Source organism: Rhizobium laguerreae, from assembly GCF_002008165.1.
Lineage (GTDB): Bacteria > Pseudomonadota > Alphaproteobacteria > Rhizobiales > Rhizobiaceae > Rhizobium > Rhizobium laguerreae.
In genome coordinates this window covers 113,615-226,411 of the sequence record NZ_MRDM01000032.1, presented here as the reverse complement: position 1 = coordinate 226,411, position 112,797 = coordinate 113,615, and the positions used below count along the sequence as shown (strand labels likewise).

General features: G+C 60.8%; 110 protein-coding genes, 1 tRNA gene and 2 pseudogenes (2 of these 113 only partly in view). 72 read left to right on the top strand and 41 right to left on the bottom strand.

Translation table 11 applies throughout. The features are described 5' to 3' along the window. Positions 1 to 57 carry the start of a glycerophosphodiester phosphodiesterase gene (locus BS630_RS34930; RefSeq protein ID WP_077981116.1) on the bottom strand. The gene continues 663 nt to the left of window position 1, outside the view, so the window shows 57 of its 720 coding nt (coding positions 1-57); its start codon is at positions 55 to 57; its stop codon lies beyond the left edge, outside the window. Then, positions 54 to 524 carry a RidA family protein gene (locus BS630_RS34925; protein ID WP_077981115.1) on the bottom strand — a complete coding sequence of 157 codons (471 nt, stop codon included), beginning with the start codon at positions 522 to 524 and terminating at the stop codon, positions 54 to 56. The genes BS630_RS34930 and BS630_RS34925 overlap by 4 nt, the downstream gene beginning before the upstream one ends. 136 nt (positions 525 to 660) lie before the next feature. Between BS630_RS34925 and BS630_RS34920 the strand changes: the two genes are divergently transcribed. The 18 genes from BS630_RS34920 (at position 661) to lpxB (ending at position 19,490) form a co-directional block, all read left to right on the top strand. Next, entirely contained in the window at positions 661 to 1,497 is an 837-nt protein-coding gene (locus tag BS630_RS34920; RefSeq protein ID WP_065279804.1) for a cell envelope integrity EipB family protein, read from the top strand. 190 nt (positions 1,498 to 1,687) lie between these two features. Next, entirely contained in the window at positions 1,688 to 2,764 is a 1,077-nt protein-coding gene (locus BS630_RS34915; RefSeq protein ID WP_077981114.1) for a toxic anion resistance protein, read from the top strand. A 14-nt stretch (positions 2,765 to 2,778) separates the two neighbouring features. Then, positions 2,779 to 4,341 (top strand): substrate-binding domain-containing protein, encoded by a 1,563-nt coding sequence (locus tag BS630_RS34910; protein WP_077981277.1) that lies wholly within the window; start codon positions 2,779 to 2,781, stop codon positions 4,339 to 4,341. Between the two features lie 7 nt (positions 4,342 to 4,348). Next, the gene (locus BS630_RS34905) at positions 4,349 to 4,966 is read left to right on the top strand and encodes a 5-bromo-4-chloroindolyl phosphate hydrolysis family protein (protein ID WP_077981113.1); all 618 of its coding nucleotides are present in this window, start codon (positions 4,349 to 4,351) and stop codon (positions 4,964 to 4,966) included. Then, a complete protein-coding gene (locus BS630_RS34900; RefSeq protein WP_017960277.1) occupies positions 4,966 to 6,072 on the top strand; it encodes a type 2 periplasmic-binding domain-containing protein in 1,107 nt (368 codons plus the stop codon). Before BS630_RS34905 ends, BS630_RS34900 begins: the two co-directional genes overlap by 1 nt. A 181-nt stretch (positions 6,073 to 6,253) precedes the next feature. Beyond that, complete coding sequence (rpsB, locus tag BS630_RS34895) at positions 6,254 to 7,021, top strand: 30S ribosomal protein S2 (RefSeq protein ID WP_003539287.1); 768 nt, start codon at positions 6,254 to 6,256, stop codon at positions 7,019 to 7,021. 241 nt (positions 7,022 to 7,262) lie between these two features. Beyond that, positions 7,263 to 8,189, top strand: coding sequence for a translation elongation factor Ts (gene tsf / locus BS630_RS34890; protein ID WP_017960278.1), 927 nt, complete (start codon positions 7,263 to 7,265; stop codon positions 8,187 to 8,189). Between the two features lie 96 nt (positions 8,190 to 8,285). Next, positions 8,286 to 9,008 (top strand): UMP kinase, encoded by a 723-nt coding sequence (gene pyrH, locus BS630_RS34885; protein ID WP_003539289.1) that lies wholly within the window; start codon positions 8,286 to 8,288, stop codon positions 9,006 to 9,008. A 166-nt stretch (positions 9,009 to 9,174) separates the two neighbouring features. Continuing rightward, positions 9,175 to 9,735: a ribosome recycling factor gene (gene frr, locus BS630_RS34880; RefSeq protein WP_077981112.1), complete on the top strand. Its 561-nt coding sequence runs from the start codon at positions 9,175 to 9,177 to the stop codon at positions 9,733 to 9,735. 37 nt (positions 9,736 to 9,772) lie between these two features. Continuing rightward, entirely contained in the window at positions 9,773 to 10,516 is a 744-nt protein-coding gene (locus tag BS630_RS34875; protein ID WP_017960280.1) for an isoprenyl transferase, read from the top strand. Next, on the top strand, positions 10,516 to 11,346 hold the full coding sequence (locus BS630_RS34870; RefSeq protein WP_077981111.1) for a phosphatidate cytidylyltransferase: 831 nt from the start codon (positions 10,516 to 10,518) through the stop codon (positions 11,344 to 11,346). Before BS630_RS34875 ends, BS630_RS34870 begins: the two co-directional genes overlap by 1 nt. Before the next feature lie 28 nt (positions 11,347 to 11,374). Continuing rightward, positions 11,375 to 12,508, top strand: a complete 1,134-nt coding sequence (gene rseP, locus BS630_RS34865; protein WP_077981110.1) for an RIP metalloprotease RseP — start codon at positions 11,375 to 11,377, stop codon at positions 12,506 to 12,508. Between the two features lie 198 nt (positions 12,509 to 12,706). After that, the gene (gene bamA / locus BS630_RS34860; protein WP_077981109.1) at positions 12,707 to 15,040 is read left to right on the top strand and encodes an outer membrane protein assembly factor BamA; all 2,334 of its coding nucleotides are present in this window, start codon (positions 12,707 to 12,709) and stop codon (positions 15,038 to 15,040) included. Between the two features lie 50 nt (positions 15,041 to 15,090). Continuing rightward, a complete protein-coding gene (lpxD, locus tag BS630_RS34855) occupies positions 15,091 to 16,155 on the top strand; it encodes a UDP-3-O-(3-hydroxymyristoyl)glucosamine N-acyltransferase (protein WP_017960283.1) in 1,065 nt (354 codons plus the stop codon). Further along, complete coding sequence (fabZ, locus tag BS630_RS34850) at positions 16,148 to 16,615, top strand: 3-hydroxyacyl-ACP dehydratase FabZ (RefSeq protein ID WP_003539296.1); 468 nt, start codon at positions 16,148 to 16,150, stop codon at positions 16,613 to 16,615. The genes lpxD and fabZ overlap by 8 nt, the downstream gene beginning before the upstream one ends. Continuing rightward, a complete protein-coding gene (gene lpxA, locus BS630_RS34845) occupies positions 16,612 to 17,430 on the top strand; it encodes an acyl-ACP--UDP-N-acetylglucosamine O-acyltransferase (RefSeq protein ID WP_077981108.1) in 819 nt (272 codons plus the stop codon). Before fabZ ends, lpxA begins: the two co-directional genes overlap by 4 nt. Positions 17,431 to 17,433: 3 nt before the next feature. Next, on the top strand, positions 17,434 to 18,315 hold the full coding sequence (locus tag BS630_RS34840; RefSeq protein WP_077981107.1) for an LpxI family protein: 882 nt from the start codon (positions 17,434 to 17,436) through the stop codon (positions 18,313 to 18,315). Continuing rightward, a complete protein-coding gene (lpxB, locus tag BS630_RS34835) occupies positions 18,312 to 19,490 on the top strand; it encodes a lipid-A-disaccharide synthase (protein WP_077981106.1) in 1,179 nt (392 codons plus the stop codon). Before BS630_RS34840 ends, lpxB begins: the two co-directional genes overlap by 4 nt. 31 nt (positions 19,491 to 19,521) lie before the next feature. Here the strand turns inward: lpxB and gltA are convergent, their stop codons facing one another. Next, positions 19,522 to 20,811 carry a citrate synthase gene (gene gltA, locus BS630_RS34830; protein WP_017964153.1) on the bottom strand — a complete coding sequence of 430 codons (1,290 nt, stop codon included), beginning with the start codon at positions 20,809 to 20,811 and terminating at the stop codon, positions 19,522 to 19,524. Positions 20,812 to 21,101: 290 nt separating this feature from the next. On the opposite strand from gltA, the gene BS630_RS34825 reads away from it, so the two are divergent. After that, positions 21,102 to 23,534: a ComEC/Rec2 family competence protein gene (locus BS630_RS34825; protein WP_077981105.1), complete on the top strand. Its 2,433-nt coding sequence runs from the start codon at positions 21,102 to 21,104 to the stop codon at positions 23,532 to 23,534. Here the strand turns inward: BS630_RS34825 and lexA are convergent. Beyond that, the gene (gene lexA, locus BS630_RS34820; protein ID WP_003539306.1) at positions 23,515 to 24,234 is read right to left on the bottom strand and encodes a transcriptional repressor LexA; all 720 of its coding nucleotides are present in this window, start codon (positions 24,232 to 24,234) and stop codon (positions 23,515 to 23,517) included. The genes BS630_RS34825 and lexA overlap by 20 nt on opposite strands. Positions 24,235 to 24,432: 198 nt before the next feature. Here lexA and BS630_RS34815 point away from each other — a divergent pair, with 198 nt between their 5' ends. The 16 genes from BS630_RS34815 to BS630_RS34740 all read left to right on the top strand — a co-directional run bounded on the left by BS630_RS34815 (position 24,433) and on the right by BS630_RS34740 (position 38,235). Next, positions 24,433 to 25,329 (top strand): VOC family protein, encoded by an 897-nt coding sequence (locus BS630_RS34815; RefSeq protein WP_077981104.1) that lies wholly within the window; start codon positions 24,433 to 24,435, stop codon positions 25,327 to 25,329. After that, positions 25,326 to 26,171 (top strand): 3-deoxy-8-phosphooctulonate synthase, encoded by an 846-nt coding sequence (gene kdsA, locus BS630_RS34810; protein WP_077981103.1) that lies wholly within the window; start codon positions 25,326 to 25,328, stop codon positions 26,169 to 26,171. The genes BS630_RS34815 and kdsA overlap by 4 nt, the downstream gene beginning before the upstream one ends. 140 nt (positions 26,172 to 26,311) lie before the next feature. Next, complete coding sequence (gene eno, locus BS630_RS34805) at positions 26,312 to 27,586, top strand: phosphopyruvate hydratase (protein WP_077981102.1); 1,275 nt, start codon at positions 26,312 to 26,314, stop codon at positions 27,584 to 27,586. 137 nt (positions 27,587 to 27,723) lie between these two features. After that, positions 27,724 to 28,044, top strand: a complete 321-nt coding sequence (locus tag BS630_RS34800) for an FtsB family cell division protein (RefSeq protein WP_017960293.1) — start codon at positions 27,724 to 27,726, stop codon at positions 28,042 to 28,044. 145 nt (positions 28,045 to 28,189) lie between these two features. Continuing rightward, positions 28,190 to 29,236 carry a pyruvate dehydrogenase (acetyl-transferring) E1 component subunit alpha gene (gene pdhA, locus BS630_RS34795; protein WP_077981101.1) on the top strand — a complete coding sequence of 349 codons (1,047 nt, stop codon included), beginning with the start codon at positions 28,190 to 28,192 and terminating at the stop codon, positions 29,234 to 29,236. Positions 29,237 to 29,251: 15 nt separating this feature from the next. Then, positions 29,252 to 30,643 carry a pyruvate dehydrogenase complex E1 component subunit beta gene (locus tag BS630_RS34790; protein WP_077981100.1) on the top strand — a complete coding sequence of 464 codons (1,392 nt, stop codon included), beginning with the start codon at positions 29,252 to 29,254 and terminating at the stop codon, positions 30,641 to 30,643. A gap of 15 nt (positions 30,644 to 30,658) precedes the next feature. After that, positions 30,659 to 32,026, top strand: a complete 1,368-nt coding sequence (locus tag BS630_RS34785) for a pyruvate dehydrogenase complex dihydrolipoamide acetyltransferase (RefSeq protein ID WP_077981099.1) — start codon at positions 30,659 to 30,661, stop codon at positions 32,024 to 32,026. Positions 32,027 to 32,044: 18 nt separating this feature from the next. After that, positions 32,045 to 32,686, top strand: a complete 642-nt coding sequence (locus BS630_RS34780) for an SGNH/GDSL hydrolase family protein (RefSeq protein WP_077981098.1) — start codon at positions 32,045 to 32,047, stop codon at positions 32,684 to 32,686. Between the two features lie 2 nt (positions 32,687 to 32,688). Continuing rightward, entirely contained in the window at positions 32,689 to 33,294 is a 606-nt protein-coding gene (locus tag BS630_RS34775; protein ID WP_077981097.1) for a GNAT family N-acetyltransferase, read from the top strand. Then, positions 33,287 to 34,735, top strand: coding sequence for a dihydrolipoyl dehydrogenase (lpdA, locus tag BS630_RS34770; RefSeq protein WP_077981096.1), 1,449 nt, complete (start codon positions 33,287 to 33,289; stop codon positions 34,733 to 34,735). Before BS630_RS34775 ends, lpdA begins: the two co-directional genes overlap by 8 nt. Before the next feature lie 75 nt (positions 34,736 to 34,810). Continuing rightward, positions 34,811 to 35,065 (top strand): GlsB/YeaQ/YmgE family stress response membrane protein, encoded by a 255-nt coding sequence (locus BS630_RS34765; protein ID WP_017960300.1) that lies wholly within the window; start codon positions 34,811 to 34,813, stop codon positions 35,063 to 35,065. Positions 35,066 to 35,102: 37 nt separating this feature from the next. Continuing rightward, positions 35,103 to 35,351 (top strand): GlsB/YeaQ/YmgE family stress response membrane protein, encoded by a 249-nt coding sequence (locus tag BS630_RS34760; RefSeq protein ID WP_003539331.1) that lies wholly within the window; start codon positions 35,103 to 35,105, stop codon positions 35,349 to 35,351. A 47-nt stretch (positions 35,352 to 35,398) separates the two neighbouring features. Continuing rightward, positions 35,399 to 36,370, top strand: a complete 972-nt coding sequence (lipA, locus tag BS630_RS34755; RefSeq protein ID WP_012757334.1) for a lipoyl synthase — start codon at positions 35,399 to 35,401, stop codon at positions 36,368 to 36,370. Between the two features lie 228 nt (positions 36,371 to 36,598). Further along, complete coding sequence (locus BS630_RS34750) at positions 36,599 to 37,132, top strand: P-loop NTPase family protein (protein WP_077981095.1); 534 nt, start codon at positions 36,599 to 36,601, stop codon at positions 37,130 to 37,132. Between the two features lie 41 nt (positions 37,133 to 37,173). Continuing rightward, entirely contained in the window at positions 37,174 to 37,770 is a 597-nt protein-coding gene (locus tag BS630_RS34745; protein ID WP_077981094.1) for a P-loop NTPase family protein, read from the top strand. A 9-nt stretch (positions 37,771 to 37,779) separates the two neighbouring features. Then, positions 37,780 to 38,235, top strand: a complete 456-nt coding sequence (locus BS630_RS34740; protein ID WP_077981093.1) for a type II toxin-antitoxin system RatA family toxin — start codon at positions 37,780 to 37,782, stop codon at positions 38,233 to 38,235. An 11-nt stretch (positions 38,236 to 38,246) separates the two neighbouring features. Here the strand turns inward: BS630_RS34740 and BS630_RS34735 are convergent, their stop codons facing one another. Then, entirely contained in the window at positions 38,247 to 38,750 is a 504-nt protein-coding gene (locus BS630_RS34735) for a CinA family protein (protein ID WP_183594523.1), read from the bottom strand. Beyond that, on the bottom strand, positions 38,747 to 39,964 hold the full coding sequence (locus tag BS630_RS34730; RefSeq protein WP_077981091.1) for a bifunctional 2-C-methyl-D-erythritol 4-phosphate cytidylyltransferase/2-C-methyl-D-erythritol 2,4-cyclodiphosphate synthase: 1,218 nt from the start codon (positions 39,962 to 39,964) through the stop codon (positions 38,747 to 38,749). Before BS630_RS34730 ends, BS630_RS34735 begins: the two co-directional genes overlap by 4 nt. A gap of 145 nt (positions 39,965 to 40,109) precedes the next feature. Between BS630_RS34730 and dusB the strand changes: the two genes are divergently transcribed. The 9 genes from dusB to hflX all read left to right on the top strand — a co-directional run bounded on the left by dusB (position 40,110) and on the right by hflX (position 51,861). Further along, positions 40,110 to 41,126 carry a tRNA dihydrouridine synthase DusB gene (gene dusB, locus BS630_RS34725; protein ID WP_183594521.1) on the top strand — a complete coding sequence of 339 codons (1,017 nt, stop codon included), beginning with the start codon at positions 40,110 to 40,112 and terminating at the stop codon, positions 41,124 to 41,126. Beyond that, the gene (locus tag BS630_RS34720; RefSeq protein WP_077981089.1) at positions 41,123 to 42,277 is read left to right on the top strand and encodes a two-component system sensor histidine kinase NtrB; all 1,155 of its coding nucleotides are present in this window, start codon (positions 41,123 to 41,125) and stop codon (positions 42,275 to 42,277) included. The genes dusB and BS630_RS34720 overlap by 4 nt, the downstream gene beginning before the upstream one ends. Further along, complete coding sequence (ntrC, locus tag BS630_RS34715; protein ID WP_077981088.1) at positions 42,274 to 43,725, top strand: nitrogen regulation protein NR(I); 1,452 nt, start codon at positions 42,274 to 42,276, stop codon at positions 43,723 to 43,725. The genes BS630_RS34720 and ntrC overlap by 4 nt, the downstream gene beginning before the upstream one ends. 604 nt (positions 43,726 to 44,329) lie before the next feature. Further along, a complete protein-coding gene (locus BS630_RS34705; RefSeq protein ID WP_077981086.1) occupies positions 44,330 to 45,319 on the top strand; it encodes a potassium channel beta subunit family protein in 990 nt (329 codons plus the stop codon). A gap of 231 nt (positions 45,320 to 45,550) precedes the next feature. After that, positions 45,551 to 47,821, top strand: a complete 2,271-nt coding sequence (locus tag BS630_RS34700) for a sensor histidine kinase NtrY-like (RefSeq protein ID WP_017960313.1) — start codon at positions 45,551 to 45,553, stop codon at positions 47,819 to 47,821. Continuing rightward, on the top strand, positions 47,811 to 49,175 hold the full coding sequence (gene ntrX / locus BS630_RS34695; protein ID WP_011651865.1) for a nitrogen assimilation response regulator NtrX: 1,365 nt from the start codon (positions 47,811 to 47,813) through the stop codon (positions 49,173 to 49,175). The genes BS630_RS34700 and ntrX overlap by 11 nt, the downstream gene beginning before the upstream one ends. A 64-nt stretch (positions 49,176 to 49,239) precedes the next feature. Then, positions 49,240 to 50,103 carry a D-amino-acid transaminase gene (locus BS630_RS34690; RefSeq protein WP_077981085.1) on the top strand — a complete coding sequence of 288 codons (864 nt, stop codon included), beginning with the start codon at positions 49,240 to 49,242 and terminating at the stop codon, positions 50,101 to 50,103. A gap of 112 nt (positions 50,104 to 50,215) precedes the next feature. Next, positions 50,216 to 50,458, top strand: coding sequence for an RNA chaperone Hfq (gene hfq, locus BS630_RS34685; RefSeq protein ID WP_003539403.1), 243 nt, complete (start codon positions 50,216 to 50,218; stop codon positions 50,456 to 50,458). A 77-nt stretch (positions 50,459 to 50,535) separates the two neighbouring features. Continuing rightward, positions 50,536 to 51,861 (top strand): GTPase HflX, encoded by a 1,326-nt coding sequence (gene hflX / locus BS630_RS34680; protein WP_077981084.1) that lies wholly within the window; start codon positions 50,536 to 50,538, stop codon positions 51,859 to 51,861. 47 nt (positions 51,862 to 51,908) lie between these two features. Here hflX and mazG read toward each other — a convergent pair whose 3' ends face one another. Together mazG and BS630_RS34670 are read right to left on the bottom strand one after the other, a co-directional pair. After that, positions 51,909 to 52,754, bottom strand: coding sequence for a nucleoside triphosphate pyrophosphohydrolase (gene mazG, locus BS630_RS34675; protein WP_077981083.1), 846 nt, complete (start codon positions 52,752 to 52,754; stop codon positions 51,909 to 51,911). A 50-nt stretch (positions 52,755 to 52,804) separates the two neighbouring features. Continuing rightward, a complete protein-coding gene (locus BS630_RS34670; protein ID WP_077981082.1) occupies positions 52,805 to 53,392 on the bottom strand; it encodes a deaminase in 588 nt (195 codons plus the stop codon). 268 nt (positions 53,393 to 53,660) lie between these two features. Between BS630_RS34670 and cysG the strand changes: the two genes are divergently transcribed. From cysG to BS630_RS34645, 5 genes are read left to right on the top strand one after another with little or no spacing between them, the layout of a single operon-like run. After that, complete coding sequence (gene cysG, locus BS630_RS34665) at positions 53,661 to 55,097, top strand: siroheme synthase CysG (RefSeq protein ID WP_077981276.1); 1,437 nt, start codon at positions 53,661 to 53,663, stop codon at positions 55,095 to 55,097. Between the two features lie 2 nt (positions 55,098 to 55,099). Continuing rightward, positions 55,100 to 55,414, top strand: coding sequence for a DUF2849 domain-containing protein (locus BS630_RS34660; RefSeq protein WP_011651871.1), 315 nt, complete (start codon positions 55,100 to 55,102; stop codon positions 55,412 to 55,414). Positions 55,415 to 55,422: 8 nt separating this feature from the next. Further along, positions 55,423 to 57,093: a nitrite/sulfite reductase gene (locus tag BS630_RS34655; protein ID WP_077981081.1), complete on the top strand. Its 1,671-nt coding sequence runs from the start codon at positions 55,423 to 55,425 to the stop codon at positions 57,091 to 57,093. 10 nt (positions 57,094 to 57,103) lie between these two features. After that, complete coding sequence (locus BS630_RS34650; protein WP_077981080.1) at positions 57,104 to 57,616, top strand: DUF934 domain-containing protein; 513 nt, start codon at positions 57,104 to 57,106, stop codon at positions 57,614 to 57,616. Between the two features lie 37 nt (positions 57,617 to 57,653). Then, positions 57,654 to 58,865, top strand: a complete 1,212-nt coding sequence (locus BS630_RS34645; protein WP_077981275.1) for a UbiH/UbiF family hydroxylase — start codon at positions 57,654 to 57,656, stop codon at positions 58,863 to 58,865. Here BS630_RS34645 and BS630_RS34640 read toward each other — a convergent pair. The 10 genes from BS630_RS34640 to BS630_RS34590 form a co-directional block, all read right to left on the bottom strand. Further along, positions 58,833 to 59,795 carry an AEC family transporter gene (locus BS630_RS34640; RefSeq protein WP_077981079.1) on the bottom strand — a complete coding sequence of 321 codons (963 nt, stop codon included), beginning with the start codon at positions 59,793 to 59,795 and terminating at the stop codon, positions 58,833 to 58,835. The genes BS630_RS34645 and BS630_RS34640 overlap by 33 nt on opposite strands. A 225-nt stretch (positions 59,796 to 60,020) precedes the next feature. Further along, the gene (locus tag BS630_RS34635; RefSeq protein WP_077981078.1) at positions 60,021 to 60,956 is read right to left on the bottom strand and encodes an MBL fold metallo-hydrolase; all 936 of its coding nucleotides are present in this window, start codon (positions 60,954 to 60,956) and stop codon (positions 60,021 to 60,023) included. 209 nt (positions 60,957 to 61,165) lie between these two features. Then, the gene (locus BS630_RS34630) at positions 61,166 to 61,654 is read right to left on the bottom strand and encodes a cupin (protein WP_077981077.1); all 489 of its coding nucleotides are present in this window, start codon (positions 61,652 to 61,654) and stop codon (positions 61,166 to 61,168) included. 297 nt (positions 61,655 to 61,951) lie between these two features. Continuing rightward, positions 61,952 to 62,743 (bottom strand): SDR family NAD(P)-dependent oxidoreductase, encoded by a 792-nt coding sequence (locus BS630_RS34625; RefSeq protein ID WP_077981076.1) that lies wholly within the window; start codon positions 62,741 to 62,743, stop codon positions 61,952 to 61,954. Positions 62,744 to 62,988: 245 nt separating this feature from the next. After that, positions 62,989 to 64,518 carry an aldehyde dehydrogenase (NADP(+)) gene (locus tag BS630_RS34620; RefSeq protein WP_077981075.1) on the bottom strand — a complete coding sequence of 510 codons (1,530 nt, stop codon included), beginning with the start codon at positions 64,516 to 64,518 and terminating at the stop codon, positions 62,989 to 62,991. Between the two features lie 698 nt (positions 64,519 to 65,216). After that, the gene (locus BS630_RS34615; RefSeq protein ID WP_077981074.1) at positions 65,217 to 66,254 is read right to left on the bottom strand and encodes an LLM class flavin-dependent oxidoreductase; all 1,038 of its coding nucleotides are present in this window, start codon (positions 66,252 to 66,254) and stop codon (positions 65,217 to 65,219) included. Between the two features lie 255 nt (positions 66,255 to 66,509). Beyond that, positions 66,510 to 67,547 (bottom strand): alpha/beta fold hydrolase, encoded by a 1,038-nt coding sequence (locus BS630_RS34610; protein WP_077981073.1) that lies wholly within the window; start codon positions 67,545 to 67,547, stop codon positions 66,510 to 66,512. A gap of 484 nt (positions 67,548 to 68,031) precedes the next feature. Next, positions 68,032 to 68,826 carry an ion channel gene (locus tag BS630_RS34600; RefSeq protein ID WP_077981072.1) on the bottom strand — a complete coding sequence of 265 codons (795 nt, stop codon included), beginning with the start codon at positions 68,824 to 68,826 and terminating at the stop codon, positions 68,032 to 68,034. Between the two features lie 239 nt (positions 68,827 to 69,065). Next, positions 69,066 to 69,836 carry an SDR family NAD(P)-dependent oxidoreductase gene (locus tag BS630_RS34595; RefSeq protein WP_077981274.1) on the bottom strand — a complete coding sequence of 257 codons (771 nt, stop codon included), beginning with the start codon at positions 69,834 to 69,836 and terminating at the stop codon, positions 69,066 to 69,068. Positions 69,837 to 70,075: 239 nt separating this feature from the next. After that, entirely contained in the window at positions 70,076 to 70,825 is a 750-nt protein-coding gene (locus tag BS630_RS34590) for a cytochrome c biogenesis CcdA family protein (RefSeq protein WP_077981071.1), read from the bottom strand. Positions 70,826 to 71,054: 229 nt separating this feature from the next. On the opposite strand from BS630_RS34590, the gene BS630_RS34585 reads away from it, so the two are divergent. Next, a tRNA-Lys gene (locus BS630_RS34585) sits at positions 71,055 to 71,130 on the top strand. A gap of 663 nt (positions 71,131 to 71,793) precedes the next feature. On the opposite strand, the gene BS630_RS34580 is transcribed toward BS630_RS34585, so the two are convergent. From BS630_RS34580 to BS630_RS38485, 4 genes and pseudogenes are all read right to left on the bottom strand, one after another. After that, positions 71,794 to 72,012, bottom strand: a complete 219-nt coding sequence (locus BS630_RS34580; RefSeq protein WP_020049822.1) for a hypothetical protein — start codon at positions 72,010 to 72,012, stop codon at positions 71,794 to 71,796. A 24-nt stretch (positions 72,013 to 72,036) separates the two neighbouring features. Further along, positions 72,037 to 73,965, bottom strand: coding sequence for a hypothetical protein (locus tag BS630_RS34575; protein ID WP_077981070.1), 1,929 nt, complete (start codon positions 73,963 to 73,965; stop codon positions 72,037 to 72,039). A gap of 420 nt (positions 73,966 to 74,385) precedes the next feature. Continuing rightward, positions 74,386 to 74,586, bottom strand: a complete 201-nt coding sequence (locus BS630_RS34565; protein WP_020049824.1) for a hypothetical protein — start codon at positions 74,584 to 74,586, stop codon at positions 74,386 to 74,388. A 124-nt stretch (positions 74,587 to 74,710) separates the two neighbouring features. Continuing rightward, positions 74,711 to 74,904 (bottom strand): annotated as a pseudogene (locus tag BS630_RS38485) (hypothetical protein). 304 nt (positions 74,905 to 75,208) lie between these two features. Here BS630_RS38485 and BS630_RS34555 point away from each other — a divergent pair. Next, positions 75,209 to 75,382 carry a hypothetical protein gene (locus tag BS630_RS34555; protein ID WP_231283788.1) on the top strand — a complete coding sequence of 58 codons (174 nt, stop codon included), beginning with the start codon at positions 75,209 to 75,211 and terminating at the stop codon, positions 75,380 to 75,382. Between the two features lie 170 nt (positions 75,383 to 75,552). Further along, positions 75,553 to 75,756 (top strand): CsbD family protein, encoded by a 204-nt coding sequence (locus BS630_RS34550; RefSeq protein WP_077981068.1) that lies wholly within the window; start codon positions 75,553 to 75,555, stop codon positions 75,754 to 75,756. Positions 75,757 to 75,827: 71 nt separating this feature from the next. Here the strand turns inward: BS630_RS34550 and BS630_RS34545 are convergent, their stop codons facing one another. Further along, a complete protein-coding gene (locus BS630_RS34545; RefSeq protein ID WP_077981067.1) occupies positions 75,828 to 76,055 on the bottom strand; it encodes a hypothetical protein in 228 nt (75 codons plus the stop codon). A gap of 146 nt (positions 76,056 to 76,201) precedes the next feature. Here BS630_RS34545 and BS630_RS37595 point away from each other — a divergent pair, with 146 nt between their 5' ends. Together BS630_RS37595 and BS630_RS34540 are read left to right on the top strand one after the other, a co-directional pair. Further along, complete coding sequence (locus tag BS630_RS37595; RefSeq protein WP_165503769.1) at positions 76,202 to 76,372, top strand: hypothetical protein; 171 nt, start codon at positions 76,202 to 76,204, stop codon at positions 76,370 to 76,372. A 322-nt stretch (positions 76,373 to 76,694) separates the two neighbouring features. Further along, the gene (locus BS630_RS34540) at positions 76,695 to 78,188 is read left to right on the top strand and encodes an FAD-dependent monooxygenase (protein WP_077981066.1); all 1,494 of its coding nucleotides are present in this window, start codon (positions 76,695 to 76,697) and stop codon (positions 78,186 to 78,188) included. A gap of 68 nt (positions 78,189 to 78,256) precedes the next feature. Here BS630_RS34540 and BS630_RS34535 read toward each other — a convergent pair whose 3' ends face one another. The 6 genes from BS630_RS34535 to BS630_RS34510 form a co-directional block, all read right to left on the bottom strand. Then, positions 78,257 to 78,994 (bottom strand): hypothetical protein, encoded by a 738-nt coding sequence (locus BS630_RS34535; RefSeq protein ID WP_077981273.1) that lies wholly within the window; start codon positions 78,992 to 78,994, stop codon positions 78,257 to 78,259. Positions 78,995 to 79,107: 113 nt separating this feature from the next. After that, positions 79,108 to 80,154, bottom strand: coding sequence for a c-type cytochrome (locus BS630_RS34530; protein ID WP_077981065.1), 1,047 nt, complete (start codon positions 80,152 to 80,154; stop codon positions 79,108 to 79,110). Further along, positions 80,145 to 80,777 carry a cytochrome c oxidase assembly protein gene (locus BS630_RS34525; RefSeq protein WP_077981064.1) on the bottom strand — a complete coding sequence of 211 codons (633 nt, stop codon included), beginning with the start codon at positions 80,775 to 80,777 and terminating at the stop codon, positions 80,145 to 80,147. The genes BS630_RS34530 and BS630_RS34525 overlap by 10 nt, the downstream gene beginning before the upstream one ends. Beyond that, positions 80,774 to 81,154: a hypothetical protein gene (locus tag BS630_RS34520; protein WP_025394464.1), complete on the bottom strand. Its 381-nt coding sequence runs from the start codon at positions 81,152 to 81,154 to the stop codon at positions 80,774 to 80,776. Before BS630_RS34520 ends, BS630_RS34525 begins: the two co-directional genes overlap by 4 nt. Positions 81,155 to 81,158: 4 nt before the next feature. Beyond that, positions 81,159 to 83,675, bottom strand: a complete 2,517-nt coding sequence (ctaD, locus tag BS630_RS34515) for a cytochrome c oxidase subunit I (RefSeq protein WP_077981063.1) — start codon at positions 83,673 to 83,675, stop codon at positions 81,159 to 81,161. Next, positions 83,672 to 84,541, bottom strand: a complete 870-nt coding sequence (locus BS630_RS34510; RefSeq protein WP_280952183.1) for a cytochrome c oxidase subunit II — start codon at positions 84,539 to 84,541, stop codon at positions 83,672 to 83,674. The genes ctaD and BS630_RS34510 overlap by 4 nt, the downstream gene beginning before the upstream one ends. 1,031 nt (positions 84,542 to 85,572) lie before the next feature. Here BS630_RS34510 and BS630_RS34500 point away from each other — a divergent pair. Both BS630_RS34500 and BS630_RS38795 read left to right on the top strand, forming a co-directional pair. Next, positions 85,573 to 85,863 (top strand): DUF982 domain-containing protein, encoded by a 291-nt coding sequence (locus BS630_RS34500; protein WP_077981061.1) that lies wholly within the window; start codon positions 85,573 to 85,575, stop codon positions 85,861 to 85,863. 733 nt (positions 85,864 to 86,596) lie between these two features. Continuing rightward, a pseudogene (locus BS630_RS38795) lies at positions 86,597 to 86,860 on the top strand (transposase); the annotation flags it as partial. Here the strand turns inward: BS630_RS38795 and BS630_RS34485 are convergent. Then, entirely contained in the window at positions 86,857 to 87,684 is an 828-nt protein-coding gene (locus BS630_RS34485) for a nickel-binding protein (RefSeq protein WP_077981060.1), read from the bottom strand. The pseudogene BS630_RS38795 and the gene BS630_RS34485 sit on opposite strands and share 4 nt — an antisense overlap. Before the next feature lie 436 nt (positions 87,685 to 88,120). On the opposite strand from BS630_RS34485, the gene BS630_RS34480 reads away from it, so the two are divergent. The 3 genes from BS630_RS34480 to BS630_RS34475 all read left to right on the top strand — a co-directional run bounded on the left by BS630_RS34480 (position 88,121) and on the right by BS630_RS34475 (position 88,922). Next, positions 88,121 to 88,378 (top strand): DUF982 domain-containing protein, encoded by a 258-nt coding sequence (locus BS630_RS34480; RefSeq protein ID WP_003539480.1) that lies wholly within the window; start codon positions 88,121 to 88,123, stop codon positions 88,376 to 88,378. Between the two features lie 107 nt (positions 88,379 to 88,485). Beyond that, complete coding sequence (locus BS630_RS36935) at positions 88,486 to 88,656, top strand: hypothetical protein (RefSeq protein WP_162039352.1); 171 nt, start codon at positions 88,486 to 88,488, stop codon at positions 88,654 to 88,656. Further along, positions 88,656 to 88,922 (top strand): hypothetical protein, encoded by a 267-nt coding sequence (locus BS630_RS34475; protein ID WP_077981059.1) that lies wholly within the window; start codon positions 88,656 to 88,658, stop codon positions 88,920 to 88,922. The genes BS630_RS36935 and BS630_RS34475 overlap by 1 nt, the downstream gene beginning before the upstream one ends. Positions 88,923 to 89,082: 160 nt before the next feature. Here BS630_RS34475 and BS630_RS34470 read toward each other — a convergent pair whose 3' ends face one another. The 4 genes from BS630_RS34470 to BS630_RS34455 all read right to left on the bottom strand — a co-directional run bounded on the left by BS630_RS34470 (position 89,083) and on the right by BS630_RS34455 (position 92,019). Then, complete coding sequence (locus tag BS630_RS34470) at positions 89,083 to 89,631, bottom strand: nuclear transport factor 2 family protein (RefSeq protein ID WP_077981058.1); 549 nt, start codon at positions 89,629 to 89,631, stop codon at positions 89,083 to 89,085. Between the two features lie 80 nt (positions 89,632 to 89,711). Then, complete coding sequence (locus tag BS630_RS34465; RefSeq protein WP_027665909.1) at positions 89,712 to 90,515, bottom strand: SDR family oxidoreductase; 804 nt, start codon at positions 90,513 to 90,515, stop codon at positions 89,712 to 89,714. Positions 90,516 to 90,566: 51 nt separating this feature from the next. After that, positions 90,567 to 90,965: a GlcG/HbpS family heme-binding protein gene (locus tag BS630_RS34460; protein WP_077981057.1), complete on the bottom strand. Its 399-nt coding sequence runs from the start codon at positions 90,963 to 90,965 to the stop codon at positions 90,567 to 90,569. Positions 90,966 to 91,131: 166 nt separating this feature from the next. Then, positions 91,132 to 92,019 carry a helix-turn-helix transcriptional regulator gene (locus BS630_RS34455; RefSeq protein WP_077981056.1) on the bottom strand — a complete coding sequence of 296 codons (888 nt, stop codon included), beginning with the start codon at positions 92,017 to 92,019 and terminating at the stop codon, positions 91,132 to 91,134. Positions 92,020 to 92,428: 409 nt separating this feature from the next. Between BS630_RS34455 and BS630_RS34445 the strand changes: the two genes are divergently transcribed. Then, positions 92,429 to 92,905 carry a DUF2938 domain-containing protein gene (locus tag BS630_RS34445; RefSeq protein ID WP_077981054.1) on the top strand — a complete coding sequence of 159 codons (477 nt, stop codon included), beginning with the start codon at positions 92,429 to 92,431 and terminating at the stop codon, positions 92,903 to 92,905. Between the two features lie 217 nt (positions 92,906 to 93,122). Here BS630_RS34445 and BS630_RS34440 read toward each other — a convergent pair whose 3' ends face one another. From BS630_RS34440 to BS630_RS34430, 3 genes are read right to left on the bottom strand one after another with little or no spacing between them, the layout of a single operon-like run. After that, complete coding sequence (locus tag BS630_RS34440) at positions 93,123 to 93,764, bottom strand: ThuA domain-containing protein (protein WP_003539493.1); 642 nt, start codon at positions 93,762 to 93,764, stop codon at positions 93,123 to 93,125. Between the two features lie 18 nt (positions 93,765 to 93,782). Continuing rightward, positions 93,783 to 94,883, bottom strand: a complete 1,101-nt coding sequence (locus BS630_RS34435; RefSeq protein WP_077981271.1) for a Gfo/Idh/MocA family protein — start codon at positions 94,881 to 94,883, stop codon at positions 93,783 to 93,785. 45 nt (positions 94,884 to 94,928) lie between these two features. Next, entirely contained in the window at positions 94,929 to 96,128 is a 1,200-nt protein-coding gene (locus BS630_RS34430) for an ROK family transcriptional regulator (protein ID WP_077981053.1), read from the bottom strand. Positions 96,129 to 96,331: 203 nt separating this feature from the next. Between BS630_RS34430 and BS630_RS34425 the strand changes: the two genes are divergently transcribed. The 6 genes from BS630_RS34425 (at position 96,332) to BS630_RS34400 (ending at position 102,672) form a co-directional block, all read left to right on the top strand. Continuing rightward, the gene (locus BS630_RS34425; protein ID WP_077981052.1) at positions 96,332 to 97,636 is read left to right on the top strand and encodes an ABC transporter substrate-binding protein; all 1,305 of its coding nucleotides are present in this window, start codon (positions 96,332 to 96,334) and stop codon (positions 97,634 to 97,636) included. A gap of 78 nt (positions 97,637 to 97,714) precedes the next feature. After that, positions 97,715 to 98,653, top strand: coding sequence for a carbohydrate ABC transporter permease (locus tag BS630_RS34420; protein ID WP_003559249.1), 939 nt, complete (start codon positions 97,715 to 97,717; stop codon positions 98,651 to 98,653). Next, positions 98,646 to 99,494, top strand: coding sequence for a carbohydrate ABC transporter permease (locus BS630_RS34415; RefSeq protein WP_077981051.1), 849 nt, complete (start codon positions 98,646 to 98,648; stop codon positions 99,492 to 99,494). Before BS630_RS34420 ends, BS630_RS34415 begins: the two co-directional genes overlap by 8 nt. A gap of 22 nt (positions 99,495 to 99,516) precedes the next feature. Continuing rightward, the gene (locus tag BS630_RS34410) at positions 99,517 to 100,590 is read left to right on the top strand and encodes an ABC transporter ATP-binding protein (protein WP_077981050.1); all 1,074 of its coding nucleotides are present in this window, start codon (positions 99,517 to 99,519) and stop codon (positions 100,588 to 100,590) included. 341 nt (positions 100,591 to 100,931) lie between these two features. Continuing rightward, positions 100,932 to 101,876 carry a phosphotransferase family protein gene (locus BS630_RS34405; protein WP_077981049.1) on the top strand — a complete coding sequence of 315 codons (945 nt, stop codon included), beginning with the start codon at positions 100,932 to 100,934 and terminating at the stop codon, positions 101,874 to 101,876. A gap of 295 nt (positions 101,877 to 102,171) precedes the next feature. Further along, the gene (locus BS630_RS34400; protein ID WP_077981048.1) at positions 102,172 to 102,672 is read left to right on the top strand and encodes a GFA family protein; all 501 of its coding nucleotides are present in this window, start codon (positions 102,172 to 102,174) and stop codon (positions 102,670 to 102,672) included. Between the two features lie 171 nt (positions 102,673 to 102,843). Here BS630_RS34400 and BS630_RS34395 read toward each other — a convergent pair whose 3' ends face one another. Then, positions 102,844 to 103,614: an alpha/beta fold hydrolase gene (locus BS630_RS34395; RefSeq protein ID WP_077981047.1), complete on the bottom strand. Its 771-nt coding sequence runs from the start codon at positions 103,612 to 103,614 to the stop codon at positions 102,844 to 102,846. A 166-nt stretch (positions 103,615 to 103,780) separates the two neighbouring features. Here BS630_RS34395 and BS630_RS34390 point away from each other — a divergent pair, with 166 nt between their 5' ends. Next, complete coding sequence (locus BS630_RS34390) at positions 103,781 to 104,779, top strand: AraC family transcriptional regulator (RefSeq protein ID WP_245310618.1); 999 nt, start codon at positions 103,781 to 103,783, stop codon at positions 104,777 to 104,779. 155 nt (positions 104,780 to 104,934) lie between these two features. Here the strand turns inward: BS630_RS34390 and kdgD are convergent, their stop codons facing one another. The 3 genes from kdgD to BS630_RS34375 all read right to left on the bottom strand — a co-directional run bounded on the left by kdgD (position 104,935) and on the right by BS630_RS34375 (position 107,644). Then, entirely contained in the window at positions 104,935 to 105,861 is a 927-nt protein-coding gene (kdgD, locus tag BS630_RS34385; protein WP_077981045.1) for a 5-dehydro-4-deoxyglucarate dehydratase, read from the bottom strand. A 32-nt stretch (positions 105,862 to 105,893) separates the two neighbouring features. Continuing rightward, a complete protein-coding gene (locus tag BS630_RS34380; protein ID WP_025394483.1) occupies positions 105,894 to 106,868 on the bottom strand; it encodes a mannonate dehydratase in 975 nt (324 codons plus the stop codon). A 65-nt stretch (positions 106,869 to 106,933) separates the two neighbouring features. Continuing rightward, positions 106,934 to 107,644, bottom strand: a complete 711-nt coding sequence (locus BS630_RS34375; protein WP_025394484.1) for a FadR/GntR family transcriptional regulator — start codon at positions 107,642 to 107,644, stop codon at positions 106,934 to 106,936. Between the two features lie 135 nt (positions 107,645 to 107,779). Here BS630_RS34375 and BS630_RS34370 point away from each other — a divergent pair, with 135 nt between their 5' ends. The 5 genes in view from BS630_RS34370 to BS630_RS34350 are tightly spaced (at most 19 nt apart) and all read left to right on the top strand, a layout consistent with a single transcriptional unit that may run on beyond the window. Continuing rightward, on the top strand, positions 107,780 to 109,375 hold the full coding sequence (locus BS630_RS34370) for an ABC transporter substrate-binding protein (protein WP_025394485.1): 1,596 nt from the start codon (positions 107,780 to 107,782) through the stop codon (positions 109,373 to 109,375). Positions 109,376 to 109,394: 19 nt separating this feature from the next. Then, positions 109,395 to 110,423, top strand: coding sequence for an ABC transporter permease (locus tag BS630_RS34365; protein ID WP_077981044.1), 1,029 nt, complete (start codon positions 109,395 to 109,397; stop codon positions 110,421 to 110,423). Then, positions 110,420 to 111,322 (top strand): ABC transporter permease, encoded by a 903-nt coding sequence (locus BS630_RS34360; protein ID WP_025394487.1) that lies wholly within the window; start codon positions 110,420 to 110,422, stop codon positions 111,320 to 111,322. Before BS630_RS34365 ends, BS630_RS34360 begins: the two co-directional genes overlap by 4 nt. After that, the gene (locus BS630_RS34355; RefSeq protein WP_077981043.1) at positions 111,309 to 112,154 is read left to right on the top strand and encodes an ABC transporter ATP-binding protein; all 846 of its coding nucleotides are present in this window, start codon (positions 111,309 to 111,311) and stop codon (positions 112,152 to 112,154) included. The genes BS630_RS34360 and BS630_RS34355 overlap by 14 nt, the downstream gene beginning before the upstream one ends. Then, positions 112,151 to 112,797 carry the 5' portion of an ABC transporter ATP-binding protein gene (locus BS630_RS34350; protein ID WP_077981042.1) on the top strand. The gene runs 97 nt beyond the window's last position, so only the first 647 of its 744 coding nucleotides appear in the window; its start codon is at positions 112,151 to 112,153; its stop codon lies beyond the right edge, outside the window. Before BS630_RS34355 ends, BS630_RS34350 begins: the two co-directional genes overlap by 4 nt.

The window sequence follows — 112,797 nt, the reverse complement described above, 5'->3', positions numbered from 1 at the left end:
GTCGTGATAGCCGCGGTGGGCGACCGGCAGTTCCCTGATCCAGGCAACATTGGTCATTTTGCGATTTCCATGATAGCGTCTATCTCGACGGCGGCATTCAGCGGCAGGGCCGCCATGCCGACGGCGGCACGCGCATGTTTGCCGGCTTCGCCAAGCACGCCGGCAATCAGGTTCGAAGCGCCGTTGATGACGAGATGCTGCTCGACGAAGTCGGGCGCCGAGGCGACGAAGCCGTTCAGCTTGATGACGCGCCGGATACGGCCGAGATCGCCGCCAAGTGCGGCCTTCGCCTGGGCAAGGATGTTGATGGCGCAGAGTTCGGCGCCGCGCTGCCCCCTTGCAACGTCGACGGTCTTGCCGAGATGGCCCGAGACAGTGACCTTGCCGCCTTCGAGCGGCAGCTGGCCGGAGATGTAGAGAAGATTGCCGCTGATCACATAGGGAACGTAATTTGCAGCAGGTGCTGCGGCCTCGGGAAGGGTTATCCCCATCTCAATCAGGCGAGCCGCAATTTCATCGGGCATTTTCGTCTCCGCTTTTGTTGTCAATTCTTCAAAAATTATGCATCAAGACTAGATTCTTCAATATGACAGTTTCGAGCCTCGATTTGGCCGAAAGCGTTCTTATAACATGGCGACCGAGTCCAACAGGAGTTAATGAATGTTCCGATCGAGTCTTGTCGCTCTGCTTCTCGCCAGCGTTTCCGCCAATGCATGGGCGGCTGCGCCTGCGGTTAGCGCTGCGATCGCGACCGGCCTCGTCGCACATCGCGCGGTCTACGATCTGGAATTGAAGGATGCCTCGGACCGCTCCGGCATCGCCGCCATGTACGGTCGCATGGTCTATGAGTTCGACGGCAGCTATTGCCAGGGCTTTACCACCAATTTCCGCTTCGTGACGCAGATCGACACCGGCGACAGCGTGCGTGTCAGCGATCAGCAGACAAAGACCTTCGAGAACCTGAAGGACGGCAAGTTCACTTTCGACACCAAATCCTTCACCGACGAGCAGCTCGATAAAGAGGTCAACGGTGCGGCGCAGGACCAGCCTGATGGTGTCAAGGTCGATCTCAAGCAGCCGGCGAGCCGCGAGCTGCAGCTTTTAGAAAGCCGTTTTCCCACGGAACATATGCTCGATGTGATCCAGCACGCCAAGGACGGCAAGCGCTTCTTCGAGGCGCGCGTCTTCGACGGTTCGGACGACGGCGACAAGTCGCTGGCGACGACCACGATCGTCGGCAAGCAGGAGACGCCGATCGCCGAGGAAGCCGATGCCGGCAATGCCGGCGCCTTCTCCAAGACGGCCTTCTGGCCGGTGACGATCGCCTATTTCAACGAAAGTGCGAAATCGGATGCGTTGCCGGTCTACCGCATGTCCTTCAAGCTCTATGAGAACGGCATTACCCGCGATCTGACGATGGATTACGGTGATTTCGTCCTGACCGGCAAGCTCGCCAAGCTGGAGCTGCTCGACCGCAAGGCCGAGGTTTGCAAGTAGGCGACGAGATCTCGCCTGTCATAAAACTGTATCATAAAATTCACTATGGTTCGGCGATCAGCGATGACTGAGTCGCCGTCTGTCGTCCTGCTTTTCGGGTCGGTGCGATCCTGGCGGCCAAGCCATTGCGATGACGTCTATCTGCTAGACTGCGTAGCCATTACGCATCGCAAGCTTGAAAGCCCGAACCATGGCCGACACCGATCTCGCGACTGTTCAGAATGCCGCCCTGTCGGTTGTCGTCGCCGATCCGGCGGAAATTGCCCGCATTTCCGATAGCATCAACATCACCGACCGTGCCGGCATCTCGGTCTATGGCGACCGCGCCCAGCAGGCGGTCAGCGATTATGCCGACAAGATCCTGCGCGAAGTCCGCAACAAGGACCTCGGCGATGTCGGCCGCCTGCTGACCGACATCATCCTCAAATCGAAAAGCCTCGATCCGGCATCGTTGAAGGATAAGGGTTTCCTCAGCCGCATGTTTCTCTCGGCCAAGGCCCGGCTCGAACGCTTCAAGGCGGAGTTCGAAGACGTGGCCGGCCAGATCGACCGGATCGGCCTGGAACTCGACCGTCATAAGGACACGCTGAGGCGCGACATTGCGCTGCTCGACGACCTGCATGAGGAAACCAGGCAATCGATCATGCGGCTCGAGGCCTATGTTCAGGCCGGCAAGACTTTCGCCGAGCGTTTCCGCAGCGTCGATCTGCCGAGGCTGAAGGCGCAAGCCGAGGCGGCGGCGACCGGCCCCGGCGGCGGCATGCTGGAAGCACAGACCTATCAGGACAGCCTGCAGGCGCTCGACCGGCTGGAAAAGCGGGTCTTCTACCTGCAGCAGGCCCGTCAGCTCGGCATCCAGCAATTGCCGCAGATCCGCATCGTTCAGGCGGGCGATGAGACGCTGATCGAGAATCTGCAGGCGACTTCGACGCTGACGGTGCCGGCCTGGAAGCAGAAGATGGTGATCCTGCTCGGCTTGACGCGGCAGAAATCGGCGCTCGACCTGCAGAAGGCGGTGACCGACGCCACCAACGATATGATCCGCCAGGCATCCAAGATGATGAAAGACCAGGCGATCGCAATCGAGCAGCAGTCGCAGCGCGGCATCGTCGATATCGACACGCTCGCCAAGGCGAACAGGGATCTGATCGATACGATATCAGGCGTGCTGCAGGTTCAGGAGGAGGGACGCCGCAAGCGGGCGCTCGCCGAACAGCAGATGGAGCAGATGACGATCGAACTCAAGAAGGCGATGACCCAAGCGTGATCGGCAAGATGACGATGCGAGCACTGCTTTCAGGCCTGGCACTTCTTGCCGCTCTGCCCCTTGCCGGCTGCAATCCCCTGGGGCCGGATTTCTCGATCGTATCGGGATCGGAGAACACCGTTCTGCAGCCGATCGTCGAAGAATTCTGCAAGCAGAAGAACGCCACCTGCACCTTCAAATATGAAGGCACGCTCGATATCGGTCTGGCGCTGCAGAGTGACCAGGGCGTCGCGCAGGATGCGGTCTGGCCGGCCTCCAGCGCCTGGGTCGACATGTTCGACACCAAGCGCCGCGTCAAGAGCCTGACCTCAATCGCCCAGACGCCGGTGGTCTTGGGCGTGCGCAGGTCGAAGGCCGAGCAGCTCGGCTGGATCGGCAAGGACGTCTTCATGAAGGACATTCTCGCTGCGGTCGAGAGCGGGTCGCTGAAGTTCCTGATGACCTCGGCGACGCAATCCAATTCGGGCGCCAGCGCCTATCTTGCCATGCTGTCGAGCGCGCTCGGCAACAAGCCGGTGATCGAGCCCGGCGATCTCGACGACAAACACGTCCAGGAGAGCGTCCGGTCGCTGCTGTCAGGTGTCGTGCGCTCTTCCGGCTCTTCCGGCTGGCTTGCCGATCTCTATGTCGAATCCGCCGGCAAGGGCACGATCTATGATGCGATGTGGAATTACGAGGCGGTGCTGAAGGAAACCAACGACAAGCTCGCCGCCCTGTCGCAGGAACCGCTTTACGCGATCTATCCGGCCGATGGTGTGGCCATGGCGGATTCGCCTATCGGTTTCGTCGATCATGGCCGCGGGCCGGAAGTCCAGACCTTCTTCAACGATCTGCTCGCCTATCTGAGCTCGGCCCCCGTGCAGCAGCGCATCGCCGATACCGGCCGGCGCATTCCCTTGACCGGCGTTGCCGCAAAGCCGGAGCCAAGCTGGAATTTCGATCCCGCCCGGCTGGTGACGGCAATCCGCATGCCGGAGGCGGGCGTCATCCGCCAGGCGCTCAACCTTTATCAGGCCGCGCTGCGCAAACCGTCCCTGACCGCGCTCTGCCTCGATTTTTCCGGTTCGATGCAGGGTGACGGCGAGGATCAGCTGCAGAAGGCGATGCGTTTCCTGTTGACGCCCGACGAGGCGAGCAAGGTGCTGGTGCAATGGTCGCCCGCCGATCAGATCATCGTCATTCCCTTCGACGGCAGCGTGCGCAACACTTTCATGGCGAGTGGAAATCCGCTGGAGCAGGAGGGGCTGCTGAACGAGATTTCCCGGCAGAAGGCCAATGGCGGCACGAACATGTATGCCTGCGCCGCACGGGCTCTGCAGCAGATTGCCCGAACCGACGGGCTCTCGACTTATCTGCCTGCCATCGTCATCATGACCGACGGCAAGTCCGATGATCAAAGCCAGCCCTTCACCAGAGAATGGAAGGCGATGGAGCCGCATGTGCCGATCTTCGGCATCACATTCGGCGATGCCGACAAGACCCAGCTCGACAGTCTCGCCAAGCTGACCTCGGCGCGCGTATTCGATGGCGGTTCGGATCTCGCCACCGCCTTCCGCACCGCGCGAGGCTACAATTAGGACAGTCATGCGCAACTGGCTCGGCAATGACGGCAACTGGATCGTGGCGGGACTGGCTGCGGCAATCACCGTGCCGCTCTTGAGCTTTGCAGCCGGCATGCCCTTCTGGATCGCCGCCATCATCGCCCTTCTGGTCTTTGCCGGCCTCGTCATTCTGCTCGCGCCGCGCCGGCTGTTCGAAGGCCTCGATATCAAGAGCATCGGCAGCGGGCGCGTCGCCTTTGCCCGCGACCTGCTAGAGGCCGCCGTTCCCTTTGCACAGAGGCTGGAGACTGCCGCCGACACGATAAGCGATCGTCAGATGGCAGCCGCAGTCCGGCATCTCGCCGAAATTGCCGCCGATGTCTTTCGCAAGGTCGAGGCCAAGCCCGAGAGCGCCAATGCGGTACGGCGGTTCCTCTCCTATTATCTGCCGCGTGCCGCCGAGGTGGCGGAAGGTTTTGCCGTGATCGAGGCCAAGCGCGTTCCAGACTCCAAGCAGCTGGAAGAGGTGCGCGGCGTGCTGGTCAAGCTCGAAGAGGCCTTCGTCCATTATGCCGACAGCCTGGTCGATGAGGAACTCGGCACGCTCGACACCGATCTGCGCCTCATCCAGGCATCGCTTAAAGAGGATATCGGACGCTGATGGCCCTTTCTCGTCGCGCCTTTGGAGTGGGACTGCTCGGAGCCGGCGTCGTCGGCACCGGCGGTTATTTCGCCGTCCGTGATCGGCCGGAATTGCAGGGCCTGCTCGGCAGCCGCACGACGCTGTTCGGCTTCGTCGGCGGCGAGAAGGAAGCCTTCCTGGCCGATCCCGACGTCATCAAGGCGCTCGGCGGATACGGATTGACGGTGGGCAGCCGTGTCGCCGGCTCCGTCGAGATGGTCCGCGAACAGGCGCTGCTGTCGCAGCATCCGCAATTCCTCTGGCCGTCCTCCTCGATCATGGTCGATATCGCCAGGCAGAACGGCATTTCCATCCGCAACGACCGCGTCGTGCTGAACACGCCGATCGTCGTCTATTCCTGGCAGCCCGTCGTCGATGGACTGATGAAAGCGGGATTGGTGACGGTGACGAACGAAGGCCATCATCAGCTCGACCTCAAGGCTTTGCTGGATGCGATCCTTGCCGGGTCCGACTGGTCGAAGCTCGGCGTCAATTCGCTCTACGGCCGTGCCCGCATCGTCTCGACCGATCCCAACCGCTCCAATTCCGGCTTCATGTTCGCAGGCCTGGTGCTCAGCCTTTTCAGCGGCAATGTCGCGACTTCAGGCGATCTCGCCACCTTCGGCGGCAAGGTGCAGGCGATCTTCCGCAACATGGGCTTCAAGTCGCCGTCGTCAGGCAAACTTTTCGACCAGTATCTCGCAGGCGGCCTCGGCGGCGAGCCGATGATCGTCGGTTATGAGAACCAGTTGGTCGAATGGATCCTCGCCGATCCCGCACGCTGGGACCGCATCAAGGCGAGTGCCGGCGCAAAGCCGGTGGTGCTCTATCCGCGCCCGACCGTCTATTCGGCGCATCCGCTGATCGTCGTCGACGAGAACGCCAACCGGCTGATCGAAGCGCTGGTGAGCCCGAAGCTCCAGGAACTCGCCTGGACGAGACACGGCTTCCGCGGTCCGCTGGGGACCGCCACCGGCAACGCCGACAGTGCGATCGGCACCCTGCTGCCGGCCGAGGTCGATGCCATCCTGCCGATGCCGGATGCAGGCGTTATGCTGTCGCTGCTGCCGACACTGGCAAGCTGAGCCGCCAGGTTTTTTCGGCATAAGCCTTGCTTTTGCGCCAAATCGAATGTATGGGCACCGGCATTCCACACGTAAGGCATGGGATCGTCCGGGAGAAATCCGGGCTGTTCCGCCCGGTGGCATCCTCGAAGAGGGTGCTGTTCGCCTTGCGGAGGTTCAACCGGAAAAGGAGTAACAAGGCATGGCATTGCCTGATTTTTCTATGCGCCAGCTTCTTGAGGCAGGCGTCCACTTCGGCCACCAGACTCATCGCTGGAACCCGAAGATGAAGCCGTATATCTTCGGCGATCGCAACAACATTCACATCATCGATCTGGCCCAGACCGTTCCGATGCTGTCGCGCGCCCTCCAGGTCGTCAGCGACACCGTTGCCCGCGGCGGCCGCGTTCTCTTCGTCGGCACCAAGCGCCAGGCGTCCGAGATCATTGCCGACAGCGCCAAGCGCTCGGCCCAGTACTACGTCAACTCGCGCTGGCTCGGCGGCATGATGACGAACTGGAAGACGATCTCCAACTCGATCCAGCGTCTGCGCAAGCTCGACGAGATCCTGAACGGCGAAGCCCAGGGCTTCACCAAGAAGGAACGCCTGAACCTCGAGCGTGAACGTGAAAAGCTGGACAAGGCTCTTGGCGGTATCCGTGATATGGGCGGCACGCCCGACCTGATGTTTATCATCGACACCAACAAGGAAAAGATCGCGATCGACGAAGCCAAGCGCCTCGGCATCCCGGTTGTCGCCATCATCGACTCGAACTGCGATCCGGACCTGATCGACTATCCGATCCCGGGTAACGACGACGCATCGCGCGCGATCGCTCTTTACTGCGAGCTGATCTCCCGCGCCGCCATCGACGGCATCGCACGCCAGCAGGGCTCTTCCGGCCGCGATCTCGGCGCATCCTCCGAAGTTCCGGTCGAGCCGGCTCTCGAGGAAGCAGCCGAAGGCTGATGAAAGCGGGCGGATCGAAAAGGTCCGCCAATGCTTGCAGAGACTGGGAAAGGCCGCTCGCGACTCATCGAAGTTCGGCGGCCTTGCCTGTTTCAAGGGGAGGGCGTCAGGCTCTCCGCCCGATAAATTTCGTTATGGCGCGTCTTCATCACGCTGTCATACATACAGGTACATTTCGTGCCTCAATCCGGTGCCGAGCCGCGCTTTACGGCCCACCGTATGAACCGACAAGAGGAAGCTAATGAGCGAGATTACGGCTGCAATGGTGAAGGAACTGCGCGAAAAGACCGGCGCAGGCATGATGGACTGCAAGAAGGCTCTTGCTGAAACCGGTGGCGACATGGAAGCGGCGATCGACTGGTTGCGTGCCAAGGGCATCGCCAAGGCCGACAAGAAGTCCGGCCGCACTGCTGCCGAAGGCCTCATCGGCGTTTCGAGCCAGGGCACCAAGGCCGTCGTCGTCGAAGTCAATTCCGAAACCGACTTCGTTGCCCGTAACGATGCCTTCCAGGAACTCGTTCGCGGCATCGCCAAGGTCGCCGTATCCACCGACGGCACTGTCGATGCCGTTGCCGCTGCGATCTACCCGGCATCCGGCAAGTCCGTGTCCGACACGATCAAGGATGCGATCGCAACGATCGGCGAGAACATGAACCTGCGCCGTTCGGTTGCTCTCTCGGTCGAGGACGGCGTCGTCGCCACCTATATCCACAATGCTGTTTCCGACGGCCTCGGCAAGCTCGGCGTTCTCGTTGCGCTGAAGTCTACCGGCGACAAGGAAGCCCTGAACGCCATCGGCCGTCAGGTTGCCATGCACATCGCTGCCACTGCGCCGCTGGCGATCCGCCCGGAAGAAGTCGATGCCGCCGTCGCCGAGCGCGAGCGCAACGTCTTCATCGAGCAGTCGCGCGCTTCCGGCAAGCCGGACAATATCATCGAGAAGATGGTCGACGGCCGTATGCGCAAGTTCTTCGAGGAAGTCGCTCTTCTCTCGCAGGCTTTCGTCATCAATCCGGATCTGACCGTTGCAGCCGCCATCAAGGAAGCTGAAAAGGCCGTCGGCGCGCCGATCGAGGTTGCCGGCATGGCCCGTCTGCTGCTCGGCGAAGGCGTCGAGAAGGAAGAATCCGACTTCGCGGCCGAAGTCGCTGCTGCCGTCAAGGGTTGATCTTCCAGCCATAATTGGGAAAACACGAAGGGCATCGCGTGACAACGCGGTGCCCTTCGTGTATCGGGCATTCACGGCAATTTACGAGGAGCCAAGATGTCTTTAGAGCCTGTCTATAAACGTGTTCTACTCAAGGCTTCCGGCGAAGCGCTCATGGGTGGCCAGGGTTTCGGGATCGATGTGACGGTGGCGGACCGCATTGCATCCGACATCGCCGAGGCACGGCATATGGGCGTGGAAGTCGGCGTCGTCGTCGGTGGCGGCAATATCTTCCGCGGTGTCGCGGTAGCGTCCAAGGGCGGCGACCGGGTGACTGGCGACCATATGGGCATGCTCGGCACGATAATCAATGCGCTGGCGCTGGCAACCTCGCTGCGCAAGCTGAACATCGATACGGTGGTGCTTTCGGCCATCTCCATGCCCGAGATCTGCGAGAGCTTTTCGCAGCGCGCAACCCTTTATCATCTGTCGATGGGACGCGTGGTGATCTTTGCCGGCGGCACCGGCAACCCCTTTTTCACCACCGATTCCGCCGCAGCACTTCGTGCGGCCGAAATGGGTGCGGAAGCGATCTTCAAGGGCACCCAGGTGGACGGCATCTATACCGCCGACCCGAAGAAATATCCCGATGCGACCCGCCTCGACCGGCTGACGCACCAGGAAGTGCTGGACAGGGGGCTTGCGGTGATGGACGTTGCCGCCGTAGCGCTCGCCAGGGAGAATTCCATTCCGATCATCGTCTTCTCGATCCACGAGAAGGGTGGTTTTGCTGAAATCTTGACGGGCGGTGGTCTCAAGACCATCGTCTCCGACAACTGATATAAGCTGCGCCGCGGTTTCGGCGCAGCCCTCGCTAGAACATGATGATTTTAGGCCCGGTGGGGCCTAAAATCTGAATCATGTTCGACATTAAATAGTTAGAGCATGATGTCGCCCGAAAACCGCTGACACTTTTCGGCATCATGCTCTAGACGGGAGCATCCATATGAGTGAAGGTATCGACATCAAGGAACTGAAGCGCCGCATGGACGGCGCGATTTCCGCATTCAAGAGCGACATCGCATCGCTGCGCACCGGCCGTGCTTCGGCCAACATCCTCGACCCGGTGACGATCGAGGCCTATGGTTCGCGCATGCCGCTGAACCAGGTCGCCAACATCACCGTGCCCGAGCCGCGCATGCTGTCGGTTTCCGTCTGGGACAAGTCGATGGTCAGCGCCGTCGAGCGTGGCATTCGCGAATCCAATCTCGGCCTCAACCCGATCGTCGATGGCCAGAACCTGCGCATTCCGCTGCCGGAGCTGAACGAGGAGCGCCGCAAGTCGCTCGTCAAGGTGGCGCACGACTATGCCGAAAAGAGCAAGGTGGCGATTCGCCATGTCCGCCGCGACGGCATGGACGGCCTCAAGAAAGCCGAAAAGGATGGGGTAATCGGCCAGGACGAGAGCCGGGCGCAGTCGGAACGTGTCCAGAAGATGACGGACGAGACGATTTCCGAAGTCGACCGCTTGCTTGGCGAGAAGGAAAAGGAAATCATGCAGGTCTAGAGGATCTGTGCCTTTGCCTGGAAAGACCGGACGGGAAATGTCGGAATCTGTATTTGTGACTGTGCCAGAGCATGTTGCCATCATCATGGACGGCAATGGCCGTTGGGCCAAGCAGCGCGGCCTGCCGCGCACGATGGGCCATCGCAAGGGCGTCGAGGCGGTGCGCGAGACAGTCCGCGCCGCCGGTGCGGCCGGCATAAAATATCTGACCCTCTTTGCCTTCTCCTCGGAGAACTGGCGCCGGCCCGAAGCCGAGGTTTCCGATCTGCTCGGTCTGCTCAAGGCGTTCATCCGGCGCGACCTCGCCGAGCTCCATCGCCAGAACGTGCGGATCAAGGTGATCGGCGACCGCCACAGCCTGCGCAGTGACATTCTGGGCCTTTTGCTGGAGGCGGAGGAGACGACCAAGGACAACACGTCACTGACGCTCGTCATCGCCTTCAACTATGGTTCGCGCGACGAGATCGCCCGCGCCGTCGTCAGTCTCGCCCGCGACGTCGAGGCCGGCCGGCTGAGAGCGCAGGATATTACACCGGCGCTGATCAACGCCCGTCTTGACACGGCCGGCATTCCCGATCCGGATCTCATTATCCGCACCAGCGGCGAAGAGCGGCTTTCCAACTTCCTTCTCTGGCAGGCCGCCTATTCGGAATTTATCTTCCTTCCGGAATATTGGCCGGATTTCAGCTCCGAGATCTTCCGCTCGGCGCTCGAGACATTCGCCTCTCGTGACCGGCGCTTCGGCGGCCTGTCGTCGCAGGCGGCCGCGGTCGGCACCTGATGCAGCAGGAACTGAAGCTCCGCATCGTTTCAGGACTGATTCTTGCGGCCATCGTTCTTGCCGCTACCTGGTATGGCGCCCTTGCCTTTCGTGTGCTGGCAGTCGTGATCGGCCTGCTGATCTACTATGAATGGTCGAAAATGACCGGCATCGCGCGCGATTGGGTCGCCAATGCCGTCGGCTGGATCGGCGAGGCGGCGATTGCCTTCCTTGTGCTTGTCGGCAATTTCGAATTCGCCGTCGGTATGCTGGCCGGCGTCACCGCCGTCGGCATCGCCCTGATCATCCTGCAGGGCACGAGCCGCTGGTTGCCAGTGGGCCTGTTTTATGCCGGCGCCACCGGCCTGGCGCTTGCCGCGATCAGAAGCGATGACCGGCCTGGCCTTTACGCCATGCTCTTCGTCTTTGCCGTCGTCTGGGCAACGGATATCCTTGCCTATTTCGTCGGCAGGGCGCTTGGCGGGCCTAAGCTTGCCCCTTCGATCTCGCCCGGAAAGACCTGGTCGGGTGCAATCGGTGGCGCTATTTCGGCGGTCGTAGCCGGCGTCCTTCTCATCCATTTTCTGCTTCCGGGCGCTGAAATCGTCGCCGCCGGCGTGGCGTTCGTTCTCTCGGTTTGCAGCCAGGTGGGCGATCTTTTCGAATCGTTCATCAAGCGAAAATTCGGCGTCAAGGATTCGAGCCGTCTCATTCCGGGCCATGGCGGCGTCATGGACCGTGTCGACGGACTGATTTTCGCCTGTTTTTCGGCGTTCTTGCTTGCTGGGGTTTTTTCCCTGATAAAGGGGGCCGGAATGACGTCGCTTGGCGCGGCATTGTTCGGGCTCTGACAACACGGCAGTCTGACGGAAAGGACTCATGGAAACGATGAGCGGCATATACGCATTTCTGATGGGGAACATCGTTACCTTCATCCTCGTGCTGTCACTGCTCGTCTTCGTGCATGAGATGGGCCATTACCTCGTCGGACGCTGGAGCGGCATTCGCATCCTGGCCTTTTCCGTCGGTTTCGGCCCGGAGATCTTCGGCTTCACCGACCGCCACGGAACGCGCTGGAAGATCTCGGTGATCCCGCTTGGCGGCTACGTCCGGTTCTTCGGCGACGAAGATGCCTCGAGCAAGCCCGACACCGACAAGATCGCCGCCATGTCCGAGGAGGACAGAGCGCGCTCCTTTGCCGGCGCGAAGCTGTGGAAACGTGCTGCAACAGTCGCGGCTGGCCCGATCGCCAATTTTCTGCTGGCAATCGCCATCTTCACCATTCTTTTCTCGGTCTATGGCCGCACGATCGCCGATCCTGTCGTTGCCGAGGTCAAGCCCGACGGCGCAGCCGCTGCCGCCGGCATCCTTCCAGGCGATCTGCTGGTCGCCATCGACGGCGGCAAGGTCGAGACCTTCGACGATGTGCGCCGCTATGTTGGCATCCGCCCGAGCCAGAAGATCATCGTGACGATCGAGCGCGCCGGCCAGAAACTCGATGTGCCGATGGTGCCGCAGCGCGTAGACCAGACCGACCAGTTCGGCAACAAGGTCGAGCTCGGCCAGATCGGCATCGTCACCAGCCGGGAGGCCGGGAACTTCCGCCTGAAGACCTATACGCCGCTGCAGTCGCTGCGCGAGGCTGTGATCGAGACCCGCGACATTGTCACCGGCACCTTCAAATATATCGGTAACATCTTCAGCGGAACGATGCGCGCCGATCAATTGGGCGGGCCGATCCGCGTGGCGCAAGCTTCGGGCCAGATGGCGTCGCTTGGAATAGGCGCAGTGTTGCAGTTGGCGGCGGTGCTTTCTGTTTCGATAGGATTGCTTAACCTGATGCCGGTTCCGGTACTTGATGGCGGCCACCTGATGTTCTATGCGGTGGAAGCGGTGAGGGGGAAACCGCTCGGCTCTTCGGCCCAGGAAATTGCATTTCGCATCGGCCTGGCGATGATACTGACATTGATGGTTTTCACGACCTGGAACGACATTGGCTCGTTGAGAGGGTAAACGAGCAAGGCGAGGCTAATTACTATTTATTTACGATGTTTCAAGGCTGTAGTGGCGAATGGGTCACGCTTGTAAATGAAGTAAACAGAAATTAACGACCTGCCTTGCTTGTATGTCAAAAGCGGGTAAAACGACACACGTGACCGGAATCGGGTTTTCCTGGGGCCGGGGACGAGGGAAACAAAGGTAATAGGTGAAATGAAGGCTGGTTCAAAGTTTTTGAACGCAGTATCGGCGGTTGCGCTGTCTGCTGGTGTTGTTGCTTCGGGCGCAGGTGCTGTGACGTTCGTTTCCGCTACGGCCGCTGAGGCCGCGGTCATCCAGCGCATCGATGTGCGCGGCGCAAGCCGTGTCGGCGCGGAAGCCGTCCGGTCGAACCTCACCATCGCTCCTGGAAAGAGTTTTTCGAACAGCGATATCGATGCCTCCGTCAAGCAGCTCTATGGGACGGGTTATTTCTCCGACGTCAAGATCTCGGTCTCCGGCAGCACGCTGGTCGTCAATGTTCAGGAAGCCCAACTGGTCAATCAGGTCGTCTTCAACGGCAACCGCAAGATCAAGGACGACAAGCTCGCGACGATCGTCCAGACCCACGCTGCCGGCCCCTACAGCGACACCCAGATCCAGGCCGACATCCAGTCGATCAAGGAAGCTTATGCTGCCACCGGGCGCAGCGAGGTCGAAGTCACGACGCAGGTGGTGCCGCTCGGCGAAGGCCGCGTCAACCTTGCCTTCGTCATCAACGAGGGTGACCGCACCAAGATCGATTCGATCAATTTTGTCGGCAACAATGCCTACAGCGCCGGCCGCCTGGCTGCCGTGATCGCCACCAAGCGTTCGAACTTTCTTTCGTTCCTGACCCGCAAGGACGTCTACAACGAAGACAAGCTCCACGCCGACGAAGAAGCGCTGCGTCAGTTCTATTACAATCGCGGCTACGCCGACATGCGCATCGTCTCTTCCGATGCCACCTTCGACGACGCGACCAACAAATACACGCTCACATTCAACATCGAGGAAGGCCAGCGCTACGACTTCGGACCGGTGACCGTCCAGTCGACCGTCGAAGGCGTCGGCTCAGAGCAGCTGCAGCCGCTGGTGCGCACCCGCGAAGGTCAGGTCTACAACGCCAAGGAAGTCCAGAAGTCGATCGAGGCGATCTCCGATCAGGTGGCATCAGCCGGTTATCCCTTTGCGCGCGTCACGCCGCGCGGTAATCGCGACCTCAACAACAACACGATCGGTGTCGAGTATCTGGTCGACCAGGGCGAGCGCGCCTATGTCGAGCGCATCGAGATCCGCGGCAACAGCCGCACGCGCGACTACGTCATTCGCCGCGAATTCGACATGAGCGAAGGCGATGCCTTCAATCAGCAGATGATCACCAAGGCCAAGCGTCGCCTCGAAGCGCTCGGTTACTTCTCTTCCGTGAATATCTCCACCCAGCCGGGCAGTTCGCCGGACCGCGTGGTGGTGGTCGTCGACGTGCAGGATCAGTCGACCGGTTCGTTCGGTGTCGGCGCGGGTTATGCCGCCGGCGGCGACGGCCTGCTGCTCGAAGCATCGATCGAGGAAAAGAACTTCCTCGGTCGTGGCCAGTACATCCGCATCTCGGCCGGTGGCGGCCAGGAAGGCTCGCGCGCCTACGGTGTCAGCTTCACCGAACCCTATTTCCTCGGCTACCGTCTGGCGGCAGGCTTCGACGTCAACCGCAGCGAAACGTCGAGCAACGACGACTACGACTACGAGGAAACCAGCGTCGTCCTGCGTGTGACTGCGCCGATCACCGAAGATCTGGCGACGACCTTCCGTTATAACTACAAGCAGATGAAGTATGACGGCGATACCTCTGATCTTTCGGCGACTTACGCCAATCTGGTCGACGAGAGCCCGTGGACACGCTCTTCCGTCTCGCAGACGCTGACCTACAACACGCTTGACGACACGGTCCTGCCGCGTGAAGGCATCTATGCGACGGCGACGCACGAACTTGCCGGCCTCGGCGGCGACTCGCAGTTCTACAAGATCTACGGCAAGGCCCGTTATTACCACCTGCTCGCTGACGATGCCGATATCATCGGCTCGCTTTCCGCTTCGGCTGGTTATGTCGTTCCTTTGGGCGACCATCTGAACGTCTTCGACCAGTTCACGCTGACCAACGGTGATATTCGCGGCTTCGAGAACAAGGGTATCGGCCCGCGCATCCGCGGGGATCACGATGACCCGCTCGGTGGCACGACCTATTTCACGGCGTCTGCAGAAGCGACCTTCCCGATGCCGGGCTTCCCGCGTGACTTCAACCTGCGCGGCGCAGTCTTTGCCGATGCCGGTACGCTGTTCGGCAATGACGTCGAGCTTCTTGGGTCAGACCAGGCCGACGGTACCAGCGCTTCGCTGCGCGCCTCCGTCGGTGTCGGCCTCGTCTGGCAGTCTCCCTTCGGTGCATTGCGTCTGGATTACGCAATCCCGGTCCTCAAGGAAGACTTCGACAAGACGCAGAACTTCAAGTTTGGCATCAACAACCAATTCTGATATCGGCAGTCCGGAACTGTAAGACTCAATTCCGTTCTGGAGCATTGCCGATGGAGCAAAACGTTTTTTTTCTGCCCCATGAAGGCCTGAAGCTCGCTGAGCTGGCAGAGTTTCTTGGGGCGGAACTTGCCAATTCCGACTATGCCGATGTTATCGTCAGGTCCGTTGCTCCCATCAGCCGGGCCCGGGCAGGCGATGTCTGTTATATCCTGTCGCGCCGCAGCCGCGATGAACTGGCGACATGCGAAGCCTCGGCGGTGATCTGCGACAAGGCGCTCGCCGATCTCGTACCCCCCCATATCCCGGTCATCCTGTCATCCAATCCGCATGCGGCTTTCGCGATGGCGGGCGGCCTGTTTTATCCCGCGGCATTGCGCCCGGTCGTCTTTTCCGGTGAAAGCGAGATCGCGCCAAGTGCGGTGATCGATCCGAGCGCCAAGCTTGAAAAGGGCGTGATCGTCGAGCCGCTGGCCGTAATCGGGGCGCATGCCGAGATCGGCGAAGGGACGCGCATCGGCGCCCACAGCATCATCGGTCCGAATGTCAAGATTGGCCGGGATTGTTCGATTGCGGCCGGCGCCAGCATTCTCTGCGCGCTGCTCGGCAATGGCGTCATCATCCACAACGGCGCGCGCATCGGCCAGGATGGTTTCGGTTATGCGCCGGGCCCGCGCGGCATGATCAAGATCGTCCAGATCGGCCGAGTGATCATCCAGGATAATGTGGAGATCGGCGCCAACACCTCGATCGACCGTGGCACCATGGACGATACGGTCATTGGCGAAGGCACCAAGATCGACAACCAGGTACAGATCGGCCACAACGTTCAGATCGGCCGCCATTGCGCCATCGTTGCGCAGGTCGGCATCGCCGGCAGCGCGAAGATCGGCAATGGCGTTCAGATCGGCGGCCAGGTCGGTATCAAGGGGCATGTGACGATCGGCGACGGCGTGCAGATCGCCGCCCAAAGCGGTATCATGACCGATCTTGCCGCTGGCGGACAATATGGTGGTACACCTGGGCGTCCGCTGAATGACTATCTGAGAGATGTCGCGCAACAGATGTCAAAGACGAAGCTGCGCGGGAAGAAACCTGGAGGCGAGCAAAATGACTGAGGAAGCCACGACAACGCTTTCTTCGGCTGACATCATCGAGATCATGAAACTGCTGCCGCATCGCTACCCGTTTCTGATGGTTGACAAGATCATCGAGATCGATGGCGACAACACGGCGATCGGCATCAAGAACGTCACGGTGAATGAACCGCATTTCACCGGTCATTTTCCGGAATCTCCGATTATGCCCGGGGTTCTCTTGATCGAGGGCATGGCTCAGACCGCAGGTGCGATCTGTGCCAAGAAGGATGGCCAGCCCGGCAACCTCGTCTATTTCATGACCATCGAGAATGCGCGCTTCCGCAAGCCCGTCGTCCCCGGCGATCGTGTTGAATTCCATGTCAGGAAGCACAAGCAGCGCGGCAATATCTGGAAATTTCATTGTGACGCCAAGGTTGACGGCGCGCTCGTCGCCGAAGCCGATATCGGCGCGATGATCGTTCGTAAGGATCAGGCATGAGCACTATCGCCGAAAGCGCCCGCATTCATCCGATGGCTGTCGTCGAGGACGGCGCTTGCATCGGTGAGGGCGTCAAGATCGGTCCCTTCTGCCATGTCGGGCCGCACGTCGTCCTGCATGCGAATGTCGAGCTTTTGTCGCATGTGGTCGTCACCGGCCGCACCGTGATCGGCAAGGGCACGCGCATCTTCCCGATGGCGGTCGTCGGCGGCGATCCGCAGAGCGTGCATCACGGCGGCGAGGAGACGACGCTGACGGTCGGCGCCAACTGCACGATCCGCGAGGGCGTGACGATGAATACCGGCACGGCCGATTTCGGCGGTCAGACGATCGTCGGCGACAACAACCTCTTCCTTGCCAATTCGCATGTCGCGCATGACTGCCGGGTGGGCAACCATGTGATTATGTCGAACAACGTCATGCTCGCCGGCCATGTCGTCATCGAAGATCGCGTCATCCTGGGCGGCGGCTCGGCCGTTCACCAGTTTACCCGCGTCGGCCGTCAGGCCTTCGTCGGCGGGCTCTCGGCAGTGAGTTACGACGTCATTCCCTACGGCATGCTGAACGGCAATCCCGGCCTGCTGAGCGGCCTCAACGTCGTCGGCATGACGCGCGCCGGCGTCGACCGCGCCGTCATTCACAGGGTGCGGCGCGCCTACAAGTCGATCTTCGAAGGACCGGGCTCCGTCCGCGAAAACGCCGCCGCCATCCGCGAAGAATATGCCGATTGCGAGCAGGCGGTCCACATCCTCGACTTCATCGCCGCCGACAGCGACCGCGCCTTGTCCTCGCCAACCCGGGGGCAGAAGGGCTAGTCCGTGACTCTTTCCGGCGATACCGCTGCGGGCCGGCTGGCGATCATCGCCGGTGGCGGCCTTCTGCCTTCCTATGTCGCCGAAGCTGCGCGCGCGGCGGGCGAAAATCCCGTCATCGTCGCGCTGAAGGACGAAAGCGACCGGCGCTGGGAAGGGTATGACCATGCCGTCATCGGCGTCGGCGATTTTGCAGCTCTCGAGGGCCTCTTGAACCGCTACGGCATCGGCCGTGTCGTCATGTCCGGAAGCGTGCGGCGCCGGCCGGAATGGCGCGAGGTGCGCCCGACGCTGCGCACGCTGATGAAGATGCCGGCCACGATCCGCACCTTGCTGTCCGGCGGCGACGATACGGTGCTGCAGATGGTGATCCGGCTGATCGAGGGAAACGGCCGCCGCGTCGTCGGCGCTCATGAGATCGCTCCCGACCTTCTTGCCTACGTCGGCCCGCTTGGCGCTGCAGCGCCTGGCGAGGAAGACCGGCGCGATATCAGGCGCGCAGCGGAAGCCGCCGAAATGCTCGGCCGGCTCGATGTCGGGCAGGGCGCCGTCGCCATCGGCGGGCGTATCGTCGCGCTGGAGGGTCTTGAGGGCACGGACGAGATGCTGGAGCGTGTCGCGGGTCTCCGAGCCGCCGGACGCATCTCGCCACGCCGCCGCGGCGCGCTGGTCAAGCTCTGCAAGCCGCAGCAGGATGTTCGCGCCGACTTGCCGGCGATCGGCGTTTCCACGGTCCTGAACGCGAGGAAAGCCGGCCTTGCCGGCGTCGCCGTCGAGGCCGGCCGCTCGCTGGTGCTCGATCGCGCCGCCGTCATCAAAGCCGCCGATGAGGCCGGGCTTTTCGTCTGCGGCATCGATCGCGGCCTGCCGGCATGGGGGCTCGAATGAACGGGGCGCCGCTGAAGATCGCCGTCATTGCCGGCGAGGTGTCAGGTGATCTGCTTGGTGCCGATCTTGTCGCCGCCCTGAAGCGGATTCACAGCGGACCGGTGGAACTCGTCGGCGTCGGCGGCGAGGGGCTCCAGGCCGAAGGCTTGAAATCCCTGTTCGATTTTTCCGAGCTGTCGATCATGGGCATCACCCAGGTGCTGAGCCGGCTGCCGAAGCTCTATACCCTGATCCGCCAGACGACGGCTGCGATCATCGCCGCAAGGCCTGATATTCTTCTCATCATCGACAGCCCGGATTTCACCCATCGCGTCGCCAAGCGTGTCCGCACCACGCTGCCCGATCTGCCTGTTGTCAATTATGTCTGTCCGAGCGTCTGGGCCTGGAAGGAATATCGCGCCACGCGCATGCTCGCCTATGTCGATCATGTGCTCGCCGTCCTGCCCTTCGAGCCCGCAACAATGCGCGAACTCGGCGGGCCCGAGACCACCTATGTCGGCCATCGCCTGATCGCCGATCCGGCGCTGCTCGAAGCGCGGCGGCTGCGCGCCGGGCGCGCACCCGTCGGGCAAGCGGGCAAGGCGATCCTGATGCTTCCGGGGTCAAGATCCTCCGAAATCGTCAAGCTCCTGCCGTTCTTCGAGGACGCGGCCAAGGAACTCGTCGCCCGCAACGGCCCGATGCGATTCCTGCTGCCGACCGTGCCGCACAACGAAGCGCTGGTGAAGGGTCTGGTTGCCGGCTGGGTCACGCCGCCGGAGGTGGCGGTCGGGCCGGCGCAGAAATGGAAGGCCTTTGCCGAAGCGGACGCGGCGATGGCAGCCTCCGGCACAGTAATCCTCGAACTCGCCCTTGCCGGCGTGCCGACGGTGTCCGTCTACAAGACGGATTGGATCATCCGCCTGCTCGCCCCGCGCATTAAGGTGTGGACGGGCGCATTGCCCAATATCATCGCCGATTATGCCATTGTGCCGGAATACCTGAACGAGATCGTCCGCGGCGCCAGCCTGGCGCGCTGGATGGAGCGGCTGTCGGCCGACACGTTCGAACTGAAGGCGATGAACGAGGGTTACGATCTCGTCTGGCAACGCATGCAGACCGAAACGCCGCCCGGCGAGCACGCCGCCGAGACCCTTCTCGACGTCTTGAAAAAGAAAAAACCCGGTCGTTTCTGACCGGGTTTTCTTTTGGGTTCTTTTAAAGCGATCAGCGCTTCGAAACTGGGATGTAATCGCGCTTCGGTTCGCCGACATAGAGCTGGCGCGGACGGCCGATGCGCTGTTCCGGATCCTCGATCATCTCGTTCCACTGCGCGATCCAGCCGACGGTGCGGGCGAGCGCGAAGAGCACGGTGAACATGGTCGTGGGGAAGCCCAGCGCCTTCAGCGTGATGCCGGAATAGAAGTCGATGTTCGGATAGAGCTTCTTCTCGATGAAATATTCGTCGGTAAGCGCGATGCGCTCCAGCTCCATCGCCACTTCGAGCAACGGATCGTCCTTGATGCCGAGTTCGCCGAGCACCTCATGCGTCGTCTTCTGCATGATCTTGGCGCGCGGATCGTAGTTCTTGTAGACGCGGTGACCGAAGCCCATCAGGCGGAACGGATCGTTCTTGTCCTTGGCGCGGGCGACATATTCCGGAATGTGATCGACCGTGCCGATCTCCGTCAGCATGTTGAGCGCTGCTTCGTTGGCACCGCCATGCGCGGGGCCCCAGAGGCAGGCAATGCCGGCGGCAATGCAGGCGAACGGGTTGGCACCCGACGAACCGGCGAGACGGACGGTCGAGGTCGAGGCGTTCTGCTCGTGATCGGCATGCAGGATGAAGATGCGGTCCATGGCGCGGGCAAGCACCGGATTGACCACATATTCCTCGCAAGGCACGGCAAAGCACATGCGCAGGAAGTTCGAGGCATAGTCGAGGTCGTTCTTCGGATAAACGAAGGGCTGGCCGATATGGTATTTGTAGGCCATGGCGGCAAGCGTCGGCATCTTGGCGATCATGCGCAGGCTGGCAACCATGCGCTGGTGCGGATCCGTGATGTCGGTGGAGTCGTGATAGAAGGCCGACAGTGCGCCGACGCAGCCGCACATGACGGCCATCGGATGCGCATCGCGGCGGAAGCCGGTGAAGAAGCGGCTCATCTGCTCGTGCACCATGGTGTGGTGCGTGACGCGGTAATCGAAATCCTTCTTCTGCACGGTGGTCGGCAGTTCGCCGTAAAGCAGGAGATAGCAGACTTCGAGGAAGTCGCCATGCTCGGCGAGCTGCTCGATCGGATAGCCGCGATGCAGCAGGACACCTTCGTCGCCGTCGATGTAGGTGATTTTCGATTCACAGGATGCGGTCGAGGTAAAACCCGGATCGTAGGTGAAGGAAGCGGTGTTCTTGTAGAGGGCACCGATATCGATGACGCTCGGGCCGATCGTGCCGCTTTTGACAGCAAGGTCGACAGACTTGTCACCGATTTTTATTGTAGCGCTTTGATCCGTCATGCTGATCCTCCGAAATGGCGGTGGCGCCACAAAAGCGCCATAGGGGTTAAGCGTCCTCACCGATAGCTATATGATCGCGAAGCTAATGCCAAGTTACCGTGACGGCATTTTGTGCATTGCGGTATCACCTTTTAGGCACTGCAGCGATGAGCCGCACGCATATCGGAAGCCGATGATTCGACTGGTCTTTTGGCGCTCGCGATTTTCCCTCATATTTCAATCGATTATTCTTGCCGGATTTGATTGGAGGTTGCATTCTGGCCGCCTTCGCATCCGGGCTTGGGCGGTTCATGCAGGAGTTGACGACAGTCGAATTGCGGCCGGAAGCAGGCGAAGGCGCTGCTAACACTTCCAATTTTTCACCACCTCTGGTGGGAACGCGACCGACACGGACGCAGTCGGCGACACCATTGCGCCATCGGCTGCCGGCCGCAGCCTCGCAATTGCTGCGGGCCGGCATGCGCATGCTGGGCGAGGAGGCGGACCACGGCCGCCTGCTGCTGTTCTCGCCAGTTTTCCTCGGTACCGGGTCAGCCGTCTGGTTTCTCGCGGCATCGGATTTTCCTCTCATTGCATCGCTGCTCTGCCTGTTGGCGCTGACCGTGGCGGTTGTCATCGCCAGCCGCAGCCGGACAGCGGTGCGGGCAACGCTGCTGGCGCTTGCGCTCGTGGCCTGCGGCATGGTCTCTGCGCAGCTCGAGAGCTGGCGGATTTCCACGGTGATCCTCGATTCCGCCGTGACGACGACGGTGACCGGCCGTGTCGAGCGGCGTGAAGGCGACGGTCGCGGGCGGTGGCGCTACATTCTTGCCGTCACCGGCACTGAGGCGCCACAGGTGAAGCGGCCGCCAGAACGTATCACCGCGATCGCCCGCGGCGCGGACGCGGCCTTCGAGATCGGCGATATCATCACCGGCAGGGCGCGGCTGACGCCGCCGGCAGGTCCAGCGCTTCCCGAGCTCAACGACTTCTCCTTCAGTGCTTATTTCGACGGCATCGGCGCGAATGGCTTCTTCTACGGCGCACCGACGAAGGCCGATCTGCAGGCAGGTCCGCAGGCTGCGAGATCGACGCCGGAAGCTTTGCTCGAAGGGCTCTACCGGCTGCGCAGCGGCATCGGCGACCGCATACGGTCGATCCTGCCCGGCGACACCGGTGCTTTTGCCGCTGCTCTGGTGACGGATGAGCGGCGCGCCATTTCGGATGCGACGACGGAGGCGCTGCGCCAGTCCGGTCTGGCTCATATCATCGCCATCTCCGGTCTCAACATGGCGCTGTCGGCCGGCATCTTCTTCGTCGGCTTCCGGATGCTGCTCAGCCTCTTTCCCGGCATCGCTGAGGCCTACCCGACGAAGAAGATCGCTGCCGCCGGCGCGCTCATCGCCGTCACCGCCTATTTCCTGATCTCCGGCTTTGCGGTCTCTGCAGAGCGCGCCTTCATCATGATGGCCATCATGTTGATTGCGGTCTTCTTCGACCGGCCGTCGATCAGCCTGCGCAACGTCGCGCTCTCCGCTCTCGTCATCATCGCCATTTCGCCGTCCGAGGTCTTGGGACCGAGCTTCCAAATGTCCTTTGCCGCGACATTGGCGCTGGTCTCGGGCTATCAGCTGTGGAAGGACCGGCGCGTCCGCGAAAACGCCTTTCTGAAGCTGCCGATCATCCGGCCGTTCGTTACGGTTGCCGGTTTCTTCGGCGGCGTCTTCCTGACCTCGCTGATCGGCGGTTTTTCAACCGCGCTGTTTTCGATCGAGCATTTTCATCGCCTGACCGCCTACGGCCTGCCGGCTAACCTCGCGACGATGCCGATCATCTCCTTCATCATCATGCCGGCAGGTCTGCTGGCGATGCTGCTCATGCCTTTCGGTCTGGATGTTTGGGCTTGGAAGATCGTCGGATTCGGCCTCGATTTGGTGATCGCGGTCGCAAAGACGGTGTCCGGCTGGGGTGGCAATATCGACGTCGGCCGCTTGCCCGCCTGGTATTTCGCCGTCGCCGTGGCAGGCTTTCTGCTGCTGACGCTGTTCCGCACCCGGTTGCGCCATGTCGGCACATCGATCATCACGGTCGCAACACTCATCCTGTTGCTTCTACCGGGTCCCCGGCCGCCCGATCTGGTGATTTCGGAGGATGGCAGTCTCGTCGCAGTCGTTGAGGCGGCGGCAATGGCTTCCAACCGTGAAAGACCGCCGGATTTCATCTTCGACCAGTGGCAGAGAGCGCTGGTCCGGCCGAGGCATGATCCGCCGAAGATGCTGGATGGTCCTGCTATCCCGCCTGAGGGACAAGACCGCCGCGTCAGGCTTTCCCGCGATCAGCAGAACGAAGCAAGGACCGCGATGCGGGCGGCCGCAGCGGCCGGTGACGCAGACCGCTTTTCCTGCGTCAAGAAGGCCTGGTGCACATCAAGGCTTGGCAATGGTCAGGTGTTAACCGTCATCGACAACGCCGGCTATCTCGGCCCGGCATGCGACGCGGCCGATATCGTCGTGACGTCGGTGCGCCTTCGCTTCAACAATTGCCGCTCAGGTGCGACGCTCTTCACCGGTGAGACGCTGCGCAGGACCGGTTCCATCGAGTTGCGCTTCACGGACACCGGCCTCGAGGTCGCAACCGCATTCGATGCATTGTCGCGGCCATGGATGCGCCATCGCGCCTATGACTGGCGCAGCAACAGTTTTACCGAATCCGGCTTGGCCAATGTCAGTGATAGCGGCGAATGAGACCGACGAGTTTACCCTGAACCTTGACACGGTCCGGCCCGAAAATCCGGGTCTCGTAAGCCGGGTTGGCCGCTTCTAGCGCGATCGAGGCGCCCTTGCGGCGGAAGCGCTTGAGTGTCGCTTCTTCGTCGTCGACCAGAGCAACGACGATGTCGCCAGGACTTGCGGTGCTGCCGTTGCGGATGATCACGGTGTCGCCGTCGAAGATGCCGGCATCGATCATCGAATCGCCCTTGACCTCCAGCGCATAATGTTCCCCGGAACCGAGCATGTCGGCCGGAACGACGATGTCGTGGGTATTGTTCTGGATCGCCGAGATCGGCACACCGGCAGCGATTCGGCCCATGACCGGCACGGAGACCGAGTTGCCGTTGTCGGCGACGGGTTTTGCGGGAGCAGGAGTGGCGACCGGCTGAGGTTTGCCGAGGCTGCCCTCGATGACGCTCGGCGAAAAGCCGCGCCGGGGCTGAATGCTGGGGCTGTAGGCCTCCGGAAGCTTGATGACCTCGAGCGCACGGGCGCGGTTCGGTAGGCGGCGAATGAAGCCACGCTCCTCGAGCGCTGTAATCAAGCGATGAATCCCGGACTTGGAGGCGAGGTCCAGGGCATCTTTCATTTCGTCGAAAGACGGCGGAACGCCGGATTCTTTCATGCGCTCGTGAATGAAAAGGAGAAGCTCCTGTTGTTTGCGCGTGAGCATCGACGTTGTGACCTCGTGATTGAAACAAATCCAGAACAGACACTATATGTTCCATATGTGTTCCGCAAGTAGCTAAATTTCTGTAAAGCTTGGTGCCAACTCGTTGAGATTTTTATTTTCATTCGCCGGATTGGCACAGATCTCTTGCAATGAGGGGCGCGCCGTCGCAGATCTCTTGCCGTTTCCAGGAGGGATATCATGAACGAGCATTCCGCCAAACCGCACCCGCTGGATCATGTCGTGCTGCCGGTCGTCAATATCGATCTGGCGCGCGAGAGGCTCGGCAAGCTCGGCTTCACCGTTGCCGCCGATGCGCGCCATCCCTTCGGAACGGAGAATGCCTGCGTCTTTTTTGCCGACAAGACCTATCTGGAGCCGCTCGGGATTGCGAACGTCGAGGAGAGCGAGGCATCGGCGCGGCAGGGTAATGTCTTCACTGCCCGCAACCAGGCCTTCCGTTTCCGCTGTGGCGAGGAGGGGCTCTCGGGGCTGGCTTTCGGCAGCAAGAATGCCGGCATCGACCATCAGGATTTCGTCGGCAACGGATCGAGCGCTGGCGAGATGCTGCAATTCACCCGGCCGATGACGATGCCGGACGGTTCCGAGACGATTGCCGGCTTTAAGCTGGCTTTCGCCGGCGACCTGCGCGCGCCTGATCTCCTGTTTTTCACCGTCGAGCGCGTCAATCCGCTACCGGCCGACCGCGCGGCGCTGGAGACGCATGCCAATGGCGTCACCGGCATAGTTGAGATCGCGCTTTGCACGCCAGAGCCGGCCGCCTTCGCTGCCTTCGTCGGCCTTGCCGTGGCGCAATCGGCAGTCGAGAAAACCGGTTTCGGCGTCGATATTGCGGCATCGAATGCGAAAATCAGCCTGATGACGCCGGAAGGGCTGGAGGCATATTTCGACATCGCCGTCTCATCCGCAGATCGCGGCCTGCGCGGCCGGGCAATCCTCTTTGCTGTCGCCGATCTTGCCGTGACAGAAGCGCATTTGGCTGCTAACGGGGTGACATACACGCGCAAGAACAATCGCATTCTGGTGAAGCCCGCGCCCGGGCAGGGCACGCTCTTCGCCTTCGAGGAAACACGATGAGCACTGATACGAATTCCGAGGTCAGGATCGGCGAAGGCCAAGGCCAGGTCACCTTTTCCAATACCGGCCGCCTGTCGCTGATTGCCGGTCCCTGCCAGATGGAGAGCCGCGACCACGCCTTCATGGTGGCCGGGACGCTGAAGGAGCTTTGCGCAAAGCTCGGCATCGGCCTCGTCTACAAGAGCTCCTTCGACAAGGCGAACCGGACCTCGCTCTCGGCCGAACGCGGTATCGGGATCGAAAAGGGCATGGAGGTCTTTGCCGACCTCAAGAAGGAATTCGGCTTTCCCGTCCTGACAGACGTTCATACCGCCGAGCAATGCGTGGAGGTGGCAAGGATCGTCGACGTCCTGCAGATCCCGGCCTTCCTCTGCCGCCAGACCGACCTTCTCATCGCCGCCGCCAAGACCGGCCGCGTCGTTAATGTCAAGAAAGGCCAGTTCCTCGCCCCCTGGGATATGAAGAACGTTCTGAAGAAGCTCAATGCCAGCGGCAATCCGAACGTGCTGCTGTGCGAGCGCGGCGCCTCGTTCGGCTACAATACGCTGGTCTCCGACATGCGTTCGCTACCGATCATGGCGGCGATGGGCGCGCCGGTTATCTTCGATGCCACCCATTCCGTGGCACAGCCGGGCGGGCAGGGCGAATCCTCCGGCGGTCAGCGGGAATTCGTGGAAACCCTGGCGCGCGCCGCAGTGGCTGCCGGTATTGCCGGTGTCTTCGTCGAAACCCATCAGGACCCCGACAATGCCCCTTCGGACGGCCCGAATATGGTCTATCTCAAAGACATGCCGCGGCTTCTCGAAAAGCTGCTTGCCTTCGATGCGGTCGCCAAGGCTTGACGTTCAACAGCATGACATGATCGTGCTATAGGCGAGATCTAACGCGGTTCGAAGGCTGGAAATTGCAGCATTGTAATTTGCACGCCTTCGACTAAGACAGGTTTCGAACCGACTTATCATCCACCGAGCAGGAAGAACCCATGACTGCAATCACCGATATCATCGCCCGCGAGATTCTCGATAGCCGTGGTAACCCCACCGTCGAAGTCGATGTCTATCTCGAAGATGGCAGCATGGGCCGCGCGGCCGTCCCCTCGGGCGCCTCGACGGGCGCGCATGAGGCGGTCGAACTGCGTGACGGCGGCAAGCGCTACCTCGGCAAGGGCGTCGAAAAGGCGGTCGAAGCCGCCAACACCGAGATCTTCGACGCGATCGGTGGCATCGACGCCGAAAACCAGATCCAGATCGACAACATCATGATCGAGCTGGACGGCACGCCGAACAAGTCGCGCCTCGGCGCCAACGCCATCCTCGGCGTATCGCTCGCCGTCGCCAAGGCTGCCGCCCAGGCGTCCGGCCTGCCGCTCTACCGTTATGTCGGCGGCGCTTCCGCCAGCCTGCTGCCGGTGCCGATGATGAACATCATCAATGGCGGCGCCCACGCCGACAACCCGATCGATTTCCAGGAATTCATGATCCTGCCGGTCGGCGCCGATTCGATCGCCGAAGCCGTGCGCATGGGTTCGGAAGTCTTCCATACGCTACGCAAGGAACTTGCGAGCCAGGGCCACAACACCAATGTCGGCGACGAAGGCGGTTTCGCACCGGGCCTGAAGAGCGCGCCTGAGGCCCTCGACTTCATCATGAAGTCGATCGAGAAAGCCGGCTACAAGCCGGGCGACGACATGTGCCTCGGCCTCGACTGCGCCTCGACCGAATTCTTCAAGGACGGCAAATACGTTCTCGAAGGGGAAGGTCGCACGCTGGAATCGGGCGCCATGGCGGAGTATTTGGCCGAGCTCGCCGCCAACTATCCGATCATCTCGATCGAGGATGGCATGGCCGAAGACGACTGGGACGGCTGGAAGACGCTGACCGACCTGGCCGGCAAGAAGACCCAGCTCGTCGGCGACGACCTCTTCGTCACCAACTCCGCCCGTCTTCGCGACGGCATCCGCATGGGCGTCGCCAACTCGATCCTCGTCAAGGTCAACCAGATCGGCTCGCTGACGGAAACGCTCGACGCCGTCAACACGGCGCACAAGGCGGCCTATACCGCCGTCATGTCGCACCGCTCCGGCGAGACGGAAGATTCGACCATTGCCGATCTCGCGGTCGCCACCAACTGCGGCCAGATCAAGACCGGTTCGCTATCGCGTTCCGACCGTCTCGCCAAGTACAACCAGCTGATCCGCATCGAAGAAGGCCTCGGGCCGCAGGCCCAGTATGCCGGCCGCTCGATCATCCGCGGCTGATCGGATCTGACCTTTGATTGTTTAACCCGCGCCTTCCCGGCGCGGGTTTTTTCTTGCCCGTTTTTTAGAGTCAACGAACGGTTAATCTCTGCGCGCTAGATTGAACGAATTGGTAATGCGTTCAAGAGCATGCGTGTATGTGGACAAAGCATCATAAAAAGAGAAGAATCGGTCGCTTCGTCATTCCGGCCATGACGGTCGCCTTCCTTTCCTACTTCGGTTATCATTGCATCCATGGCGATTACGGCCTGCGCGCGACGGAGACATTCGAGCGTCAGCGTGTCGCGCGTGAAAAAGAGCTTGCCGTCTTGAAAGCAAAGCGCGAACATCTGGAAAATCAGGTCGCGCTCTTGAGTGATGGCTCGCTCGACAAGGATATGCTGGACGAAAAAGCGCGTTATCAGCTCAACATGTCGCGCGCCGACGAGATCGTCGTTTTCAACCACTATTCCAATTAACTGGAAATAGGTTAATTAGAATTTTCGTAGTTTTTCCAACGTTTTAGCGTCGAATACGAGCCATGCATTTATGGCATTGCTGTGGTCATATTTCTTCCCTATGGTACGCGCCACCAAGAACCGACAAACCCATAGGGAGGGTTGAATGGCGCCGCGAAAGACCGCGACCGTTTCCAGCCGCAAAACTGCAGCAAAACCGGCAGCCAAAGCATCGAATGGAGGCCCGGTAGCCGACTTCGATCGCGATGAGGAGCTCAAGGCCTATCGCGAGATGCTGCTGATCCGCCGCTTCGAGGAGAAGGCCGGTCAGCTTTACGGCATGGGCTTCATCGGCGGCTTTTGTCACCTCTACATCGGTCAGGAAGCTGTCGTCGTCGGCATGCAGATGGCGCAAAAGGAAGGCGACCAGGTCATCACCGCCTATCGCGACCACGGCCATATGCTGGCAACCGGTATGGAAGCGCGCGGTGTCATGGCGGAATTGACCGGGCGTCGCAGCGGCTATTCCCACGGCAAGGGCGGCTCGATGCACATGTTCTCGAAAGAGAAGCATTTCTACGGCGGTCATGGCATCGTCGGCGCCCAGGTCTCGCTCGGAACGGGTCTTGCCTTTGCAAACCGCTACCGCGGCAATGGCAATGTCTCCATCGCCTATTTCGGCGACGGCGCTGCCAACCAGGGCCAGGTCTACGAGAGCTTCAACATGGCGGCTCTCTGGAAGCTGCCGATCGTCTATATCGTCGAAAATAACCGTTACGCCATGGGCACCTCGACCGCCCGCGCCACCGCTCAGTCGAATTACTCGCTGCGCGGATCCGGCTTCGGCATCCCCGGCATTCAGGTCGATGGCATGGACGTCCGCGCCGTCAAGGCGGCGGCCGACGAGGCGCTCGAACATTGCCGTTCCGGCAAAGGCCCGATCATTCTCGAAATGCTGACCTATCGTTATCGTGGTCATTCGATGTCCGACCCGGCGAAGTATCGCTCCAAGGACGAAGTGCAGAAGATGCGCTCCGAGCATGATCCGATCGAACAGGTGAAGGCACGCCTTATCGAAAAGGGCTGGGCTTCCGAAGACGATCTGAAGGCGATCGACAAGGATGTTCGCGACATTGTCGCCGATAGTGCCGACTTCGCCCAGGCCGATCCGGAGCCGGATGTATCCGAGCTCTATACCGACATTCTGCTGTAATCGGGGAGGGAACCCATGCCTATCGATATCCTCATGCCCGCCCTCTCTCCGACGATGGAAGAAGGCACGCTGTCCAAATGGCTGAAGCAGGAAGGTGACAAGGTCACTTCTGGCGACGTGATCGCCGAAATCGAAACCGACAAGGCGACGATGGAAGTCGAAGCCGTCGACGAAGGCGTCATCGGCAAGCTTCTGGTTCCTGCCGGAACCGAAGGAGTCAAGGTGAACGCCAAGATCGCTGTTCTCCTGCAGGACGGCGAATCCGCATCCGACATGTCTGCGTCCGCTCCGGCGGCAGCGCCGGCTGCTGTACCGCAGGCAGCGCTGGAGGAAAAGCCGGCTGCCGCAACTCCGGCATCCGCACCCGTTCCGGCCGAGCCGAAAGCCCAGGTGCAGAACGACCCCGAAATCCCGGCCGGCACCGAAATGGTGTCGACGACCGTGCGCGAAGCGCTGCGTGACGCCATGGCCGAGGAAATGCGCGCCGACGAAAACGTCTTCGTCATGGGCGAGGAAGTCGCCGAATATCAGGGCGCCTACAAGGTCACGCAGGGGCTGCTGCAGGAATTCGGCCCGCGCCGCGTCGTCGATACGCCGATCACCGAGCATGGCTTTGCCGGCGTCGGCGTCGGTGCGGCAATGGCCGGCCTTCGCCCCATCGTCGAATTCATGACCTTCAACTTCGCCATGCAGGCGATCGACCAGATCATCAACTCCGCTGCCAAGACGCTCTATATGTCCGGCGGCCAGATGGGCGCTCCGATCGTCTTCCGCGGCCCGAATGGTGCAGCAGCCCGCGTCGGCGCCCAGCACAGCCAGGATTATGCAGCCTGGTACAGCGCCATTCCCGGCCTGAAGGTTGTCATGCCCTACACGGCATCTGACGCCAAGGGTCTGCTGAAGGCTGCGATCCGTGATCCGAACCCGGTCATCTTCCTGGAAAACGAAATTCTCTACGGCCAGCACTTCGATGTGCCTAAGCTCGACAATTTCGTCCTGCCGATCGGCAAGGCGCGCATCCATCGTCCGGGCAACGACGTGACCGTCGTCTCCTTCGGCATCGGCATGAGCTATGCCACCAAGGCTGTCGCCGAACTCGAGAAGCTCGGCATCGACGTCGAACTGATCGACCTTCGCACCATCCGTCCGATGGACCTGCCGACCGTGATCGAATCGGTGAAGAAGACCGGCCGTCTGGTCACCGTCGAGGAAGGTTATCCGCAGTCCTCCGTCGGCACCGAAATCGCCACCCGCGTCATGCAGCAGGCCTTCGACTATCTCGATGCGCCGATCCTGACGATTGCGGGCAAGGACGTTCCGATGCCCTACGCCGCCAATCTCGAAAAGCTGGCGCTTCCGAACGTCGGCGAAGTCGTCGATGCCGTGAAGGCTGTTTGCTACAAATAAGGGGAGGGTGTTTCGATGCCGATCAATATCACGATGCCCGCCCTCTCTCCGACCATGGAGGAAGGCAATCTTTCCAAATGGCTGGTCAAGGAAGGCGACAAGGTCAAGTCTGGCGATGTGATCGCCGAGATCGAGACCGACAAGGCGACGATGGAAGTCGAAGCCGTCGATGAAGGCACGGTCGCCAAGCTGGTCGTTGCCGCCGGCACCGAAGGCGTCAAGGTCAATGCGCTGATCGCGGTTCTCGCCGCCGATGGCGAGGATGTCGCTGCTGCCGCAACTGGTGCGGGTTCCGCCGCACCTGCGCCGAAGGCAGACGGCGCGGCCGCGCCGAAGGCCGAGGCCGCGCCGGCTCCGGCCCAGTCCGCTCCGGCTGCAGCACCAGCACCCGCCGCTGTACCCGCATCGGTTTCGGCTGATGGCAACCGCACCTTCTCTTCGCCGCTTGCCCGCCGTCTGGCCAAGGAAGCCGGTATCGACCTTTCGGCTGTCGCAGGCTCCGGCCCGCACGGTCGCGTCGTCAAGAGCGACATCGAGGCCGCCGTTGCCGGCGGTGGCGCCAAGGCGGCCGCTGCGCCTGCACCCGCTGCAACCCCGCAGGCTGCCGCGCCGGCGCCGGCCGCTGCTGCTGCACCGAAGGGCGCTTCCGAGGAGGCCGTGCTCAAGCTCTTCGAACCTGGCTCCTACGAGCTCGTGCCGCATGACGGCATGCGCAAGACGATTGCCAAGCGCCTGGTCGAATCCAAGCAGACGATCCCGCATTTCTACGTCAGTGTCGATTGCGAGCTCGATGCGCTGCTGGCGCTGCGCGCCCAGTTGAACGATGCGGCCCCGCGAAAGGATGGCGGCGCTCCGGCCTACAAGCTCTCGGTCAACGACATGGTCATCAAGGCCATGGCGCTGTCGCTGCGCGACGTTCCGGATGCCAACGTCTCCTGGACCGACAACAACATGGTCAAGCATAAGCATGCCGATGTCGGCGTCGCCGTCTCGATCCCCGGCGGCCTGATCACGCCGATCATTCGCAAGGCAGAGCAAAAGACGCTGTCGGTGATCTCCAACGAGATGCGCGATCTCGGCAAGCGGGCCAAGGACCGCAAGCTGAAGCCCGAGGAATATCAGGGCGGCACCAGCTCGGTCTCGAACATGGGCATGATGGGCGTCAAGGTGTTTTCAGCCGTTATCAATCCGCCGCATGCGACGATCCTCGCGGTCGGCGCCGGCGAACAGCGGGTTGTCGTCAAGAAGGGCGAAATGGCGATTGCCACCGTGATGTCAGTCACCCTCTCGACCGACCATCGCTGCGTCGATGGCGCGCTCGGCGCCGAACTGCTCCAGGCCTTCAAGGGCTACATCGAAAACCCGATGGGCATGCTTGTCTGATAGCGGTACGAGGCGGAAATGACCAAGACCGTTCTTTGCTATGGTGACTCGCTGACCTGGGGTTATGACGCCGAGACGATCGGCCGTCATGATTACCAGAATCGTTGGCCGAGCGTGCTTCAGGCAGCGCTCGGCGGTGACGCGCGTATCATCGCCGAAGGCTTGAACGGGCGCACCACCGCTTTCGACGACCATCTCGCCGATTGCGACCGCAATGGTGCGCGCATCCTGCCGACGATCCTGCAGACGCATGCACCGCTCGACCTCGTCATCCTTCTGCTCGGCACCAATGACATGAAGCCGGTCGTGGCAGGCTCGGCCTTTGCCGCATGCCAGGGCATCAGCCGGCTCGTGCGGCTGATCCGCAATCATGCCTGGCCCTTCGAATTCGATGGGCCGGAGATCCTGATCGTGGCGCCGCCGGCGATCCGCGCAACGGGCAATGTGCCCTTCGCCGCATCGTTTCCCGGCGGCATCGAGGAATCGGCAAAACTTGCGACGCTTTATCGTGATCTTGCCGACGAACTCGGTTGTGGCTTCTTCGACGGCAATTCCGTCGCCAAGACCACACCGATCGACGGCATTCACCTCGATGCGGAGAATACGCGTGCGCTTGGACGCGGGCTGGAATCGATCGTGCGGATGATGCTGGGGATCTGAGTATGACCTCCTTCATCGCCCTCCGGCAGGCCTCACGGCGGGATGCCTCGGAGCTGGCGATTCTGGCGGATATCGCATCGCGCGGTTTTGCCTCCTGGCTTTGGTTTGCCGGTGTGCAAAACGGCGTGAGCGACACGCCGCTGGAGCTGGGCCGGCTGAAGATGGGCGAGGAGGAAGCTGTCGGCGGCTGGCGGGATGCCGTCATTGCCGAGGCCTATGGCGAGGTCGCTGGTGTGGCGATCGGCCATGCGCTGAATGAGGGGATAGGTAATATCGAGGCCACCATTCCGGCGACCGCGCCGATGCTCGCCTTGCAGAAGACGGTGGTCGGAAGCTGGTTCATCGGCAGTCTCGGCGTCTATCGCCATCTGCGTGGCATCGGCATCGGACGCAGGCTGCTGGACGATCAGATCGAAAGGGCCGATCGCCGACCGGTCAGTCTCATTACCGCAAGTGATAACGAAGCGGCTTTGTCGCTTTATGGAAGAAACGGATTCCTGGAGGCTGCGCGCGCCGATGCCGTGCCGCTCTTCGAAAACAGCAAGAGACATGCGTGGGTGCTCATGACCCGCAGCGCAGCGCAACAAAGGCAGGAAACACATGGCTGAATCCTACGACGTCATCATTATCGGCTCAGGCCCCGGCGGCTATGTCGCCGCCATCCGCGCCAGCCAGCTCGGCCTCAAGACCGCGATCGTCGAGCGCGAGCATATGGGCGGCATCTGCCTGAACTGGGGCTGCATCCCGACCAAGGCGCTGCTGCGCTCGGCCGAGGTGCTCGATCACGCCAACCACTTCAAAGATTACGGCCTCGTTCTCGAGGGCACGGTCAAGCCGGATGCCAAGGCCGTCGTCGGCCGCTCGCGCGCCGTCTCCGCCCGTCTGAATGCCGGCGTCGGTTTCCTGATGAAGAAGAACAAGATCGACATCATCTGGGGCGAGGCGAAGATCACCAAGCCCGGCGAGATCGTTGTCGGCAAGCCGTCAAAGCCGGTCGTCGAGCCGCAGCATCCGCTGCCGAAGAACGTCAAGAGCGGCGAGGGCACCTATACCGCCAAACATATCATCATCGCGACCGGCGCCCGCCCGCGCGCGTTGCCCGGCATCGAGCCGGATGGCAAGCTGATCTGGACCTATTTCGAGGCGCTGAAGCCGGATGTTCTGCCGAAGTCGCTGATCGTCATGGGCTCGGGCGCGATCGGCATCGAATTCGCCAGCTTCTATCGCTCGATGGGCGTCGACGTCACGATCGTCGAAGTCATGCCGACCATCATGCCGGTCGAGGATGCCGAGATCACCGCGATCGCCCGCAAGCAGCTTGAAAAGCGCGGCCTCAAGATCTTCACCAGCGCCAAGGTCTCGAAGGTCGAGAAGGCTGCCGACAGCGTCACCGCTCACGTCGAGACGGCCGATGGCAAAGTGCAGCAGATCACTGCCGACCGGTTGATTTCGGCCGTCGGCGTTCAGGGCAATATCGAAAACCTCGGCCTCGAGGCGCTCGGCGTTAAGACCGACCGCGGCTGCGTCGTCATCGACGGCTACGGCAAGACCAATATCACCGGCATCTATGCGATCGGCGATGTCGCCGGCCCGCCGATGCTGGCGCACAAGGCGGAACATGAAGGTGTGGTCTGTGTCGAAAAGATCGCCGGCCTGCCGAATGTCCATCCCACGGACAAGGGCAAGGTCCCGGGCTGCACCTATTGCAATCCGCAGGTCGCTTCCGTCGGCATCACCGAAGCCAAAGCTAAGGAGCAGGGCCTTGACATCCGCGTCGGCCGCTTCTCCTTCGCGGCAAACGGCAAGGCGATCGCGCTCGGCGAAGACCAGGGCATGGTGAAGGTGATCTTCGACAAGAAGACCGGCGAGCTGCTCGGCGCCCATATGGTCGGCGCCGAAGTCACCGAACTCATCCAGGGCTTCGTCGTCGCGATGAATCTCGAGACGACCGAGGAAGAGCTGATGCACACGATCTTCCCGCATCCGACTGTGTCCGAAACGATGAAGGAAGCGGTGCTCGATGCGTACGGCCGCGTCCTGAACGCTTGATACTTTCCAATGCCGCCCTTTATGTCGGGGTGGCAAAGCCATCCCCCAGGGTGGAAAAAACGAGAGGAAATCATCATGTCTATGGAGACGCAGGCGTTGCTGGTGTTCTTGCTGATCGGCCTGGTTGCAGGTTTCCTTGCAAGCCTGGTCGTCGGTGGCGGCGGGCTGATAAGATGCCTGCTGAGCGGCATCATCGGCGCCTTCGTCGGCGGCTATCTGTTCAGCACGCTCGGCATTTCGCTGGGCATTGAAAACGCGCTGGTGGTGCAGATCATCCACGCCACCGTCGGCGCCATCATCGTGGTTCTGATCGCGAGGGCGGTCGCTTGAGGCGTAACTGAGGGCCAACTTGAGGGTAGGGGAAGGCATGGAAAGCGTCGGCTGGATTTCGGCAATCATCATCGGCGGGCTTGCGGGCTGGCTCGCCGGCAAGCTGATGGAAGCGCGATACGGGATTTTCCTGAATATCGTGCTCGGCATTGTCGGCTCGGTCGTCGCAAGCGCCATCCTCGCGCAGTTTCATCTCGAGGTGGTCGGCGGGCGGCTCGGCTATTTCGTGACGGGTTTCCTCGGCGCCTGCTTGTTGATATTCCTTGCGCGGCTGGTGCGGCGCTAGATCCGAATGAGATTTGCCGCATAGGGCGGTAGAAGGCTGAAACTGCAATGGTGACCATCCTCGATACGATCAATCCCGACGCCAAGCGCGTGCGGCATCCGGAGAAGGCGCATCGGCCTGACACGGAAGTCATGCGCAAGCCGGACTGGATTCGCGTCAAGGCGCCGACCTCCAAGGGTTATGCCGAGACGCGCGCGATCGTGAAGGAGCACAAGCTAGTCACCGTCTGCGAGGAGGCCGGCTGCCCGAATATCGGCGAGTGCTGGGACAAGAAGCACGCGACCTTCATGATCATGGGCGAGATCTGTACCCGCGCCTGCGCTTTCTGCAATGTCGCCACCGGCAAGCCGAACGCGCTCGATATGGCCGAGCCCGAGAACGTCGCCAAGGCAGTCAAGGAGATGGGCCTTAGCCATGTCGTCATCACCTCGGTCGACCGTGACGATCTGGAAGACGGCGGCGCCGAACACTTCGAAAAGGTGATCTGGGCAATCCGTGCCGCCTCGCCGATGACGACGATCGAGATCCTCACGCCCGACTTCCTGAAGAAGCCGGGTGCGCTGGAACGCGTCGTCGCCGCCAAGCCCGACGTCTTCAACCACAATATGGAAACGGTGCCCGGCAACTATCTGACGGTTCGCCCCGGCGCCCGCTACTTCCATTCCGTCCGCCTGCTGCAGCGGGTGAAGGAACTCGATCCCACCATGTTCACCAAATCGGGAATCATGGTTGGTCTCGGCGAAGAGCGGAACGAAGTCCTGCAGCTGATGGACGATCTGCGCACCGCGGATGTCGACTTCCTGACGATCGGCCAGTACCTGCAGCCGACCCGCAAGCACCACAAGGTCGAAAGCTTCGTCACCCCTGACGAGTTCAAGTCCTACGAGACCGTCGCCTACAGCAAGGGCTTCCTAATGGTCGCCTCCAGCCCGCTGACCCGCTCCTCCCACCATGCCGGCGACGACTTTGCCCGGCTGCGGGCGGCGCGCGAGAAGAAGCTGTTGATCGCAGCCGAATAAGAGCCGGCCTTGCTTTTTGTGTCGGCCGCGGCGATTTTCGCCGCGGTTCAGTTTGTTGACAAACCTCGATCTTCACTCGACGTCATCTCGGCCTTGTTGCCGAGGATCTGCTGCGCCGGTTGCAAATGCTCGGGACAAGCCCGAGCATGACGAAAGAGGAATGGCCGATCTCATCAGCAGTCTGAGCCGATGGATTTTCGCAGCGGTTTTTGATGGGGAGTTGCGGACATGCCCGTCGACGAACCAATGCTCCGGCATGCCAGACGCATTCTGGTGATTGGCTGCCCCGGTGGTGGAAAAAGCGTGCTTGCACGGGCGCTGTCGACTTCGCTCGACCTTCCCTATATCTCGATGGATCGCGATTTCTATTGGCTTCCCGGCTGGAGGAAACGGGATCGCAGCGACATCGATCGGCTGATCGCCAAAGCGGTGGCGGAAGAACGCTGGATCATGGATGGAACCGGCCTCAGCTCCTTCCATCTGCGCCTGCCGCGTGCAGACGCCGTCATTTGGCTTCGGCTGTCCAGATATGCATGCCTGTACGGCGCGGTCTCAAGAACATTCCGTTATTTCGGGCGCAACCGTCCCGAACTGCCTGCCGGCTGCCCCGAACGCCTCTCGCTGGACGCGCTTGCCTATATCTGGAATTTCGAGCGCGATGCCGCACCTCTGATCGAAGCGGCGCTTCAGGATCACGGGTTTGCAAATTCCACCGTCATCATAAGATCGCGCAAAGCAGCTAGCCGGTTCGCTGGCGTTTAGGAGCATCCCGGCGAAGCGCACGTCTGACTCGAGGGAGTTGCATGATGGATCAGAGAGTAGACTTGCTGCCGCGTCAGCAGATCACCGACCTCGAACAGGCTGCCGAGCATATCCGTTTAGCCCGCCGGATCCTCGTCATCGGTTGCTCGGGCGGCGGTAAATCGACGCTGTCGCTGAAGATCGCCAAGCGCTTCGTACTTTCCTACATCTCGCTCGATCGCGACGTATTTTGGCTTCCCGGCTGGGTGGTACGCGACAGGGCCGAGCAGAGAAAGATCATCGCCAGCCGGATCCTCGAAGAACGTTGGATCATGGACGGCACGAACCCGTCTTCCTTGGATATCCGGCTGCCACGAACCGATTTCGTTGTTTGGGTCCGCATGCCGCGGCTTGTCTGCATCAGGGGCGCAATTAGCCGGTGGGCGAAATGGATAGGCCGCACTCGCCCCGAGATGGCGCCGGGCTGTATCGAGAAGGTCGACTTGGAATTCCTCCACGTCATTTGGACTTTCGAGGCGAAATTCGCGCCGCGTCTCGTCACGGGCATCGCCGAGCATGGCCCCAATGTGCCGGTTCTTCAGCTAAAATCCCGCCGCCAGATGCGCGAGCTTCTTGATCTTCTCGGCCCGCCCGATTAATTGCCGCTTATGCCGCAATTCGAAACGCACCGTCCCGTCCCGCACACGCCCGAGCAGATGTTCGATCTCGTCGCCGATGTCGAGCGTTATCCGGAATTTCTGCCGCTCTGCGAAGCCTTGGCCATCAGGAGCCGCAAGGAGCGCGACGGCAAGATCCTGCTCGTTGCCGACATGACGGTCGGCTACAAGGCGATCCGCGAGACCTTCACCACACAGGTGCTGCTGAACCGCGCCGAGCACGTCATCGAGGTCAAATATATCGATGGCCCGTTCAAATATCTCGACAATCGCTGGCACTTTGCCGAGACGCCGTCCGGCGGCTGCACCGTCGATTTCTTCATCGATTACGAGTTCAAGAGCCGCATCTTGGGCGCGCTGATGGGTTCGATGTTCGACCGCGCCTTCCGCATGTTCACCGAAGCCTTCGAGACACGGGCAATCAGGATCTACACGCCGGCCCGATGAGCGAACCGGCGTCAGGCAGCAAGGAGCGAGCCCACCATCTCCAGCGCCGTCCTGATCGTTGCCAGTCGAACCTCGCTGCGGCCGATATCGCCATAGAGCATTTTCCGATGGATGAGCGAGCCGGCGCGCGACTTGGCGGCGAGATGCACGAGGCCGACCGGTTTTTCCGGCGATCCGCCGCCGGGGCCGGCAATGCCGGTGACGGCGACGGCGATCTCGGCGCGTGAGCGGAAGAGCGCGCCATGTACCATCTGCCGCGCCGTTTCCTCGGAGACCGCGCCGAAACGCAGCAAGGTTTCCGCCTGCACGCCGAGCATCTCGATCTTTGCACTATTCGTATAGGTGACGAAGCCGCGGTCGACGACGGCGGACGAACCCGAAATCTCCGTCAGCGCCCCGGCGATCAGCCCGCCGGTACAGGATTCGGCGGTCGAGACCATCAGCCCTGCAGCCGTGAAGTCGCGGATGATCGCCTCGGCCGTCGAAATAATATCCTGAGGAAAAAGGCTCATCATTTCCTCCCGCGATAGACGACGGTGGCAGTCGCGATCGCCGCGATGCCTTCGCGCCGGCCGACGAAGCCGATCGTCTCGTTGGTCGTCGCCTTGACCGAGCAACGCTCGATATCGATGCCGAGATAATCCGACAGTTTCGCCCGCATGGCGTCGCGATGCGGTCCGACCTTCGGCGCCTCGGCGATCAGCGAGACGTCGGCATTCATGATCGTGCCGCCGCGCTCGCGCACGATCCGGGCGGCATGTTCGATGAAGATCCGCGAGGCCGCCCCCTTCCATTGCGGGTCGGACGGCGGGAAATGATCGCCGATGTCGCCGGCGCCGCAGGTGGCAAGCAGCGCGTCCGTCAGCGCATGCAGCGCGACGTCGGCATCCGAGTGGCCTTTCAGTTTCTGGTCATGCGCAATGAACACGCCGCAGAGCGTCACGCCATCGCCCGCGACGAGCTGGTGCACGTCGTAGCCATTGCCTGTGCGCACGTCCGGAAGCAGCGAAGCCGAGAGCTTGTCGTCGGCCATGGCGATATCGTTCTTGACCGTCAGCTTGACGTTGTCGTTCGTGCCCTCGACGATCGTTACCGGAATGCCCATCCATTCGGCGATCGAGGCGTCGTCGGTGAAATCGCTTCGTCCGCTCGCGGCTGCCTTCTCATGCGCCTCGAGGATCTTGTCGAAGGCGAAGGATTGCGGCGTCTGCGCCGCGTAAAGATGCTCGCGTGAAATCGTCGTCAGCACGGTGCCGGCGCTGTCGGCGCGTTTCAACGTATCGGTGACCGGGATCGCCGGCAGGACCGCCTGTGCGCCGGCGTCAAGGCTCTCGGCGATGCGGTCTAGAAGCACATGATCGAAGAACGGCCGCACGGCATCGTGGATCAGGACATGACTGATGTGCTTGTCCTTGAGGTGTCTGAGGCCGGCAAGCACGGATTGCTGCCGGGTCGCACCCCCATGCACCGTTTTGATCGGCGTTGCCGAGATGATGTGGCGGAAGGCTCTCGCAAACAGCGCCTCGTCATCGGGATGGATGACGACGACGATCTCGGTTGCGGCTTCCCATGTCATGAAGTTTTCAAGCGTATGCACGATAACCGGCTTGCCGCCGATCATGCGATATTGCTTGGGGCCCTCCTTGGATGATCCTGCGCGCTCGCCGCGGCCGGCGGCAACGATGACAATTCCAGCCGATATCGGTTGCTTAGAAGGCATTTGCAGCATAGATCCCCTAAAATATGCGGAATTGACCCCAGTGCTCTAACGTCTTGCTTTGGCCTTTTCCAGCATCTGCCCGAAAAATATCAATTCCTGTCTCAGCCCCCTTGGCAAGACAGGGAATAGTGGCTAAAAATAATGCAGTTCTATTGTGTGCCCGAAAGATAATCATTTGATTTCCCAGGACCTCGCAGCGCCTTTCCAAATCGGACCCGTGTCCGTGCGGAACCGCGTTGTGCTGGCGCCGATGTCCGGCGTCACGGATATGCCCTTCCGCGAGCTTGCATGGCGCTTCGGCGCCGGCCTCGTCGTCACCGAGATGGTGGCGAGCCGCGAACTGGTCAACGACACGGCTGAATCCTGGTCGCGGCTCAGTGCTGCGGGCTTCCGGCCGCATATGGTGCAGCTTGCCGGGCGAGAGGCGCACTGGATGGCGGAGGCGGCCAAGATCGCCGCCGATCACGGCGCCGATATCATCGACATCAACATGGGCTGTCCGGCAAAGAAGGTGATCGGCGGTTATTCGGGTTCGGCGCTGATGCGTGATTCCGATCACGCGCTCGGCCTCATCGAGGCGACGGTCAAAGCCGTCGACATTCCGGTGACGCTGAAGATGCGCCTTGGCTGGGATGAGAACTCGATCAACGCGCCTGATATCGCCCGCCGCGCCGAGGCGGCCGGCATCCAGCTTGTGACCATTCATGGGCGCACCCGCATGCAATTCTATGAAGGCCGCGCCGATTGGGATGCGATCCGCGCCGTCCGCGAAGCGGTCGCCATTCCGTTGGTCGCCAACGGCGATGTCGAAACCGCAGCTGACGCGCAGGAAATATTGCGCCGCTCGGGCGCCGATGCCGTGATGATCGGCAGGGGCTGCCAGGGCAGGCCGTGGCATGCCGGCGTCATATCAGGTGCGCCCGCACCGCAATCCCAGGAGATCGCCGATATCGCCGTCGAACATTACCGGATGATGCTGGATTTCTACGGCGAAGCGGTGGCGATCCGCCACGCCCGCAAGCACCTTGGCTGGTATCTCCAGCGTTTCGCGCCTGATCTGTCAGGCGCTGAAAAGGCGGAGATCATGACCTCGCGCGATCCGCGCGAGGTGGCCGCGCGCCTTTACGATGCGCTGGCTGTGAATATTGTCGACAGCCGGGAGGCGGCATGATGAAGGATATGACATCTCCGTCCGATCATGCCGGCGGGACCGTCGCCATGGCCGTGCTGAACGCCATCCAGAACCCCGTCGTCATGGTCGACGAATCCGGCTTCGTCGTTTTCGCCAATTGGGAGGCGGAGGCCTTCTTCGGCGCCAGCGCTTCGCATCTGGCGCGTTACCGCATCTCGACCTTCATTCCTTTCGGCAGCCCGCTGCTTGCCCTGATCGACCAGGTGCGCGAGCGCAAGGCGCCGGTCAACGAATATCGCGTCGACCTGAGTTCGCCCCGCCTCGGCCAGGACAAGCTCGTCGATCTCTATGTCGCCCCGGTGCTCAGCGAGCCCGGCGCCGTCGTCATCGTCTTCCAGGAACGGTCGATGGCCGACAAGATCGACCGGCAGCTGACCCATCGCGCCGCCGCCCGCTCGGTGACCGGCCTTGCCTCGATGCTGGCGCATGAGATCAAGAACCCGCTCTCCGGCATACGCGGCGCCGCCCAGTTGCTCGAACAGTCTGCGGTCGACGACGATCGGGCGCTGACCCGGCTGATCTGCGACGAGACCGATCGCATCGTCTCGCTGGTCGATCGCATGGAAGTCTTTTCCGACGAACGCCCTGTTGACCGCATGCCGGTCAACATCCATTCCGTGCTCGATCATGTGAAGGCGGTCGCCAAGGCGGGTTTTGCCCGCAACATCCGGGTCACCGAGAGTTACGACCCGTCGCTGCCGGCCGTCTATGCCAATCGCGACCAGCTCGTCCAGGTCTTCCTCAATCTGGTGAAGAACGCCGCCGAAGCGGTCGGCGATCGGTCGGACGGCGAGATCATGTTGACGACGGCCTATCGTCCCGGCATCCGTCTTTCGGTCGCCGGCACGCGTGAAAAGATCTCGCTGCCGCTGGAATTCTGCGTCCACGACAACGGCCCCGGCGTTCCCCTCGATCTGTTGCCGCATCTCTTCGATCCTTTCATCACCACCAAGCCGAACGGCAGCGGCCTCGGTCTGGCGCTGGTCGCCAAGATCATCGGCGATCACGGCGGCATCATCGAATGCGACAGCCAGAACAGCCGCACGACATTCCGCGTTCTCATGCCGGCGTCGAAGGACGCCTCGCTCGAGGACGCCTCTATAGCAAGCTCGACAGGACCTTCTCGATGACAGCTACGATCCTCGTTGCAGATGATGATGCGGCCATCCGGACCGTGCTCAACCAGGCTTTGAGCCGCGCCGGTTATGACGTCCGCATCACCTCCAACGCCGCTACCCTCTGGCGCTGGATTTCGGCAGGCGAGGGCGATCTGGTCGTCACCGATGTGGTGATGCCCGACGAGAACGCCTTCGATCTGCTGCCGCGCATCAAGAAGGCGCGGCCCGACCTGCCGGTCCTCGTCATGAGCGCCCAGAACACCTTCATGACCGCCATCAAGGCCTCGGAAAAGGGCGCTTACGATTATCTGCCGAAGCCCTTCGATCTCACCGAGCTGATCGGCATCATCGGCCGGGCGCTCGCCGAGCCGAAGCGCAAGCCCGCCAAACTCGAAGACGACATGCAGGACGGCATGCCGCTCGTCGGCCGGTCGGCGGCGATGCAGGAAATCTACCGCGTGCTCGCCCGCCTGATGCTGACGGACCTGACGCTGATGATCACCGGCGAATCCGGCACCGGCAAGGAGCTCGTCGCCCGCGCGCTGCATGATTACGGCAAGCGCCGCAACGGCCCGTTTGTTGCGATCAACATGGCGGCGATCCCGCGCGACCTGATCGAATCCGAACTGTTCGGCCACGAGAAGGGCGCCTTCACCGGCGCGCAGACCCGCTCGACCGGCCGCTTCGAGCAGGCCGAAGGCGGCACGCTCTTCCTCGACGAGATCGGCGACATGCCGATGGACGCCCAGACACGGCTCTTACGCGTCCTGCAGCAGGGCGAATACACCACCGTCGGCGGCCGCACGCCGATCCGCACCGATGTGCGCATCGTCGCCGCCACCAACAAGGACCTGAAGCAGGCGATCAACCAGGGCCTCTTCCGCGAGGATCTCTATTACCGCCTCAACGTCGTGCCGCTGCGCCTGCCGCCGCTGCGCGACCGCGCCGAGGACATTCCCGATCTGGTACGCCATTTCATCCAGCAGGCGGAAAAGGAAGGTCTTGGCTCTAAGCGCTTCGATCAGGAAGCGCTCGAACTGATGAAGGCCTATGCCTGGCCGGGCAACGTCCGCGAGTTGGAAAACCTCATCCGCCGTCTGATGGCGCTTTATCCGCAGGATGTGATCACCCGCGAGATCATCGATGCGGAACTGCGTTCCGACGTGCCCGACAGCCCGATCGACAAGGGGCCGATGCGCAGCGGTTCGATGACGATTGCGCAAGCCGTCGAGGAGAATATGCGCAGCTATTTCGCAGGCTTCGGGGACAATCTGCCGCCGCCCGGCCTCTATGATCGCGTGCTGACCGAAATGGAATATCCGCTGATCCTCGCCGCCCTGACGGCGACACGCGGCAACCAGATCAAGGCGGCCGACCTTCTCGGTCTCAACCGCAACACCTTGCGCAAGAAGATCAGGGAACTTGGCGTCTCGGTCTACAGGAGTTCCCGCACCGCCTGAGCCTGCTCTGGGCGCATAAAAGAAGGCGGCGGGCCCTCATGTTTGCCCACCGCCCACCCCTCCCGGCGTCCGCCGCCACGGTCGGGAGGAGAGGTGAGCCTATCTGAGCCCGGCCACGGTTTGTATCCAAGCAGACAAACAAAGATGCGGTGTCATTTCACGGTCACATAAGCATTTGTGAGGAGTGGTTTGCCGACAGGCGAATGTCATTGAAGTTGCTGCGATCATTGTCGCGGTGCCTGTGGATAGGCTGTGGATATCCGGTGGATGACAGGGTCAATCGGCGCGCGATAACGTCGCAGACTCCAATCGCATGTTGCCTATCCGTTCCGAATCTCATCATTCTGCCGTTGCTGCTGTCGACCTCCGCCGCAAACGTCGTCGATCGCATGCCACGGGCGCTCCGGCTGATGTCGTGGAGCGCCCTTTTTCTTTATGGTCGGGCTGACGGGAACTGCGACATCGTGTTTTGGTCAACTTGGCGGGCTGAGCCTCGCATATCGTTGCGCATGCCATAGATTACGCCAATCGGTCGTCGATCAATCGGGCGACGCCGACTCCGGTGACAGGCCGGCACATATTCATAATTTGCGGGAGTTGCATGATGGAATATCGACGTTTGGGAAAGTCGGGCCTGCAAGTGAGCGAGTTCTCCTTCGGCTCATGGGTCACGTTCGGCAAGCAGGTCGATGGAGGCGACGCCGTCGACCTCATGAAGCTTGCCTATGATAACGGGGTGAACTTCTTCGACAATGCCGAGGGATATGAGAGCGGCAAGTCCGAAATCGTGATGGGCGAGGCGCTCAGCAAGCTTGGCTGGAGCCGTGACAGCTTTGTCGTCTCCAGCAAGGTCTTCTGGGGAGGTGAGAGGCCGACGCAGCGCGGCCTGTCGCGCAAACATGTGACCGATGCCTGCCACGCAGCGCTCAAGCGGCTTCAGGTCGACTACCTCGACCTTTATTTCTGCCACCGCCCGGATATCGACACGCCGGTCGAGGAAACGGTCCGGGCGATGCACGATCTCGTCGCCCAGGGCAAGGTACTCTATTGGGGCACATCGGAATGGTCCGCGCAGCAATTGACGGAAGCCTACGCCGTTGCCCGGGACTTGCGCATCACGCCGCCGACCATGGAGCAGCCGCAGTATAACATCTTCGAACGCCAGAAGGTCGAGTCTGACTATCTGCCGCTCTACGACCTGATCGGCCTTGGCACCACGATCTGGTCGCCGCTCGCCTCGGGCGTCCTGACCGGGAAGTACAATGATGGTGTGCCGGCCGACAGCCGTATGAACCTGCCGGGCTATGAGTGGCTGAAGGAAAAGTGGTCCAGTGATGCCGGCCGCGCTCAGCTCAAACAGGTTGGCGAACTTGCCAAGCTCGCCGACGAGATCGGCATATCGATCACCCATCTCGCCCTTTTGTGGTGCCTCGCCAACCGGAACGTCTCGACCGTCATTCTCGGAGCCTCGCGCGCCAGCCAGCTGCAGGACAATCTCGCGGCCCTCTCACATCGAGAGAAGATGACGTCTGACGTGCTGGAGCGGATCGACACGATCGTCGGAAACAAACCCGAAGCACCACGTCGGTTCTAGCGGGCACAAGCCTCGCTCAACGGGTCAGATTAAGGCCGTCGAGGGAAAGCACGGCTTGACAATGTGACGACACGCGTTGCATTTTCGCCACAATGCGTTGCTTAAAGGTCACGCACGGGTTTTGGACATTCGCTCCCGATCGAGTCGTTGCAGCGCTGGCTTTTTAAGCCGGCGTTGCTTGGTTTTCGATCGGATGGCGAGGGCGGCGGGTGCCGTCTGAAGAGAGGCCGAATGACGCAGGATGGGGTATCGCCGGCGGCGGCGGGCGAGACGGTGACGACGGTGACCGATCGCCGCGCCCTTTTTGCCGTGCCCGGCCTCGTGCTTGCCGGCGGCGCGCTTCTCTGCGCCACGGCGACGCTGTTCGTGCTGCTCGGCCTGACGCCGATCGCCCCGACGTCGCATGTCGTCATCACCTCGGTGATCGTCAATTCCTTCTTTGTCCTGACGCTGCTCGCCTTGATCGGCCGCGAAGTGGCAAGGCTGCTGAAGGCCCGCACCCGCGGCCGTGCGGCAGCCCGCCTGCATATCCGCATCGTCGTGCTCTTTTCGATCGTCGCGATCACACCGGCGATCCTCGTCGCCATCTTCGCCAGTATCACGCTGAATGCCGGTCTCGACCGCTGGTTTGCCCTGCGCACCCAGTCGATCGTCAGCTCGTCGCGCAATATCGGCCAGGCCTATATGATGGAGAATGCCAGCTACCTGCAGGGGCAGACGGTCTCCATGGCCAATGACCTGGAGCGCAACCGCGCGCTCTACAGCCTCGACAGGACCGGCTTTGCCGACCTGATGACCCGCCAGGCGAGGGGCCGCGGCCTGCTCGGAGCCTTCCTCGTCGAGCGCGACGGCTCGGTGATCGTCCAGGCCGATATCGCCACCGAAAAGCCGCTGCCGGCCATTCCGCAGGATGCGCTGGAAAAGGCGGCCGCCGGCCAGCCGACGCTGATCCCGCCCGGCGTCACCAATCTCGTCGGCGCCATAATCAAACTCGATGCCATTCAGGGCACCTTTCTCTATACGGTGCGCGCCGTCGATCCCAAGGTCATGGGCGCGATGCGCATGATGGAGGAGAACGCCACCGAATACCGCTCGATGGAAGCCAACCGCTTCTCTCTGCAGGTCGCCTTTGCCGTGCTCTATATCGGCTTCGCGCTGATCGTGCTGCTGGCAGCGATCTGGACCGCGATCGCCGTCGCCGACCGCATCGTCCGGCCGATCCGCCTGCTGATTACGGCGGCCGACAGCGTTGCATCGGGCAATATGGATATCGTCGTGCCGGTGCATGCCGTCGACGGCGACGTCGCCAATCTGTCGCGCACCTTCAACAAGATGATCTCGGAAATCCGCACCCAGCGCGACGAGATCCTCGAGGCGAAGGACGAGGTCGACGACCGCCGCCGGTTCATCGAGGCGGTGTTATCGGGTGTCACTGCCGCCGTCATCGGCGTCGAGCAGGACCGCCGCATCGCCATCGTCAACAGCTCGGCCGAGACGCTGATGTCGCTGTCGGCCGACGAAATGCTCGGAAAGCAGCTGGTTGACATCGCGCCGGAGGTCGATCACGTGCTGACCGAGGCGGCGGTGCGTCATCGCGGCGATTTCCGCAAGCAGATCGCGCTGGTGCGCGGCGGCACTGTCAGGACGCTGAGCGTGCAGGTGACCCGCGAGGAAGTGCGCGACATGAGCGAGTCCTACGTGATCACGCTTGACGACATCACCGATCTCGTCATCGCCCAGCGCTCGACCGCCTGGGGCGACGTGGCAAGGCGCATCGCTCATGAGATCAAGAATCCGCTGACGCCGATCCAGCTGTCCGCCGAGCGCATCCAGCGCCGCTACGGCAAGCAGATCGACCCGGATGACCGGACCGTCTTCGACCAGTGCACGGATACGATCATCCGCCAGGTCGGCGATATCGGCCGCATGGTCGACGAATTCTCCGCTTTCGCCCGCATGCCGAAGCCGACCAAGGAGCCGAGCGACCTGCGCAATATTCTGCGCGACGCGATCTTCCTGCGCGAGATGGGCAACCATCACGTTACCTTCGAGCAGGATTTCGGCGACCAGCCGCTGGAGGGCCTGTTCGACAGCCGCATGCTCGGCCAGGCTTTCGGAAACCTCATCAAGAATGCCGTCGAATCGATCGAGGCCGTTCCGAGCGACGAACGGGACGAACGCAAGGTTCTCGTCCGCGCCGCACTCGATACCGGCCGCGACCGCTTCACCGTCGACGTGATCGACAATGGCCGCGGCCTGCCGGTGGAGAACCGTCACAGCATTCTGGAACCCTATATGACGATGCGCGAAAAGGGCACCGGCCTTGGCCTCGCCATCGTCAAGAAGATTATCGAGGAACATGGCGGGCAGCTCGAGCTGCATGATGCGCCCGCCGATTTTGACCGGGGGAGAGGGGCCATGATCCGCGTGCATCTGCCACGCCTGGATCCGACGCCTGCTGCCCCCGCAGCCAATGACAAGGAAAGCGTTTATGGCCTCTGATATTCTCGTCGTCGACGATGAGCATGATATTCGCGAGATCGTTTCCGGCATTCTCTCGGACGAAGGGCACGAGACGCGCACGGCCCACGACAGCGACAGCGCGCTGGCGGCGATTTCCGATCGCGTGCCGCGGCTGATCTTCCTCGATATCTGGATGCAAGGCAGCAAGCTCGATGGCCTGTCGCTGCTCGACGAGATCAAGACCCGCCATCCGGAGCTGCCCGTGGTGATGATATCAGGCCACGGCAACATCGAGACCGCCGTCTCGGCGATCAAGCGCGGCGCCTTCGATTTCATCGAAAAGCCCTTCAAGGCCGACCGGCTGATCCTGATCGCCGAACGTGCGCTGGAGAATTCCAAGCTGAAGCGCGAGGTCTCGGATCTGAAGCGCCGCACCGGCGATGCGCTGGAGCTGATCGGCACCTCGGTTGCCGTTTCGCAGCTGCGCCAGACGATCGAGAAGGTTGCGCCGACCAACAGCCGCATCATGATCCTCGGCGCGTCGGGCTCCGGCAAGGAGCTGGTGGCGCGGATGATCCACAAGAAGTCGGCTCGCGCCAACGGCCCCTTCGTTGCGATCAACGCCGCCAACATCACGCCCGAACGCATGGAGGTGGCGCTGTTCGGCACCGAGGGCACGCCCGGCCAGGCGCGCAAGATCGGCGCGCTCGAGGAAGCCCATCGCGGCATCCTCTATCTCGACGAGGTCGGCGAGATGCCACGCGAGACGCAGAACAAGATCCTGCGCGTGCTGGTCGATCAGCAGTTCGAGCGCGTCGGCGGTTCCAAGCGCGTCAAGGTCGATGTCCGCATCATCTCTTCGACCGCCTATAATCTCGAGAGCCGCATCGCCGAGGGTTGGTTCCGCGAGGATCTCTATCATCGCCTCGCCGTCGTGCCGGTGCGTGTGCCCGCACTTGCCGAACGGCGCGAGGACATTCCCTTCCTCGTCGACCAGCTGATGCGCCAGATATCGGAGCAGGCGGGCATCCGTCCGCGCCGCATCGGCGACGACGCGATGGCCGTGCTGCAGGCGCATGATTGGCCCGGCAACATCCGCCAGCTGCGCAACAATATCGAGCGGCTGATGATTCTCGCCCGCACCGACGGGCCGGACGCGCCGATCACCGCCGACATGCTGCCGACCGATCTCGGCGACATGCTGCCGAAGGTGTCCGCCAAGAACGACTATCACATCATGACGCTGCCGCTGCGCGAAGCTCGCGAGATGTTCGAGAAGGATTATCTGATCGCCCAGATCAACCGCTTCGGCGGCAATATCTCGCGCACCGCGGAATTCGTCGGCATGGAGCGTTCAGCGCTGCACCGCAAGCTGAAGTCGCTCGGCGTCTGAATGTATCCGGCGCGGCCGACGCCGCGCCGCGTCCCATATTGCTTTCCGGAAGACCAGGTTTCCCATGCCGAGAATTGCCTATGTGAATGGCCGTTACGTCAAGCATTCCGATGCCAGCGTGCATATCGAGGATCGCGGCTACCAGTTTGCCGATGGCGTCTATGAAGTCTGCGAGGTGCGCCACGGCTATATCGTCGACCTCACGCGCCATCTGAACCGTCTCGACCGTTCGCTTGGTGAGTTGCGCATCGACTGGCCGATGGGCCGGGCGGCACTGACGCAGGTCATTCGCGAGACGCTGCGCCGCAACCATGTCCGCAACGGGCTTTTCTACATGCAAGTGACACGCGGCGTCGCCCGCCGCGATCATGTCTTTCCGGCCGAGGGAACGCCGCCCTCGCTTGTCATTACCGCCAAAAGCACCGACGCCAGGGTTATCGCCGCCAAGAATGCCAACGGCATCCGGGCGATCACCCTTATCGACAATCGCTGGGACCGCGTCGACATCAAGTCCATCGGCCTGCTGCCGAATGCCATGGCCCGCCAGCAGGCCAAGGAGGCCGGCGCCCAGGAAGCGATCTATGTCGACGGCGACGGCATGGTGAAGGAAGGGGCGGCGACCAATGTCTGGATCGTCGATCCGGACGGAACGCTGGTGACGCGACCGGCCGAACACGGCATTCTGCGCGGCATTACCCGCACCACTCTGATGGATGTCGGGGCCAAGCTAGGGTTGACGATCGCGGAGCGGAATTTCTCCGTTTCCGAGATGCTCGCGGCCCGCGAGGTCTTCCTCACTGCAGCCACAAGCATTTGTTTTCCGGTCGTTTCCGTCGATGGCCAGGCCATTGCCAACGGTCATCCAGGCAGCGTTTCGCAGAAAGTCCGCGAGGCCTTTTTCGACGTTGCGGAAAAGATTGCGATTTGATACCAAGATTTGCTGGACAGGTGGAATGAGGATGCCACCGGTCTTCGCATTGTGAGGTTGATTGATATTCTACCGGCCAGATCAGGTCGGCAATAAAGAAAGAAGCGGCGCGATGGCGGAACGTTCTCAGAATCTTCAGGACTTATTTCTCAATACTGTTCGAAAGCAAAAGATTTCCCTGACAATCTTTCTGATCAACGGCGTGAAACTCACGGGCGTTGTTACGTCTTTTGACAATTTCTGTGTTCTTCTTCGCCGTGACGGCCATTCGCAGCTGGTGTATAAGCATGCGATCTCGACGATCATGCCGGGCCAGCCCATGCAGATGTTTGAGAGCGAAGAAGCCGCGTCCTAACAGGATCAGCCGTCATTTCGACACGCGATACCAAGAACGATTCGATCATCCCTGAGGCCGCCAAGCACAGGGACGACATGCGCGCGACTGTCGTCGTGCCGGTTCTGAAATCGCGCAGCCGCGGCGGTCAGAGCGAATCGGCCTCGACCCGCACGCCGGAAAGCCGGCTCGAAGAGGCGACGGGCCTTGCCCAGGCGATCGATCTCGATGTCGTCCACGGCTCGATCGTCCCGGTCAATGATCCGAGACCGGCTACGTTGCTTGGCACCGGCAAGATCGAGGAGATCAAGGCGCTGCTCGACGAGCGCGATTCCGGTCTCGTCATCGTCGATCATCCGTTGACGCCGGTGCAGCAGCGCAACCTCGAAAAGGAATGGAACGCCAAGGTCATCGACCGGACGGGCCTTATCCTCGAAATCTTCGGCCGCCGCGCCTCCACCAAGGAAGGCACGCTGCAGGTCGACCTCGCCCATCTGAATTATCAGAAGGGCCGCCTGGTCCGGAGCTGGACCCACCTTGAACGCCAGCGCGGCGGCGGCGGCTTCATGGGCGGTCCCGGCGAAACCCAGATCGAAGCCGACCGGCGGATGCTGCAGGACCGCATCATCAAGCTCGAGCGTGAACTGGAACAGGTCGTGCGCACCCGCCAGCTCCACCGCGCCAAGCGCCGCAAGGTGCCGCACCCGATCGTGGCGCTGGTCGGCTATACCAATGCCGGCAAGTCGACGCTGTTCAACCGCATCACCGGCGCCGGCGTGCTGGCCGAAGACATGCTCTTTGCCACGCTCGACCCGACGCTTCGGCGCATGAAGCTGCCGCACGGCCGCACCGTCATCCTCTCCGACACCGTCGGTTTCATCTCCGACCTGCCGACCCATCTGGTCGCCGCCTTCCGGGCGACGCTGGAAGAGGTGCTGGAAGCCGATCTCATCCTGCATGTCCGCGACATGTCCGATGCCGACAACCAGGCGCAGAGCTCCGACGTGATGCGCATCCTGAACGATCTCGGCATCGACGAGCCCGAAGCCGAAAAACGGCTGATCGAGGTCTGGAACAAGATCGATCGGCTGGAGCCCGAGGTGCACGACACCATGGTGCAGAAATCGGCCGGCGCCAGCAACGTGGTGGCGGTTTCCGCCGTCAGCGGCGAGGGTGTCGACACGCTGATGGAAGAGATCAGCCGCAGACTGTCAGGCGTGATGACCGTGGCAACGATCCGACTTCCTGTTGATAAGCTGGCGCTGCTGCCCTGGCTTTACGATCACGCGATCGTCGACAGCCGCGAGGATAATGAGGACGGCACGATCACGCTCGATCTTCGCCTCTCCGAAACCGAGGCAACCGAACTCGAACGCCGCATCGGCAACGGACAGAAGTCTTCAAAGGAAGATTGGGAGCGGTAAGGCATTCCCTTCCCCCCGGGGGGAAGGGAGATGTGGCAACGTTCCGCTTACTCAACCCCCGACGTCACAGCTCTTTCAATCGCCTTCGCCGCCTGCCAGATTTCTTCCATGCGTTCGAGAGTGGCTGCCTCCAGCGTCTCGCCCTCTGCTTCAAGAACCTGTTCTATATGGCTGAAGCGACGCCGGAATTTCGTATTCGTGCCACGCAGCGCCTGTTCCGGATCGGCCTTCACATGCCGGCCGATATTGACGACTGCGAAGATCAGGTCGCCGAGTTCGTCGCTGACTTTTGCCTGATCGCCTTCGCGAAGGGCTACCCGCAATTCGCCGATCTCCTCCTCGATCTTGTCGAGGATCGGCTCGGGCGCTGACCAGTCGAAGCCGACCTTGGCGGCGCGTTCCTGCAGCTTCAGCGCTTCCGTCAAAGCCGGGAAGCTGCGCTGCACCGAGCCGAGGAAGCCGCTATTGAAGTCCTCGGTGATGCCACGCCGTGACCGTCGCTCGGCGCGCTCGCGTTTCTCCGCCTGCTTGATCTCGTCCCATTGTCTCTTCACCGCGTGCGGCGTATCCGCCGCCGAGCGGGCAAAGACGTGCGGGTGGCGACGGATCATCTTGGCGGTGATGGCGTTGACCACGTCGCCGAAGGAAAATTCGCCGGCCTCTTCGGCCATGCGGGCGTGAAAGACCACCTGCAGCAGCAGGTCGCCCAACTCGTCGCAGAGATCGTCCATATCGCCGCGCTCGATCGCGTCGGACACCTCATAGGCCTCCTCGATCGTATAGGGCTTGATCGTCTCGAAGTTCTGCACGATGTCCCAGGGGCAGCCGGTTTCGGGATGGCGCAGCGCCGCCATGATCTCGATCAGCCGCGAAATGTCTTTGGAAGGTTGCATGTTGCCTCGGTTCAGCAGGCTTCAGTTCAAGGACCTCAGTTCAGGGCCCCTCAGTTCAATGGAATGTCGTTGGCGCTCTTCGACGACTGGTAGCTGGTCGACAGCGCGTCGTAGCGCGCCTTGATGCGGGCGGTCTGCGTCTTCAGCGCGGTCTTCAGCATAGCCTCTTCGGTCTCGACGAGATCGGCAATGGCAAAGCTGTTCCAGAAGGCGTTTTGCCTGCGGTAGCCGCCGGGTTCAAGCCCGAAGACCTCCTTCAGGATCTTCAAATCGTGTGGAATGGCGAAGGCGTCGCGCGAATCCTCATGGCTGAAAAAATAGTAGAAATTGTCGAAGCCGGCCCAGGTGATCGCCGACATGCACATGGTGCAGGGCTCATGCGTCGACAGGAAGATCAAATCCTTGGTCGGCGGCTTGTCGCCAAGCTCGTAAAAACGCTTCAGCGTATGGACCTCACCGTGCCAGAGCGGGTTTTCCAGCTCGTTATTTGTCTCGGCGACGACAAGCGAAAGATCGGATTTCCTTAAGATCGCCGCACCGAACACCTTATTGCCAAGCGAAACGCCACGCTCCGTCAGCGGCAGGATATTGTCTTCCATGACCGAAAGCAGGCGGGAGGCAACGGTCTTATCAGGCATGAGGGCCCTCCAGTTTTCCTCAGTCTATCGCCTTGGCGGCGCGAGCGAAATGCGTCATGCACCGGTGGACGTCTTTTGTCACAGGCTTTATACTGCATTGCAGCAAGCGGGCTGGGAATATGCGGCTTTTTGGCCGCACGGGTGACTTTTCTCAAATCATTGACGGCACGAGCAAAAGAATACCCGCTTGCTTGGGCTTTCGAATTTCTGTTCCTTCAATCCCTTGTCGATCAAGGGCATATTCCGGCAACCTCGAAGTGGATTGATGATGCCTCCCAAGACTGAACAGCTTTCGGTATTTCCCGCCTTCTTTCGCGTGGAAGGCCAGAAGACGGCTGTCTTCGGCAATGGCGACGAAGCTTTCGCCAAGGTGCGGCTGCTGCTGAATACAAGGGCGCGGATCGTTGCCTATGCCGACCGGCCGGAAGCCGACTACCACGCCTTCCTGATTGCCAACCGCATCGAGACCGTGCGCGCTGCCTTCTCCGCCGAACAGGTCGAGGGCTCGGCGCTCGTCTTCGCCGCAACCGGCAATGAAGCCGACGACCGCGGCATCGTCGATGCCGCCCGCGCTGCCAGAATTCCGGCCAATGCCGTCGATAAGCCCGATTACTGCGATTTCTTCACGCCTGCGCTGGTCAACCGCGCGCCCGTCGCCGTGGCGATCGGCACCGAAGGGGCAGGGCCGGTTCTGGCGCAGATGATCCGCGCGCAGATTGACCAGCTTCTTTCGCCCTCGCTCGGCCGCCTTGCCGGGCTGGCGACGAGCTACCGTAAGGCCGTCGAACAACTGATTCCGAGAGGCGTCTCCCGCCGGGTCTTCTGGCGCCGCTTCTTCTCCGGTGCGGTTGCCGATGCGGTCGCCAACGGCAACCTGCCGCAGGCCCGCCATGCCGCCGATCGGCTGCTGCACGCGATGGACAAGGTCGCCGGCCACGTCTGGCTGGTCGGAGCCGGTCCGGGTGCCGAGGATCTGCTGACGCTGCGCGCCCAGCGCGTGATGATGGAAGCCGACGTCATCGTCTATGATGCGCTCGTGCCGCAGGCGATCGTCGATATGGGCCGCCGCGATGCCGAGCGGCTTTCCGTCGGCAAGCGGAAGGGCTGTCACTCGAAGTCCCAGGAAGAAATCAACGACCTGCTGGTCGATCTCGGCCGCCAGGGCAAGCGCGTCGTGCGCCTGAAATCCGGCGATCCCTTGGTCTATGGCCGGGCAGGCGAAGAGATGGCGGCACTGCGCGCTGCCGGCATCACTTATGAGGTCGTGCCTGGTATCACCTCGGCTTTCGCCGCCGCTGCCGATTTCGAGCTGCCGCTTACGCTGCGCGGCGTCGCCTCCTCGCTGGTCTTCACCACAGGCCATGATCTCACAGGCGACGTGCTGCCCGATTGGGCAAGCCTTGCCGTTTCCGGCGCGACGATCGCCGTCTATATGGGGCGCACGGTTGCCGCCTCCGTCGCCGAGCGGCTGATGCAAGCGGGCATCCCCGCCGAAACCACCGTCGCCGTCATCGAAAATGCCAGCCGCGCTGAGCGCCGCCTGCTGCATGGCACGCTTGCCGATCTGCCCGATCTGCAGCACCGCGATGAATTGACCGGACCTGTCATGGTCATCATCGGCGATGCGGTCGCCGGCGCCAATTTCGAACTGTCCGAGCCACTGGTGCGCGCAAACACCCGGCTCGAGGAACTTGCAAGGAGCTGAATATGGGTGACAAGGTTCTGACCGCCAACCGGCTGACGGACGGCATTGCCGTCTGGCTGGATGCGAACGGCAAGTGGTCCACCTCGCTGCAGGAGGCGCTCGTTGCCCGTCATGCCGAAGCCGTCGCGGCGCTGGAGGCGATCGGCAAGAAATCCTATGCCGACAACGAGGTCGTTGACGTCGCCGTCGTCGACGTTCAGGAAACCAACGGCATTCTCTGGCCGCTTCGCCTTCGCGAGCGCATCCGCGCGCAAGGCCCGACCATGGAATATGCCCCGGGCTACGCTCCTGCCGATCCCGAATTCATTGCAGTCTGAGGAAGACGATGTACCGTTACGACGAATTTGACCATGCCTTTGTTACCGAGCGCGTCGAGCAGTTTCGCGATCAGGTCCAGCGCCGCCTTTCCGGCGAGCTCGCCGAGGACGCGTTCAAGCCGCTGCGCCTGATGAACGGCGTATACCTGCAGCTCCACGCCTACATGCTGCGCATCGCCATACCCTATGGCACGCTGAGCGCGCGCCAGTTGCGCATGCTCGCCCATATCGCCCGCACCTATGACCGCGGCTATGGCCACTTCACCACGCGCCAGAACCTGCAGTTCAACTGGCCGAAACTGTCCGATATTCCCGATGCGCTTGCCGACCTTGCCAGCGTCGAAATGCATGCCCTGCAGACCTCGGGCAACTGCATCAGAAACGTCACGGCCGATCATTTCGCCGGTGCTGCCGCCGATGAGGTCGCAGATCCGCGTCCTTACGCCGAAATCCTGCGCCAGTGGTCGTCGGTCCACCCGGAATTCTCCTTCCTGCCGCGCAAGTTCAAGATCGCCGTCACCGGCGCCGAGCGCGACCGCGCCGCAATCCAGGTCCATGATATCGGCCTGCATGTGAAGAAGAACGACAAGGGCGAAATCGGTTTTGCCGTCTATGTCGGCGGCGGCCAGGGCCGTACGCCGATGATCGCCAAGCTGATCCGCGACTTCCTGCCCGAGGAAGACCTGCTCTCCTACACCACGGCGATCGTGCGCGTGTACAATCTGCACGGCCGCCGCGACAACAAGTACAAGGCCCGCATCAAGATCCTCGTGCACGAAACCGGCACCGAGGAGCTGACACGCCAGGTGGAGGCTGAATTCGCCGCGCTGAAGGATACCGAGCTCAAGCTGCCGGAAAAGGACGTGCAGTCGATCTCTGCCTATTTCGCGCCGCCTGATCTGCCCCAGCGCGCCGAAGGCTGGGAAAACCTTGCCCGTTGGAAGAAGGCCGATTCCGGTTTCTCCCGCTGGGTCCAGCAGAACGTGCAGCCGCACAAGAACCCCGACTACGGCATGGTGACGATCTCGCTGAAGCCGATCGGCGGCATTCCGGGCGATGCCTCCGATGCGCAGATGGACGCGATCGCCGATCTCGCCGAGGAATATGCCTTCGACGAAATCCGCGTCAGCCATGAGCAGAACCTGATCCTGCCGCATGTGGCACTTGCCGATCTCGAAGCCGTCTATCGCGGCCTCGTCGCCATCAATCTCGCCGAAGCCAATGCCGGCCTGATCACCGATATCATTGCCTGTCCTGGGCTGGACTACTGCGCGCTGGCCAATGCGCGCTCCATTCCGCTGGCGCAGGAAATCTCCCGGCGTTTCGGCAATGCCGAACGCCAGGCAGAGATCGGCGAGCTGAAGATCAAGATCTCCGGCTGCATCAATGCCTGCGGCCATCACCATGTCGGCCATATCGGCCTGCTCGGTGTGGAAAAGAAGGGTGCCGAACTCTACCAGATCACGCTCGGCGGCTCCGGCGACGAACACACCTCGATCGGCGAGATCATCGGCCGCGGCTTCGAGCCGGACCGGGTGACCGACGCGATCGAGACGATCGTCGACACCTATCTCGGCCTGCGCCTCGATCATTCCGAGAACTTCCTCGCCGCTTATCGCCGCGTCGGACCGCAGCCTTTCAAGACCGCGCTCTACGGCTCGGCCGCCGAAGCGGCATAAGGAGGGGATGATGACGAAGATCTGGAGAGAAACCGGTTTTGTCGAAAACGATCCCTGGGTGATCGAAACCGACGAGGTGAAGGCGACCGAGGAGCAGAAGCCGCTGCTCGGCCTCGACGAGATGATCGCCAAGGCCGACGAAAGCAACGATGTCGGCCTCGGCGTGCTGATCAAGCCGGCCGACGACGTGCGCCGGCTGGAGCCCTATCTCTATCGCCTCGAAATCGTCGCTGTCGCCTTTCCGGCTTTCAATGACGGCCGCGCCTTCAGCCATGCCTCGCTGCTGCGCCAGCGCCTGGGTTACACCAACGAGTTACGCGCCGTCGGCGATGTGCTGATCGATCAGATCCCGCTGATGCTGCGCGTCGGCATCGACAGCTTTGCCGTTACCAACGTCACGGCGCTGAAGCGGCTTTCCGAAAACCGTCTTCCCGCCATTCCCCATCATTATCAGCCGGCAGTGCGTGACGCCGAAGCCGGCAAGGGTTATAGTTGGCGCCGTCAGGCGAAGCCGGCCGCATGAGCGGCTGGGCCGCCGTTTTACGATGGCGGATGATAGCATGAAGACATTCGAAGTGGCGGTGATCGGTGGCGGTCTGGCCGGCATGATCGCCGCAATCGCGCTGGCGCGCGGCGGCCGCAGCGTGGCGCTGATTGCCCCCGTAGCTCCCAAAGAGGACCGGCGCACCACGGCGCTGATGGATCAGTCGATCCGCTTCCTCGACCGCCTGGCGCTCTGGGAAAAGCTTCGTCCCGCAGCCGCCCCTCTCACCAGCATGCGCATCGTCGACGGCACCGACAGGCTGCTGCGCGCGCCGACCACCACCTTCCGCGCGGCCGATGTCGGCCTGGACGCCTTCGGCTACAATTTCCCCAACAGGGCGCTGATCGATACCCTCGAGGAGGCCGCCGCCGGCGAGGGCAATATTACCCGCTTCACCGATATGGCCGAATCGATCGAGATATCAGCCGTGTCAGTCTCGATTACCCTTACCGGCGGCGAGACGCTGTCGGCCGATTTTGCCGTCGGCGCCGATGGCCGCGGCTCGAAGCTGCGCGAGACCTCAGGCATTGCCGTGCGCAACTGGTCCTATCCGCAATCGGCCATGGTGTTGAATTTCGCCCATTCGCTGCCGCACCAGAACATCTCGACCGAATTCCACACCAAACATGGGCCCTTCACCCAGGTGCCGCTGCCGGGGAGCCGCTCCAGCCTGGTCTGGGTGCAGAATCCCGCTGAGGCGGCGAGCCGCATGGAATTGCCGCTTACCGAGCTCGGCGCTCTTGTCGAGGCGCGCATGCAGTCCATGCTCGGTAAGGTTGATGTGGAGGAGGGCGTCCAAGTCTGGCCGCTGTCGGGAATGATGGCGCATCGTTTCGGCAAGGGACGCATTGCGCTGATTGGCGAGGCCGCCCATGTCTTCCCGCCGATCGGGGCACAGGGTTTGAACCTTAGCCTTCGCGATATCATGGCGCTTGCAGATATCCTCTGCGACCGGGCGGAATTACCGGTACCGGCCGACGCCGGCGAAAGCTTCGACCGCAAGCGCCGCGCCGATATCATGACGCGCACGGCCAGTGTCGATCTTCTCAACCGCTCGCTGCTCTCGGATTTCCTGCCCGTCCAGATGCTGCGGGCTGCCGGCCTGCATATCCTCTCGGCGATACCGCCGCTGCGCAATATCGTGATGCGCGAGGGCATCGAGCCCGGCCGCGGCTTTCGCGATATTCCCGATGCGCTACGGGAAAAGCTGAAGCGGAAGAAGGCCTGAGCGGATCACGATCAGCCAGAGCGAAACAGTCACCACCGAAAACACCGTCGTGATCAGGATCGTCGCCGAGGCGCGCTCCTGCCAGACGCCATATTGCTGGCCGATGACGAAGACGTTGGTCGCCGTCGGCAGGCAGGCGAGCAGCACGGCGGCCTGAATCCAGACCGGCTCGAAACTACCCACCGCCGTCAGCGAAATGAAAACCGCGATCGGATGCAGGATCAGCTTCGCCGGCACGATATAGGAGATTTCTGCCGGGATCCGCTTCAGGGGCCGCAGCGCCAGCGTCACGCCCATGGCAAAGAGCGCACAGGGAGCCGCCGCCTGGGCGAGATAGTCGACGAGGCGCTGAAACGCCAGCGGCTGGTCGATGTGCAAGGCGGCCACCGCAAAGCCTGCCGCCGTCGACAGGATGAAGGGATGCAGCGCGACCTTCCGGACGATATCGGCGACAAGCTGGCCTGTTGAACGCTTGTCATCGCCGGCAGCTGCCATCAGTGCCGGCGCCACGACGAAATGCAGCGCGTTTTCGAAGCAGATGATCAGAGCCACCGGCACCGCCGCACCCTCGCCGAGCGCCAAGAGCGCCAGGCCCGGTCCCAAATAGCCGATATTGCCATAGGCGCCGGCAAAGGATTGGATGGTGCAATCGGCAAACGAATTGCCGCGTAGCAGGCGGCCGATGGCGAAAAGCAGGATGAAGACTGCATAGGTCGCCGCGATATCGGTGGCGATGAAATCGACGCGTGTCAGCTGTTCGATCGGCGTGCGCGAGACCAGCTTGAAGAACAGAGCGGGCAGGGCGGCATAAATGATGAAGGTGTTCAGCCAGCCGAGCGTTTCGGCCGGCTGCTTCGTCGCCTTGGCGGCGATGTAACCGATCAGGATCAGGCCGAAGAACGGCAATAGCAGGCTGACGATTTCGGCCAAGAGGTCTTCCGGGGCGCGGGGATGATCGGCGGGTAGGGATCTGAGTTAAGCAATTCCAACGAAACTGTGTAGCGGTTTTTGCGCCCGGAATTGCGCAGAAACAAGAGCAATTCCAGCAAAAGTGTGTAGCGGTTTTGCGTCCGGAATTGCGCAGAAACAAATCGATAGAGCGTGGACTCATTCACGCGATGAGTACACGCTCTAAGATCCCAACCCGACAAGCGATCAGTAGTCCCAGAAGGCCGCCACCCAACGAAAGGCGTCGCCGTCGACCGCCACCCGGCCGACGGATGGGAACGGCAGGTGGGTGGCCACCAGTTGCTCGCCGGTCTCCGCCAGCTCCCGCAAAAGACGGATCCGAACGCGCGCCGCCTCCTCGGGGTCGTGCTCGAAGCCGTTGAACCAGTCTGGGTGCTCAAAGCCGACCGCGAATACGGCGTCGCCGGCAAACATCAGCCGGTCGCCGCCGGACGCCAGGCGGATCACGCTGTGCCCCGGGGTGTGGCCGCCGGTGCGATGGACGACCACGCCCGGCGCCACCTCGTACTCGTCATCGAACAGCCTGAAATGGCTGCGATATTCTTCGGCGAACCGCGTGGCAGTCGCCCGAAGCGCGTCCGGGAACCCCGGTGGCATAGAGACCCGGGAGAAATCGGGCGCCTCCCAGAATTTGACCTCAGCCGCCGCCACGTGGATGCGTAGGTCCGGACGCAACTGGTCCTTCACCCCGTCGACGAGCAGCCCGCCAATATGGTCCATGTGCATGTGGGTCAGCACCACGTCGGTCACCGACGCAAGATCGATGCCGGCAGCTTCCAACCGTTTGATCAGCTGCCCGGCCCGCGGCAGATGCAGGTCCGGGTCGATCCCCAGCCCTGCGTCGAGGAGTATGGTCTGGTCGCCGCTGCGCACCACGACCACGTTCAGCGCCCAGTCGAAAGCATCCGCCGGCAGGAACATGTCTTTCAGCCAGGCCGCTCGGACGGCGGGATCGATGTTGTGTCCCAGCATCGCGGTAGGGAGCGGTAGCACTCCATCGCTGACCACCAGCACCTCAATCTCGCCGACCCGCACCGCGTAGCGCGACGGAACCAATTCGTCGAGCTGAGGTCTGCCGGTGTGTGCGGTGTTTTCCAGGCTCATCTTTGTCTCAAGGTTCATGTTCGTCTCCTTCTGACCGCCGCCTCAAACACGGCATCGACGACGCTACATGGAGGCGTGTTTGCGATCGATTGGTCGAGGGGCAAGGACGAGTGGGGCCGAGGGACAGGACAAGCCATACCACGGCATAGGTGCAGGCCTGGCTTTTTACTGCCGGCGTGGTGCTGATGGAGGTGGAGTCGATCAGATCAGCGAACGCGGCAAGCCTGCTACCGCCATTTCTCGACGAGAAATCCCGATGGTCCTTGAACGGGATCGGTGTGGGGTAGGGGTACTGACGAGATTTTCGTCAGCGTTTCGCTTGAAGCAGCCGAAGTCTGAATGTCGGCATGCTGTCCCTTAGGATAAGCGCCGATGACCTGGAAGTTCGACGTGCAGCCGAGATTCTGATGCCCTGTCCCGGCAGGAAGCACTAGACAGTCTCCGGCCGCCACCGCTATTGCCTGCCCCTCGGGACCACCAATCAGCAGCGTGGCGCTACCAACTGCAATTCCCAGCACTTCATGGGCACCGGAATGGTAGTGCTGATAATCGAAGACACCGTTTCTCCAGATGCCTGTCCAACCGTTTGCCGCGAAGCGACCTTCGAAATCGGTCGGTCCGCTGTCGGCAAACAGCCCTTTGTAAAGCAATACAGGAAGATGCGGGTTGTTCGGGACCCAGTCGCTCGGCCCGAAAATGATCGTCTCGATGTTCATGCTGAATTCCCAAGCTAGTCGCCGATTGCCGCGACGCGACGGCGATCGAGTCGTCGACGTTGTTCGCCCAAGTCTCTCGCTGCGTCTTCCATTGAACTCATCTGCGCTGATGTTCTCGAGGCTAAACCTTGGCGGTCGCCAGCGGTTCCTTGACGTGCCGTCTTTTCGATAAGCTACTGGTCTGCGAAGAGTGAGAATTGGAGGGCTTTGGAAAGGCCACCGAATAGCCCGCCACCGCAGCGCATCGCGGAGACAACTTCCGACGAAGACGGTGCAGTGGCCGGTCGGTGGCGTCAGTCAGAGCGTGTCGATCAGGCCTCCGTCCACGCGCATCGAAGCTCCAGTCGTTGCGGACGCCAAAGGGGAGGCCAGATAGGTTACGAGATTGGCAATTTCCTCGACGCTCGCGGCCCGTTGGATGATCGAACCGGCGCGGTGCTTCTTGACGAAGTCCGCCGCCACCTCCTCGATCGGTTTCCCCGTCTTCACACGTTCCTCGGCGAGCATCGCCTCGACGCCTTCCGAAAGCGTGGGGCCGGGAAGGACGGAGTTCACGGTGACACCCGTGCCAGCCATGCGCTTGGCAAGGCCGCGGGCAACCGCAATGTCTGCGGTCTTGCTGACACCATAGTGGATCATCTCGACCGGAATGTTAAAGCCGGATTCAGACGCGATGAAGATGACGCGGCCCCAATCGAGCTTCTGCATGCCCGGAAGATATGCGCGCGAAAGCCTGACGGCGGACATGACGTTCACCTGCCAGTGGCGGTCCCATACCTCGTCGCCCGCATCGAAGAAGTCTAGCGGCTGGAAGATGCCCGCGTTGTTGATGAGGATGTCCACGTGAGGAACTTGGGCGACAAGAGCGTCACATCCGCCAGCGGTTGCGAGATCCGCTGCCGCCGCGGTCACGCTTCCCTTGGCGCCTTCGCCTTTCAGGCGGACGGCGGCTTTTGCGGTCTTTTCTTCGGACCGGCCGTTGACCACCACGTCCGCACCCGCCCTCGCGAGCTGGCGGGCGATTGCGTATCCAATGCCTTCAGTGGATCCGGTAACCAGAGCGGTCTTGCCTGTGAGGTCGATCTGCATCTTGTGCTCCTGTGAGGTTGGATGACAGAACGTATGAACTGGCGACCGGTCTCGCAACAGCCTACGATGCGGATAAGCCTTCCCCTTCGACTGGGCGGCCGCTGGGCCTAGTCACAGGCACCGCGCAGATCATCGCGGGTGGCGGGCAAAAAGCTACGATGGCCGCTAGAACAGCGGCAGTCTGACCTGCGTCGTGGATGCATCGATCGCATCCACGACATTCTGTTGCCCGAGGCTAAACGCGCTTAGAATAGTTTGAGCGGCTCGGGAAGCAGATCTATCGGAAAGTCCTGATAGGAGACCGGGCGCAGGAAGCGGTAGATCGCCATGGTCCCGACCGAGGTCGATCGTCCGTCCGATGTGGCTGGATAGGGTCCGCCATGGACCATCGCCGGGGAGACCTCGACCCCCGTTCCGAAGCCGTTGACGAGAAGTCGGCCCGCGAGCAGCTCCAACTGCGAGATCATCGGCGAGGCGGCCCCGATGTCTCCAGCGTCCACGTGCAGGGCGATGGTCAACTGACCTTCCAGGGATCCCACGACCCTTCGCAATTCCTCGTCGTCACGGCAGCGGACGATCAGTCCCGAGGCGCCGAAAACCTCTTCCTGAAGTTCCGGATTCGCGAGGAATGCAGCCGCGGTCGTCTCGAAGAGCGCCGCCGCTGCCTGATGGGGCGTTCCGTCTTTTCCCGCGGCCACTTGCGAGACGGAAGACGATGACGACAGCCTTGCGACGCCATTGCAGTATGCGTCAAAGATGCCACCAGTCAGCATTGTTTGAGCCTGCGATTCCGAAAGCGCTGCGGCGGCACTCTCGATGAAGGCGTCGAGGCCCGCACCCTCGACGGCGATGATCAGCCCAGGATTGGTGCAGAACTGGCCAGCGCCGAGGGTCAGAGAGGATACGAACGATTTTCCGATCTCCGCTCCTCTGCTCCGAAGTGCGTTGGGATAGAGGATGACAGGATTGATGCTGCTCATTTCGGCGTAGACGGGTATCGGCTGCTTCCGCTCCGACGCGATCTTCATCAGCGCGGTGCCGCCGCGGCGCGAGCCCGTGAAGCCGACGGCGCGTATGCGGTGGTCGGCGACCAGGGTCTGACCGACCTCGAATCCCGCGTCGAACAAAAGCCCAAACGTCCCCCGCGGAAGGCCGCATGCAGCAACCGCGTCCGCGACGGCTCTGCCGACCAGCTCGGACGTGCCGGGATGGGCGGAGTGCGCCTTGACGATAACCGGGCAGCCCGCGGCGAGGGCGGAGGCGGTGTCACCGCCAGCGACAGAGAAGGCGAGGGGAAAATTCGATGCCCCGAACACCGCGACAGGGCCGAGGGCAACGTTTCGCAGCCGAAGGTCCTGCTTTGCAACCGGCCTGCGCTCCGTATCGGCCGGATCGAAGCGAAGTTCCTGAAATCTGCCGTCGCGAACCTCCTTGGCGAACAGGCGAAGCTGTCCGACGGTCCTGGCGCGCTCTCCCTCGATGCGGCCGCGTGGCAGGCCAGTCTCGTCAATCGCTCGCAGGACGAGATCGTCGCCGAGTGCGACGATGCCTTCGGCGATTGCTTCCAGGAACCGAGCCCGATCATCGAGCGACGTCTCCTTGTAGATCGGGAAAGCGTCCCACGCCAAACTCGTGGCCTCTTCCACCTGCTCCTTCGTCGCACCCGCGAAGCGCGGTTCCATCGGGTTGCCGTTGGCGGGATTGATTGCGGAGAATGCCGCGGCCGCGCCGCGCACGTTCGCGCCGCCGATAAGAAGGTCGCCGGAGAGTGTCATCGTGGATCCTTTCAAAATGAGAAGCCATGGCCGCCCTCGCCATGCTGAATGGAGGCTCTGCGTAACCGTCGGCGTACGGCTGTCGAACTCACATAGGCATCGACGGCGGGCATGCCAACCCTTCGCTCGTTAAAAGTATTACTTTTCAATTCATGCCAAATCGGCGCGCGCATGGCGACCGCCGGATGCTAATGGCTTGACCAGTCCCGCTCCGATTCCCTGCGAAGCCCCGGGATAACCACGGTTTTAAGCACGCTCATGCCTGCCTCCGTTTGGGCGACGCGGGTGGCCTTCGTTCACCTAGCGGCGCCATGCGCTGACCGGTTGTGTGCGGAGGCAGCCGGACACGGTTTGCGTCGTCTTCCGCTTTGCCGGGACAATCGCGCCGAAAACCGTGCCACGATATTGTACGAAGGTGTCTCCGATACGTTCGGATCGGGTGCCGCCTTGGGCACACCAAGGTACAATAGACGTGAGGAATGGCCGGAGGTATCACCCGAGCAGCACCACGGATGATTGGAGTTCACATGACCCGCTGGCCGGATCGTCCTCGATCGGCGCGCGTCCGCCTGACATCGCCTTCCGGACGACGCCGTGGTTGGTGCGCAGGGACGGGGGTCCGGCGACAGCTTCACCATCACGGGTCGGTCGAGCATTCGAAGATAGCGGCGCCGATCAATGTAGGCGCCTCAATGGCTCTAGCCGAGACGGTGTCCGCGAACGATCGGAGCGACATCGGTGCCAAGGAGTTCGATCGAACGGCGCATTGCTTCGGTCTCCAAGGCGGCTGTGCTCATCTGGAAGGTGAGGCGAGAAATCCCTCCCAATGTCCTGTTAACATGCTCGATCTTTGCCGCAACCGTCTGCGGGCTGCCAACCAGAAACGCACCGTTCGGGCCGCACATGAAGTCGAATTGCGCCTGCGTTGGCGGTGGCCAGCCCCGTTCCCGTCCAGCGTCCGTGAACATCTGGAACCAGCCAGGGAAGAACGCTTCCCTGGCTGCTTTGTCAGTTTCCCCGACAAAGCCGAGAGCGTGCACGCCGACCCTCTGTTCCTCGCTGGGGTGGCCCGCGGCGAGCCATGCACGTCGATAAAGTTCGACCAACGGCAGAAACCGCTCGAAGCTACCGCCGATGATGGCGACCATCAGAGGCAAGCCAAGTGTTCCGGCGCGGATGAAGGATTCGGGCGTCCCGCCGACACCCAGCCAGATTGGCAAGGTTGGCTGGTGCGGACGGGGAAAGACACCCTGGCCGCCGATGGGCGCTCGAAAGCGGCCCTGCCACTCGATACTTGGCTTTTCCCTGATCTTCAGCAACAGGTCCAGCTTCTCCGCGAAGAGGGAATCGTAGTCCCGAAGGTCGAATCCGAACAGGGGATAGGCCTCAATGGATGAACCTCGGCCGACCACGATTTCCGCTCGTCCGCGCGATATCAGATCCAGTGTGGCGAATTCCTGAAAGAGCCGCACGGGGTCGGCAGCGCTGAGGACGGCGACAGCGCTTGTCAGCCTGATCGACTTCGTGCGCGCCGCAGCGGCCGCAAGGATCACGGCTGGCGCGGAATCAAGTGCGTTCTCTCGATGATGTTCGCCCATGCCAAAGACGTCGAGGCCGACTTGATCGGCCAGCTCGACCTCCGCAAGTACGCTCTCCATGCGATCGATGGCTGACTGCAGTCGTCCCGTAGCGGGGTCGTTCAGCAGCATGGCAAAACTATCGATACCGATTTCCAACGAAGGATCCTTTCGAGGCACTGTCGCCACGCAACCGCGGTGGTCGCTGTTTCGGCGCTTCCTGCTTCTGATAACTCGCCCCGCGATGGAGCGGACACGTCTGTCTGGCAGAAGCGCCTCCCGCTTCATCACACGATGACGGGCGTCCTACTACCCGTCATTTTCTGATCGATACTATCCAAATATCCGATAGGTGAGTTCGGCTGTACCTGATGGCTGGCGAGCCTCGGAAGAACCGTCCAGCGATGCTGGTGCTTATGCCCATGCATCCGCGTCGATGACTGCCTGAGCGAAAGCCTCTGGTGACTCCTGCGGGAGATTATGGCCTATACCGCCCTTGATCAGACGGTGTTCGTATTTTGCCTTGAATTTTCCGGCGTAGGCCTTCGGATCAGGATGCGGTGCTCCATTGGCATCGCCTTCCATCGTAATCGCAGGCACGTGGATGTCGGGAGCGGATGCGAGCTTGGTTTCGAACTCGTCGAACCGCTTCTCTCCCTCCGCGAGACCGAGCCGCCAACGGTAGTTGTGGACGACGATCGCCACATGGTCCGGATTGGCGAACGCCGCAGCGCTTCGTTCAAACGTCTTGTCGTCGAATTTCCACCGAGGAGAGGCGAGTTGCCAGATGAGTCTGGCGAAGTCGTTCGTGTATTTTTCATAGCCGTCGCGACCGCGTTCTGTCGCGAAATAGAACTGGTACCACCACTGCAGTTCGGCCGACGGCGGCAACGGCGCCTTTCCGGCGGTCTGGTTCCCGATGAGATAGCCGCTGACGGAGACCAAGCACTTGCATCGTTCCGGCCAGAGCGCGGCGACAATGTCGGCGGTCCGCGCGCCCCAGTCGAAACCCGCGACAGTGGCTCGCTCGATCTTCAGAGCGTCCATCAGCTTGATGGCATCGACTTCCAGCGCCGACTGTTGGCCGTTGCGCATCGTGTCGTCGGCGAGAAACTTGGTGCTGCCGTATCCTCGCAGATGGGGGACGATTACACGATGGCCCTGGTCTGCAAGCAACGGGGCGACTTCGGCGAACGCATTGATGTCATAGGGCCAACCGTGGAACAGAAGGACGGGCGATCCGTCGTTGGGGCCAAGTTCGGCGTATCCAACAGTGAGGTCTCCCGCGTCGATTTGTCGGTCAGCGACCAGCCCGTGGCCATTCTTTCGGCCGACCATCTTGCCCTGGTCAGCACCCGCGGCATGTCCCGCGAGGATCCCCGCCGCCGTAAATCCGAGTGCGACCCCGCCGAAGGACCGACGCGTGAGGCTCCCAGTTCTAAGATCGCTCATGATTGCTTCTCCGATAATGGACGATGGATGGCCGCCTCGAGATCATGCTCAGAGAGCGTTGGCATCGGGAGTTTGCGACTGATGACTGGGGTCCGCTAGTGGACGAAGGTATTGGGAATACTAACGTGTCGTCGATACCTAGGTGCAACAGCCGCCTCTTTTGCCGTTAGCCATACTGTTCTCCAGGCCGCGGGCGTTCCGCCGGCGCGCTTTAGGAGAGGATGATGAGCTACCGAGACAACGACAACGATACGTCGGGGAGTCATTTTCCTTGCGTCGCAATCCTTCTCGCCATGGCGGCTTTGGCTGGCGCCTTGGTATCGGTCAGACAGCCCGTCGTGCCAGCCCGCGTCTGGGTACCCGTTCAGTCAGCCGGATCATCGACCGTTAAGCCGGCGGCGGCGTGCTCCCCAGCACGGGCGGGCTGCAATCCGACGGACGAAGCCTCGTCCGAAAGCATTGCAAAAACCGCTAGGATCAACGGTCACAATCCCTCGTCCGGTATGTTCAAGACCTCTCCGCACGCCTTGCAATGAACGGCGTCCGCGTCATGGCGCTGAAGGCCGCATCGGTGGCAGGAATAGGTCACCTTGTGAGGGCGGACCACTGCCTGAGCAAGCCTGACGAAAAGGGAAATGCCGACAATCATCGTCACAACGGAAGTGAGCTTGCCCAACGTTCCCGGAAGCGTGATGTCTCCGAATCCCGTCGTCGTCACCGTCGCGACCGTGAAGTATAGCGCATCGACGAATCCTTCGCCTCCCTCCCTGTTATAGAAGAACGACGTATAGACGAACCCGGTTGCCATGAAGAGGAACACAAGGAAATTGATCACCGCCCGGACGACGTCGAGAAGGTATGAATAGCCGGCCTTGCGCAGCAAGTCCCTAAGCAACGGACTCCTGCCGATCGCCCAGAACCGCATGATCCGCAGGAAAGCGAAATTGAAGAGCAGATCCGGCAGCAACAGCGTGGCCAGCACCACAAAGTCGATCCAGGTCATCGGCCGCCGAATCCACTCGCGCAGAGAGAATGCGGCAATCGCCCGGCCCGCCATCTCGGCAGCGATCCACACGGCTATCGCATAGTCGATGATCAGATAGGACGGACCCGATCGCAGGTACGGGCCGAGCAGGAAGAAGGCGAGAATGGCGACATCAATGGCAGCAAATACCACCCGAAAGGCGACCGCCTGCTTGCCGTCGGCCCTATCGAGCTTTCGCAGCACCTGACGAAGCGAATTCTGCCGAGAGCCGTTGTCGGATTCGAGGGTTTCCATCCAGGGAATCTAGATCCCTCATTGGCGTCTGCAAGTCGCCAAGAAATCGACTACTCGGTGACAGTCCGTCTGCTCGACCGACCTTCCACTCCGAGCCGAATTCATGGCCAGTTTGCATGAGAGCTATTGATACTGGCCGAAATCTTATGACCAGCGCCTTTGCCGATGACGTAGGGCGATCCTTGTCCGCCAAATCGTTGTTCACTTGCACAGGACTTGCGCTGCAAGGGGGCTCAATCTCAGGCGACGGACCATCCACCGTCCACCAGCAGATTAGTGCCGGTGATCAGGCTCGCTGCCGGTGATGCAAGGAAGATGACTGCACCCACCACATCATCGGTTTCTCCGATCCGGCCGAGCGGAATGTGATCGAGCGTCGCTTCGCGATTGTCGGCATCGGATAGAAAAGGTGCTGTGCCATCGGTGTGAATGAACGTTGGCGATACGGTATTTACGGTGACATTATAGCGTGCCCATTCGGCTGCAAGGCAACGCGTGAGGTGATTGATGGCCGCCTTGCTCATGCAATAGATTGCCTCGCCGCGCAGTGCCACGGTGCCGGCCTGTGAGCTGATGTTGATGATCCTGCCGCCGTTGCGCTTGATCATGTGACGGCCCACAGCCTGCGTCATCAGAAAGGTACCCTTGATGTTGACATCGAGTATCTCGTCCAGATCCTTCTCTTCGACGAGTTCCGCGAGATTGCCCGGGGCCACGCCGACATTGTTGACGAGGATGTCGATCCGGCCGAACGTCGCAAGCGCCGAGTCGACTGCTCGTGCGATATGGGCCTTGTTGGGAATGTCCAGTTCAACGGGGAGAACTTTTCGCCCCGCTCCCTCGAGTTCGGCAACTAGGCCCGCCGACGCTGCGACATCGCGGACCCCCAAAACGATATCGGAACCTGCTGCGGCACAGGCAAGTGCGCAAGCTCGACCGATGCCACGGCTCGCTCCCGTCACTAAGGTCACCTTGCCCTCAAGGCTGAAGTCCGGCGCATTCTTCTGCATCACGATGCCTCCCTCGATGAAGCTCATTTATGGCAGCGTCGGCGTGCGGATGCCAGATATTCTCAGCATACTGAGGAGTGTCCCCTTGACCAATGGGCTATCCCGCAACGTGGGGCGCTTTTCCCGATAGGTCGCGCAAAGCCGCATTGCCCGTCGGTACCGGCGACGGACGGCGCAGGAGGAAGCGGAGGAGCCCACGCACACCTGCACCATGGCCCGGAAAATCGGCAGCCGGTGGCCTAGCCGATCTGCATCAGGATCGGAAAGGTCTGCTGGAACCAGATCGCCACATTGCTGACCCATCCGAACAGGAAGGCGAGGCCAGTCAGCACGAGGAACAGACCCATCACCTTTTCCACCGTGCCGAAATGGCGGCGGAAGCGCGACAGGAAGCGCATGAAGGCGCCGGAAAAGCCGGCGGCTATCCAGAAGGGAATGGCAAGGCCAAGCGAGTAGATGGCCAGCAACCCGGCGCCGGAGCCGACCGTCTCGCGCGAGGCGGCAACGCCGAGAATGGCGCCGAGCACCGGGCCGATGCAGGGCGTCCAGCCGAAGGCGAAGGCAAGGCCCATGATATAGGCGCCCGTCAGCGTCGCCGGCTTGCCGCTGCCCTGGAAGCGCGCCTCACGCGCCAGCACCCCGATTCGAAAGAGGCCGAGGAAGTTCAGCCCCATGACGATGATGATCAGCCCGCCGATCTTCGACAGGAGGTCGAGATGCTGGCGAAGCGCCATGCCGATGCTGGAAGCACCGGCGCCGAGCGCCACGAAGACGGTGGCAAAGCCGAGCGTGAAGAGCAGTGCCGAGAAGAACACGCCGCGCCTGACGTCGGGCGCCACCGCCACCGCACCGCCTCCGCGGAACTGCTCGACGGAGATGCCGGCCATATAGCAGAGATAGGGCGGAACGAGGGGGAGCACGCAGGGCGACAGGAAGGAAAGCGCCCCGGCAATGAGCGCGCTCCACAGGGAAATATCGGCAATCGACACGCGTTCTCTCCGGCTGCAATCTGCGTGATGTTCCTAGCTTTGCATGCAAGCGATTGCCAATCACCTTTTTGCGCGCGCAAGATCTGTCTCTGCGCGTAAGATATTTGTCTTGGCGTGCGCAAGAAATGTGCCGAACGTTTGCAAAAGGCAAAATTTTCGGTTGACCGGCATGGGTCGCCTGCCTATGTTCCGCCCACTTCCAGCCGGGGTGGTCACACCCGCGGAGAGGGAGAGCGTAGCTCAGCTGGTAGAGCAACTGACTTTTAATCAGTAGGTCTCGGGTTCGAACCCCGACGCTCTCACCACGATTTCAATGGTTTAAAGCCTAGGATTGGCCTAAATATCGGCCATAATACCCCTCACACATGTCTCGCACAGTCCGGAAGGGTAAGTGACCTCGCATACGGTATTCGGTGACAAGGTTCGAATCTATCGTCGCGCCCAGAGTTCTCTGTGGAAATGCTCCAACCTATTTGGAGGGCCGGGAGTGGCACGTGAGCACCAAGACGGACAGTCTTGCGCTGGCCAAAGTTTGCCGAGGACTGATATCTTGAGCTCCGGGGCAAAAGCCGGGTGGGTCAGCTGAAGCTGGAAAGAACCTTTGCCGACGCTGCCAAGCAGTTCATTCGGGAATATGTGCCACTCACGAATGGGGAACGTAATCGGTGCCACTCGTCGACGGCGCCGCCCGAAACCCATCGGGACAAATCTGGCGCCGGCTGAACGGTATGCAATGGGAATATAAGCAGGACCCTGAAACGATTGAAGAATTCGATGCTCGACAATATTGAGGCTTAAAGCCCTACTGTCGCACAGAACCTACGCCTCTGCATTTGTCATGTCGGCTGCGGAAAGCGCGGTGCCAGCCGCTACCCCAACGGAGGCCGTGACGTGCGGCCTGTTTGGTGCGGAACGGCGAGCAGTAATCTCCGCCGCCGTCCAGCTTGTCCCCCATGGCTTATAGGCGTTCAGCCATCATAGTGGCCCGAAAGTGCCGCCTCGGCAGACTTAACAACCACGGCGATATTCACGCCCTTCGTCAGGGTTGTCCCGGTCGCGCGAAGGTCTGTCACCACTTTCAGGCCGCCCGATTTAGGCTCCGGGAGCGGTACGACGGTGCCGTTGTCCAGATCCGCAATCCAGAGCCCGTCCTGACCTTCAACACTAATAACAACAACTGTAGCCATGTTATTCCCTCCAACGATTGATGTTTAAAATCCAGCTTTCTTCAGGCCTTCACGATAAAGATCTTTATGCCATTGCTCTTTACTTGGAACCGCGGACAACCACTTGTCCACATCGAAGTCCGGATTGCCTTCGCGAAACCTCCGTACGAAGATCCGCGCCTTGTCCTGGCGGCCCAGCATCGCCCAACTCGCGGCGGACAGCCTGTCCGCCAGACTGGGATCGGCCATCTGCCCAATGTAGTCCAGCGAAGCTTCGAATTCGCCGAGCGCATAGTTTGCTCCCGCGCCGGTCCAGAAATAGGTATCGGGACCGAGCGGGTTCAATTCAATTGCCCGCTCGATCTTTCGCAAGGCCATGGCGGGAAGCGAACAATGAACCAACGTGTCAGCGTAGTCGGCAATCACGTCGGCGTAGTGCGGAGCAAGGCTCTCCGCCACTTCCATTGCCTCGGCGCTTTCGTCAAACGCCCCCTGCAACAGTTTGGCGACCCCGAACTCGCGATACCCATCGGCGAAGTCCGGACGTGTCTCGGTGGCCTGCTTAGCCAAGCTCTCCGCCGTTTGCAAAAGCTCGATATCACCTCGGGCCGTCAGCAACCATTCCTTGGAGTAGGTCCGCGCCATCGAGCTCAGTGCGGGTGCGAAATCGGGGCTTACGCTGAGTGCGGCTTTCATTTCCTTGCGCGCACGCCGCAGATTCGGAAGCGTCAACCGTGCCAGGTGCCGCCTGCCGACAAGATATCGATGGTAAGCGATCGGGTTCAGATCTTCGCGCAATGCCTCATGGCGCTCGATTTCACTGGACACGGAGAGCGCGATCCGTCGGGCGACTACTCTCCGGTCTTTGACGAGATCCATATGATCAAGGCTGAATCTTTCCGCCCAAACAATTTGATTTTGGTCGAAAAAGATCAGTTGGGCGAACAGGGTGACTTCATCGCCCGTATTGCTGATCCGGGTATCAAGAATATAATTGACGCGATGCCGTTCAAAGAAAGCCTTCTGCGTCTCCACGTGGTGGCCGATTTGAACTGCCGAATAGGGGGCTATGACCTCCAGGCTGTTGAAGGCGCAAAATCCGATTGTGATATCTTCGACCAAAGATGCGGCTAGAAAACCGACTTGGGGTCGGGCGGATTGGTTCTTGGGCGGAAGCAGCACCAGGCGGGGAATTGCAATCCGGATATCTTGCGGCTCAAGAGGAAAAGCGGTCTCGAGTTTCGGCATCGAAGGCGATGATGTCGGACGGAGGGATATGGCGTCACCGTCGGGTCTGGTGCGCGCTGCGGTCCCTCGCAAAATCGCATTCCGCCGCTGTTCAAAATGGTTCCGAAGGGACGCAACCTCGTCTTCCGCCTGGAATATCTCTATGAGCATTTGCAGCGTATCGGGATCCTTCGGCTCCGCCCGAAATAGGATAACTGCAGCCTTCCTCAGGAGTTCGGATTCCTTCGGCGATTGCGCCAGTCGGGACGCCGCTCTCAACGTACTTCCGAGAAGTGCGATGTGGCTAATTTCGCGCTCGGCAAGCCACAGTTGAAACCGACGGCTATGACTGTGAACCGACTCCAGAAAAGGCTGGTTCATGAGCTTCACGAGAAGCTTAAGCCGGGAGAACGGTTCAACCTCTTCCTCCGTCCCGGACAGCAGAATATCGGAAGACAGAGACTCCCGGTCGACGGTGACCATGTTGCCCTGAGATGAAAGGATATTTATTCCGAGTTCAATTTGACGGGCCTTCATTCTCGAAATCAACTTACGCAAAGTCGCAAGCGTGTCGTCCCTATCGGCGTCGCCCCACAGAAAGCTCACCAGGGTTGCTCGATCCGCGGAACCTTGATCGGTTGTAAACAAATACGCGAGGAGCAGCAGGCCTTTCTCGGGAAACGCGACATCATTCCCGTCCTCGTCAACGAGCTGCAACCTACCGAAGGTCTTCAGAACGAAAGCCATTTTGCCCTTTAAGCCACCCAATTGGCTCGGCGTTTACATGAAAGTGCGGGTGCGTATATTTCACCAGCAGAAGTCGAAGACTACATCCTTGCGATGGCACCTTGTCGCAATGTGGGGCGAAATTCAAGTTGATGCGGTCGAGATCGTCCGTGTGGTGGATGGCCGGCGCGATTTGGTGGCCTTTTTCTGAAAATTTGTTGGGGAGGCGGCCGGCACTAAGGGCCATCGCACACCCTCAAATAGCGGCCTAATCTCCGCTTATTCGTACACACAGTTTTACGCACAGTTGAAAATTAATAGAGGATTACTAAGTAAAATCAAAGAGATATATGCTGATACAACTGACCTTTATTCAGTAGGTCTCGGGTTCGAACCCCGACGCTCTCACCATTTCTGGCCTTCAAGATTGCCGCCGCGCTCTCAGATCAGCAGTCGCATTAACGCGGCCTCGTCCTTCACCCCATGCTGGTACGAATGGATAACCCGCTGAGCCAGATCTTCGCGCTCGGTGTCTGTCGTGATTTCTCGCACCGAGCTGATATGGTCAAAGACTCTTTGGCAAAGCGCGACTTCTTCGTCGCTCAATGCGGTTTGTGCGTCGGCTATCTGGGATCGGATCATGATCGCCCTCACTTCCTTTGGAACGATAGAGAATAAACATCTCCTTTTTCAGCGCATGAAGGGAGACACAAGCTCGTGAGGTCTCATCGCAATCTTCCGGATTGGCCTTTGTCCCATCTGACAACTAGCGTTCGTTCGGACCGCTCCGCACATATGCGGAAGCTGGCTTTCTCCGGGCATTCCAGATCACTCGTACCCTATCTTCTCAAGAGACAGTAATGCACCAAGCCTTTCTTCATCCGACAGGCTCCGCAGAGAAACGTTAAGTGCGGCAAGGCCGCCTAGATTGTAGAGATAGACGAATATATTGAGTGACATTGTTTCTCTCCCATTGACATAGTATAACACTGGAAAAATGATTTGCTTAACGCTTGGATTAATATTTTCACATCTATTATCGTTTCAAAAATTGTTTGCGATTTTCTTGATTGGAGTCTGGGTTTGATTGGACGCGGGCAGAGCCTTGCGTCTTTCGCTCTGTCCTATACCGCACATTGAAATCTCCGGAATTTGGCATAAAATCAGTGCGTTGTGGTTACGTGTCACGTCAGCATCTGGGAGGATTGCGATGTTTCAAGGTATGCACGGCTCCAAGTCGGCTCTGGGTCCAGAAGACCTCACAATGATCAAAGACATCTATGACGAATGGTGCGCCGCTCGCTGCTGCTCCAAGGATAGCCCAAGTGCAATCAAAGCAGCTCAAGAGTTGATCTCCATGTTCGAACATGGGGTACGGTCGAAAGATGATCTCCGCACTATGGTCGGCACAATAGGTGCCCATTTGCTCAAACACTGAACTAAGCCGATGGCGATCGACTGCTGGCGAGCACTTGCGCGCATGGCCTGGGCTGTCGTTTACGTGCGTCGGCGCAGGATCACGTGACGGTTTATGAAATCAGCTAATACACAGGAACCAACTTCGACTGCGGTCCGTTTCCTGCTCATCAACAATAGGAGAAATCGACCATGGATTGGAATCGTGTCGAAGGAAACTGGAAGCAGGCGAAGGGCAAGATCAAAGAGCAGTGGGGCAAACTCACCGACGATGATCTCGACCAGATTGCCGGCAAGCGCGAGCAACTGGAAGGCAAGATCCAGGAGCGGTATGGTATCGAAAAGGACCGTGTTAAACGCGACATCGATGACTGGACCAGTCGCCAGACTTGGTAATGCCTGAACAAAAACCCGGTGAAAGCCGGGTTTTTGTTGCCGAAGGAGCTAAGACGCCCAAGGAGTGTCGGTCATGAATATCCCCCAAAAGCCAAGAGAAGTGCGCCGATGGCGATAACGGCCAACGCCGGCCAGTTTTGGGATACGCCGAGGAACCTGAGGCCTTGGCGCCGTGGTTCCAGCGTGGTGCCGCCTTGCGGCATTTGGTGCGGATTACTCGGTTTTCGACCAAGCGCCGACGTGAAAAGAAAAAGAAGTCCGCCGATGATGAGAGCGGCTCCGGTGAGGATTGCCCACATGATGGCCTCCGCTAGCGATGAGGATGCAGGTTAAACCAAATCCGGACCTGATCGTTCCGTGAATGCTACTCACTTGAACAACCGCCGCGTCAGAACCAAAAGCGCTCGCATTGAATTTGACCGCTGAGCAATCCTGGAGATCCCGCATGGATAAGACACCGAAGACGGCCATCCGCGGAATGATGTTGTACGTGCTCGCTCTTCTCGTCCTCGGGGTGCTGGCAGGCGCCGCCTACATGATCTATGGCCATCCCGCCGATCCGTCCGAGCGACCGGCGGCTGAGACGATTCCGCAAAAAGCTCCGGCTCCGCAGTAAGATACCCTTTCCAAGTCATTGATCGATCGCTGTTCGAGAACAGACGATGACCGGGGAAGATGCCTGTCAAAATCCGGCGCCCACCCGGTCAGGTCGTGCTGAAACGCCTGAGGTTCCACGGCACCAGATCAGCAAATGGCAAAGAATATGGCTTTAGAGAGCAAGGCCGATATCCTGTCGCAAGTCCTTCCAACCAGTATGGAACTCTTATTATAGGGAGAACAACCTGCGACAGAGAAAATCGGCATCTGCGCAGGACCGATTACTAGTGGGCCAGCTCTGTCTGGAATCCTGAAGGAGCGGCGGAATAGGGAGTTTGCGGATGAGGGAACATGCAGTCGTGATATCAGGGGCAGGGCCGACCGGCCTGATGCTGGCAGGCGAACTGGCCTTGGCGGGCGTCGACGTCGCCATTGTCGAGCGCCGCCCTGACCAGGAGCTTGCCGGTACGCGTGCCGGCGGACTGAGCGCACGCACGCTCGAGGTTCTCGATCAGCGCGGCATCCTCGACCGGTTCCTCGCGGAAGGGCAGATAGCCCAGGTCACGGGGTTTGCGGTGACGCGTCTGGATATCAGCGATTTTCCAACCCGGCGCAATTACGGGCTGGCGCTGCGGCAGAAGCATATCGAGCGCATTCTGGCCGGCTGGGTAGGCGAGCTGGCGGTGCCGATCTATCGCAGCCTTGAGGTAACGGGTTTCGCCCAGGATGACAGCGGCGTTATCATCGAACTCTCGGATGGCGCCTCGCTCGGGGCCTGCTATCTCGTCGGCTGCGATGGCGGCCGCAGTCTGGTTCGCAAGGCTGCCGGCATTGCGTTTGCAGGGTGGGATGCGACGACCGGCAACATTCTCGCCGAGGTGGAGATGGAAGAGGAGCCGCCATTGGGCATCCATCGCACGGCCCTTGGCATCTATGCCTTCGGTAGGGAGGAGTATGAAATCCACGACGGCAAGATCGTCTTTGCCAAGGAAGGTCCGATCGGCGTGATGGTGCCGGAGAAGAATGCCGGCGCCACGACCGAACCGACGCTCAGCGATCTCAGGGAAGCCCTCCTCGCCGCATTTGGAACGGATTACGGACTCCATCGCGTCAACTGGATTTCCCGGTTCACCGATATGTCCAGGCAGGCGACGGCCTACCGCAAGGGGCGGGTACTCCTCGCCGGCGATGCCGCCCATGTGCACTCTCCGGTCGGCGGGCAAGGCCTGAATACCGGTGTGCAGGATGCCGTCAATCTCGGTTGGAAGCTGGCCCAGGTGGTAAAAGGAAGATCGCCTGACGCCTTGCTCGACACCTATCACGCCGAGCGGCATCCGGTTGCCGCCCGCGTGTTGCGCATGACGATGGCGCAGGTGGCATTGCAGCGCACCGACGATCGCACTGAAGCCTTGCGTGACGTGGTAACGGAGCTGCTTGGCATGGAGGAACCGCGCAAACGCATCGCTGCCGAAATGTCCGGATTGGCGATCCACTACGAGTTTGGCGAGGGGCATCCGCTGCTCGGCCGCCGCATGCCTGACCTCGACCTCACCACGGCTGTCGGTCCTATGCGTCTCTTTACGCTGCTCCAGGATGCGCGGCCCGTGTTCTTGAACCTCGGCGCCTCCGGCAGCGTCGACATCGCGCTGTGGTCGGACGGCATCACGTTGGTCGACGCCGGATATGACGGCCTGTGGGAGCTGCCAGCGCTAGGCTTGATCTCCGCGCCAACCGCAGTGTTGATCCGGCCCGATGGATATGTGGCGTGGGTCGGCGACAGAACGCAGGATGGTCTGCAAGAGGCTGTGAATAGCTGGTTCGGACCATCCGGCTAAAGCTGACGAAAGCGCTTGCCTGAGCATGATGCCGAAAAGTGTAAGCGGTTTTCGGACGACATCCTGTTCTAAGCCGCGAGCGAGATCGGGTCGCAAATCGATATCGTCGCGGGATCGAGCATCGGTTTGCCGCGGCGTTCCCACGTCCGGCGGCTGATGCCGAAAGCCTCCCAGGGGCGCGCTTGGCTGAAAGAATTGGCGAGATAATCGGCTCTGGAAAGCGCGCCGGCGGCACGGCGCTGCTCCTCTTTTCGGCTCCGGTCCCGCTGCCGCCGCTTTTCCTTTTGAAGTTTTGCTCGTTTCTGTTTCGGCACATCGAATGCACCAATGGTGCGGATATCGAGGGCGCTCCGTTCTGCGTAGCTGAGGTGTAGAGCATGGCCGAGCGCGTCGGCGGACAAGTCAGAAAAGCGCACTTTTGTCCGCTCGTAGATCACGTCTTCTATGTCGGCTTTCCTAGCCCAGGGAAGCCATCGCGCCGCCCAGCCGAGGACCACCTCGACAAACTCTTCCTTGAATTCGACAAGAGCGAGGCCGGCGATCACCTCGACGTAAATCAAGGCGTCATCGGCCTCGGGCACGATGTCTCCGTGACGGTGCCTGATCAATTTTTCGATCTCGCGCATCCGGCCGCGGAAATGGCTCCAGCGGCCGGTCCGCATGCGGCGCTGGACGGCCTTGTAACCGAGCAGGCAGTCGCCGACCTTGACGGCTGTCACATCACGGGCCAAGCCCTCCAGCCGATCAGCTTTTGCAGTCCGCTTTTCCGATTGAGCCGCTTGATCCGGACCCATAAGACGAGCCATCGATTTTCCTTTGCCATCTGCCTTGGAAGGCCGAAACGACTGATTGTAAAGGAAGGCCGAGGGGGTGATCATCCACTTTTTGCGATCGGCGACCATCGTCGCGCAGGAAAGTTTCAATCCTGGGGCAACGCCTCGTAATAGGCTGCGAGCGCCTGAATATCCTCGTCGCTCAGACCTGCAGCAGCCCTGGTCATCACATCAGCATAGGCGCCGCCGCCACGATTTCCGCGGCGGAAAAGACCGAGTTGGTTTTCGATATAGGGCACCGGTTGGCCGGCAAGGCGTGGATAGGCCTCGTTGACACCGGCAGCATCATGGCAGGCGGCGCAGGCCGCGACGCCACGCGTCCGGTCACCGCGTTCCGCAAGGACCTTGCCGCGAGAGATCATTCCCGAAGGCCCGCCCGTTTCAGTGACTACGCTCTGGCTGGCGAAATAGCTGGCCAGCTTTTTCCGGTCTTCGCTCGATGTCTGCGAGAGCGCAACCTTCATGACACCGCTTGGACGCTTGCCGGTCGCGTAAGCCTCGAGACTGTCACGAAGGTAAGTCTCCGACTGGTCTGTGAGACGCGGAATGAGGCTGGTTTCATCGGGGCCTGCCGGCGAATGGCAGCCTTCGCAGCTTTTCACGATCGCATCGAAGTCCCGGGATCCCGTCGCGGAAAAGCCGGCGAGCCGCTGATAGGCGGCTTGGTCGAGGCTTGGATATTCCCGCAGGAAGGCGACCATGGCCCAGACCTCGTCATCCCGCTCCATCGACGGCCAGGCGGGCATGCCGGTATAGCGCACGCCATGTTTGACGACCTCGAAGAGCTCGGCATCATTCCATGTCGCGTTGACATGCTGCAGGTTGGGCGGAGGAGGAAGCATGTTTTCGACAGCGGCGGGTCGCGGCATCGCCGGTGAACCATGGCAGCCCGCACATCCGGTTTCGTAGTGACCTGCGGCAAGCGGCAGCATCGCCGCCGTAAACCGTGGCGCATGCCCGCCGAGCGCTGCCGTGCGCACGGATGACCGCATCACCCAATGCAGGAACCAGTCCGTGATGCGCCAATGCCCGGTGCTTGCACGGATGTCGATGATGCCGGCCCAGGCGACGAACAGGCCCGCTGCAGCAAGTACTGCGGTGCCGGCAGATATCCGTCTCCACCTTATCCGCATTGGCTGCCCCTTGAAGACGTAGGCTTGAGGACGTCCGCAAGCAGGATGATGGCGCCGAGCATGTAGGCGGCTGCGCCGACCAGGAGCATGACGACACCGCCGAGTTGCTGATCGGTGTCGCGGCCAAGGACGAAGCCGAGACAGGTGACATCTCCGACCCCATAAAGCGGGCGGGGAGCAAGGGTCAGCAGGACGCCGAGCAGCGTCATGTGGATCGAGGTGAAGAGCAGGCCGATGATGCCCGCCAACCGCTGGGTGCCTTCCTCATGACGCCGGAAACACGCGGTCCACAACAGAATGCCGGCGAGAAGAAAGCTTGCCTGTTCGAGAAGCATCGCATCAAGCCGCGTTTCCGCCAGCCGACGGAGCGCCGGCATATGCCAGAGCCAGACGACGAGGAGCTCGGCGACTGAGGCGAGTAGCGGCCCGAACCAGGGGAGATGGACGGCGGGATCGAGCCGCCTGCCGCCGACCGCTATCGCCAACAGCGGAGCTGCAATGGCGACGGTCGTCATGTGAACGATCATATGCGCCGTCAGCGACCCGCCGTTCCAGGTCGTCGCAAGAAGCGCCAGCGCAAGACAAAGGGCAAAGATGCCGGCGACAAGAGCAAGGTTCTTCATCGGGCACAGGCCTCGATAAAAAGCAGCGGGACGGATACGAAGATGACCGCGACGAAACTCAGGCCTGACAGCAGCAGTGTTGCAAAGCCCTGGAACAGCAACCGGTCTTGCCTCGTCGGTTCGTCATGGGGCGGATCGCCGCTGCCGAAGCCCCATTGCCGCCAAGCGAGCCAGGCGGCACCGAGAATGGCAAGCAGCGCGAAAACCGTCGCAATGGACAGGGTAAAGCGGAGCATGCCGAAAGAGAAAGCAACTTCCGATGCTTTCGCGCAATAGACAGCGGCTGCGACATAGCAGACAAGAAAGTGCAGAGCCCAGACGGCGGGCCCGGTAAACAGGGTCCAGAGCGTTTCCACCTCCTTTGGGATCAGGCGCATCTCGTCACCTCAACTCTGGAAACAGGCCCAGCACTCCGAAGGAGGTGAGGGCAGTGATGACCAGGAAATGCCAGTAGAGCACGACATTGTGCAGATCGGCGTCATATTCCGCCGTCAGACGACCCGCAAAACTACTCGCCAGACAATAGAACTGCATGATCACGGCAACTAGGCCATGAAGGACCGTCCAGAGCACGATGACCCAGACGATCGCCGGATAGACATGCGCCGTCGGCTGCATGTCGTACAGATAGGGACCCGCTAGACCGGAGGCGCAGGCCGCAAGTGTGAGGATCGTGGAGGTGAGGAGGCAAAGGCGGACAGATGCCATCCGGCCATTCGTATTGATCGATCGCGCAAACAGCATGGCAAGCCAGGCAAGGGCAAAGAGCGCGGCCGCCATCAGGGGCCAGATCCTGCCCGGACCAGGCAATCCTGCCGTAAAATCGGGATGGATCGTCCAGTAGAAGAAATAGCCGAACATCAAGCTGGCATACGCCGTGCCGTCTCCGGCCATGGTGATGAAGACCGCCCACCAGCCGACCGAAGCCGGGCCGGAGGCATAAAGGGGAACCTGCTTGCCAAGCCCGATATCCCTGAGGTTTTGCCTTGGTATCTCGTTGGTTCCGGTCCAGAGCCAGATCAGGATGGCGACAAGTGTCACGGCGGCGCATAGCGCCGTCAAGATCCACCAATGGAAGGTCAGTGCGATGAATGCGCCGCCAAGTGCCAAAGCGGAGATTATGGTCAGAAGCGATGTGCCGCCGACCCGCAGGCATTGCAGCGGTTCGGCGTCCAGAACCGACGTCACGAGCGTTTCGCGCCGACCATCGGCCGCGTCCGGCAGATAGTACCGGCCCGCCTTGATGCCGTCGATCAGCTCCGGCTGGTCCCAGAGCGGATACCGGCTTTTGATGATCGGAATGGACCGCACGCCCCAATTTTCTTCCGGCTCGCTGATCCACTCGAGCGTTCCGGCATTCCAGGGGTTCATTTCGCCTTTCGGCTCGCGATGTTTAGGACGCAGAACATCGATGACGATGATGGTGACACCTGCGGCAAAAATGAAAGCACCGATGGTGGAGACGAGGTTCAGGAGGTTCCAGCCGACATCGGAGGGGTAGGTGAAGACCCGCCGCGGCATACCGCGCAGGCCGGTCAGGTGCATGGGGAAGAAGGCGGTGTTGAAACCGACGAACATGAGCCAGAAGGCGATCTTGCCCCATCGAGCCGAAAGTTTTTGTGCGTTCACCAGCGGATAATAATAGTAGATTCCGGCAACCACCGGAAACAGCATGCCGCCGATCATCACGTAATGGAGATGGGCGACGACGAAATAGGTGTCATGCGCCTGCCAGTCGAAGGGCGCGAGCGCCACCATGACGCCGGTCAGCCCGCCAATGATGAAGATCGCCAGTCCCCCGGCGCCAAAGAGCATGGGAAGGGAAAAGATCACCCGGCCGGCCAGCATGGTGGCGATGAAGACAAAGATCTGCACTCCGGTCGGGATTGCGACGGCCTCGGACGCTGCCGAGAAGAAGGCCAGTGAAATCTGCGGCAGGCCCGTGGTGAACATATGGTGGACCCAGAGCCCGAAGCTCAGGAACCCAGTGCCGACCGCAGCCAGCACGATCCAGGAATAGCCGACGATCGGACGCTGCGCGAAGGTCGGAACGATCATCGCCATGAGCGCGATGGCGGGCAGGAAGATGATGTAGACCTCGGGGTGGCCGAAAATCCAGAACAGATGCTGCCAGAGCAGCGGATCGCCGCCACGTGCTGCATCGAAAAAAGGCCAGTCGAACATCCGCTCCATCTCGAACAGGATGTCGCCGGCAATCAGCGGCGGAAAGGCGAAGAGGATCATGCCCGCCACGATCAGTAGGTACCAGGCAAAGAGCGGCATCATGTTGATCCGCATGCCCGGCGCCCGGCATTTCATGATGCCGACGATGAGTTCGACGGCTGCGGCGATGGAGGCGACCTCGATGAAGGAAAGGCCGAGCAGCCAGATATCCGCGCCGATACCGGAATATTGCTTGTCGGTGGCAAGCGGCGGATACATGAACCAACCCGCATTGGGCGCCGCCCCGAAAAATATCGACCCGCAGACGAACACGCCGCCGAGCGCAAAACTCCAGAAACCGAAAGCGGAAAGCCGCGGAAACGGCAACTCCCGCGCGCCGAGCATGGAGGGCAGGAGGAAGATTGCGACCGCCTCGAAGATCGGAACGGCAAACAGGAACATCATCACGGTGCCGTGCAGAGTGAAGGCCTGGTTGAAGAGATCGGCGGAGAGAAAGTCGTTGTCGGGGACTGCCAGTTGCAGGCGCATGAGCAGCGCAAGGATGCCGGCAAACAGCATGAAGATGAAGGCGGCCGATCCATACCACAGGCCGATCTGAGTGTTGTTGACCGAGGTCCAGTAACGCCAGCCTTTCGGATTGGCCCATACGCGCCGAAGTTCCGCTTCCTGCGCGGCTGATGTTTCGGCTGAGACCGAAGCGAGTGGTTCCGTCATTTGAGCCCCCCGAGATAGCGGGCAATTTCTTCGATATCATCTTCGGGAAGCATGTTGAAAGCGGGCATCTTTGCGCCCGGTTTCACCGATGAGGGTGAGCGAATAAAGCGGGCGATGTTCTCCGGCGTGTTGGCAAGCGCACCCGCGCCGATCGAGAGGCGGACGCCGATCAAGGTGAGATCCGGGGCGGTCTGGCCGGCGATCTGCAGTCCACGCAGTGAATGGCACCCCACACAGCCATGGCGCTGCAGGAGTTGTCCGCCTTCATCCGCAGCGCTTGCCTGGCCATGGGCCAGGCGGCTGCGCCAGGCGTTGTAATCGTCCTCCTCCATGACAACGACCGACAATGCCATATAGGCATGCGAGGCACCGCAAAATTCGGCGCAAGGGGCACGATAGCTGCCGGTGCGCGTTGGCGTCAGCGTGAGGAAATTGGTCCGGCCCGGAATCATGTCCATCTTGCCGCCCAGCGCCGGAATCCAGAAGGAATGAATAACGTCGGTCGCTTTGAGGGAAAAAGTCGCCGGTCGGCCGACGGGCAGGCGAATTTCGTTGGCGGTCTCGAAAGCAGGCTGGTCACCGACGGCCGGATAGCGAATACGCCACCAGAACTGCTCCCCCGTCACCTCGATCGCCCCATCCTTTGCTGCAAGCAGGTTCCAAGGCCGTATCGCCGGCATCAGCCAGACTGCGTAGCCGAGCAAAAGCAGAAGGACGACAGTCGGAAACGCAACACCACCCCAGGCAATGAGCGCGCCGGCCTTCTCCGCCGGCCATGCTTCCCGTCGATGGCGCGCAGCGTGAAGGAGCAGGAAGGTTACGCCGGCCCAAATCGAAATGCCGCCAATAACCATGACGACGAACAGCCGATAGACCGCCTCCGATTCCTCGCCGGCGGAACTAAGCGCGGACTGCTGACCGCTGCAACCCCCAAGAACGAGTGCACTGAAAGGAACAAGACATCGCAGGATTGTCGGTCTCCCTTTCCTCCAATGCTCAAGATCTCCGACGACCGAAAATTCCTTTGGCGAAACAGCCGGTTCGGCCTTCTCGAAACCTGTCAGGAGGCGTTGGCGGATCAATCGCGTTTCGTGAAGCGTTTTCAACCAGGCGCGTGCTCCGGCTTCCCCTCGTCCATACGATCGCCGGGAGAAGAAGACGCGGTTGAGCCGCCGCATGCCATCAGCACGTCTGCAATCAGCGGAAGCCGAAGAAACTCAAAATCGCGAGCACGATAACGACAGCGCCGACAAGCCAGATCAAATTGTTCATGGGAAACCGTTCTCCTGTTTAAGGGTCGGGCCATTGTGACCCGATCATCTAACGGTGAGGCAGGGCTTGGAGTTCCCAACCGGTCCAATTGCTGCAGCGTGCCGCCCAATTTCCGGCTCTATGCCTTTCAATAACTACACGAGCGAGCATTGCTGGGTCTGAACCCATCCGCACATGCCGGGTTTACCGATGTGTTCCGCTGATACTGAAAATCCTGGTGATCCTGCCTTGCAGGCGACGTGCAGGAAGACGCGAACGCGGACACACCGATCAGCACTCCCGCTACCAATGGAAAAAATCGGTTCATCTGAACGTCTCCTCACAAGCTTGTCATGGTCGCAATCTACCATGCCAACGCGAGCCTATACGAAAACTTCTTGCCTGCTAGATCACGCTCACCTGAGCCGAAACATTCGCGCGATTGATCAATCAATCTATAATCGTGATGCGTCGCGGCCTCAGCCGATGACTAAATTCACGTAAGTCTAAGCTGATCGGGCTATTCCGTCGCTATGGAAGTAGTTCCGCGACGTTAATAGTCAAGCGGGCGCGATTTCGACTTGAATAGATTGCGGTTTTTGAGTAAAATTACACCATAAAAAAGTAATATAAATGGGAGGATACTATGTCGTCAACTCGGTTTGATCCGATTCTGCTTCATCGTCAACATTTCATCGACGAGATCACGTGCCTCGATGAAATCTTCGATTTTCTCGACGAGTGGCCGGAGGACAAACGGGGTTTGGCATATGAAACGCTGTTGAAGGCGTGCAGAGATACGGCCAACGGGCGTTTCCCGCTGAGCGCTGCACGCGAGAATTTCCGGCGCTTTCTGAAGATGTCGGGCGTGCTTGCCAAAGTCGAGGGTGGTCCAAGGTTCGACGGACTGATGAATCATCAAATTAGTAATGCTTAATCAGATATGGCTGCTGGGGGGCCGCCTGCATGGCAGGCGAGGGCGCGCCGCGACATCAGTTGCGGCGCGTTCTGGTTTCGGTACCTACAGATCGGATGATCGCCTATTTCTTGGCCACAAAGCGCCGGGCAAGCCCTGCCAAGAGGCAGCCGGCTATTCGGGTGTCGGATCCAGCAGATATTGGGCCGAGAACTCATAAATTGAGTAGAATCGGTCATGCAAGTCGGCTAATCGCAGTCCATGCTCAAGTTTGTCAAACTACAACTCGGCCAAGATTGGGTGGCCGAACCAAATGCGCCAGAGCCCCAGGTTTCAGTTGAGGGCTCCTCCGTCAAAGTCCGTTTCCGCTCGTATAGGCCCGTGCACGAAAAAAAGCCGACGGGTATTCTCAGGGCGTTGAGCCTGTTTTCGAAGACCCGTCCGCAATTTGATGAGACATGGGGCACTTTGAGATTTGTGGGTTGCAGCCGCTGGCGCTGGGACAGCACCAATGATCATGAATGGTATTAGGTAGACGGCCATGGTCGCTACAGCGGTGTGGCTCCTCGTTGGGGCGAGTTCTATGAGCTAGTCGGTCTCGACCCCGACCGCGATGCCGTGTCTTGGGAAAAGATCGGGACAGACACCGTTAGCTCTCGGCATTTCCTATATTATTTTCGCGATGAAACGCTTGAGTTCATGGCCGAAGAATGGTCGTTCATCCCCAATCTGACGGCCTAAATCGGCGCTCGTTGCCTACGACGCCGTTTGGCTCCGCGCGAAGGTGAGAACCAAGCGTTCTTGGGCAAACATTCCGCCAAAATCCAACCGGAAGATAACGCTCGTCTTCAGCCCATAGTTATACAAAAAGCGGAACCTCATTGAGCGATTCTTCAGTAAACTGAAATGTTTCCGACGGATTGCAACCCGCTACGACAAACTCGGCATGAATTTTCTTGCTATGACCAAGCTGGCTTGTGTTCGTCTCACTCTCCGCCATAACGAGTCCACGGCCTAGTTTACGCCCGCACTCGCCCACTCGCATCGGAAGACCAGCATAGGCTTCGAAAATCCCTTGAACCGTCGGCGCGTCGCGTGAGCGAAGAGATCGGCGGCGCCGTATTCCCGAAAAATATTCTCCGAGACGAGGATCTGGTCGCTGGAGGCTGCCGCACAGAGACGCGCGGCAAGTTGCACGGTCGAGCCGAAGAGGTCGTTGCTGTCCTCGACCGGTTCGCCGCAATCCACTCCGATGCGGATATGGAGAGGCTCGGAGTTTCCGCCGTTGTAACGTTCGAATTCCCGCTGGATCGCCATGGCGCATGCGACCGCTGCCGTTGTCGCGGCGAAGGTCGCCATGATGCCGTCGCCGGTGTGTTTCACTTCTCGGCCTGAATTCTGGCTGAGGCATCTGCGCACGATAGCGTCATGAGCCCTGACCATTTCGGTTGCAATGCGGTCGCCGAGGCGCGATGTCATTGCTGTCGATCCGACGATGTCGGTAAAGAGGATTGCCCGGTGGCCGGGATCGACGTCGCTGGATGACTGTCCAGGCGCCGGCTCAGGATCGTGAATTCGGCCAAGAAAAGCTTCGACCGCCGATAAGGCGACCTCGACGACCTCGCCGGCGACGAAACCGTGCGCCTCTCGATGCACGCATTGCGCCGTTTCCGCATCCGGCGCATCCACGAGGCAGAAGGCGGTACCGCGCCGCTGGTCGAACCAGTAGGTCAAGAACTTGACGCCGTATTTGTCCTGAATGTCGAGATCCATGCGATGCGCCCGGGCAACGTCGGCGGCTGTGGTTCCTTCAAGAAAGTGCCGGTCCATGAAAATAGGCATCGCGCTCCTCCCAGATCCGCGTGCAGATAGATTTGGATTGTACGACCCGGATGAAACTCCGTCCACCTCTGGTACAATCCATTAATGATTAGAGAGCGTCCTGCGTCGCGCAAAGCATATGAGTTGCTGTAATTCTTATAGAGTATAAAAGGAAAGACTGAGACGTAATCAGCGGGCGCGGGACTGGGAGCCCGATATTTACCATAATCGCTCGCTTAAAGACTGATCGGAGGGCCTCAGTTCAAGCTCCGTGTTCTCAAACCGGGCCGGCTGCAGGGATCTGGAGTGGACGAAGGGGAGCGTCTACACTGCGAGCATCGCTGACCAAGATCGAATCCCGTGAAGCCGCACTTCGGCTGGTGACGCGGCCTACCAACGGCATGCAAATTGCATCGTACCCATGAGCTCCACCGAAATTGGGAAAAGCTGTAGCAAAGTGAAACAGACGGCACATTTTCGACCGGTTGGCTTGGCCTCAATGGGGCTCGGCCATTACGCCGTTATTAACTCTGTGTGGGACGCCGCGCGCACGCTCCTGCGCGACTGGCCCGTAGACGACGGCGAAGAGTATTTCGAGGCCGTCAAGTCGTGCCTGGATGCGATTATCGGCGATCTCCCGCCGGAACACGTTCGGGCGGCCTTCATCAGGGCGGCACAGGAGGCGGGCATTGCCGTCATAGAAGCAGCGGACTGAATACTCTCCGCGCTTCCCACCCATCCTCAAAGCCATATTTGTCCCGACGCTTGACTTTTCTTGCCGAAGTTCTAACTTAGAACAAAACAGGAACATTGGAGATGATCATGACGCATACGGAACAGGTGATCGCCAACGCCCTCGCGCTTGTCGAAGCATCCCGCGCAGCCCGCGAGCGGGATCAACAGCGTCGTGCCGCCTGGCAGAGAAAGGTCGAACTCAGCCGGCCGCTGCCGCCGTTGCCGCGCCCTGTTCAATTGCCGTTGGCGCTGAACTGATGCAGCCGGTAAAAGCCTTGGAACCCCATCGGGCACGCCCCGAACAAACTGGACCTGGTCAAGCTTGGCCGGATCAAAGCTGGCCCGATCAAGCTTGGGAAGTCGAAGCCGTGCTTGCCTGGCATGACGACAATGCCAAGGCGGCGATACGCTCGCTGCTCGATGACTGCAAACATCTCCGCCAGCAATTGGCGCTGGCGGAAAGAGTGATGAGCCGCGGGATGGCCCGCGGATGGGCGCCGCGATACGAGCGCGACGCCCTTTGACGGTCGACCTTCGCCAAGGATGTTGAGCCGGTCAAATAACGGAGCCGGCAACAGGCGTCAGTCGCCTGCCGCCCCGATCCTGCGGTTGAATCCCGGGAAGCCGGCTGGTGGCCAGCAGGTTGTCCGCCGCGCGACCTTGAAACGGTAAGTTTGGTTCTGGCTAGTCGGCCGGCGTTACACGGGTCCAAAACGCGTTGAACACGACCGAATCGAAGAAGGCCGAGGCGCGGACGATACGGCCGTCGCGCATGTCGAGGAACCAGGCATAAGTGTTGGCGTAGGGCTCCCCGTCGCGGGCGATGCCGCGGGCATCGAAAAAGACGATCACAGTGTCGCCGTCGGCATAGACGTTGCGGATCGCGGGCTTCAGCGGCGCCTTCATGCGGGCGTTAAACGGGCGGATCACTTCGCGCAAGAACGCCTCGCGACTGGAATAGGTCTTCGATGCCAACGAATAGCCCTCGATCGTCCAGCGGGCGTCGTCAGCGAGGAGGTCATAAGGGCTGCCTGTGCCGGCCGCCCACGCTTCAAAGCCGGCCTCGACAGTCGTCTTGTTGCGGCGTTCAGTCTCGGTCAGCGTCTGCGGTGCGGCACGCACTTCCATCCCACCCAGAGCCAGTATGGTGGCGGCGATGCCGAGGGCAGCGTTGAAGATGCGGCGGACTAAGGGTGCCGGGCTGCGGACAGTTGCGGTTGCGATGATGGACATGGTTTCCTCCAAGGATCGGTTTGGTGGCGCGACACCGCTGGCCGGGTGTCACTTGCAGAGCTCGCCGCCAAAAATTCTGCTTAGATCTGGTTTTCCCAGGCTTTCAGCTGATGCTCCTTCAGCATGTCCTCGACGACCTTCGGTACCACGTTGCGGAACCTGCCGGTGTCGGCCGGGACGACGTCGATCATACGGTCGATCATTTCCTTCGGGTCCATCTTACCTTCGGGGGTGGCGAAGAAATCGTCGAAGCCCTTGCGCAGATCTGCGCGCTTGGTGAAGTTCTTGCTGTCGTCCAGCCAGCGGAACGGATTGTCGGCCATGGTCTCATTGTAGCCGGTGTAGTAGGCGCCCGGATTGATCGTCTGGATCTTGATGCCATAAGGGGCGAGTTCCTGCTGCAGCGCTTCGGCGATCGATTCCAAAGCGTGCTTGGTGGAGACATAGGTGCCCCAGTTGGCCGGAGTGAAGAGGCCGCCCATGGAGGACGTAAAAACAACCTTGCCCTTCTTGCGTTCGCGCACCCATTTCTGGACGACGCCCTGGGTCAGCACCAGCGGCAGGAAGACATTGACTTCGTAGTTCTTGCGAACGAGCTCGATCGGAATTTCCCAAACCGGACCGGCTTCGCCCATGCCGGCATTGTTCCAGAGCACGTCAAAGTCCCAGCCCTGCGCCTGCTTGATGTCATAGGCGTCGGTGAGGTCGAGACGCTCGACTCGAACGTTCTTCAGTCCGAGGGCGGAGACCTCCTCACGCAGCGGAGTGACCTGCGACGAAACCTGTGTGGTCGCGATAATGCTGTGGCCGTTCTTGGCCATGCCAATGGCGGCAGCCTTGCCGAAGCCGGAGCCTGCACCAGTGATCAAAATGGTCTTGGTCATGCGACATTCCTTTCGATACTTTAGGGTTGGTCAAAAGCAAGGGTTGGCACGTCACGCGACGGCTGCAGCGGCTGCCTTCGCGATTTCCAGATCCTGCGGAACCGCTCCGCCGGAAACGCCAACGGCGCCGATCACCGTGCCGTCGTGGGCAAAAAGCGAGATGCCACCGGGAAAGGGAGCCAGGCCGCCGTTGGATAATTCGAGGGCATGGGCGGGAGCGCCGGGCTTGCAATATTCCCAGACGGCCTCGCTTGTGGTTTGAAACAATACGGCCGTCCGGGCTTTGCCCATAGCAAGGTCGATCGAGCCGAGCACGGCGCCGTCCATTCGGCTGAACGCCTTGAGATGGGCTCCGGCGTCCAGGACCGTGATATTGACCGGCACGCCGATTACTTTAGCCCGCGCCTCGCCTGCGGCGATGATCTTGCGCGCTTCGTCAATGGTAATCATCTCCCTGCCTCCTTTTTCGTTCGAGGATGAGTGCTCCCCGTTCGATAAGACAGGTGTAGGCCGGAAATGGTTTTGCGGTATTTTCAGCTCTTGCTGCGCTATGCGCAAATCTTGCGCTCCGGCGTGCGTGCACAAACGTCGAACTCTGTCCGACAGGCGGAAACCGCTAACCGGTGACGAGTGCGCGGTATTGGCCGGGCGTCAAGCCGGTCATCTTGCGGAAGACGCGCGTGAAATTCGCCTGCGAGCCGAAGCCGGTATCGAGCGCGATCTCCACGAGCGAGGATCCCGCAAGCCGCAGCTTTTCCTTGGCCGCCTCGATCCGTCGCTCGGTGACGTAGCGATGCGGGGTCAGGCCGGTGGCCTTGCGAAACATACGGGCAAAATAAAAGGGGCTAAGGCAGGCCTCGGCAGCAAGGTCATTCAGCGAGATCTCTGCGGCGATGCGGGCTTCGATGAAATCGAAGACGCGTTGCAGCCTTTTTGGATCGATGGTCGGGACCCGCACGGCAGGATGCCACCGACCAGACGAATAGGTGCCGAGCAGGTGCGCCACCAGCGCCATCTGAATGCCGTCGAGGAAGAGTCGATCGGTCGGCTCCAGGCTTCTGTTCAACAAACCGCGAAAGAGTTGGCCGATATGCAGCACCATGGGATCGGGGACGCCGCCCGCATAGGCGAGCTGCACCTTGGCCGGGTCGATGTCAAAGTTCGAAAGCGCGCTCTCACCGACGAGCGACGGCGGCAGGAAGATGTGCAGGGACTCGGGCATGGTGCCGATGATTTCTACATCGCTCTCATGGACACCCGCCGGACATATCCAGGCGACACCGGGGCGAGCGATGGCCTCCTGCCTGTGACCGTCACCGGTCCACCTGATCTTCGACTGACCCGAGAGCAGGACGGCTATTTCCGTGCATTCGAGTGTAAGGTCGACTTGCCAGCCCGGATCGAAACGCCTGAGCTCGACCTGCAGCGACGAGCATTCAACGAGCCCGCCCACTCGCTCGCTGGTCCGATACTTTCTGTCCCCTTGCGATTCCACGAAAGTCATGTCGCATCCACGCCGTGACGATAGATATAAATTCGAATTGTTCAGTCTCGGCGGGTCAATCACGGCCGCCACGCCACTGTCAATCTGCAATCATCCTTGATGTATTAAATGAATAGCTTCCAGGCGCGCCGCGTTGCTGTCAGGAGCCTGGGTATTACGATCAGGATTTTGGCTAAATTTCAGGGGAGCGCAAGTCTTATGGAACAAAAGCGAGACCGCAGCCCCTTGTGCCTTCAGTCAATTCACGCCTGCACTGACGCCTTTGCGGATGACCGAGCGCCGACGAGGGCAGGGACCCTCCTCCGGGGAAAAACTGGAGTTGAGGCGATGAACTGGTGGCAGTCTTGCGCAGGCGCGCCCGCAATGGTTTGGTAGCGTCCTGCATTCGCAACACTTCCGGTGATTCCCGATGTTCGATATTCTATTGCGTGGTCTGGCGCTCGGCGCCGGCGCAACAATCCTGATGGACCTCTGGGCAATCGTGCTCACCCAGCTCGGCCAGGCGGCCCCAAACTGGGCACCTGTGGGTCGCTGGTTCTGGCACCTCGGCCGGGGCAAGGTTTTTCACGAGAGCATCGCCGATGCCGAACCCTATAACAACGAACTGGCGCTCGGCTGGATCAGCCATTACGCTGTCGGCATCCTCTATGGGGTGATCTTCGCCATCATCATGGGCTCGGCCTGGCTGGCGGCCCCGACATTTCTTCCCGCCTGGATCTTCGGCATCATCACCGTCGGGGCAGGGTGGTTCCTGTTGCAGCCCGGCCTCGGCATCGGCTGGGCCGCCTCCAAACATCCGACGCCGAACAAGGTGCGGTGCTTCAATCTGCTGGCCCATACGGTTTTTGCGCTGGGGCTCTACGGGACGGCATTGATCATCGGCTGAGACCAGCCAAAACCCCTCCCCAACCCCTCCCCACAAGGGGGAGGGCCTAATATGCCGCGCCGCTTGCGATAACCTCCATCGTAATAATCCGTAGAACGGTCACAGCGAGCAAGCGCTCGCCTTTTGTCGCTGGCGCGGGCCGCAGTTTAGCCCCTCCCCCTTGTGGGGGGGGTGGGGAGGGGGCCTTCTTGGATCCCCTCGAAACAGACAGCCTAGCCTACCGCGCCGCCCAGTTGGCGCCGCGGCGGAAGATGGTCTTCATCTGGGGAACGTCGAATTCCTTGGCCTGATGGCCGAGCGAGGAATAGAACACCCGGCCCTTGCCGTATTTCCGCTTCCAGACGACGGGCATGACGACTCCGTCGATCCAGTAGGCGTGTTCGCCGGTGAACTTGGTCGTCGCCAGAACCTCGTTCGAGGGGTCGACATGCATATAATATTGCTCTGAGGTATAGGGGAAATCGGCAATACCCTCCATGAGCGGATCGTCGGGACGGGTGATGTTGACGGTATAGTCGATGATGTTGCCGGGGTGAGCCACCCACTGGCCGCCGATGATGAACTGGTAGTCGACGGAGTCGCGGAAGGCATCGCCCGCGCCGCCGTGATAGCCGGCGATACCGACTCCGCTTTCGATCGCGGTCGCGAGGTTCTTGACCTCTTCCTTCTCGATCTTCGACATCGTCATGATTGGCACGACGAGGCTGAGATCATGGACGGAAGGATCGGCAAGCGCCTCGGTGCCGTGCTCGAGATAGACCTTGAAGCCGTCTTCCTCGAGCATGGTCTTGATGATTTCGGCGCACTCCTGCGGCTCATGCCCGCTCCAGCCGCCCCAGACGATCAGTGCTTCACGCATAGTCTTTCCTCCTGAAACTTATTTCGCCAACCGTCCGTCGACGATGGAATCGGACAGCGGGGCAGGGCGCTCCGTTGCCGTGGTGATCGCGACCGTCCGGCCGGTCGCGGCGGCGGTGTGGAATGCTTCCATGACTTCGAGCACATGCAGGGCCAGATCGCCATTGGCGCGGTGCGGCCGGTTGGAGCGGATCGCATGCGCCATGTCGGCAACGCCGAGGGAGCGGTAGTTGCCGTCGGCATAGGGTGAGGTGACCGGCTGGTCCTCGAACGGACCGCCCTTCTTCAGATATTCCACCGGGCCGCCGAACCTGTTGGGATCGGGAACAACAAGCGTGCCCTCGGTGCCGTAGACTTCGAGCGGCACATGTTTGTGGCCGGCAACATCGAAGCTCATGGCGATCTGCACGACAGCGCCATTGGCAAAGGCCATCATCCCGGCGACGTGGGTCGGCACATGCACGGGAATGCGTTGGCCGTTTCGCGGTTCGCTGGTGATCAGCCGCTCGGCCCGCGGCGTCGTCGCAAAGCCTGCAACCTGCGCAACCGGCCCGAGAAGATTGACGAGATCGGTGATGTAGTAAGGACCCATATCGAGCATCGGCCCGCCGCCGACTTCGTAATAGAAGGCCGGGTTCGGATGCCAGCGCTCATGGCCCGGGCACATGAAGGTTGCCGAGCCGCCGACCGGCTGGCCGATGACGCCCTGGTCGATCAAGCCACGCGCCGTCTGGTGGCCGCCGCCGAGAAAGGTGTCTGGGGCAGCACCAATGCGCAGATTCCTCGCCTTGGCGGCCTCCGCCAATTTTTTCCCTTCCGCGAAATTAATCCCGAGCGGCTTTTCCGAATAGGTATGCTTGCCGGCATCGAGCGCCTGCAGCGCTACGGCAACATGGGCCTTCGGGATCGTCAGGTTGACGATGATCTCGATCTTGGGGTCGGTGAAAAGCTCCTCGACGGTCTTGACGGGAACGTTGAATTCCGCAGCCTTTGCTTCCGCCAGCTCCCGGTTGAGATCGGCGACGCCGCGGATGTCGAGGATGGGAAAGGATGCCATCGCCGTGAGATAGGCGCCTGAAATATTGCCGCATCCGATGATGCCGATACCGACCTTGTCCATGAATTCCTCCATTGATCGTGCCATTGATTTTGATTGTGCCGCCCGTCAGAGCGCCGGCCCCGTCGTACTCCAGGGCGATTCGTAAAGCTCGTAGAGCGCCACCGCAGCGGCACCCTGCGCCCAGAAATCATCGGTCGAATCGTCGAAGACGAGTTCGCTCACGCCGCGCAGCGATGGCGGAATGGCGAGCGTATAGGCATCGCGCAGGCTGTTGAGAAAGGGTTCGCCGAGCGCCAGACTCGATCCGACCAGGATGACCCGCGGCGGCGCAAACAGTGTGACGATGTTGGCAATGGTCAACCCGACTGCTTCGCCGGCGCGGATCGCGGCGCTAATCAGCCGGTCGTCGTCTGCCTTGATCAGCGCCTGGGCATGGTTCATGCCGCGGCCGAGACGGATCGCCTCGGCAAAACGCCCATCGGCCTGCTGTTCGCCGAGGATCGCGCTTTCGCCGGCCCGGCTAGAAAGCCGGACGACGCCATTCGGTCCCATGCCGAGCACCAGGTCGCCGAGATTGTGGCTGAGGCCGCCGGCGCCGCGAAACAGGCTGTTGCCGTGCAGAACGCCCAGCCCTAGCGTCTGTTCCAGCGAAATCAGCACCATATCCTCGAGATCGCGCGCCTTTCCAAACCAGTGATGGCCAAGCGTGATGGCGTGGGCGTCGCTTTCGACAATGGTCGGCGTTGCCAGCCGCGTCGACATCTCGGCGGCGAAATTGACATTGGTGTCGCGAAAGATCGGGCTGCTTCTGATGTAGCCGGTGCGGTGCTCGATGACGCCGGGAAAGCCGAGGCAGACGCTGTCGACATCCTCCAGCGAAAGTCCGGCATCGACGACGCAGCGCCGGACGCCATCCTCAACGAGATCGGCGATGACGCCAATCGGCTGCCGGTCGATGCGGATCGGCAAGGCGAGCTTCGACAGCACATCGCCGCGGAAATTGGTGACGACAAAAACCATCCTGTTGGCAGCGATCTTGGCGCCCACAACGCGTGCGGCATCGGGATTGAGCTCCAGCATGACCCGCGGCCGTCCGCGCACGGCCTCATTGCGGATATCGCCTTCGTGACGCGGCAGGATCAGCCCGTCGTCGAGCAATGAGGCGGTGATGGCCGAAACGGTTGTGGTGGAGAGTTCGGTACGCTCGCTGATCTCTATCCGCGAGATCGGACCATGGCGCCTGATAGTATCGAGCACGTTCAAGCGATTGATCGCGCGCATTAATTCGGGATCTGCGGTCTTCATGGGAACTAGCCAGGCGAGCGTTTCTTTGGGGCGGAACCCAAATATTTTTAACGGGTTACGAAATAAATAGCAGGGAATTCAGCGGTCATGTCAAGCGCATTTGATAAAAATAGAGGCATTGGGTTGACAATATGCCAAAGCTCCGTTGAATTAATCCGCATAGGGGAAAAATTGTGAGGACAGGACCCCTGGGAGGAAAAATCATGACTTTTAGGTTCAAGAGCGCCGCTTTTGGCGGCAGGCGTATCGCATCCATGGCCGCGGCTGCCGGCATATTGCTGGCCGGAGCTGGTGCTGCTTCGGCGGCGACGGTCGTTAAATGGCTGCATCTCGAGCTCGACCCGAAATATGTCGCGGCCTGGGAAGACATCGTCAAGAAATACGAAGCCCAGCATCCCGACGTCGATATCCAGATGCAGTTTCTCGAAAACGAGGCCTTCAAGGCCAAGCTTCCGACATTGCTGCAGTCCGACGACGTGCCGGATTTCTTTTACAGCTGGGGCGGCGGCGTCTTGAAGCAGCAGTCCGAGACCGGCGCGCTCCAGGACGTGACGGCGGCCCTCGATGCCGATGGCGGTAAGCTGCGCAGCGCTTATACCCCGGCTTCGGTCGAAGGCCTGACCTTCGACGGCAAGACTTGGGCCATACCTTACAAGGTCGGCCTGGTCAGCTTCTTCTACAACAAGGCGATGTTTGCCAAGGCCGGCGTCAAAGCCGAGGAGATCAAGAGCTGGAGTGATTTTCTCGAAGCGGTGAAGAAGATCAAGGCCGCCGGCATCGTGCCGATTGCAGGCGGCGGCGGTGAGAAATGGCCCATCCATTTCTACTGGAGCTATCTTGTCATGCGCGAGGGCGGACAGAAGGTCTTCGAGGCGGCCAAGAACGGCGAAGGCGAAGGTTTCCTCGATCCGGCGGTCATCAAGGCAGGCGACGACCTCGCCGAACTCGGCAAGCTCGAACCTTTCCAGCCTGGCTATCTCGGCGCGAGCTGGCCACAGACGCTCGGCGTATTCGGTGACGGCAAGGCCGCGATGATCCTGGGCTTTGAAAATACCGAAGCCAACCAGCGCAAGAATGCCGGTGACGGCAAGGGGCTTTCGGCAGACAATATCGGCCGTTTCGCCTTCCCCGCGGTTGAGGGCGGCGCCGGCAAGCCGACGGACACGCTCGGCGGCTTGAACGGCTGGGCCGTCACAAAGAAGGCTTCCAAGGAGGCGATCGATTTCCTCGCCTTCCTGACGAATGCGGAGAACGAGCGTGCGATGGCCAAGGCCGGCATGTTGCTGCCCGTGGCCGTCGGCGCCGATGACGGTGTCACCAGTCCGCTCCTGGCCGAGTCGGCCAAGCAGTTGGCTGGCTCGACATGGCATCAGAACTTCTTCGACCAGGATCTGGGTGCCGCGGTCGGCCGTGTCGTCAACGACGTGTCGGTGGAAATCGTCTCCGGGCAGATGAATTCCAAGGACGGCGCCCAGATGATCCAGGACGCTTTCGAACTGGAACAATAACCAGCGCCTGCAGACCCTTCCTGGCGCCCCAAATCGGGGCGCCAGCATTGCTGCCGACGAGATGCGAAAGCAGGACCCATGGCCAATATTTCAGTCCCATCGATAACCACGGCCGCGAGGCCGGCAAAGAGAGCCGCAAACAGCAAGAGCTCGGTCGCGCATGACCGGCTGGCGGTGCTGTTGATCTTCCTGCCGCCGGCGCTGCTGCTTTTCACGCTCTTCGTCATCATGCCGATGGGCGAGGCGGCCTGGTACAGTCTCTACAAGTGGAACGGCTACGGCACGCCGACCGAGTTCATCGCGCTGCGCAATTTCCAGGTTCTGTTCCGCAATGCGGCCTTCACCCAGGCGCTGGTCAATAACGGCCTGATCATCGTCATCTCGATCTGCATCCAGGTGCCGCTCGCCATCTGGCTGGCCACAATGCTGGCGCACCGCATTCCGGGTGTCGTCGGCTACCGGCTGATCTTCTTCCTGCCCTATGTCCTGGCGGACGTTGCCGCAGGCCTCATCTGGCGCTTCGTCTATGATGGCGACTATGGCCTGTTTGCCGCCGTTTCCAACTTCTTCGGCTTCGCCAACCCTTACGTGCTCGCCGATAAGGACGTGGCGATCTATGCCGTGCTTGGGGTGATCGTCTGGAAATATTTCGGCTTCCACATGATGCTGTTCATCGCCGGCCTGCAATCCGTCGACAAGAGCGTGCTGGAGGCCGCCGAAATCGACGGCGCCACCGGCTGGCAGAAGTTCCGCTACGTCACACTGCCGCTGCTCGGCTCGACCTTGCGTCTTTCCATCTTCTTTGCCGTCGTCGGCTCGCTGCAGCTCTTCGACATGATCATGCCGCTGACGGGCGGCGGGCCATCCAACTCCACCCAGACGATGGTTACCTTCCTCTATACCTACGGCGTCATGCGCATGCAGGTCGGCCTCGGCAGCGCGGTCGGCGTGGTGCTCTTCATCATCTGCGTGACGCTGGCCTTCGGTTACAAAAGGATCTTCATGCGCCATGACTGATATGAGCTCTTCCATCCGCATGAGCACATCAACACGCGTCTATCTCTACGTGTCGCTGAGCCTGATTGCCGCGATCGTGCTCGTGCCGCTGCTGACGACGGCGCTCGGCGGATTCAAGACGCTGGGCGACCTGCGCACCAATCCCTTCGGCCTGCCGACGGAGTGGCAATTGGCGAACTACACCGATATTCTCTTCGGTGAACGCTATTGGCTGCAGATCGGCAATTCGCTGTTGATCGCGTCGCTCACCGTCCTTCTGACGCTGATCGTATCGTCGATGGCAGCTTTCGCCTTTGCCCATGTCCGCTTTTTCGGGTCGTCGTTCCTGCTCAATTATTTCCTGCTCGGCCTGATGTTTCCGGCGGCGACCGCGATCCTGCCGCTGTTCATCCGCATCCGCGATCTCGGCCTGCTCGATACCTATTGGGGCGTGGTGCTGCCGCAGGTGGCCTTCGGCCTTGGCATGAGCATCCTGCTGTTTCGAAACTACTTCCGCAATCTTCCGGAAGAATTGTTTCAGGCGGCCTTTGTCGATGGCTGCGGTTATCTCCGCTTCTTCTGGCATATCTCGTTGCCGCTTTCCCGGCCGATCGTCGCCACCGTCAGCATCATCTCCTTCGTCGGCAGCTGGAACAGCTACATCCTGCCGCTGATTATGCTGAACTCGGAATCGAAATATCCCTGGCCGCTCGGCATCATGGTCTATCGCGGCGAGTACGGCACGGAGTGGCAGCTGGTGCTGGCCTTCATTACGCTGACCATCCTTCCCACCATCATCGTCTTTTTCGTCGCCCAGAGACACATCATCGCCGGTCTGACCGCCGGCGCCGTCAAGTCCTGAGCCGAACCGTTGGAGTGCAATCATGGCATCCGTTGAACTCACCGATATCAGCAAGACCTATGGCGCCGTCGATGTCATTCACGGCATCTCGCTTCATATTGAGGATGGCGAATTCGTCGCTCTCGTCGGGCCGTCCGGTTGCGGAAAATCGACGCTGCTGAGAATGATCGCCGGTCTTGAGGAGATCACCGATGGCGAGATCGCCATCGGCGGCAAGGTCGTCAACGCCATGACGCCGCGCGAACGCAACATCGCCATGGTCTTCCAATCCTACGCGCTTTATCCGCACATGACTGTCGCTGAAAACATGGGCTTCAATCTGAAGCTCGCGGGCGTCGCCAAACCGCAGATCGAGGCCCGGGTGGCGGAGGCCGCCCGCATGCTGGATCTCGCCAACCTGCTCGACCGCAAGCCGGCCCAACTTTCCGGCGGCCAGCGTCAGCGCGTCGCCATGGGGCGCGCTGTCGTGCGCAATCCCGCCGTCTTCCTGTTCGACGAGCCGCTGTCCAACCTCGATGCCAAGCTGCGCGTGCAGATGCGCTCGGAAATCAAGACGCTGCACCAGAAGGTCAGGACGACCTCGATCTATGTCACCCATGACCAGATCGAAGCGATGACGCTTGCCGACCGCATCGTCGTGCTCAATCAGGGCAGGGTGGAGCAAGAGGGGACGCCGCTCGAGCTCTACAGAAAACCCGCCAACCTCTTCGTCGCCGCCTTCATCGGATCGCCGGCGATGAACATGCTCGAAGGCACGGTCGACGGTGAAAATGGTGGGCCTGCTGCTCGTCTCAGCGACGGCACGGCTATCCGCATAGCGCCCGACCGCAACGTCAAGGCCGGCCAGGCCGTCACCATCGGCCTGCGCCCCGAGCATCTCATTCCAGGCGTTGCCGCCGGCACGCCGCTTGCCGGCCGGACGATGCTGGTGGAACCGACAGGTGCCCAGACCCATGTCGTCTTCGATCTCGCCGGACAACAGGTGACCGCCATCGTCGACGGCGAATATCCCGCCCGTTACGGCGCTGTTTTCGAGGCGAGCATCACCAGCGACCAGGTGCATGTGTTTGACCGAGGCACCGGCGTGGCGCTGTAGGCGCAACGGCCGTTGGAGCAAATGCGACTCAAGTTGGGGGAGTTATATGGTTTGGCGGCGCGACAAAGCTGCGACCGAGGCAGCCCAAGCCACTGTGAAGAAGTTCTTGACGGGACTATTTCGCCTCAACTGATCCGATAGTTAAGCATCGAGAGCGGGCTGCTGAATGCAGTGCGATGAGCCCTGTTGCGCATTCATACTGTAACCAGTGGGAAGGGAGGCGTTTCGTTCAGGGTCGCAGGATTGCCCAATTGCCGTGATTATAGTGAGATGCAGAGAGCTTTATCCCGTTAGGCGAAAGCGCGACAACAGGGTCGCATGCTATGGCACAGAGACGAAGGATGACTTTCGAACTGGACGCCAAAACTGTTTTGCGGCTCATCCAACACCTTGAGCCCGATCTCGCCATCAGCGGTTTCTCCCGGCTGGAGGGCGGCAGCACTGAGGTCTACAGGATTGATCTTGCTAGTTCCGATTATGGGTCGCTGATTCTCAAGATTTATCCGGACAAGCCCGAGTGGGGACCGTCTAAGGAGGCGCTCGTTGCGGGCTGGCTCGAAGATTTGACGCTGCCGGTTCCCACCTGGCTGCGCGTCGATGAATCGCGGTCCCTTATGCCGCTACGCTATTCCTTGTTGACGCACCTGCCGGGCCGCTCGCTTCGTCACTGGATGGCCGAGCCTGACATCAAAGAGGCCTATCGCCAGATGGGGGAGCTTCTAAGACGCATTCATGCGGTACCGATGCCTGGGTATGGCTACGTGCATGGCCAGGGCATCGACAAACCGGTACACACTAACGCAGATTACATGACGGCAGCGTTTGACGATGTGTTTCGGCGGTTTCGCGAGCTCGGCGGCGATCCCGAGCTGGCACGTCGTCTGCAACGATTTGCCGAAGGTAGCTTCGATCTTTTCGACGCAAGCGACGGTGCAGTCCTCGCCCACGACGATCTTCATCAGGGCAATGTGTTAGCGTTGCGTGGCAAGGCTGGCGGACTTGAGTTGAGCGGGCTTGTCGATTTCGAAAACGCACGCGCTGCGGACAAGCTCTTCGACTTGGCCAAGGCCCTTTTCTGCTCTGCACATGAAGACCCGCGCAGCTATCAGCCCATCTTGGAAGGTTACGGGTCGGTCGATCACCGGGACACCGAAAGGGCGCTTCGGCTCTACACTCTTTTCCACCGGGTCAGCATGTGGTGCTGGTTAACGAAGATTGGCGTAGACGCTGCAGCCGAGGCCGGCCCCGGCGGAATTATCCGCGATTTGCGCGAAATGGTGATCTAGCAAGGCAAGTCCGAAGGAGGCCGCCGATGTCGAAAGTATTCGAGGTTTAAAACGGCCGGAACTTCACGACTGCGGACCCAGCCGACAATCTCTGCGAGATTCTGCCACCGCTTAACCGGCGGTTGAAGCGGAAGTTATGGGCAGACGATCGAGAAGGCGTGATCGGGTCCATCTGGTCTGGCAAACCACGCCCACGAACACCGGAACTGGATCCGCTCTGGAAGAGCTGGACGATCAAAAGACGAAAATCTAAAAGAGATTAAGCCCAAACCCGCCTCTTGAAGGAGGAGAAAAAATGAAACGCATCGAGATGGAGGTGAGCGGCGGCTGCCAGTGCGGCGCCGTGCGCTACCACGCAACCGCTATGCATGACAATTCGCATCTCTGCCATTGCCGCATGTGTCAGAAAGCCTCGGGCAACATCTTTGCCGCGCTCGTCGCCGCGCCCGATGATGCGCTCAGCTGGACACGCGGCAAGCCGAGCATCTGGAAGAGCTCGGAGCTTGTCGAGCGCGGCTTCTGCGCCAATTGCGGCACGCCATTGTTCTTCCACCACCTTGAAAACGGTCGCACCAACCTGATGATCGGTTCGCTTGACGATCCGCACGCCTTCGCGCCGCTTGCCAATACCTGCACCGAGAACATGGTGGCATGGTTCGATACCATCACGGGCATAGAAAATACCGGTGCGACCGAAGACAACGGCGCCGACTGGGCCGCGGCGATCAAGGAGAGCAACAACCAGCACCCCGATCACGACACCACCTCGTGGGCGGTGAGGGGGCGTGATGGCTGAGGCCTAATCCGGCGGTTGCCAGTGCGGCGCTGTCCGAGGCCATGGCGCGTGGGCAGTAGTGTTGCCGGTGATATGGGGTCAGCGCTGCGAGTGCGACCCCTGCGACCGGGAACTTTGCACATCGATGCTACCGACCGCCGCTAGGCGGGCGATAGCATCGGTTGACGAGGGCTACTTTGCTCCTGCGGCCGCTTCTATGACCGCAGCCACTTCCTCGGCGTGCGAGGCCAGCGAGGCGTGGCTACCCTCGACCGTCGTCACCTTGGCCTTCATCCGTTCGGCAAAGAAAGCCTGTGCGTGGGGATCAAGGACGAGGTCCTTGGAGCTCAGGACGTACCAGCTTGGCTTGTCGTGCCATGCCGCGACCTCTGCAGGTGCATCGAAGGCAGTGTGGTTGATCGGCATCTGGTGCGCTGCCAGATGTTCACCGATCTTCTTGGGCAGGTCGCCCGCCACTGCACTGGGGAATACTGCAGGATCGATGGTCAAGTAACCCTTTGCGTCGGGCCGAATGGCCGCCGCTCCGGGAGTTGCCGGGCCGCTGGCTGCCAATGCTGTGATGGTTTCACCTTTCTCGGGCGCAAAGGCCGAGACATAGACGAGTGACGCCACCTTGGCGTTGTCGCCCGCCTCGCCGATCACCACGCCACCCCAGGAATGCCCCACCAGGACAACCGGGCCATTTTGCGCATCCAGCACCGCATTGGTGGCAGCGACGTCGTCAGCAAGCGAGGTCAATGGGTTCTTTACCGCAGTCACCTTGTAGCCCTTGGCGGTCAGGATTGCAGCGACGCCGTCCCAACTGGTTTCGTCGACGAAGGCGCCGTGGACAAGAACGATATTCTTAATTGTTTGATCCGGGAGAGCCGGCTGGGCCCATGCGGGTGCAGCACCAAGCATGGCGGTCGTCAGCATTAGGGCGGACATAAGAACAGATTTCATTTGGAGCTCCTATAGGGCGCATCAGCGCGATTGCTTAATTCGGATAATCTGCAATGCTGTCGGCTACGCGACGGCAGGAAGACCAGGATGGCCTTGCCTTCGCGGAAACACTTGAACTGCCAGATAATTCCTCGTTGAAGACAAAACCAAATTAGGGCTTGCCGAGATGGATCACCATGACCCGAGCCCCGCAATGCATGCTCCGTCGTCCAAAAATGCGATCATGCTCGCCTCTCGGGTGGATCTGCTCTCCCAGATTTTGGCCATGGTCAGCCTGCATGGCGAAATCGTCTTTACAGTCGAGCTCAGCCAACCATGGGCGCTACACTTTCATCCAGGAGCGGCTTATTTCTTCATCGTGCTCGAAGGGGGCCTGACGGTTGTGAACGATCAGGGCCATGCCTTGCAGGTGGCAATTGGCGATCTGATCATGCTGCCGCGAGGCCTTGGACACGGCTTGAGCGATGGCGAGTGTGAAACTGAGGCTGACTTGGCAGCCCTGATGGCGGCGCAGGTTACCGCGGAAAAACTCAATGTCTGCCACGGCGGAGGCGGCCAACAGACCAAGCTTATCGCGGGAGCCTTTCGGTTCGAAAGCGCTTCTGTGCCCTGGCTCGTATCGGCACTGCCGTCGGTCATTCACATTCCAAAAGCCAGCGGCGAGACCGCCGGATGGGCCGAGGGCCTTGGCTACTTCATGATGAAGGAAGCCCAGGAGGTGTATCCCGGCGCGTCCATCATGATTTCACGGCTGATCGACGTGCTGGTCATCAGTATCCTGCGGAGCTGGGTGCGGATCGAGCGGGGCGGCAATGCCGGCTGGCTTGGAGCGCTCGGGGATGCGCGCATCAGCCGCGCGCTCAAGGCCATCCACGACGAACCTTATCGGCGCTGGACCGTGCTCGATCTGGCTCGGGTGGCGGGCCTGTCCCGGTCCGGCTTCGCGGCGCGATTTACAGCATTGGTGAAAGAAGCGCCACTTTCCTACCACAGCCGCTGGCGGCTGACGCTCGCCTTGGGCTTGATGCGCCAGCCTGAAGCCAAGGTTGGGTCGGTCGCCAGGCAAGTGGGCTATGATTCCGAAGCAGCCTTCAGCCGAGCCTTCAAGGCACAGTTTGGTTTTGCGCCCATGAATGCCAAATCGACAACTATTCAGGATCGATGATGGTGTAGATCCGGCGCAATGCATGAACTCGCCCTGATAACAGACGCGCCGCTTCCGGCCCCATAGCGGTCGTCTATGCAAGCCGAGCCGATGTCCGTTGTTGGTGCGAACCCGACAGCCGCCGGGCCACCCCGGCGGCCGACTGCCGCGATATATTATTCCGCCGCGATCCGTGTGACGCCGTTGGCCTGGATGATCCTTTCCAGCAGCACGAGTTCTTCCTGGGAAAGATCCGTCAAAGGCGGGCGCACGGGGCCTGGGTTCTGCCCGATGACGCGAAGGCCGGCCTTGATGATCGAGACGGCATATCCCTTCTTGCGGTTGCGCAAGGCGACGAAGGGGAAGAAGAAGCTCTTCAGGATCTCGTCGACTGTTGCCTGATCGCCGGTGCGCAAGGCGCCGTAAAAACGCTGGGCAAGCGCCGGCACGAAGTTGAAAACGGCCGATGAATAGGTCGTCACGCCTGCGGCGAAATAGGCCTGGGCATAAACCTCATGGGTCGGCATGCCGCCGACATAGACGAGGCGGTCGCCAAGCAAGGTGGTGATCTCGATCACCTTGTCGACATCGCCGACGCCGTCCTTGAAGCCGATCAGGTTCGGGCATTCCTCCGCCAGGCGCGCGATGCTGTCGGCGGTCAGGACGGCATTGTCGCGGTTATAGACGATGACGCCGATGCCGACCGATTGGCAGACCGCCTTGACGTGGGCGATCAGACCCGCCTGTTCGGCAAACATCAGATATGGCGGCAGCAGCAGCAGTCCGTCCGCACCGGCCTTCTCGGCCGCGACTGCGATCTCGATGGCGAGCGACGTGCCGTAGCCGGTTCCCGAAATGATCGGCGTCTTGCCCGCCGACGCCTTGGCGGCCCGGATCACCTGCGGAATTTCGGCCGGATTAAGCGAGAAAAATTCACCGGTGCCGCCGGCGGCAAACAGCGCAGCAGCATCATAACCGGAAAGCCACTCGACATGACGGCGATACTTCGCTTCGTCGAATTTGAGGTGATCGTCGAAATGGGTCACCGGAAACGACAGGAGGCCACTACCGACGGCCTTCTTCAATTCAATCGGGTTCATCATGAAGTCCTATTTCTTAGGTGTTGAAAACCGGCTCACTCGCTCTCGAGCACTTGCAGAAGTGCGGCGATATAGCCGTAGCAGAAGGCAAATGCGGTGGCGGTTGGATCCTTGCCGCTGACGGTCGGCACATGGTCGGGCATCAGCATGTATTTGAAGCCCACTTCCTTGTAGATCCTGGCCGAGCGGACCATGTCCATGTCGCCTTCTTCGGGGAAGGTCTCCATGAAGGACAGCTTGCCGCCGCGAATGTTGCGGAAGTGAACATTGAAGATCTTGCCGCGCTGGCCGAACCAGCGGATGACATCGTCGATTTCCTCGCCGGGATTTTCCAGCATCTCGCCGATCGAACCCTGGCAGAAATTGAGGCCGTGATACGGGTTTTCGCGCATCAGCACGAATTTCTTCAAGCCTTCTACCGTACCTAGCACCCGCGTGACGCCGCGATAACCCGGCGGCGTATAGGGATCGTGCGGATGGCAGGCGAGCCGGACGCGGTTGCTTGCAGCGACAGGAACGACGCGTTCCAGGAAATAGTCGATCCGCTCCCAGTTTTCGTCTTCCGAAAGCACGCCGGCAAGGCCGGGCTCGGCCTGCTGGTCCGTCTTGTCCCAGCGGAAGCTCGCATTCAGCGATCCGCCGCGTCCCGGTTCATCCGGCGTACGGGGAATGCCGATCAGGTTGAGATTGTACTTCACCGCAGGAATGCCGGCGGCGGCGGCATTCTCGATCAGCTTGCAGACGGCGTCGATCTGTCTGTCGCGCTCGGGGCCGGCAAGCAGGATATCGGGATAGGAAGCCTTCTCGATCGGCTGCGAGGGCAGCGGCAACTGGATCATGTCGAGGATCAGACCGAAGCTTTCGACCTTGTCGCGATGACGTTCGAGATCGGAGAGCGTCCAGCTGCTCGGCTTTCCCGGCGGGTCGGCGTTGATATGCTTCACACCCAGTTGCGCGAAGATACGATAATCGTCGTCGTCCCGCGCTGCGACCTGTGTTCCCAGATACATTTGAGTCTCTTTCGAAATTACACAATGTCATATGACATAATATGAATGTCTGAGAGTGTCGAGCCCTATTGCTGCTCCGCGAGCATGCGATAACGGCGCTGGCTGGCCAGCATATGCGCCCGCATTGCCTGTCGCGCCCGCTCCGGATCCTGGTCGGCGATCGCCGACAGAATCTCGACATGTTCGGCATAAACCTTCTGAAGATAGTCACGGTCGTTGGCCTCGGGAAGCGTCGGAAATTGGCCGCGGGGGATGGCTTTCGGCCCGAACTGGCGCAAGACGGCAACGTAGAATCGATTGTTCGTGGCGGCAGCAATCGCCATGTGGAAGGCATAATCCGCCTCCACCGTCTGCTGTCCTGTCTCGATAAGGTTTGCCATTCTGCGGTTGGCTTCGCGGATCGCAGCTTCCTGCTCGGCGGTGCGGCGATAGGCGGCGATCGCCGCCGCTTCACCCTCGGCGGCCATGCGAAATTCCAGCAATTCCAGGGTTTCCGGAATGCTCTTGATTTCCACCGGCGTTAAAGAAAGGACCGAATGCGCCTTCGGATCCGCGACGAAGACGCCTTTGCCCTGGATCGGCTTGACGAAGCCTGCCGACCTCAGATCGGCGATAGCCTCGCGCACTACGGTGCGGCTGACGCCGAATGTCGCTTCAAGCTGCGGCTCGGTCGGCAACTGGTCGCCGACGCGCAGCTTCCCCGTTTCGATTTGCGCCCGCAACTGATCGATAACCTGTTGCGCCAGTCTTTGCCGGCCACGGCTGAGTGTCGTCATCTTCGGCTCCCCCAATCCCTTCGCATCAAGTCTCTGCCGCTCGGGCCTTGTCAACCCTATCGGACTTCGTTAAATCATAATACGACATACGGACGACATAATATGTTTCCTATCGTAATCCAGGGAGGACTGACAATGAAGCATTTTTCTAAAAGCTTGTTCGTCGGCGCTGTCATCGGCGCCCTGACGATATCGGCACCACAGCTGCAGGCCGCTACGCCGCAGGACCAGCTAGTGATTGGTACCTCGCTAGCGCAGGTTCTGTCGCTCGATCCGCACCAGGCGACCGAAGGCAAGGCGGTCGAGATCATGTCGAATCTGTACGATCGGCTGGTTGCCAGCACGGCTGATGGTAAGGTCCTTCCGCAGCTGGCAGAAAGCTGGAAGGTGGACGACAAGGGCATCACGTTTACGCTGCGCAAGGCCAATTTCGCCTCCGGCAATCCGGTCACCTCGAAGGATGTCGTCTATTCATTGGCCCGGCTCCTAAAGATGGATCAGGCCGCCGCCGCCAACCTCAAGCGCGTCGGCTACGACAAGGACAATGTCGAAAAGCTCGTCAAGGCGGTCGACGACCAGACGGTGCGGATCGATCTCTCCGATCAGGTGACGGCAGAGCTTCTGCTCTACCGGCTGACGACAACGACGACCAGCGTGGTCGACAGCGTCGAGGTCGAGAGCCACGCCGTCGATAACGACTACGGAAACGCCTGGATGCGAACCCATTCGGCCGGCTCCGGTCCGTTCACCCTCAATCGCTGGTCTCCGAACGAACTGGTGATCCTCGACGCCAACAAGGACTATATGACCGGCGCGCCAAAAATGCGTCGCGTCATCGTCCGGCATGTGCCTGAAAGCCAGGTCGAGCGACTGATGCTCGAACGCGGCGATATCGATGTTGCCAGCGCCCTGACCGCATCCGATCTCGCGACGTTCCAGGACAAGAAGGGCTTTGCCATCCAGCGTATTCCGACGGGCGGTTTCTACGTGCTGTCGATGAATGCCGGTAACAAATACCTCGCCAACCCGAAGGTTCGCGAAGCCATCGCCTACGGCATCGACTACAAGGGCATCGAAAAGACCATCATGGGCCCATACGGGCGGGCCAGAAACGTTCCCGTTCCGGAGAATTTCGAATATGCCATCCCGAACCCCGATTGGCATCTCGACGTCGAAAAGTCCAAGCAACTGCTGAGCGAAGCAGGCTTCAAGGACGGCTTCTCGCTGTCGCTGAAGACCATCGCGCAAACGCCGCGCATCGATTTGGCCACCGCCATCCAGGCATCGCTGGCCCAGATCGGCATCAAGATCGACATCCAGCAGGGCAACGGCTCGGAGATCATCGCCGCCCATCGCGCCAGGGATTTCGATCTGCTGATCCCGCAGACCAGCGCCTATATGCCGAACGTGCTTGGTTCAATGGAGCAGTTCTCCTCCAATCCCGACAACTCGAAGGAAGCCAACAATGCCGGCAATTTCGTCTGGCGTTCGGGCTGGGACATTCCCGAGCTGACGGCCTTGACGGCGAAGGCATCCATGGAGCCGGACGCCAAGAAGCGCGGTGAACTTTACGTTCAGATGCAGAAGATGTTCGTCGAACAGAAGCCGGCGGTGCTTCCGCTCTTCGAGCGCTTTGAACCGATCGTCCTGTCCACCAAGGTCGAGGGCTATGTCGGCCACCCGTCTCAGCTGACGCGTCTTGAGAACGTCACCAAGGTCGAAACCCAGTAATACTCCAGGACAGCCGATCATGAAGGAACTCTCCGTAGCCGAATTTGGCCGACGCCTGGCGCATTTGCTGGTCAGCCTGTTCATCCTCTTATGTGTGACCTTCGTGATCGGCCGTATCCTGCCCACCGATCCGGTCGGCGCAATCGTCGGCGAGCTCGCCGATCCCGCTGCCTATGCGGCGATGCGGGCGCGTCTGGGGCTCGATCTGCCGATCTACCAGCAGTTTTTCCTCTATCTGAACGGGCTGGCGCATGGTGATTTCGGCACTGCAGTCCTCACCGGCAATCCGGTCTCTGCGGACCTCGCTCAAGCCTTTCCGGCGACGTTCGAACTCGCGACGCTGGCGGTGATCATTTCGACCTTCGTCGGTGTCCCGCTCGGGCTTGTCGCAGCGCTGTTTCGCGACAGCTTCATCGACAAGACGGCCCGCGTGGTCGCGCTCGTCGGTCATTCGATCCCGGTTTTCTGGTTCGGCATCGTCGGGCTCGTCATCTTTTATGCCGGCCTCAACTGGGTCGGCGGGCCGGGCAGGATTGACGTCTTTTACGAAGGCCTTGTCACGTCGCACACAGGGCTGTTGTTGATAGACAGCCTGCTGCAGGGCGAGACCGAAATCTTCTGGAATGCGCTCGGCCATATCATACTTCCGGCCGTGATCCTTGCCTATGCGGCGATGGCCTATATCACTCGCATGACGCGCAGCTTCACCCTGGAGCAGTTGAGCCAGGATTATGTCATTGCGGCCCGAGCCAAAGGGGTGAGCCCCCTCGGCACGATCTGGCGCCATGTGCTACCGAACATTGCGGTGCAGCTGATCACCATTCTCGCCATTTCCTATGGCGGGTTGCTCGAAGGCGCTGTCGTGACCGAGATCGTTTTCTCCTGGCCGGGCATTGGCCAGTACATGACCAACGCGCTGATGATCGGCGATATGAACGCCATCGTCGCCGGCACCATCATTGTGGGATTTATCTTCATGTTGTTGAACTTCCTGGCCGACGTCGCCTACGCCGTCTTTGATCCGCGCATGCGGGAGGCGGCCCGATGAGCGATGTTATCCGCAGCGAGATAGAGATCCGCCCTCCAAGTGTGTCGACCCGTATCGCGGCTTCGTTTGCGCGCACCGGCCGCAAATTGGCTGCCGAGCCGCTTGGTCTCGGAGGGTTCGTCATCCTCGGTCTGCTTTGCTTGATCGCGATCTTCGCGCCGCTGCTTGCGCCTTACGATCCGGTCGTGCAGAGGCTTGGTGATGCCTTGCAGCCGCCGAGCCTCGCGCATCTGGCCGGCACGGACGAATTCGGCCGCGATATCTTGAGCCGCCTGATCTTTGGCACGCGCATCACCATCCAGACCGTATTTTCCGTCTCCCTGATCGTCGGGCCGATCGGCCTGTTGATCGGCGTCGTTGCCGGCTTCTTCGGAGGGCGCACCGATGCGCTGCTGATGCGCGCCACCGATATCGTTCTCTCTTTCCCGTCGCTGATCCTGGCGCTCGCCTTTGCTGCGGCGCTCGGCGCCGGATTGACCACGGCAATCATCGCGATCTCGCTGACCGCATGGCCGCCGATCGCGAGACTCGCGCGCGCCGAGGCGCTTGTCGTCAGAAACGCCGACTATGTGGTTGCCGCCCGCCTTTATGGCGCCTCGCCGATGCGCATTCTTCTCCTCTATATCGCGCCGATGTGCGTCCCATCGGTCATCGTTCGCCTGACGCTCAACATGGCGGGCATCATTCTGACGGCCGCGTCACTTGGCTTCCTCGGGCTCGGCGCCCAGCCGCCGGCGCCGGAATGGGGTGCGATGATCTCCAGCGGCCGCAAGTTCATGCTCGATTATTGGTGGGTTGCCGTGATGCCGGGTATCGCCATCCTCCTCACCAGCCTTGCTTTCAACATCGCCGGAGATGCTCTGCGCGACATTCTGGATCCTCGCCATGCAAGATCGTGATCTGCAGCCCGTTCTTTCCGTCGAAGGATTGAGCGTCCGTTTCGGCCGAGGCGCCGTGCCTGCCGTCTCCAATGTCAGTTTCGACGTCGGGCGCGAACGCGTCGGGATCGTCGGAGAATCCGGTTCCGGCAAATCGACGACCGGCCGCGCCATCATGCGGCTTCTGCCGCCGGCCGCGGTGGTCTCGGCCGAGCGTTTGGATCTCGCCGGCAGTTCGTTGCTGTCGAAGACCGAACGTCAAATGGGCGCGCTTCGCGGCAAGGATATCGCGCTGATCATGCAGGATCCGCGCTATTCGCTGAATCCGGTGCTTTCGATCGGCAAGCAGATCGCCGAAGCCGCCCGCCTTCACCTCAGTCTTCATAAGAAACAGGCGCATGAGGCTGCCCGCGCCATGCTGGAGCGCGTGCGCATCAGCGATCCGGAACGGGTCATGGCGCTTTATCCGCACCAGATCTCGGGGGGCATGGGCCAGCGCGTGATGATCGCGATGATGCTGCTGGCGCGGCCGAAGCTTGTTATCGCCGACGAGCCGACCTCGGCGCTTGATGTCAGCGTCCGAAAGGACGTGCTGCTGTTGCTCGATGAGCTGGTGCGCGAGAACAATTCCGGCCTGCTGTTGATCAGCCATGACATTCGCATGGTGGCAGCCTTTTGCGAGCGCATCATCGTCATGTATGCCGGCCGGATCGTGGAAACGCTGACCAGTCTCGAGGATGCGCGCCATCCCTATACCCGCGGGCTGATCGCTGCGCTGCCCGACCCCAGGAATCCGGTTCGCCGGCTTGCGGTTCTCGACAGGACGAAACTCGATCTGGAGACGGCGCAATGATCAATGTGCGTGACCTCGATGTCGTCTTTGCCTCCGGCAAATCAAGCAACCATGTCGTCAGGGGCATCAGTTTGCAGGTCGGCCAGGGGGAGACGCTCGGCATTGTCGGTGAATCCGGATGCGGCAAATCGACGGTGCTGCGTTGCCTTGCCGGCATGGAGGCTGGCTGGACCGGGAACATCGAACTTGGCGGCAAACCGATCGGCAAGACGCGCTCCCGCGAGGAGCTGAAATTCGCACAAATGGTGTTCCAGGACCCTTACGGATCCCTGCATCCGCGCCATCGTATCGGCACTGCCCTGGCCGAGCCGCTGCGCGCCATGGGCCATTCCGACATATGGTCCAAGGTCGAAAAGGCATTGATCCAGGTTGGTTTGCCGGCGAGCTTCGCAAACCGTTTTCCGCACGAACTTTCCGGCGGCCAGCGGCAGAGGGTGGCAATCGCCCGGGCCCTGATCCTGTCGCCGCCCATCCTGTTGCTCGACGAGCCGACATCGGCGCTCGACGTCTCGGTCCAGGCGGAAATTCTCAACCTTCTGGCCGATCAGCGCGAGGAAAAGGGACTGACCTATCTGCTGGTCAGCCATGACCTCGCGGTCATCGCTCATATGTGCGACCGGGTGCTGATCATGAAGAACGGTTG

Excerpts from the sequence above, each read along its gene's own strand:
- BS630_RS34540 (WP_077981066.1), top strand. The coding sequence starts at position 76,695 with ATGAGGGAACATGCAGTCGTGATATCAGGGGCAGGGCCGACCGGCCTG.
- BS630_RS34635 (WP_077981078.1), bottom strand. The coding sequence starts at position 60,956 with ATGAACCTTGAGACAAAGATGAGCCTGGAAAACACCGCACACACCGGC.
- ntrC (WP_077981088.1), top strand. The coding sequence starts at position 42,274 with ATGACAGCTACGATCCTCGTTGCAGATGATGATGCGGCCATCCGGACC.
- BS630_RS34555 (WP_231283788.1), top strand. The coding sequence starts at position 75,209 with ATGATCAAAGACATCTATGACGAATGGTGCGCCGCTCGCTGCTGCTCC.
- rpsB (WP_003539287.1), top strand. The coding sequence starts at position 6,254 with ATGGCATTGCCTGATTTTTCTATGCGCCAGCTTCTTGAGGCAGGCGTC.
- BS630_RS34365 (WP_077981044.1), top strand. The coding sequence starts at position 109,395 with ATGAAGGAACTCTCCGTAGCCGAATTTGGCCGACGCCTGGCGCATTTG.
- bamA (WP_077981109.1), top strand. The coding sequence starts at position 12,707 with ATGAAGGCTGGTTCAAAGTTTTTGAACGCAGTATCGGCGGTTGCGCTG.
- BS630_RS34705 (WP_077981086.1), top strand. The coding sequence starts at position 44,330 with ATGGAATATCGACGTTTGGGAAAGTCGGGCCTGCAAGTGAGCGAGTTC.
- BS630_RS34550 (WP_077981068.1), top strand. The coding sequence starts at position 75,553 with ATGGATTGGAATCGTGTCGAAGGAAACTGGAAGCAGGCGAAGGGCAAG.
- BS630_RS34455 (WP_077981056.1), bottom strand. The coding sequence starts at position 92,019 with ATGACTTTCGTGGAATCGCAAGGGGACAGAAAGTATCGGACCAGCGAG.
- BS630_RS34670 (WP_077981082.1), bottom strand. The coding sequence starts at position 53,392 with ATGCCTGATAAGACCGTTGCCTCCCGCCTGCTTTCGGTCATGGAAGAC.
- BS630_RS34530 (WP_077981065.1), bottom strand. The coding sequence starts at position 80,154 with ATGCGGATAAGGTGGAGACGGATATCTGCCGGCACCGCAGTACTTGCT.
- BS630_RS37595 (WP_165503769.1), top strand. The coding sequence starts at position 76,202 with ATGGATAAGACACCGAAGACGGCCATCCGCGGAATGATGTTGTACGTG.
- BS630_RS34420 (WP_003559249.1), top strand. The coding sequence starts at position 97,715 with ATGGCCAATATTTCAGTCCCATCGATAACCACGGCCGCGAGGCCGGCA.
- BS630_RS34915 (WP_077981114.1), top strand. The coding sequence starts at position 1,688 with ATGGCCGACACCGATCTCGCGACTGTTCAGAATGCCGCCCTGTCGGTT.
- pdhA (WP_077981101.1), top strand. The coding sequence starts at position 28,190 with ATGGCGCCGCGAAAGACCGCGACCGTTTCCAGCCGCAAAACTGCAGCA.
- BS630_RS34870 (WP_077981111.1), top strand. The coding sequence starts at position 10,516 with ATGCAGCAGGAACTGAAGCTCCGCATCGTTTCAGGACTGATTCTTGCG.
- BS630_RS34470 (WP_077981058.1), bottom strand. The coding sequence starts at position 89,631 with ATGTCCATCATCGCAACCGCAACTGTCCGCAGCCCGGCACCCTTAGTC.
- BS630_RS34750 (WP_077981095.1), top strand. The coding sequence starts at position 36,599 with ATGCCCGTCGACGAACCAATGCTCCGGCATGCCAGACGCATTCTGGTG.
- BS630_RS34445 (WP_077981054.1), top strand. The coding sequence starts at position 92,429 with ATGTTCGATATTCTATTGCGTGGTCTGGCGCTCGGCGCCGGCGCAACA.
- BS630_RS34430 (WP_077981053.1), bottom strand. The coding sequence starts at position 96,128 with ATGAAGACCGCAGATCCCGAATTAATGCGCGCGATCAATCGCTTGAAC.
- BS630_RS34630 (WP_077981077.1), bottom strand. The coding sequence starts at position 61,654 with ATGAACATCGAGACGATCATTTTCGGGCCGAGCGACTGGGTCCCGAAC.
- hflX (WP_077981084.1), top strand. The coding sequence starts at position 50,536 with ATGCGCGCGACTGTCGTCGTGCCGGTTCTGAAATCGCGCAGCCGCGGC.
- lipA (WP_012757334.1), top strand. The coding sequence starts at position 35,399 with ATGGTGACCATCCTCGATACGATCAATCCCGACGCCAAGCGCGTGCGG.
- BS630_RS34380 (WP_025394483.1), bottom strand. The coding sequence starts at position 106,868 with ATGTATCTGGGAACACAGGTCGCAGCGCGGGACGACGACGATTATCGT.
- BS630_RS34610 (WP_077981073.1), bottom strand. The coding sequence starts at position 67,547 with ATGAGCGATCTTAGAACTGGGAGCCTCACGCGTCGGTCCTTCGGCGGG.
- BS630_RS34735 (WP_183594523.1), bottom strand. The coding sequence starts at position 38,750 with ATGATGAGCCTTTTTCCTCAGGATATTATTTCGACGGCCGAGGCGATC.
- BS630_RS34620 (WP_077981075.1), bottom strand. The coding sequence starts at position 64,518 with ATGACACTCTCCGGCGACCTTCTTATCGGCGGCGCGAACGTGCGCGGC.
- BS630_RS34435 (WP_077981271.1), bottom strand. The coding sequence starts at position 94,883 with ATGGACAAGGTCGGTATCGGCATCATCGGATGCGGCAATATTTCAGGC.
- lpxD (WP_017960283.1), top strand. The coding sequence starts at position 15,091 with ATGGAGCAAAACGTTTTTTTTCTGCCCCATGAAGGCCTGAAGCTCGCT.
- BS630_RS34925 (WP_077981115.1), bottom strand. The coding sequence starts at position 524 with ATGCCCGATGAAATTGCGGCTCGCCTGATTGAGATGGGGATAACCCTT.
- frr (WP_077981112.1), top strand. The coding sequence starts at position 9,175 with ATGAGTGAAGGTATCGACATCAAGGAACTGAAGCGCCGCATGGACGGC.
- BS630_RS34545 (WP_077981067.1), bottom strand. The coding sequence starts at position 76,055 with ATGTGGGCAATCCTCACCGGAGCCGCTCTCATCATCGGCGGACTTCTT.
- kdgD (WP_077981045.1), bottom strand. The coding sequence starts at position 105,861 with ATGATGAACCCGATTGAATTGAAGAAGGCCGTCGGTAGTGGCCTCCTG.
- BS630_RS34660 (WP_011651871.1), top strand. The coding sequence starts at position 55,100 with ATGGGTGACAAGGTTCTGACCGCCAACCGGCTGACGGACGGCATTGCC.
- BS630_RS34425 (WP_077981052.1), top strand. The coding sequence starts at position 96,332 with ATGACTTTTAGGTTCAAGAGCGCCGCTTTTGGCGGCAGGCGTATCGCA.
- BS630_RS34790 (WP_077981100.1), top strand. The coding sequence starts at position 29,252 with ATGCCTATCGATATCCTCATGCCCGCCCTCTCTCCGACGATGGAAGAA.
- BS630_RS34400 (WP_077981048.1), top strand. The coding sequence starts at position 102,172 with ATGAAACGCATCGAGATGGAGGTGAGCGGCGGCTGCCAGTGCGGCGCC.
- BS630_RS34465 (WP_027665909.1), bottom strand. The coding sequence starts at position 90,515 with ATGACCAAGACCATTTTGATCACTGGTGCAGGCTCCGGCTTCGGCAAG.
- BS630_RS34720 (WP_077981089.1), top strand. The coding sequence starts at position 41,123 with ATGATGAAGGATATGACATCTCCGTCCGATCATGCCGGCGGGACCGTC.
- BS630_RS34780 (WP_077981098.1), top strand. The coding sequence starts at position 32,045 with ATGACCAAGACCGTTCTTTGCTATGGTGACTCGCTGACCTGGGGTTAT.
- BS630_RS34520 (WP_025394464.1), bottom strand. The coding sequence starts at position 81,154 with ATGCGCCTGATCCCAAAGGAGGTGGAAACGCTCTGGACCCTGTTTACC.
- BS630_RS34525 (WP_077981064.1), bottom strand. The coding sequence starts at position 80,777 with ATGAAGAACCTTGCTCTTGTCGCCGGCATCTTTGCCCTTTGTCTTGCG.
- BS630_RS36935 (WP_162039352.1), top strand. The coding sequence starts at position 88,486 with ATGACGCATACGGAACAGGTGATCGCCAACGCCCTCGCGCTTGTCGAA.
- BS630_RS34375 (WP_025394484.1), bottom strand. The coding sequence starts at position 107,644 with ATGACGACACTCAGCCGTGGCCGGCAAAGACTGGCGCAACAGGTTATC.
- BS630_RS34730 (WP_077981091.1), bottom strand. The coding sequence starts at position 39,964 with ATGCTGCAAATGCCTTCTAAGCAACCGATATCGGCTGGAATTGTCATC.
- BS630_RS34650 (WP_077981080.1), top strand. The coding sequence starts at position 57,104 with ATGACGAAGATCTGGAGAGAAACCGGTTTTGTCGAAAACGATCCCTGG.
- BS630_RS34700 (WP_017960313.1), top strand. The coding sequence starts at position 45,551 with ATGACGCAGGATGGGGTATCGCCGGCGGCGGCGGGCGAGACGGTGACG.
- rseP (WP_077981110.1), top strand. The coding sequence starts at position 11,375 with ATGGAAACGATGAGCGGCATATACGCATTTCTGATGGGGAACATCGTT.
- tsf (WP_017960278.1), top strand. The coding sequence starts at position 7,263 with ATGAGCGAGATTACGGCTGCAATGGTGAAGGAACTGCGCGAAAAGACC.
- BS630_RS34625 (WP_077981076.1), bottom strand. The coding sequence starts at position 62,743 with ATGCAGATCGACCTCACAGGCAAGACCGCTCTGGTTACCGGATCCACT.
- BS630_RS34390 (WP_245310618.1), top strand. The coding sequence starts at position 103,781 with ATGGATCACCATGACCCGAGCCCCGCAATGCATGCTCCGTCGTCCAAA.
- BS630_RS34535 (WP_077981273.1), bottom strand. The coding sequence starts at position 78,994 with ATGGCTCGTCTTATGGGTCCGGATCAAGCGGCTCAATCGGAAAAGCGG.
- eno (WP_077981102.1), top strand. The coding sequence starts at position 26,312 with ATGACTGCAATCACCGATATCATCGCCCGCGAGATTCTCGATAGCCGT.
- BS630_RS34655 (WP_077981081.1), top strand. The coding sequence starts at position 55,423 with ATGTACCGTTACGACGAATTTGACCATGCCTTTGTTACCGAGCGCGTC.
- BS630_RS34775 (WP_077981097.1), top strand. The coding sequence starts at position 32,689 with ATGACCTCCTTCATCGCCCTCCGGCAGGCCTCACGGCGGGATGCCTCG.
- BS630_RS34875 (WP_017960280.1), top strand. The coding sequence starts at position 9,773 with ATGTCGGAATCTGTATTTGTGACTGTGCCAGAGCATGTTGCCATCATC.
- BS630_RS34475 (WP_077981059.1), top strand. The coding sequence starts at position 88,656 with ATGCAGCCGGTAAAAGCCTTGGAACCCCATCGGGCACGCCCCGAACAA.
- BS630_RS34760 (WP_003539331.1), top strand. The coding sequence starts at position 35,103 with ATGGAAAGCGTCGGCTGGATTTCGGCAATCATCATCGGCGGGCTTGCG.
- lexA (WP_003539306.1), bottom strand. The coding sequence starts at position 24,234 with ATGCTCACGCGCAAACAACAGGAGCTTCTCCTTTTCATTCACGAGCGC.
- BS630_RS34405 (WP_077981049.1), top strand. The coding sequence starts at position 100,932 with ATGACTTTCGAACTGGACGCCAAAACTGTTTTGCGGCTCATCCAACAC.
- BS630_RS34500 (WP_077981061.1), top strand. The coding sequence starts at position 85,573 with ATGTCGTCAACTCGGTTTGATCCGATTCTGCTTCATCGTCAACATTTC.
- BS630_RS34355 (WP_077981043.1), top strand. The coding sequence starts at position 111,309 with ATGCAAGATCGTGATCTGCAGCCCGTTCTTTCCGTCGAAGGATTGAGC.
- BS630_RS34410 (WP_077981050.1), top strand. The coding sequence starts at position 99,517 with ATGGCATCCGTTGAACTCACCGATATCAGCAAGACCTATGGCGCCGTC.
- lpxB (WP_077981106.1), top strand. The coding sequence starts at position 18,312 with ATGAACGGGGCGCCGCTGAAGATCGCCGTCATTGCCGGCGAGGTGTCA.
- pyrH (WP_003539289.1), top strand. The coding sequence starts at position 8,286 with ATGTCTTTAGAGCCTGTCTATAAACGTGTTCTACTCAAGGCTTCCGGC.
- BS630_RS34740 (WP_077981093.1), top strand. The coding sequence starts at position 37,780 with ATGCCGCAATTCGAAACGCACCGTCCCGTCCCGCACACGCCCGAGCAG.
- ctaD (WP_077981063.1), bottom strand. The coding sequence starts at position 83,675 with ATGACGGAACCACTCGCTTCGGTCTCAGCCGAAACATCAGCCGCGCAG.
- BS630_RS34595 (WP_077981274.1), bottom strand. The coding sequence starts at position 69,836 with ATGCAGAAGAATGCGCCGGACTTCAGCCTTGAGGGCAAGGTGACCTTA.
- lpxA (WP_077981108.1), top strand. The coding sequence starts at position 16,612 with ATGAGCACTATCGCCGAAAGCGCCCGCATTCATCCGATGGCTGTCGTC.
- BS630_RS34440 (WP_003539493.1), bottom strand. The coding sequence starts at position 93,764 with ATGCGTGAAGCACTGATCGTCTGGGGCGGCTGGAGCGGGCATGAGCCG.
- cysG (WP_077981276.1), top strand. The coding sequence starts at position 53,661 with ATGCCTCCCAAGACTGAACAGCTTTCGGTATTTCCCGCCTTCTTTCGC.
- BS630_RS34565 (WP_020049824.1), bottom strand. The coding sequence starts at position 74,586 with ATGATCCGATCCCAGATAGCCGACGCACAAACCGCATTGAGCGACGAA.
- BS630_RS34395 (WP_077981047.1), bottom strand. The coding sequence starts at position 103,614 with ATGAAATCTGTTCTTATGTCCGCCCTAATGCTGACGACCGCCATGCTT.
- BS630_RS34785 (WP_077981099.1), top strand. The coding sequence starts at position 30,659 with ATGCCGATCAATATCACGATGCCCGCCCTCTCTCCGACCATGGAGGAA.
- BS630_RS34815 (WP_077981104.1), top strand. The coding sequence starts at position 24,433 with ATGAACGAGCATTCCGCCAAACCGCACCCGCTGGATCATGTCGTGCTG.
- BS630_RS34645 (WP_077981275.1), top strand. The coding sequence starts at position 57,654 with ATGAAGACATTCGAAGTGGCGGTGATCGGTGGCGGTCTGGCCGGCATG.
- gltA (WP_017964153.1), bottom strand. The coding sequence starts at position 20,811 with ATGACGGATCAAAGCGCTACAATAAAAATCGGTGACAAGTCTGTCGAC.
- BS630_RS34745 (WP_077981094.1), top strand. The coding sequence starts at position 37,174 with ATGATGGATCAGAGAGTAGACTTGCTGCCGCGTCAGCAGATCACCGAC.
- BS630_RS34360 (WP_025394487.1), top strand. The coding sequence starts at position 110,420 with ATGAGCGATGTTATCCGCAGCGAGATAGAGATCCGCCCTCCAAGTGTG.
- BS630_RS34575 (WP_077981070.1), bottom strand. The coding sequence starts at position 73,965 with ATGGCTTTCGTTCTGAAGACCTTCGGTAGGTTGCAGCTCGTTGACGAG.
- BS630_RS34415 (WP_077981051.1), top strand. The coding sequence starts at position 98,646 with ATGACTGATATGAGCTCTTCCATCCGCATGAGCACATCAACACGCGTC.
- BS630_RS34910 (WP_077981277.1), top strand. The coding sequence starts at position 2,779 with ATGCGAGCACTGCTTTCAGGCCTGGCACTTCTTGCCGCTCTGCCCCTT.
- mazG (WP_077981083.1), bottom strand. The coding sequence starts at position 52,754 with ATGCAACCTTCCAAAGACATTTCGCGGCTGATCGAGATCATGGCGGCG.
- BS630_RS34485 (WP_077981060.1), bottom strand. The coding sequence starts at position 87,684 with ATGCCTATTTTCATGGACCGGCACTTTCTTGAAGGAACCACAGCCGCC.
- BS630_RS34800 (WP_017960293.1), top strand. The coding sequence starts at position 27,724 with ATGTGGACAAAGCATCATAAAAAGAGAAGAATCGGTCGCTTCGTCATT.
- BS630_RS34370 (WP_025394485.1), top strand. The coding sequence starts at position 107,780 with ATGAAGCATTTTTCTAAAAGCTTGTTCGTCGGCGCTGTCATCGGCGCC.
- BS630_RS34460 (WP_077981057.1), bottom strand. The coding sequence starts at position 90,965 with ATGATTACCATTGACGAAGCGCGCAAGATCATCGCCGCAGGCGAGGCG.
- BS630_RS34765 (WP_017960300.1), top strand. The coding sequence starts at position 34,811 with ATGTCTATGGAGACGCAGGCGTTGCTGGTGTTCTTGCTGATCGGCCTG.
- ntrX (WP_011651865.1), top strand. The coding sequence starts at position 47,811 with ATGGCCTCTGATATTCTCGTCGTCGACGATGAGCATGATATTCGCGAG.
- BS630_RS34905 (WP_077981113.1), top strand. The coding sequence starts at position 4,349 with ATGCGCAACTGGCTCGGCAATGACGGCAACTGGATCGTGGCGGGACTG.
- BS630_RS34690 (WP_077981085.1), top strand. The coding sequence starts at position 49,240 with ATGCCGAGAATTGCCTATGTGAATGGCCGTTACGTCAAGCATTCCGAT.
- fabZ (WP_003539296.1), top strand. The coding sequence starts at position 16,148 with ATGACTGAGGAAGCCACGACAACGCTTTCTTCGGCTGACATCATCGAG.
- BS630_RS34900 (WP_017960277.1), top strand. The coding sequence starts at position 4,966 with ATGGCCCTTTCTCGTCGCGCCTTTGGAGTGGGACTGCTCGGAGCCGGC.
- hfq (WP_003539403.1), top strand. The coding sequence starts at position 50,216 with ATGGCGGAACGTTCTCAGAATCTTCAGGACTTATTTCTCAATACTGTT.
- lpdA (WP_077981096.1), top strand. The coding sequence starts at position 33,287 with ATGGCTGAATCCTACGACGTCATCATTATCGGCTCAGGCCCCGGCGGC.
- BS630_RS34920 (WP_065279804.1), top strand. The coding sequence starts at position 661 with ATGTTCCGATCGAGTCTTGTCGCTCTGCTTCTCGCCAGCGTTTCCGCC.
- BS630_RS34825 (WP_077981105.1), top strand. The coding sequence starts at position 21,102 with ATGCAGGAGTTGACGACAGTCGAATTGCGGCCGGAAGCAGGCGAAGGC.
- BS630_RS34600 (WP_077981072.1), bottom strand. The coding sequence starts at position 68,826 with ATGGAAACCCTCGAATCCGACAACGGCTCTCGGCAGAATTCGCTTCGT.
- BS630_RS34580 (WP_020049822.1), bottom strand. The coding sequence starts at position 72,012 with ATGGCTACAGTTGTTGTTATTAGTGTTGAAGGTCAGGACGGGCTCTGG.
- kdsA (WP_077981103.1), top strand. The coding sequence starts at position 25,326 with ATGAGCACTGATACGAATTCCGAGGTCAGGATCGGCGAAGGCCAAGGC.